We start from the raw sequence: 115,343 nt of genomic DNA, 5'->3' as shown, positions 1-115,343 counted from the left end.
TGGCCGCAACGGTACCTTCGTTGATCTTCACTTTCAGACCAACACGGTTACGCGGCTGCGACACCACTTCGGTATCAACGGTAGCCGAGTAGCGGCCTTGCGCGACGTACTGACGTTGCAGCTCGTTACGCACACCTTCGAGGGTGGCGCGCTGGAAGATCTCGCCCTCAGCCAGACCAGACTGTTTGAGACCTTTCATCAAGTCTTCAGTGGAGATCGCTTTGTTGCCTTCGATCTCGATACTGGCGACCGACGGGCGTTCAACGACCGTGATTACCAGAACGTTGCCTTCGCGGCCCAGCTGGATATCTTGAAAGAAACCGGTTTTGAACAACGCACGAGTGGATTCCACCAGGCGACGATCATCCGCCTGCTCACCGACGTTCAACGGCAAGGCACCAAAGACGCTACCCGCGGAGACCCGCTGGAGGCCATTGACGCGAATATCAGAGATAGTGAAGGACTCGGCGTGAACTTCGGCGATCATCAATACGGTGAGAACCGCAGTTAGCAGCAGACGTTTCATGAAGTCCTTTCTTATTCCAACTGGCAATAAACAAACTGCCGCAAAATGCGGCAGATTCGCAATTCAGCGAAGCGTTACAGTCGACCCAGATCGTTGACCAGAGCTAGCAACATCACCCCGACCACCAAACTGATACCGATCTGTATCCCCCAACCTTGCACCCGATCCGACAAGGGACGACCACGCGCCCACTCGATCAGATAAAACAACAAATGCCCCCCATCCAGTACAGGAATGGGCAGCAAATTCAGAACGCCCAGGCTAATACTCAGATAAGCAAGGAAATTCAGGAAATCAGCGACGCCCGACTGGGCAGAAGCGCCCGCCACTTTAGCAATGGTTATCGGTCCACTCAAGTTTTTTACCGAGAGCTCGCCGAACAGCATTTTCTTTAGCGAATCGAGCGTCAGAATGCTCATGGTCCAAGTGCGACGGGCACCCTCGCCAATGGCAGCCAGAGGCCCGTAACTGACCTCACGAATCATCTCCGGCGGCCAGTCGATCGCTTTTACACCTGCACCCAGATATCCGCTTGGCGATTTGCTTTCACCGCGCGCCGCCAGAGTAACAGGGACGTCGATTTGAGCACTGTCGCGCTCGATGCGCAGCATGATTTTGGTATCAGGACGCGTACGAACCGTATCGACCACCTGCTGCCAGTCATTCAGCGCCTGGCCGTCGAGTGCCAACAGGCGATCACCGGTCTTCAGACCAGCAGCCTGGGCCGGACCTTTCGGATCAAGTTCGGCAAGCACCGGTGGCAAAGCCGGGCGCCACGGACGAATACCCAAAGAGCGGATCGGGTCTGGCTCATCAGCACCTTTAAGCCAGTTATCCAGCTTCAGTTCACGCGGCGAATCCGCTGTCGAACCCTGCTCACGCACCAGCAACTGCAGAGAACCGCTTTCGCCCAGGCGCCGGACCAACTGCAGATTGACGGCCGCCCAACCGGTAGTCGGCTCTCCATCGATAGCGACGATCTCCTCACCCGCGTTCAAACCGGCACTGGCGGCGATACTGCCGGATTCAACCGCACCGATGACCGGACGCACCTGCTCGCTGCCGAGCATCGCCAACACCCAGAAGAACACCAGCGCCAAGAGAAAATTGGCAATGGGGCCGGCCGCAACAATGGCGATACGCTGACGCACGGATTTGCGGTTGAACGATTGATCAAGCTGATCGACCGGGACTTCGCCCTCACGCTCATCGAGCATTTTGACGTAGCCACCCAGCGGAATCGCGGCAACCACAAACTCGGTGCCCTGCTTGTCGTGCCAGCGCAACAACGGCATGCCAAAGCCCACGGAGAAACGTAGAACCTTGACGCCACAGCGACGCGCGACCCAGAAGTGGCCGAATTCGTGAAAGGTGACCAGCACACCCAAGGCGATCAGGGTGCCGGCAATCATATAGAGCGCGCTCATCTACTTTCTCCGCAATCCTGTTCAGTGCCGCGTGTAGCCATTGTGTAGCAAATTCTATCGATCGTGGCGCTTCAACCACTGTTCGGCCAGAACTCGCGCCTTGGCGTCTGCCGTAAATACGGCATCGAGATCCGCCAATGCTACGACCGGCTCGAGGCTCAAGACTTCTTCGATGATACTCGCGATTTCCAGGTAACGAACCCGTCCGTCGAGAAACGCCGCCACCGCCACTTCGTTGGCTGCGTTCAGCATCGCCGGAGCACTGTCACCCGCCTCGGCAGCTTGCCGTGCCAAACGCAGACAAGGGAAACGCTCTTCATCGGGCGCTTCGAAGTCCAGACGCGCCACAGCAAACAAATCCAGCGGTGCCACGCCGGAATCAATGCGCTGCGGCCAGGCCAGGGCATTGGCGATCGGCGTGCGCATGTCGGGATTACCCAACTGCGCCAGCACCGAGCCATCGACATAATCGACCAGCGAGTGAATCACGCTCTGCGGGTGAATCACCACCTCGACCTGCGAAGGCTTGGCATCAAACAACCAACAGGCCTCGATCAGCTCGAGACCTTTATTCATCATGCTGGCCGAATCGACCGAAATCTTGCGCCCCATGGACCAGTTCGGGTGAGCACACGCCTGCTCTGGTGAAACATGCGCCAGCTCACTCATCGGCGTCTGTCGGAACGGACCACCAGAGGCTGTGAGTAAAATCCGACGGACACCGACCGAACTCAATCCACGGGCAAAATCCTGTGGCATGCACTGAAAAATCGCGTTGTGCTCGCTATCGATCGGCAGCAGCACCGAACCACTCTTGCGCACTGCCTGCATGAACAGAGCGCCGGACATCACCAGCGCCTCTTTATTGGCCAGAAGAATCTTCTTGCCCGCTTCGACAGCCGCCAGGGTGGGACGCAGCCCTGCCGCACCAACGATCGCCGCCATCACTGCATCGACTTCCGGAGCAGCAGCGACCTGACACAGGCCCTCCTCCCCCACCAGCACACGGGTCGGTAAACCGGCGGCACGCAAATCATCTTGCAAACCGCGCGCGGCGGAAGCTTCCGGCACCACGGCAAATTGCGGCACGTGACGCACGCACAGGGCGAAAAGCTCAGTCAGGCGCGTGAAGCCACTCAGCGCGAACACCTGATAACGCTCAGGATGGCGGGCAATGACATCCAGCGTACTCAGACCGATCGAGCCGGTCGCACCCAGAACGGTGATCTGTTGAGGACGACTCACGGCGCAGCCATCCACAGCAGCACGGCAAACACCGGGATGGCCGCTGTCAGGCTGTCGATACGATCAAGTACGCCGCCATGACCAGGCAGCAGGTTACTGCTGTCCTTGATGCCGGACTGACGCTTGAACATGCTTTCGGTCAGGTCGCCAACCACGGAGATAAAGACGATCAGCGCAGCGCCAATCAAGCCTTTAAGCAACTCGGCGACGGTCCAGTCGCGGACAAACGCGACAATGGCGGTAATCACCAGACTCAACGCCAGGCCACCGTATACGCCTTCCCAGCTTTTGCCCGGACTGACTTGCGGGGCCAGCTTGCGCTTGCCGAATTTGCGACCGGAGAAATAAGCCCCGATATCGGCACCCCAGACCAGCACCATCACAGCCATGATCAGCCAGTTACCCAGCGGGTACTGCTTGATCTGCACCAGGCCTTGCCAGGCCGGTAGCAGAATCAACAGACCGATGACCAGCTTGGTAGCGGCGCTAGACCAATGCACGCTGGAATGTGGATAGGTCAGCACCAGCCATGTTGCCACCGCCCACCACAGCACAGAAGCACCCAGCACCCACGGGGCAAGCCCGGGCAGGATGTACATGATAAACAGCATGAACGCGACCACGGCGGCAAAACCCACGCGGAACGCTTGCCCGGTGAAGCCTGCCAGACGCGCCCATTCCCACGCCCCCAAAGTCACGACCAGACCGATAAACAAGGCAAAACCGGAGCCTTCCAGCAGGAAAAACCCGCACAAGGCAATCGGCAGCAGGATCAGTGCAGTGATGATTCGTTGTTTAAGCATTAAACCCGGGCTCCAGCTTCAACCTGCTCGCTCGTTTTACCGAAGCGACGCTGGCGTGAAGCGAAATCGGCCAGCGCATTGCGCATGGCATCGTGTTTGAAGTCCGGCCAGAACAGGTCGGAGAAGTACAACTCGGCGTAAGCCAGTTGCCACAGCAGGAAGTTGCTGATGCGGTGTTCGCCACCGGTACGGATGCACAGGTCCGGCAATGGCAGATCGCCGGTCGCCAGACAGGTTTGCAGCAGATCCGGGGTAATGTCTTCCGGGCGCAGGTGCCCGGCCTGGACTTCACGCGCCAGACGCTGGGCAGCCTGTGCAATATCCCACTGACCGCCGTAATTGGCAGCGATCTGCAGGATGAACCGGTTCGCACCCGCCGTCATCGCTTCGGCTTCACGCATTGCTGCCTGAAGCTCCGGATGAAAGCGCGAACGATCGCCGATGATACGCAGGCTGATGTTGTTGTCGTTGAGGCGCTTGGCTTCACGACGCAAGGCCTTGAAGAACAGATCCATCAAGGCACTGACTTCATCGGCCGGACGCTGCCAGTTCTCACTGGAAAACGCGAACAGGGTGAGCACTTCGACCTTGGCCTCGGCACACACCTCGATCACGGCCCGCACAGCATCCACACCCGCTTTATGCCCGGCGACACCCGGCATAAAGCGTTTTTTCGCCCAGCGATTGTTGCCATCCATGATGATCGCGACATGGCGCGGCACCGCGGACGGCGCAGTCTGCTTGGTCTTGTCCATTTAAAGCTCGACCCTTATACGGCCATCAGGTCTTTTTCTTTCTCGTCCGTGGCCTTGGTGATCTGGGCCTCGGATTCTTTGGTCAGCTTATCGATATCAGCGATGGCACGACGCTCTTCGTCTTCGCTGATTTCCTTGTCCTTGACCAGTTTCTTGAGCTCGCCCAAGGCATCACGACGAATATTGCGCACGGCAACACGCGCGTCTTCAGCAGCGCTACGCGCCTGCTTGGTGAAACCTTTACGCGTTTCCTCGGTGAGGGCCGGCATAGGGATCAACAGCAACTCACCCAGGTTGGTCGGGTTGAGGTTCAGACCGGCGCTCTGGATTGCCTTGTCGACGGCTGCGAGCATGTTGCGCTCGAAAGCCACGACCTGCAGGGTGCGCGAGTCTTTCACGGTGACGTTGGCAACGCCGCTCAGCGGGGTGTCAGTGCCGTAGTAAGGCACCATCACGCTGCCCAGGATGCTTGGGTGAGCCTTGCCTGTACGAATCTGGCCGAATGCATGGGCCAGAGAGTCCAGGGATTTTTGCATGCGCTCTTGAGCGTCTTTTTTGATTTCGTTGATCATTGTTGACCTTCCTCGATCAGGGTGCCTTCAGCGCCGCCATGGACGATGTTCAGCAGGGCACCTGGTTTGTTCATGTTGAATACGCGCAGCGGCATTTTGTGATCGCGGCACAGGCAGATAGCGGTCAGATCCATTACGCCCAGCTTGCGATCCAGTACTTCATCATAAGTCAGATGATCGAACTTCTCGGCATGCGGGTCTTTGAACGGGTCCGCGGTGTAAACGCCATCGACCTTGGTCGCTTTGAGCACGACGTCGGCATCGATTTCGATTGCACGCAGGCAGGCTGCCGAATCCGTGGTGAAGAACGGGTTGCCGGTACCGGCTGCGAAGATCACGACGTCTTTGGAGTTCAGATGACGCATGGCTTTGCGGCGATCGTAGTGATCGGTCACGCCAACCATGGAAATGGCCGACATAACGATGGCCGAGATATTGGCACGCTCCAGCGCATCGCGCATGGCCAAGGCATTCATCACAGTGGCCAGCATGCCCATGTGGTCGCCTGTGACCCGATCCATACCGGCTTTGCTCAAGGCTTCGCCACGGAACAGGTTGCCGCCGCCGATCACCAGACCGACCTGTACGCCGATACCGACCAGCTGGCCGACTTCCAGCGCCATGCGATCCAGTACTTTTGGATCGATCCCGAACTCTTCCGAGCCCATCAGGGCCTCGCCGCTAAGCTTGAGTAGAATGCGTTTATAGCGAGCCTGATAACCACTGCCCTGCTGAGCCATTGCGAATCTCTCCTGCGGCGTATTTAAAATTCTTTGCGAGCTGTTTACAGCTGGCGTTCACTCTAGCTTGGCACTGCTTCAGCGCCATCGGAACATGGCTTTGTAAGTCAGTTCCAAGTGGAAACCAATTAAAAACTGGCTCCCCCATCTGAAAAGAGGCTGCGCGCGTAAGCGGGCAGCCTCTTTCGGGCGACAGTTGAAAAACCGTCTTACTGCTTGGCGGCAGCCAGCTGGGCAGCAACTTCTTCAGCGAAGTTGTCGACCGGCTTCTCGATGCCTTCGCCTACTTTGAAGTAGGTGAAGGAAACGATTTCAGCACCGGCTTTCTTTGCCAGTTCGCCAACCTTGATTTCAGGGTTCTTGACGAACGCCTGCTCAACCAGGCTTGCTTCAGCCAGGAACTTGCTGATACGGCCCTTGACCATATTTTCAACAATGTTTTCTGGCTTGCCTTTGATTTTTTCTTCGTTCAACTGCAGGAACACAGCTTTTTCGCGTTCGATAGCTTCAGCCGAAACTTCCGATGGCAGCAGGAACTCAGGGTTGCTGGCCGCTACATGCATAGCGATGTCTTTGGCCAGTTCAACGTTACCGCCTTTCAGAACAACTGCAACACCGATCTTGTTGCCGTGCAGGTAGCCACCAACAACGTCGCCTTCTACGCGAACCAGACGACGGATGTTGACGTTTTCGCCAACCTTGCCGACCAGCACCAGGCGAGCAGCTTCTTGAGCTTCGATCAGCGGAGCAACATCAGTCAGCTTGTCAGCGAAGGCTTTTTCGATGCTTTCAGCAACGAATGCCTTGAAGTCGTCCTGCAGAGCCAGGAAGTCGGTCTGCGAGTTCACTTCCAGCAGAACAGCAGATTTGCCGTCTTCTTTCAGAGCGATGGCGCCTTCAGCGGCAACGTTGCCAGCTTTTTTGGCAGCCTTGATTGCGCCCGAAGCACGCATGTCATCAATGGCTTTTTCGATGTCGCCGTCAGCCTTTTCCAGGGCTTTCTTGCAATCCATCATGCCTTCGCCGGTACGCTCGCGCAGTTCTTTAACCAACGCTGCAGTAATTGCTGCCATTTTCAAATTCCTCTTGGATAGGTTTTCAACCATTCCACCCGATCGAACGGGCGTTCAATTCGTCCCGAACCCGTTTGTAGCCGCTGCACGTTACAAATACAGGGCGGGCGCTGCCACAAGTGGGCGCCAACAATTGGTTTTCGAGGTGGCAAAAAGGGGGCCAAGCCCCCTTTTTGCTTACTGAGTCAACGCCAGGGCGTTAATTACTCAGCTGCAGCCTGAGTTTCTTCAGCTGCGAATTCTACAGTGCCGCCAGCAACATTGTTGCGACCACGGATCACTGCGTCAGCCATCGAACCCATGTACAACTGGATAGCGCGGATTGCGTCATCGTTGCCTGGGATGATGTAGTCAACGCCTTCCGGGCTGCTGTTGGTGTCGACAACGCCGATTACCGGGATGCCCAGCTTGTTGGCTTCGGTGATCGCGATGCGCTCGTGGTCAACGTCGATCACGAACAGTGCGTCTGGCAGACCGCCCATGTCCTTGATGCCGCCCAGCGAACGATCCAGCTTCTCAAGATCACGGGAGCGCATCAGCGCTTCTTTCTTGGTCAGCTTGGCGAAAGTACCGTCTTCGGCTTGAACTTCAAGGTCACGCAGACGCTTGATGGAAGCACGAATGGTTTTGAAGTTGGTCAGCATGCCGCCCAACCAGCGGTGATCGACGTACGGCGAACCGCAACGTGCTGCTTCTTCAGCAACGATCTTGCCAGCGGAACGCTTGGTGCCGACGAACAGAATCTTGTTTTTGCCCTGGGCCAGACGCTCTACGAAAGTCAGAGCTTCGTTGAACATTGGCAGGGTTTTTTCAAGGTTGATGATGTGAATCTTGTTACGCGCGCCGAAAATGTACTTACCCATTTTCGGATTCCAGTAACGGGTTTGGTGACCGAAGTGCACACCGGCCTTCAGCATATCGCGCATATTGACTTGGGACATGATAGTTCCTTAATAAGTCGGGTTTGGCCTCCACGTATCCCAATGACCAACCAGTGGCATAAAGCCAAAAGCACCCAGGTCATCGTGTCGACACGTGTGTGGATTTAAGCTTTTCGGGGTATCCCCGGAAAGCGGCGCATTTTATACCACAGAGTGCGCAGAAACGGAACCCGGAATCTGTATCCGCACCAAGGACATGGGCGCAGCCCCCTTGGAATCGGCCCCGAACGCACCATTGTATAGAGAGAAGCGATGCATGCGGGCGCTGAATTGCGCCGTGCGTCTGTTAGAATCGCGTTTTTCAGGGTCGCAAAACGCACACCTGCCACCCTATTCGTATCAGCAAGCGCCGCCGAGCGCAGAGAGAGCCTGTATGACCGTCAACCTCAAAACCCCCGAGGACATCGCTGGCATGCGCGTCGCCGGCAAACTGGCCGCCGATGTGCTGGAAATGATTGCCGAACATGTCAAACCGGGCGTCACCACCGATGAGCTGAACCAGATCTGCCACGACTACATCGTCAATGTGCAGCAAGCCATCCCTGCCCCGCTCAACTACAAAGGCTACCCGAAGTCGATCTGCACCTCGATCAACCACGTGGTCTGCCATGGCATCCCGAACGACAAGCCGCTGAAAAACGGCGACACCCTGAACATCGACGTCACCGTGATCAAAGACGGCTACCACGGTGACACCAGCCGCATGTTCCACGTCGGCGAAGTGCCGGTCTGGGCCGAGCGCCTGTCGCAGATCACTCAGGAATGCATGTACAAGGCGATCGAAATCGTCAAACCTGGCTGCCGCCTCGGCGACATCGGCGAAGTGATCCAGAAGCACGCCGAGAAGAACGGTTTCTCGGTGGTTCGCGAGTTCTGCGGTCACGGTATCGGCAAGGTCTTCCACGAAGAGCCGCAGATTCTCCACTACGGCCGCGCCGGCACCGGCATGGAACTGAAGGCCGGCATGACCTTCACCATCGAGCCGATGATCAACCAGGGCAAGGCCGACACCAAAGTGCTGGGCGACGGCTGGACCGCGATCACCAAAGACCGCAAGCTCTCGGCGCAGTGGGAACACACCCTGCTGGTCACCGACACCGGTTACGAGATCTTCACCCTGCGCGCGGATGACACCATTCCGCGCATCTCGGCCTGATCCAGACAACGCTCCCAGCCTTATAGAAGGAAAGCCAATCGATGCCGCAGGTGGATCCCGAACTCTTCGACCGCGGCCAGTTCCAGGCTGAACTGGCCCTTAAAGCGAGTCCTATCGCGGCGTTCAAGAAGGCGATCCGCCAGGCTCGCGAGGTCCTCGACACACGTTTTCGCCAGGGTCGCGACATTCGCCGCCTGATCGAAGACCGTGCCTGGTTCGTCGACAACATCCTGCAAAAGGCCTGGGAGCAGTTCAACTGGAGCGAAGACGCCGACATCGCGCTGGTCGCGGTTGGCGGCTACGGCCGCGGTGAGCTGCACCCGTATTCCGACATCGACCTGCTGATCCTGCTGGACAGCGCCGATCACGAAGTTTTCCGCGACTCCATCGAGCGTTTTCTGACGCTGCTGTGGGACATCGGCCTGGAAGTCGGCCAGAGCGTACGCTCGGTCGATGAATGCGCCGAAGAGGCCCGCGCCGACCTGACCATCGTCACCAACCTGATGGAAAGCCGCACGATCTGCGGTCCCGAACGCCTGCGCCAGCGCATGCTCGACGTCACCAGCACCGCACACATGTGGCCGGCCAAGGAGTTCTTCCTGGCCAAGCGCGCCGAGCAGAAGGCCCGCCACCATAAATACAACGACACCGAATACAACCTGGAACCCAACGTCAAGGGCTCGCCCGGCGGACTGCGGGATATTCAGACGATTCTGTGGGTGGCCCGACGTCAGTACGGCACTCTTAACCTGCGCGCCCTCGCTGGCGAAGGATTCCTGGTCGAGAGTGAAAACGCGTTGCTCGCCTCCTCTCAGGAATTCCTCTGGAAAGTGCGCTACGCCCTGCACATGCTCGCCGGTCGCTCCGAAGACCGTTTGCTGTTCGATCATCAGCGCACCATTGCCGGGCTGCTCGGTTTTGAGGGTGACGACGCCAAACAGGCGGTCGAAAACTTCATGCAGCAGTATTTCCGCGTGGTCATGAGCATCGCCCAGCTCAGCGACCTGATCATCCAGCATTTCGAGGAAGTCATCCTCGCCCCGGAGGACGAAGCGCCGCCGCAGCCGATCAACTCGCGCTTCCAACTCCACGACGGCTATATCGAGGCACGCAACGACAACGTGTTCCGCCGCACCCCTTTCGCCATGCTCGAGATTTTCGTGCTGATGGCCCAGCAGCCGGAAATCAAAGGCGTACGCGCCGATACCATTCGCCTGCTGCGCGAGCACCGTCACCTGATCGACGACAACTTCCGCAACGATATTCGTAACACCAGCCTGTTCATCGAGCTGTTCAAGTGCAAGATCGGCATCCACCGCAACCTGCGGCGGATGAACCGTTACGGCATTCTCGGGCGTTATCTGCCGGAATTCGGTTTCATCGTCGGGCAGATGCAGCACGACCTGTTCCATATCTATACGGTCGATGCGCACACGCTGAACCTGATCAAGCATCTGCGCAAATTGCAGTACACCCAGGTCTCGGAGAAATTTCCGCTGGCCGCCAAGCTGATGGCCAAGCTGCCCAAACCCGAACTGATCTACATGGCCGGTCTGTACCACGATATCGGCAAGGGCCGGCACGGCGATCACTCGGAGATCGGCGCGGTCGATGCCGAGGCGTTCTGCCAGCGTCATCAGTTGCCGGTGTGGGACAGCCGCCTGATCGTCTGGCTGGTGCAGAACCACCTGGTGATGTCGACCACCGCCCAGCGCAAGGATTTGTCCGACCCACAGGTGATTCACGATTTCGCTCAGGCGGTCGGCGATGAAACCCGTCTCGACTATCTGTACGTGCTGACCGTGGCCGACATCAACGCGACCAACCCGACGCTGTGGAATTCGTGGCGCGCCAGCCTGTTGCGCCAGCTCTACACCGAGACCAAGCGCGCCTTGCGTCGCGGCCTGGAAAACCCGGTCGATCGCGAAGAGCAGATCCGCCAGACCCAGAGTGCTGCGCTGGACATTCTGGTGCGCGGCGGCACCGACCCGGACGACGTGGAGCAATTGTGGGCGCAGTTGGGCGATGACTATTTCCTGCGCCATACCGCTGGTGACGTGGCCTGGCACAGTGATGCGATCCTGCAGCAACCGGTCGATGGCGGGCCATTGGTGCTGATCAAGGAAACCACCCAGCGCGAATTCGAGGGCGGCACACAGATCTTCATTTATGCACCGGATCAGCACGACTTCTTCGCGGTGACCGTGGCGGCGATGGATCAGCTCAACCTGAACATTCATGACGCCCGGGTTATCACCTTGAGCAGCCAGTTCACCCTCGACACCTACATCGTGCTCGACAACGAAGGCGAGTCCATCGGCGACAACCCGACGCGGGTCAAACAGATCCGCGAAGGCCTGACCGAAGCGCTGCGCAACCCGGATGACTACCCGACGATCATCCAGCGCCGGGTGCCGCGCCAGCTCAAGCATTTCGCCTTTGCGCCGCAGGTCACGATTCACAACGATGCGCAGCGTCCGGTGACCGTGCTGGAATTGACCGCACCCGATCGCCCGGGATTGCTGGCAAGGATCGGCGGGATTTTTCTCGAATTCGACCTGTCGCTGCAGAACGCCAAGATTGCGACCCTCGGCGAGCGGGTGGAAGACGTGTTTTTCATCACCGACGCCCACAACCAACCGTTGTCCGACCCGTTGCTGTGCAGCCGTTTGCAGGATGCGATCGTTGAGCAACTGAGCGTTAATCAGGAACCCGATATCAAATTGTCGCGCATCAGTATCTGATGGCGCCCCGGATTCAAATGGCTTTGCGAGAGACCCAGCCCCAATGAACAACGCTCTGAACCAGCTCCAGCCGTACCCGTTCGAAAAGCTCCGCGCTCTGCTCGGCAGCGTGACGCCGAACCCGGACAAACGCCCGATCGCCCTGTCGATCGGCGAGCCGAAACACCGCTCGCCAAGCTTTGTCGCCGAAGCGCTGGCCAACAGCCTGGATCAGATGGCGGTGTATCCGACCACCCTCGGCATCCCCGCCCTGCGTGAAGCCATTGGCGGCTGGTGCGAGCGTCGTTTCGGCGTGCCAAGCGGCTGGATCGATCCGGCGCGCAACGTGTTGCCGGTCAATGGCACTCGTGAAGCGTTGTTCGCATTCACCCAGACCGTGGTCAATCGTGGCGATGACGCACTGGTGGTCAGCCCGAACCCGTTCTACCAGATCTACGAAGGCGCCGCATTCCTTGCCGGGGCAAAACCGCACTACCTGCCGTGCCTCGACGAGAACGGTTTCAACCCGGATTTCGATGCCGTTTCGCCAGACATCTGGAAACGCTGCCAGATCCTGTTCCTCTGCTCGCCGGGCAACCCGACGGGCGCATTGATCCCGGTCGACACCCTGAAAAAGCTGATCGCTTTGGCCGACGAGTACGACTTCGTGATCGCCGCCGACGAGTGCTACAGCGAACTGTACTTCGATGAACAAACCCCGCCGCCGGGTCTGCTGACGGCCTGCGTCGAACTGGGCCGCAAGGACTTCAAGCGTTGCGTGGTATTCCACAGCCTGTCCAAGCGCTCCAACCTGCCAGGCCTGCGCTCGGGTTTTGTCGCCGGTGATGCCGACATTCTCAAAGGCTTCCTGCTGTATCGCACCTACCACGGCTGTGCGATGCCGGTACAAACGCAACTGGCCAGCGTGGCGGCGTGGAATGACGAAGTGCATGTGCGCGCCAACCGTGCGCTGTATCGCGAGAAGTTCGATGCGGTGCTGGAGATCCTCAGCCCGGTGATGGACGTGCAGCGTCCGGATGGCAGCTTTTATCTTTGGCCGAACGTGCAAGGCGACGACGCCGCGTTCTGCCGCGATCTGTTCGAGCAGGAGCACGTGACCGTGGTGCCGGGTTCTTATCTCTCCCGCGACGTCGACGGCGTCAATCCTGGTGCCGGTCGCGTGCGCATGGCGCTGGTTGCGCCGCTGGCAGAGTGCGTCGAAGCCGCCGAACGGATTCGCGCCTTCATTACTCGCCAAGAGTAACTTTCAAATATCCGCACCAGGCAATCTGGTGCGGACTTCCATATTACAGAAACCCCAACTTACAACGCATCGCTTTACTCATCTACACGCAAACAAATAACTTACCCTCCGCAACAACGATAACGTATCAAACAAGACAAGTTCACGACCTATTGAACTTGTAGACACCCTCGAGAAAAACAAACACCCTATAAAAACTGATTAAATCTCAAAAGGAATTGATTATGTATAAAACCAAGCCGTGTCTGAAACTTGAAATAGATGACCCCATCGCCAGCTTTCGAGCAGCCATCAATGAAAATCCTAAAAACATTTCGTATACCTCCGGCTCAGGCCTGTCCTCACGAACAATGGCCATCAACGCAAAGTGCTGGCAACCGAACCGTCACCTGACCATTTCGTTCCTGGACAATCCCCCCGCCGCGCTGAAAGACGCGATAAAAAAACATATATGGGAATGGGCTGATTATGTCAGTCTCACCTTTAGTTTCATTGACCGCAAAGACGGCATAATCCGAATAAAAACCAACACCACTGAAAATGCATCTCAAATTGGAACTGATGCACTAACAGTCGCTGCGGGAGAGCCAACCATGTTCATATCCGCGCGACCGGCAGATTCCGATTTCCGCACAGTGGTATTGCACGAATTTGGTCATGTTCTCGGATTACATCACGAGCACTTGCACCCGGATGCAAACATCCCCTGGAACAAACCAAAGGTCTATAAGGAATACGCAGAAAAATGGGGAATGGATAAGGAGAAAGTGGACCTGAACATCTTCACACCGATAACCGAGCAGACCACCGTCACCGGGTACGATCCAACATCCATCATGCATTACCCTGTCGAAAAGGAACTGACCGATGGAAAATTCGAAGTACCGATGAACACCGAAATCAGTTGGGAAGACAAACGCATAGCCGCGCATTTCTACCCGATCGAAATCCCTGACGACGGCTCCTGCGAGCGACCATGAAGCGCCATCAGGGACGGTCTTTCACTACGACTTGACCTGCCCCAGATTGGCTTCACTCAAGTCCAGATCGGCCAACACTTCTCTGAGCACGTCATCACCTATCTGGTGATGACGACTGAGGCTATACAGTTCCAGACGCTGCGCCCTTAGCGCCTTCAAGCGCAGGCGGCGCTCAAGCAGATCCATCTGGAAAGCCAAGGCCTGGGCTTCGGCGGAATCATTGAAAACATCGAGCTGATGGCGATACTCGGACATGATCCGCGCCTTCAACTCGGCCGACAGAGCGGCTTGAGCAGCATCCTGCGGAGTCGTTTCTTCTGTTTCGAGCGCATGAATCGCCGCTTCCGCGGTTTTGCGCCAGGCATCGCGCACTTCCTGACGCCGCTTGTCATCCGGGCTCTTTTCGATACCGCGCAACAGCAGAGGCAGTGCGATGCACGCCGAAATCAGCGACAACAGAATCACCCCGGCAGCGATGAAGATCAGCAGGTCGCGCTCCGGGAAGGCGTCGGCACCCAGCAACATCGGCACCGACATCACGCCCGCCAGCGTCACCGCGCCGCGCACGCCGCCGACGGTCAGCAACCAACAGGAGCGCGCGGTCGGTACTTGTGTCAGCTCACCCTTGCCGCGCAAACGTCGCAGCAACACCGACAAGCGCCAGATGCTCTGCACCCAGAAAAACCGCAGCAATACCAACGTGAGGAAAATCGCCACGACATCCAGGCAGCGATAAAACAACGTCGGCCACAAGGTCGGCTCGTGGCTGACCACGGCTTTGATGATGTCGGGCAATTGCAGGCCCAGCAGCAAGAAAATCAGACCGTTGAAGGCGAACTCCAACAGTGACCAGACGCTGCGATTGAGCAAGCGGGTGCTGGTCTGGCGGGGCAGCAGATCGAGCCAGCTCTGCATCATCCCCGCCGCCACAGCCGAAAGGATGCCCGACACACCAAGCCGCTCCGCCAGCACATAGGCAGCGAACGGCAGCAGCAACATGAACACCACATGGGTAGCCGGGTCATCCCAGCCACGAGCGATCATCCACGCCCGCAAGCGCCCTACCAGCCAGCTCAAGGCCACACCGACCGCCAATCCGCCGAGCGCCACCACGACAAAGGTCAGACTGGCATTGGTCAGCGAGAACACGCCCGTGATGGCCGCTGCCAGTGCGAACTTGAAGGTCACCAGACCCGAGGCATCATTCATCAGCGCCTCGCCCTGCAATATATGCATCAGCGGGGTCGGCAGGCGGTTTTGCGAAATGGCCGACACCGCCACGGCGTCCGTCGGCGACAACACCGCCGCCAGGGCGAAAGCCACCGGCAGTGGAATGGACGGCAACAACCAATGAATGAAGTACCCGGCGCCGACCACGGTGAACAGCACCAACCCCACTGCCAGCGTGAGGATCGGCCCGCGCAGGTTCCAGAACTCACGCTTGGGCATGCGCCAGCCATCGGAAAACAGCAGGGGCGGCAGGAACAGAAACAGGAATAATTCGGGATCGAGCGCCACATGCAGACCCAAGGTCGGCCAGGCGAGCAATGCGCCAGCGGCGATTTGTACCAGCGGCAGTGGCAACGGGATGACCCGTCCGACCAGCCGCGAGACACTGACCAGCATCAGCAGGATCAGGACGGTGTAAGCAGTTTGCATAAAGCGGAAATCTCAGACAATCGACAGCGTTGAACTGCCATATTAGCCGCTTAGGATGCGTCTGACCGTTGCACCTATGTCGCAGCTGCCGGATTGCAGTCCCTTGTGGGAGCGAGCCTGCTCGCGAATGCGGTGGATCATTCAATATCGATGTCGCCTGATATGGCCCCTTCGCGAGCAGGCTCGCTCCCACAGGTTTTGCGTATTCACCGAAGGGTCATGGCATAATCCGACACCATTTTTCTCCAGCACCTGTAAAGGGGGCAATTCCTTGACCGTTTCAAGTAAAACGTTGCACCTTTTCGGCATCAAAGCCTGCGACACCATGAAAAAGGCGCGCACCTGGCTTGATGAGCACGCTGTCAGCTACGACTTTCACGATTACAAAACCGCCGGTATCGACCGTGAACACCTGACCCAATGGTGTGACGAGCATGGCTGGCAAACGGTGTTGAACCGCGCAGGCACGACCTTTCGCAAACTCGACGACGAACGCAAAGCCGATCTCGACCAGTCGAAAGCCATCGAACTGATGCTCGCTCAACCCTCGATGATCAAGCGCCCGGTGCTCGATCTCGGTGACCGAACCCTGATTGGCTTCAAGCCAGATATCTACGCGGCCGCTCTGAAGTAAGCAGCCCGTCACTCTTTGTAGAGGTGTATTTACATGTCCAATTCCCTGTTCAGCATCGCCTTTGGTGTCGGCACTCAGAACCGTCAAGGCGCGTGGCTGGAAGTGTTCTACGCACAGCCACTGCTCAACCCTTCGGCCGAACTGGTCGCGGCAGTTGCGCCGATCCTCGGTTACACCGAAGGCAACCAGGCCATCACCTTCACTACCGCTCAGGCTGCGCAACTGGCCGAAGCCGTGAAAGGCATCGATGCCGTGCAAGGCAAGCTGCTGACCCGTCTGGCTGAAAGCCACAAGCCGCTGGTCGCCACCCTGCTGGCTGAAGATGCACAGCTGACCTCGACGCCTGAGGCCTACCTCAAGCTGCACCTGCTGTCGCACCGTCTGGTCAAGCCACACGGCGTGAGCCTGGCCGGGATCTTCCCGCTGCTGCCGAATGTAGCGTGGACCAGCCAGGGCGCCATCGACCTGAGCGAACTGGCGGAAATGCAACTGGAAGCCCGTCTGCGTGGCGACCTGCTGGAAGTGTTCTCGGTGGACAAGTTCCCGAAAATGACCGACTACGTGGTACCGGCTGGCGTGCGTATCGCTGACGCGGCACGTCTGCGTCTGGGCGCCTATGTCGGTGAAGGCACCACCGTCATGCACGAAGGCTTCATCAATTTCAACGCCGGCACCGAAGGCCCGGGCATGATCGAAGGCCGCGTTTCTGCTGGCGTATTCGTCGGCAAGGGTTCCGACCTGGGCGGCGGTTGCTCGACCATGGGCACCCTGTCGGGCGGCGGCAACATCGTCATCAAGGTCGGCGAAGGCTGCCTGATCGGCGCGAACGCCGGTATCGGTATTCCGTTGGGCGACCGCAACACCGTTGAGTCGGGCCTGTACGTGACCGCCGGTACCAAGGTTGCGCTGCTGGACGAAAACAACAACCTGGTTAAAGTCGTGAAGGCGCGTGAGCTGGCCGGTCAGACTGACCTGCTGTTCCGTCGCAATTCGGAAACCGGTGCGGTGGAATGCAAAACCCACAAATCGGCGATCGAACTGAACGAAGCGCTGCACGCTCACAACTAAGTGCTTGGATAATCCATTGTAGGAGTGAGCCTGCTCGCGATGCTTTTAGCGCCCTCACGGACGCCATCGCGAGCAGGCTCACTCCTACAGGATTTGGCGTACATCCCGCCCCTCTTCACCAGGGCTAAAGACCGTGATGATTCCCTCCCCCTGGCGTGCCGATTTCCCGGCCATCGCCGCTCTGCAACGGCAAGACCAGACCTATCTGGACAACGCCGCCACCACGCAAAAACCCCAAGCCCTGCTCGACGCACTGACGCATTACTACGCCAACGGCGCAGCCAATGTGCACCGTGCGCAACACCTGCCCGGGGCTCACGCGACGCAGGCGTTCGAGGACAGTCGGCTCAAGGTTGCCCAGTGGCTGAATGCCGGTGACAGCGGGCAGATCATCTTTACCCACGGTGCCACCAGTGCGCTGAATCTTTTGGCCTATGGCCTGGAACATCTTTTCCACCCGGGCGATGAAATTGTCATCAGCGCCCTGGAGCATCACGCCAACCTGCTGCCGTGGCAGCAACTGGCGCAACGGCGCAACCTGAAGCTGGTTATTCTGCCGCTGGACGCTGACGGCCTGATCGACCTCGCTGCCGCTGTGCATTTGATCGGCCCGCGCACGCGGTTGCTGGCGGTCAGTCAGTTGTCCAACGTGCTCGGTGCGTGGCAGCCATTGCCGGCATTGCTGGGCATGGCCAAGGCGCAAAACGCACTGACCGTGGTCGATGGCGCGCAAGGCGTGGTTCACGGCCGGCATGATGTGCAGGCGCTGGGTTGCGACTTTTATGTGTTTTCCAGCCACAAGCTCTATGGGCCTGATGGTCTCGGCGTGCTGTTCGGGCGCAACGCTGCGCTTGAGCAATTGAAGCCTTGGCAGTTTGGCGGCGAAATGGTGCTGGAAGCCAACTATCACGACTCGCGTTTCCGCCCTGCTCCGCTGGGTTTCGAGGCGGGTACACCGCCGATTGCCAGTGTGATCGGCTTGGGCGCGACGCTCGATTATCTGGCCGGGCTGGATCAGGACGCGGTGTCGGCCCATGAAGCGGCGTTGCATGACTATTTGCTGCGCGGCCTCGCAGCGCGTAACGGCATTCGATTGCTCGGCAAGCCGCAATTGGCGTTGGCGAGTTTTGTCGTCGAGGGTGTGCATAACGCTGATCTGGCGCACTTGCTGACCGAGCAAGGGATTGCCGTGCGCGCCGGCCATCACTGCGCGATGCCGCTGTTGAAAAGCTTCGAGTTGGCCGGAGCGATTCGGGTGTCGCTGGCGCTGTACAACGATTCGGAAGATTTGGAGCGCTTTTTTGAAGCACTGGATCAGGCGCTGGAGTTGTTGCGATGAGTTTGCCGGTCGAAGCGGCAGAGGCGTTGCAGACTTTTCAGAGCGCGGCGGGCTGGGAACAGCGGGCGCGATTGTTGATGCAGTTTGGTGACCGCTCGCCGCCACTAAGTGACGCCGACAAGTGCGAGGCTAACCGGGTGCATGGCTGTGAGAGTCAGGTGTGGCTGGTGGGTTCGTTGCGCGACGGTCATTGGCAGTTCGCGGCGAGTAGCGATGCGCGGATGATTCGCGGGTTGGTGGCGTTGTTGCTTTTGCGGGTCAACGGCTTGTCGGGCGCTGAATTGCAGCAGGTTGATTTGCCGGACTGGTTTAATCAGCTAGGGCTTTCGCGACAACTATCGCCATCGCGCAGTAATGGCCTTAATGCCGTGCTCCAGCGGATGAATGAGTTGGCCGGTTAATCGCTTTCGCGAGCAGGCTCGCTCCCACAGGGGAATGCATTTCAATGTGGGAGCGAGCCTGCTCGCGAAGAGGCAATCAGCCTCACCGATCAAACCTCAGGCTTAATGCGATCCGCCGGGCGCCGAACACCGGCGACAATCTTGTCCACAGCCTTGGTCGCCGCGACCATCCCAAACGTCGCCGTAACCATCATCACCGCACCAAACCCACCCGCGCAGTCCAGTTTCACACCGTCACCGACAAAACTCTTCTGCAAACAAATGCTGCCATCCGGCTTCGGATAGCGCAGTTGCTCGGTGGAAAACACACACGGCACGCTGTAATGACGGGTCACGGTGCGCGAAAAACCATAATCACGACGCAACGTCGAACGCACTTTCGACGCCAATGGGTCGTTGAACGTGCGGTTGAGATCGCACACCTGAATCAACGTCGGATCAATTTGCCCGCCCGCACCGCCCGTGGTGATGATCTGGATCTTGCGGCGCTTGCACCAGGCGATCAGCGCAGCCTTGGCGTTGACCGCGTCGATGCAGTCGATTACGCAGTCGATGTTCGCCGTGATGTATTCGGCCATGGTCTCGCGGGTGACGAAATCCGCCACCGCGTGCACCGTGCAATCCGGGTTGATCCCGCGCAGACGCTCGGCCATCACCTCGACCTTGGGTTTGCCGACGGTGCTGTCGAGCGCATGCAACTGGCGGTTGGCGTTGCTGACGCAGACGTCATCGAGATCGAACAGCGAAATCTCGCCGACGCCACAACGGGCCACAGCTTCCGCCGCCCAGGAACCGACGCCACCGACGCCGACGATCGCCACATGGGCCGCGCGCAGGCGTTCCAGACCTTCAATGCCATACAAACGGGCGATGCCTGCAAACCGCGGATCTTCTGTACTCATGACCATTACCCCAAAAACCGGCGCGCATTATAGGGCTACGCGGCGACAAGTTCTAAACATCAGCTACAAGTGTAAGAACTTAAGTCAAAGTCGGCTGCCCAATGTCGGGCATTTCCCTGTCTGATGTACGACTTGCGAACTGCCGGTGTAGGATGCGCGCCCCTCGGGCGTCTAGCCGACCGATCCTTCGTTCCACAGCCTTTGGAACCCGAAATAGCTATGTCATCGCGTAAATTTGGACTCAACCTGGTGGTGGTTCTGGCAATCGCCGCCCTGTTCACCGGTTTCTGGGCGCTGATCAATCGCCCGGTTTCCGCGCCGAACTGGCCGGAGCAGATCTCCGGTTTCTCCTATTCGCCGTTCCAGCAGGGACAATATCCGCAAAAGGATCAGTACCCGACTGACGACGAGATGCGCCGCGACCTGGAGATCATGAGCAAGTTGACGGACAACATCCGCATCTACTCGGTCGACGGTTCGCTGCAAGACATCCCGAAACTGGCCGAAGAATTCGGCCTGCGTGTGACGCTGGGGATCTGGATCAGCCCCGATCAGGAGCGCAACGAACGGGAAATCCAGCGCGCCATCGAACTGGCCAATACCTCGCGCAGTGTGGTGCGCGTGGTGGTCGGTAACGAAGCGATCTTCCGCAAGGAAATCACCGCCGAACAACTCAGCGTGCTGCTCGATCGCGTGCGCGCAGCGGTGAAGGTACCGGTGACCACGTCGGAGCAATGGCACGTCTGGGAAGAACATCCAGAGCTGGCCAAGCACGTCGATCTGATCGCTGCGCACGTTCTGCCGTACTGGGAGTTCATTCCGGTCGACAAGGCTGGCCAGTTCGTTTTCGACCGTGCTCGCGATCTGAAAAAAATGTTCCCGAAAAAGCCGCTGCTGCTCTCCGAGGTCGGCTGGCCGAGCAACGGCCGCATGCGCGGTGGCGCCGATGCGTCGCCGGCGGATCAGGCGATCTACCTGCGCACACTGGTCAACAAGCTCAACCGCCAAGGCTTCAACTACTTCGTGATCGAGGCGTTTGACCAGCCGTGGAAGGCCAGCGACGAAGGCTCGGTCGGCGCGTACTGGGGCGTGTTCAACGCTGCGCGTCAGCAGAAATTCAACTTTGAAGGCCCGGTGGTCGCGATCCCGCAATGGCGCGTACTGGCGATCGGTTCGGTGGTGCTGGCGCTGTTGTCGCTGACCCTGCTGATGATCGACGGCTCGGCGCTGCGTCAGCGTGGGCGGATCTTCCTGACCTTTATCGCCTTCCTTTGCGGTTCGGTGCTGGTGTGGATCGGTTACGACTACAGCCTGCAATACAGCACGTGGTTCAGTTTGACGGTGGGCTTCCTCTTGGCGCTGGGTGCGCTTGGGGTGTTTATCGTCTTGCTGACGGAGGCGCATGAGCTGGCCGAAGCGGTGTGGATTCACAAGCGTCGGCGCGAGTTCCTGCCGGTCGAGGGCGACTCCAGCTATCGCCCGAAAGTCTCGATTCACGTGCCGTGCTACAACGAGCCGCCGGAGATGGTCAAACAGACCCTCGACGCACTGGCAGCGCTGGATTATCCGGACTACGAAGTCCTGATCATCGACAACAACACCAAGGATCCGGCGGTATGGGAGCCGGTACGCGACTACTGCGAAACCCTCGGTCCGCGCTTCAAGTTCTTCCACGTCTCGCCGCTGGCCGGTTTCAAGGGCGGTGCGCTGAACTACCTGATTCCGCACACCGCCAAGGATGCCGAAGTGATCGCCGTGATCGACTCCGATTACTGCGTGCACCCGAACTGGCTCAAGCACATGGTGCCGCACTTCGCCGATCCGAAAATCGCTGTGGTGCAATCGCCGCAGGATTATCGCGATCAGAACGAAAGCACCTTCAAAAAGCTCTGCTACGCCGAATACAAAGGCTTCTTCCACATCGGCATGGTCACTCGTAACGACCGTGACGCGATCATCCAGCACGGCACCATGACCATGACCCGTCGCTCGGTGCTGGAAGAGTTGGGTTGGGCTGACTGGTGCATCTGCGAAGACGCCGAACTCGGTCTGCGCGTGTTCGAAAAAGGCCTGTCGGCGGCGTATTACCACGACAGCTACGGCAAGGGCCTGATGCCGGATACGTTTATCGACTTCAAGAAACAGCGTTTCCGCTGGGCTTACGGTGCAATTCAGATCATCAAACGCCACACCGGCAGCCTGTTGCGCGGCAAGGACACCGAGCTGACCCGTGGCCAGCGCTATCACTTCCTCGCGGGCTGGTTGCCGTGGGTCGCGGACGGCATGAACATCTTCTTCACCGTCGGCGCGCTGTTGTGGTCGGCGGCGATGATTATCGTGCCGCAACGGGTCGATCCGCCGCTGCTGATCTTCGCAATTCCGCCGTTGGCGTTGTTCGTGTTCAAGGTCGGCAAGATCATCTTCCTCTACCGTCGCGCCGTCGGCGTGAACCTGAAAGATGCCTTCTGCGCGGCGCTGGCCGGGCTGGCGTTGTCGCACACCATCGCCAAAGCGGTGCTGTACGGCTTCTTCACCAGCAGCATTCCGTTCTTCCGTACGCCAAAAAACGCTGACAACCACGGCTTCTGGGTGGCGATTTCCGAAGCGCGGGAAGAGCTGTTCATCATGCTGCTGTTGTGGGGCGCGGCGCTGGGGATCTTTCTGGTCAACGGCATGCCGAGCAACGACATGCGTTTCTGGGTGGTGATGTTGCTGGTGCAGTCGCTGCCGTATCTGGCGGCGCTGATCATGGCGTTCCTGTCGTCGTTGCCGAAACCTGCGGCCAAGCCTGAGCCGGCGCCGGTCGTCTAAATCCTCATCGATGCACTAAACGGCGGCCAATGGTCGCCGTTTTGCTTTAAGATAACCGCCATTTTGCGGGGCTTGGCGGCGTTCGGCTCATTGGCCGAACCCAATTCCTGTAGGAGTGAGCCTGCTCGCGATAGCGGTGTAACAATCAATAGTTACGTTGACTGACACACCGCTATCGCGAGCAGGCTCACTCCTACAGTTAATCCGCGCCCACATTCATGATCTTCGGAGTTTTCCATGACGGCCCACGCCGACCTTTCGCCGACCCTCCAACTCGCCATCGACCTGATCCGCCGTCCTTCCGTGACGCCGGTCGACGCCGATTGCCAGAAGCAGATGATGCAGCGCCTGGGCGATGCCGGTTTCAGCCTCGAGCCGATGCGCATCGAAGATGTGGATAACTTCTGGGCGACCCACGGCGACAACGACGGCCCGGTGCTGTGCTTCGCCGGCCACACCGACGTGGTCCCGACCGGCCCGGTCACCGCGTGGCAGATCGACCCGTTCAACGCGCTGATCGATGAACACGGCATGCTCTGCGGCCGTGGCGCGGCGGACATGAAAGGCAGCCTGGCGTCGATGACCGTCGCCGCCGAGCGTTTCGTCACCGATTACCCGAACCACAAAGGCAAGGTCGCGTTCCTGATCACCAGCGACGAAGAAGGCCCGGCGCACCATGGCACCAAAGCAGTGGTCGAGCGTTTGGCCGCGCGTAATGAGCGTCTGGACTGGTGCATCGTCGGCGAACCGTCGAGCACCACCCTGGTTGGCGACGTGGTGAAAAACGGCCGTCGTGGCTCGCTGGGCGCCAAGCTCACGGTCAAAGGCATTCAGGGTCACGTCGCTTACCCGCATCTGGCGAAGAACCCGATCCACCTCGCCGCTCCGGCGCTGGCCGAACTGGCCGCCGAGCACTGGGATCACGGTAACGATTTCTTCCCGCCGACCAGTTTCCAGATTTCCAACGTCAACTCCGGCACCGGCGCGACCAACGTGATTCCGGGTGATCTGGTGGCGGTGTTCAACTTCCGTTTCTCCACCGAATCGACCGTCGAAGGCCTGCAGAAACGCGTGGCCGACATTCTCGACAAGCACGATCTGGACTGGCACATCGACTGGGCGCTGTCCGGCCTGCCGTTCCTCACCGAACCGGGCGCGCTGCTCGACGCGGTGTCGGCGAGCATCAAGGACATCACCGGTCGCGAGACCAAAGCGTCGACCAGCGGCGGCACCTCCGATGGCCGTTTCATCGCGACCATGGGCACGCAGGTTGTTGAACTGGGCCCGGTCAACGCGACCATTCACCAGGTCAACGAGCGCGTGCTGGCGGCGGATCTCGACGTACTGACCGAGATCTACTACCAGACAATGATCAAGTTGCTCGCCTGATGCTGGCTTGCCCCATTTGCAGTGAACCGCTGAACACAGTGGACAACGGCGTGGTCTGCCCGGCAGGCCATCGCTTCGACCGTGCGCGGCAGGGTTATCTGAACCTGCTGCCGGTGCAGCACAAGAACAGCCGCGACCCTGGCGACAACCAAGCCATGGTCGAGGCGCGTCGCGACTTCTTGAACGCTGGCCATTACGCGCCAGTAGCCAAGCGACTGGCCGAACTGGCGGCAAGTTATGCGCCGGATCGCTGGGTCGACATCGGTTGTGGCGAGGGTTATTACACCGCGCAGATCGCCGAGGCCTTGCCGAACGCCGATGGCTACGCGCTGGACATTTCCCGCGAGGCGGTCAAACGCGCGTGCAAACGTAACCCGGCGATTAGCTGGTTGATCGCCAGCATGGCCCGTGTGCCGTTGGCGGCGGGCAGTTGCCAGTTTCTCGCCAGCGTTTTCAGTCCTTTGGATTGGGAAGAAGCCAAGCGCCTTCTCAGTGTGGGCGGTGGCCTGATGAAAGTCGGTCCGACCAGCGGCCACTTGATGGAACTGCGCGAACGCCTGTACGACGAAGTGCGCGAATACACCGACGACAAGCACCTGGCCCTGGTGCCGGAAGGCATGGCGCTGGCGCACAGTGAAACCCTGGAATTCAAGCTGACCCTGACCAAGCCCGAGGATCGCGCCAACCTGTTGGCGATGACGCCCCACGGCTGGCGCGCCAGTGCCGAGCGTCGTGCGGCGGTGATCGAGCAGGCCGAGCCGTTCGAGACCACCGTGTCGATGCGCTACGATTATTTCGTTCTTCAATAACTTTTGGTCTCGGGCAAATGCCCGGGGCCGGCTAAATCCGCGAATGGATTTTTCAGACCCGCAGTGAGGACATCCATGCGCCAACCGGACATCGAGATTTACCTGAAAGACGCCGACGTCGACCACAAGGCCATTTCGGCCTGGCTGGGCGCCGCGTTGGGCCCGTGCAGCGACTGGGTACAGAAAGGCCAGACTTACAAGTGCAAGGCCGGCAACGTGCCGGTGACCTGGCTGCCGAAAGCCGTGGGCAGGTGGAACAGCCTGTACCTGGAAAGCGACCAGACCCCATGGGACGACGACATCGCCTGCGCGCGTGCAGCATTTGCCGCGCTGAACGTGGAAGTGCGTTGCGCCCCGGGCACGTGGGTTGAAGAGGAAGGTGAGGAGACGGCGGATCGCTGGATGCGCATCAGCGAAGACGGTGAAGAAGAAATCACCTGGAAAACCGCTTAACAACAGGCAACGCAGATCCCATGTGGGAGCGAGCCTGCTCGCGAATGCGGTGTATCAGTCACCATTCATATCGACTGACACTACGCATTCGCGAGCAGGCTCGCTCCCACAGTGGTTTTCAGCGACTTACAGGCCTACAACGTCTTCCGCCTGCAAACCCTTCTCGCCAGTAATCACTGCGTATTCAACCTGCTGGCCTTCGGTCAGCGACCGATGCCCTTCGCCACGAATCGCGCGGTAGTGCACGAACACGTCCACCCCGTCTTCGCGCTGGATAAAGCCGTAGCCTTTGGCGTCGTTGAACCACTTCACGTTGCCGGTTTCACGTGTTGCCATCTGTTCATACTCCTTTTTTATTATTGGACAGGCTTTTCGCAGGAAAGCCTTTGCGGAACGTCAGCCTGCGTCCGACGTCCATAAAAGGGCCTCGGCGACAGACCGCCGAGTATATGACAGGCGCAAAAAGACTCAACAGGAGATTACTTCGCCGCTTTTTTGCCGATTTTCAGCGAATCCGGCACACTATCGACCGCCCGAGCATCTGCTCGGTTTTATTCACTCACGCAGAAGCCGTATGACCCGTTCCCCGTTTCGCCGTCTTGTGTTTGGCACCTTGCGCCGACTGTTGTACCTCTGGGTTCGCTCGGAGACGATCAACCAGTCGTCGTTCACCCTCAACCTCGACCGCAGTCGTCCGGTGTTCTACGTCCTGCAAAACCCTTCGCTGACCGATCTGGCAGTGCTCGACACCGAGTGCACCAAGGCCGGTCTGCCGCGTCCGGTACTGCCGGTGTCGGTGGGTTCGCTGATCGAACCGGCGGCGTTCTTCTACCTGACGCCGGATCCGGACTGGCTCGGTCGCCAGGACAAGCGCGGTGCGCCGCCGACCCTGACCCGCTTGGTCAGCGCCCTCACGCAAAACGCCGCCGAGGATGCACAAGTCATCCCGGTCAGCGTGTTCTGGGGCCAGTCGCCGGACAGCGAAAACAGTCCCTGGAAACTGCTGTTTGCCGACAGCTGGGCGGTCACCGGACGTTTGCGTCGCTTGCTTAGCATCATTGTTCTCGGGCGCAAAACCCGCGTGCAGTTCTCCGCGCCGATTCACCTGCGCGAGCTTATCGAGCACAACAAGGGTCACGAACGCACCGTGCGCATGGCCCAGCGCATCCTCCGCGTGCACTTCCGCAATCTGAAAGCAGCGGTCATTGGCCCGGACATTTCCCACCGCCGAAATCTGGTCAAAGGCTTGCTCAACCAGCCATTGGTCAAACAAGCGATCCTCGACGAAGCCGAGCGCGAAAACATCTCCCCGGAGAAGGCCAAGGCTCAGGCCTTGCGCTACGGCAACGAGATCGCCTCGGACTACACCTACACCGCGATCCGCTTTCTGGAAGTGGTGCTGAGCTGGTTCTGGAACAAGATCTACGACGGCATCAAGGTCAACCACATCGAAGGCGTGCAGAAGGTCGCCCAGGGTCACGAAGTGATCTACGTGCCGTGCCACCGCAGCCACATCGACTACCTGCTGCTCTCGTATTTGCTGTTCCGCAACGGCCTGACCCCGCCGCACATCGCCGCCGGGATCAACCTGAACATGCCGGTGATCGGCAGCCTGCTGCGCCGTGGCGGCGCGTTCTTCATGCGCCGCACGTTCAAGGGCAACCCGCTATACACCTCGGTGTTCAACGAATACCTGCACACCCTGTTCACCAAAGGTTTCCCGGTCGAGTACTTCGTCGAGGGCGGCCGTTCGCGCACCGGGCGCATGCTGCAACCGAAAACCGGCATGCTCGCCATTACGATGCGCAGCTTCCTGCGTTCGTCGCGGATGCCGATCGTGTTTGTGCCGGTGTACATCGGTTACGAACGCGTGCTGGAAGGTCGTACCTATCTTGGCGAGTTGCGCGGGGCGAGCAAGAAGAAAGAATCGATCTTTGATATTTTCAAAGTCATCGGCGCGCTCAAGCAGCGTTTCGGTCAGGTCGCAGTGAACTTCGGTGAGCCAATCAAACTGGCCGAATTCCTCGACGCCGAGCAACCGGACTGGCGCCAGCAGGAACTCGGCCCGCAGTACAAACCGGCGTGGCTCAACGAAACCACCAATCGTCTCGGCGAGAAAGTCGCGCAGCATCTGAACGAAGCGGCGGCGATCAACCCGGTCAACCTGGTGGCGCTGGCGCTGCTCTCGACCACGCGTCTGGCGCTGGATGATCGCGCCATGGCACGGGTGCTGGATCTGTACCTGGCGCTGCTGCGCAAGGTTCCCTATTCGCCGCACACCACGCTGCCAGAAGGCGACGGCCGCGCGCTGATCGAGCATGTGAAGGACATGGACCTGCTCGCCGAGCAGAACGATGCGCTGGGCAAGATTCTCTATCTGGACGAGCAGAACGCCGTCCTGATGACCTACTACCGCAACAATGTGCTGCACATCTTCGCCCTGCCGGCGCTGCTGGCGAGCTTCTTCCAGAGCGCTTCGCGCATGAGCCGCGAACAGATCCTGCGCTACACCCGCGCGCTGTATCCGTACCTGCAATCGGAACTGTTCATTCGCTGGACGCTGGACGAACTGGACGGTGTGGTTGATCAGTGGCTCGAAGCATTCGTCGAGCAAGGCCTGCTGCGTTTCGAGAAGGATGTTTATCTGCGTCCAGCGCCAAGTTCGCGGCATTTCGTCCTGCTGACGCTGCTATCGAAGAGCATCGCCCAGACCTTGCAGCGTTTCTACATGACCGTGTCCTTGCTGCTCAACAGCGGCCAGAACAGCATCAGCGCCGAAGAACTGGAAGACCTCTGCACCGTCATGGCTCAACGCCTGTCGATCCTCCACGGTCTGAATGCGCCGGAGTTCTTCGACAAGAGCCTGTTCCGCCACTTCATCCAGACGATGCTCGACCTCGACGTGCTGCGCCGCGACGAGGCCGGCAAACTGAGTTATCACGAGCTGCTCGGCGAACTCGCCGAAGGTGCAGCCAAACGCGTATTGCCGGCGGAGATTCGCCTGTCGATCCGCCAGGTTGCGCTGCATCGCAGTGAAGATGCTGCCGATCAGGTCGTCGCTCAACCCGAGACCTGATGCAAACCGGGTGGGAGCGAGCTTGTTCGCGAAGGTAGAGTGTCAGTCGACATCTCAGTGACTGAAATACCGCTTTCGCGAGCAGGTCGAATCGTCGCACCGTCGCTCCCATATTCAAAGGAGATGCACCATGAAAAAACTACTAACCCTCGCCGCCGCCACACTGTTGAGCGCCTGCCAATCGACCAGTCCCGCCGGCAAGGTCGGCCTCGACGGTGAAGTGTTCTACCTGCAGCGCATCGCCCTGCCACCTAGTGCGACCCTCAGCGTCAGCCTGCAAGACGTCTCGCTGGCCGATGCGCCGGCCGTCGTGCTGGACGAGCAAAAAGGCCCGATCAAAGGCCAGGTGCCGCTGCCCTTCCACTTGAGCTACGATCCGGCCCAAGTCAAACCGGGCCACCGTTACTCGGTCAGCGCGCGCATTGAAGTTAACGGCGAACTGATGTTCATCACCACCGAAAACCACGCCGTGCAACTCGACGGCAACGACCCGCAGCCGCTGAAAATCCGCGTCGACGCCGTTCGTTAATTCATTTTCCGCAGCCCTTTTCCGCAACAAGGAAGCCGCCATGTTCCGCCCTACCCTTCGCTTCGCCGGCCTGTGCGCAGGCCTGATGATCTCCGCCAGCGCCATGGCTCTGTCGCTCAGTGACCTGTCGCAAAAAGACGCCACCGGCGGCCTCAAGGATGCCCTGACCCAAGGCGCGCAAATCGCCGTCAAACAACTCGGCACACCCGGCGGTTTCAGCAACAACCCTGAGGTGAAGATCGAACTGCCGGGCAAACTCGGCAAAGCCGCGAGCAAGATGAAAGCCTTCGGCATGGGCGCTCAGGTTGAAGAACTGGAAACCGCGATGAACAAGGCTGCGGAAAGCGCCGTGACCCAGGCCCAGCCAATCCTCGTCGACGCCGTGAAAAAAATGAGCGTGGAAGACGCCAAAGGCATCCTCAGCGGCGGCAAGGATTCGGCCACGCAATACCTCGACAAATCCAGCCGCGAACAGATCCGCGCCAAGTTCCTGCCGATCGTCAAGCAAGCGACCGACAAGGTTGGCGTGGCGCAGAAGTACAACTCGTTCGCGGGCCAGGCCGCTGCGTTTGGCGTTGTCGATGCGAAGAGCGCCAACGTTGAAAACTACGTGACCGAGCAAGCGCTGAATGGGCTGTTCGAGATGATCGGCAAACAGGAAGAAACCATCCGCCAGAACCCGGCTGCTGCGGCGACCAGTCTGGCGAAGAAGGTGTTCGGCACGCTTTAAGCTGTCACAACATGGGGGCGAAGGAATTCGCTCCCGTGCTTCCATCCACCTACAGGATTACGTAAAAAGAACACCCACTCCCGCCCCATCTTCCTCCGTTCAAAAACTCCTAACTCGTCTAATCCGTCTAGTGCCGACGCCGCCTCGCTATACGAGCAAGCAAAATTCTCAGCCACATTGCTCGCGGTGAACTCCTTCGCCACTCCGTTTTTGGCCACCTCGTACAACGCGCGTTGTTTTTCCGTGAGTTGATCAAAGAAGCCGCAATTCTTCAGCCTGCGCTCGAATTCTTCGGTGTAGGCCACGCTCTTGCGGTAAACATCGGTAAACCCGAGCACCGCTCGCTGGATCACCGAACACTGGAATTCGATGAAGTACGTCAGATCCAGCTCATCCGCCTCGGTGTGCAGGTATGAGCGTCCATATTTCACCGGCGCATTACGCAGTAACAAACTGATCGCTATGTAGCGAAACGCCGCAAATTCGTTCTTGAACATGAACCAGTAAAACAACGCCCTGGCGACCCGCCCGTTGCCGTCGCGAAAGGGATGCTCGTAGCCCAAGGCAAAGTGCAGCGTGATCGCCTTGATCAGCGGATGCAGATAGTGGTTATCCAGTGGTGAGCCGTCGGGCAGGTTGATCCAGTGCGACAGTCGCTCAAGCCGCGACGCCAATCCTGCTGCAGGTGGCGGCCGGTGCACCGTATTGCCCGCCCCGTCCTGGACGACCACCTCGTCATTGGTCCTGAATACCCCAGGTGAATACTGCTCGTCATCGATGCCCTCGACCCCCACCCGATGAATCGCCGCAATCAACTCCACGCTCATGGGTTCGTAACGTCTCTCCCAGGCATAATTCATCATCCGGTAATTACCCATCACCATGCGTTCATCCGGAGTACGAGGCTGGCGCTGCTGTTTGAGCATGTCCTTGGCCACGCGCGTGGTCGTCGCCGCACCCTCCAACTGGCTACTGGCGATGGCCTCGTCTTCGATCAAGTCATTGAGCAGATAACTGAAATGCGCCCGTTCGCCAATCTGGCTGGTCATGTACTCCAGCGCAGCCGTACTGGCCTGCCGATCCACGATGGAGATGGTTTTCTGTGCCAGCGGCGTGAACAGATACTTGCCCCACTGCACCGGCTCGCCCAGTGGCAGAAGGTTAATGTACTGGGCCGCCCGCGCCTTCTTGACCAACGCCCAGCACAGTCTGGCATCCAGCCCCGCCGCCCAGCGATAACGCAACGCTTCAAATGGCAGATAACGACCTTGATCATCGAGCGGCTTGAGCAGCGCAAGATAGTCCGCCAGACGATGCTTGTGGGGCGGGTGCACCAACAAATCAAACACCGGGTCGGATCGGCCCTTCAAGGGTGGAGGCTTTTTCATCAAGGCGGGCTCAAGGACTCTGGAAAAGCAGAGGCTTGAGTACAGCACTCGCGGCACCCAGGTTCAATATCGGAGGTTTCTGAAAAAAATGTAGGAAGTGGCGGAGGCAGAGCGGGGTTTGGATAGTCAGCTAGAGACTGGTCGGCTGTCAGGCCGCCTTCGCGAGCAGGCTCGCTCCCACAGAAGAGCCAGAGCAAATCGCTTCTGCTCCTCACCACTCAACACAATGAGCGTTAGCTCGCGTACAGCTTTTGATCTGAAGGCCCGTCGGCAGGCTGAGTGGAGGGATTGATCCGGGGGTGGGAGCGCAGCGACCGTTCGACGAAGTCGAACACATCGAAAGGAGGTGCAGCGAAGCAAACCGTAGGCGATGCCCCCGGATCGATCCCGGAGCGAAGGAACCCCGAGCCCCAGCGAGTGGGCCGAACGTCAGGGCGCAGACCTTTGGTTCCTTTGGGGCGTTTGGAAAAGGTGACTCGCCGTAAGGGCGAAACCGCCAGCCGCAGCACCCGCGGAAACGGATATGCACCCAAAACCCCAAGAACATGGTCGGCCCGAAGGCCGCCACGTCACAAAACAATCAAGCGTCCCTACGCACCCGGAACCAAGCCGCATACAACGCCGGCAAAAACAACAGCGTCAACGCAGTCGCAACAATCAACCCACCCATGATCGCCACCGCCATCGGCCCAAAAAACACACTGCGCGACAACGGAATCATCGCCAGCACCGCCGCCAAAGCCGTCAACACAATCGGCCTGAAGCGTCGAACCGTAGCCTCGATAATCGCCTGCCAAGGCTTAAGCCCCGAAGCAATATCCTGTTCAATCTGATCCACCAGAATCACCGAATTACGCATGATCATCCCTGACAGCGCAATCGTGCCCAACATCGCCACAAACCCGAACGGCTGACGGAACACCATCAAGAACAACGTCACCCCGATCAACCCCAAAGGCGCCGTCAAAAACACCATCGCCGTACGCGAAAAACTGCGCAACTGCACCATCAGCAACGTCAGCACCACGACGATGAACATCGGCACCCCGGCATTCACCGACTTCTGCCCACGCTCGGAATCCTCCACCGTGCCGCCAACATCCAACAGATAACCATCCGGCAACTCGGCACGAATCGAATCCAGCGTCGGCATGATCTGCTTGACCAACGTCGCCGGCTGCTCCTTGCCATAAATATCGGCGCGCACGGTCACGTTCGGCAGCCGATTGCGATGCCAGATAATCCCCTCCTCAAAGCCGTATTCCAGCGTGGCAATCTGCGACAACGCCACACTGCGGCCGTTATCCGTCGGCACCGCCAGACTCGGCAACAACGACAACTCAGTGCGCTCATGCACCGTGCCGCGCAGCAGAATCTCGATCAACTCATTGTCTTCGCGGTACTGACTGACACTCGACCCGGTCAACGAACTCTGCAGGAATTTCGCCAGATTGGCTGTGCTCACACCCAGCGCCCGAGCACGATCCTGATCGATATTCAGATAAACAACCTTGCTCGGTTCTTCCCAATCCAGATGCACGTTGACCACATGCGGATTCTCGCGAACCTTGGCCGCCACTTTGCGCGCCAACGCGCGGACCTCTTCGATGTGTTCGCCGGTGACGCGGAACTGCACCGGATAGCCAACCGGCGGACCGTTTTCCAGACGTGTAACCCGCGAACGCAATGTCGGAAACTGCTCGTTAAGCGTTTCAATCAACCACGTGCGCAGCGCTTCCCGCTCCTCGATGGTTTTCGCCAAGACCACAAACTGCGCGAAGCTGGCCGCCGGCAATTGCTGATCCAGCGGCAGATAGAAACGCGGCGAACCGGTGCCAACGTACGCCACGTAATTATCGATGCCGGCGTGATCCTTGAGCATCGCCTCCAGTCGTTTCACCTCACCAGTGGTATTAGCCAGCGACGCGCCTTCAGCCAGTTTCAGATCAACCATCAACTCCAGCCGATTGGAGGCCGGGAAAAACTGCTGCGGGACGAAACGGAACAACATCACCGAGGCAATAAACAGCCCCACCGTCAGCACGATCACGGTCTTGCGATGCGCCACGCACCACTCCACCAAGCGCCGAACCCGCTGATAAAACGGCGTGCCATACGGATCCGGCTGACCGTCACCCGTGCCATGTTTGGCTGCATGAATTTTCGCCAGATCCGGCAGGAGTTTTTCCCCCAGATACGGCACGAACACCACCGCCGCCACCCAGGACGCGAGCAACGCAATGGTCACCACTTGAAAGATCGAGCGGGTGTACTCGCCGGTACCGGACTGCGCGGTGGCAATCGGCAGAAACCCGGCGGCGGTGATCAACGTACCGGTGAGCATCGGGAACGCGGTGCTGGTCCAGGCGTAGCTCGCTGCACGGATGCGATCGAAGCCCTGCTCCATTTTAATCGCCATCATTTCTACGGCGATGATCGCGTCGTCCACCAACAAGCCCAGCGCCAACACCAATGCGCCAAGGGAGATCTTGTGCAGGCCGATGCCGAGGTAATACATGCAGGCGAAGGTCATCGCCAGCACCAATGGAATGGTCAGTGCCACGACCATGCCGGTGCGCACGCCGAGGGAGAAGAAGCTCACCAGCAAGACAATCGCCAGCGCCTCGACCAGCACCTGGACGAACTCGCCGACCCCGGTTTTCACCGCCGCCGGCTGGTCAGAAACCTTGCGCAATTGCATGCCGGCCGGAAGGTTTTTCTGGATGCGCGAGAACTCGCCTTCCAGCGCTTTACCGAGCACCAGAATGTCGCCGCCATCCTTCATCGCCACCGCGAGACCAATCGCATCTTCGCCCATGAAACGCATGCGCGGCGCCGGTGGGTCGTTGAAACCGCGACGCACATCGGCGACATCGGAGATGCGGAACGTACGATCGCCGACGCGGATCGGGAAGTTTTTTATCTCATCGACTGTCTGAAAATTCCCCGAGACCCGTAGCTGCAAGCGCTCGCTACCGGTTTCAAAGAACCCGGCGGTGGACACCGCGTTCTGCTCTTGCAGCGCTTGTTGTACCGCCGACAGCGGCAGGCCGAGGGTCGCCAATTTGACGTTGGACAGTTCGACCCAGATTTTCTCGTCCTGCAAACCGAGCAGGTCGACCTTGCCGACATCCTTGACCCGCTGTAGCTGGATCTGGATACGGTCGGCGTAATCCTTGAGCACCGCGTAATCGAAACCGTCACCGGTCAGCGCATAGATATTGCCGAACGTGGTGCCGAATTCATCATTGAAGAACGGCCCCTGTATATCCGGTGGCAAGGTCTGGCGAATATCGCTGACCTTCTTGCGCACCTGATACCAGAGGTCGGGAATTTCCTTGGAGTGCATCGAGTCGCGGGCAATGAACGTCACTTGCGATTCACCGGGGCGCGAGAACGACACGATGCGTTCGTACTCGCCGGTTTCCATCAGTTTCTTTTCAATGCGTTCGGTGACCTGACGCGAGACTTCCTGCGCGGTCGCCCCCGGCCATCGGGTCTGGATGACCATGGCTTTAAAGGTAAACGGCGGGTCCTCACTCTGGCCAAGTTTGGTGTAGGACAGCGCACCGACGATGGCCAGTAAAAGCATCAGGAACAGTACGATCTGGCGATTACGCAGCGCCCATTCGGAAAGGTTGAAGCGCATCGGGGCTTACTCCTTGTCCGCCAGATTGACCACACGGTTGGAGCGATCCACCGGACGCACCTGCTGACCTTCGAGCAGCACATGCACACCGGCAGCGACCACCCAGTCGCTGGCGTTCAGGCCTTCGAGCACCGGCACGCTTTTCTCGCCGAACGGGCCAACGCGCACCGGGGTTTTCTTCAAGGTGTTGTTGCCGTTGACGACCCAGACGTAGGTAGCGCCGTTTTCGGCGGTGAGTGCCGAGAGCGGCACCGACAGGGAAACGCTGTCGGCCGATTGCACAAATACACGGGCGCTCTGGCCCAGTTCAGCCGGGACTTTGCCGCCGGTGAAGGAAATACGTGCAGCAAAGGTGCGTGAGCGTGGATCGGCGGCGGGCGACAGTTCGCGGATCTGTCCGGCGAAGCGCTGGTTCTGTTGCGTCCACAATTCAACAGTCACCGGCTGACCGACCTTGAAGCGGCCGAAGCTCTGCTCCGGCAGGCTGATCAGCACTTCGCGTTCGCCATCGGTGGCGAGGGTAAACACGGTTTGCCCGGCGGCGACGACCTGCCCCACCTCGACCGAACGCTTGGCCACCACGCCATCCTGCGGCGCACGCAGCACCGCGTAACTGGCCTGATTGGTCGAAACGTTGAATTCAGCTTTGATTTGTTTGAGGCGGGCTTCACCGGAGCGGTAAAGGTTCTCCGCATTGTCGTAAGCCGAGCGGCTGACCATCTGCCGGTCCATCAAGGTTTTGTAGCGATCGCGCTCGGCGCGGACCAGATTGAGATTGGCTTCGGCGGCAGCAACCTGGGCGCGGGTAGCTTCCAGTTGCAGGCGCACGTCCTGCGGATCAAGTTCGGCGAGTGGCTGATCAGCCTTCACGCGCTGGCCTTCATCGACCAGTCGTCGGCTGACTTTGCCGCCAATGCGAAAGGCCAGATCGGGTTCATAGCGGGCGCGCACCTCGCCCGGATAACTTTCCATGGCCTGCGCCGAAGGCTCTGGCTGCACCACCATGGCCGGTCGCACGGTGACTTGCGTCGCCTCTTCCTGACCACACGCTGACAAAAGGAACGCCAGACTCACTGGCAACGCGAGGGACAACGCATGGCGGAACATGGTGACGGACCTTTCGCTAATGGTGCTTGGAATAATTATACTGGCGGGTATGTTATTAATAGCAAACTCACCAGTCCAGTATTAAAAGCGAAGAATGTCGAACAATCTTTCAGCTCCAAACGGTCCGGGCCGCCCGAAGGATCTGGCCAAGCGCCAGGCGATCCTCGACGCGGCGAAAATTCTGTTTCTGAGTCATGGCTACGCCAACACCAGCATGGACGCGGTCGCCAGCGAGGCTGGCGTGTCGAAGTTGACGGTCTACAGCCATTTCAACGACAAGGAGACGTTGTTCTCCGCTGCCGTGGTGGCCAAATGCGAGGAGCAATTACCGCCATTGTTCTTCGAATTGCCCGAAGGCATCGCTGTGGAAAATGTGTTGCTGAACATTGCGCGAGGCTTTCATCACCTGATCAACAGTGATGAGTCGGTGAACTTGCACCGCTTGATCATGGCGCTGGGCAGTCAGGACCCGAAGCTGTCGCTGATCTTCTTCGAGGCCGGCCCGCAGCGCATGGTGCAGGGCATGGAGCGGCTGTTGACGCGCATCCACGAAACGGGCGCGCTGAGCATCGATCTGCCGCGCAATGCGGCTGAGCATTTCTTCTGCCTGATCAAGGGTGCGGGGAATTTTCGATTGTTGTATGGCTGTGGGGAGCCGTTGAGCGAAGAGGCTGCAGAGAGCCATATTCAGGAAGTGGTGGCTTTGTTTATGCGGGCGTACAAACCTTAGCTTCTGCGCTGTTTGGGCTGGCCCTATCGCGAGCAGGCTCACTCCTACAGTGGATTTGTGTGCACCACAGATCAATTGTAGGAGTGAGCCTGCTCGCGATAGGAGCGACTCTGTTTTAAGGCTTGAGCGCTTTCTTCGGATAAATGTCATAGCGGCTCGATTTTCCATCCAGCGCATGACTCGGCTTCGGCCCCGCAATGCACGGCGCCTTGCGCGGCCGCTTGACCACCACCCGGTGCGTCGCCAACGCCAACGCGGCTTCGAGCAACGCCGGGGCATCCGGATCATCCCCCACCAACGGCCGGAACAGGCGCATTTCCTTCTTCACCAGCGCGGTCTTCTCACGGTGCGGAAACATCGGATCGAGATAAATCACCTGTGGCGGCTCGCCTTCCCAGTTCTGCATGACCTCGATGGAGTTGCCCTTGAGCAACTTCATCCGCGCCACGATCGGTGCCACGTCGAAATCCTCCGCCGCCCGCGCCAGACCATCCTCCAGCAGCGCACCGATCAGCGGCTGGCGCTCGATCAGGCTCATTTCGCAACCGAGACTGGCCAGCACGAACGCATCCTTGCCCAGTCCCGCCGTGGCATCCAGCACGCGCGGGCGCACGCCTTGGGCGATACCGACAGCCTTGGCAATCATCTGCCCGCTGCCGCCGCCATATAAGCGCCGATGCGCCGCGCCGCCCTCAACGAAGTCGACGCGCACCGGTCCCGGCGCATCCGGGCCGAGCTGTTGCAACTGCAAACCCTGCTCGCCGACCTGCAAGGCAAACTCGCCGTCCGCCACTGCAAGCGGCAGACCGAGGCGCTCGGCCCACTGCTCGGCTTGCGCTTCATACGTCGCGCCAAGGGCTTCGACATGGATGCGGCAGGCCGCGGGTTGCTCGATCATGGAAAACACGCTCAAAAATTCAAGGATCGGCAAAAACCGCCGATAATTCATTCAACGCGCATTTTGCCAGAGCTGAGCGTCAACCGAAAAAAATGTCAGGCATTCTTCCCACATCGATTGGCTACATCTCGCCCCATGGCGACTTTAGCCGTCACAACACTCAAGCACTGAGCGGCGTCAGTCACCTGTGGCAGGATTTCTTTGCCCAGGCGATGGCCGAACAGACGAGTGAAGTGGTGCCTGCCTGCGGTACATTTCCGCCGGTTGACCTGAACAGCCCGGAAGAGCCGACCATCGGCAGCGAGCTGCACGCGCACATCATCAGCCAGCGCGAGTGCGACGTGGTCGAAACCGAAGTGCGTCCGCCAGAGCCGCTGTTCCTGCCGATCGCCGAGTTCGAAATGGACTTGCTTGACAAGCCATTCCCACCGTTCCCGCCTGAAGAACTCAAGGCTCAGCAAGAGCAACAGGATTTCGACAGCAGTTGGGTGCGTCCGGTGGTGATCAACAATGGTCAGCCCGTTCCAGAGCCTGGCCCGGCACCGCAGAAGAAACCGCTGTACCTGCCGATTGCCGAATTCGATCTGGACCTGCTGCAAAAGCCTTACCCGCCGTTCCCGCCGGAAGAAATCATCGAGCAACAGAAAGCGCTGGACTTCGATAACGGCTGGGCGCGCCCGATCGTTCTGCAGAACCTGCGCCTCGCCGCTTAAGCCTCAGCGACACACGCTCCAGCGCCCGACATCGACATGAAAGTGATTGCGGTGGGCGGCGTTGTAATCCGGGCTCAACACCACATTGAACGCCTCGCAGGCGCCGTCGCGCACCTGACGCAGAAACTGCGCATCCTGATTTTGCTTCGGCCAGTCCTTGAGTACGCTGATGCTGCGGCCGTCGGCCAGCCGAAAACCGGCAATGTCCAGCGCATCAGCGCTGGCATGACGGCTGAGCGCCCCGCTTTCGCGGTTGTAGACATTGCGGCAGGCGAAGCTGCCAAGGTGATCGAGGCGCGCGACTTTCTGACCGTAAACCGACTGTGCGGCGGGTTGCAGCGAATGGTGCTCGAACATCGCGTAGGCCACCGCCAGCGGACAACTGGCGAGGAAGCTGCTGCTCAGCGCCGCCTCGCCGCTCTGTACGCGCAGGGCGCCGATCAGCGGGCATTCGGCGCCCAGGCTGTCGGCTTGACGTGTGACGCGCAGATCGGAACTGCTTAACGCCTGGGCGCAGAGCTGAGGATCACTGCGCAAACGCATCAACTTGTAGCCGGTCAGCCAATTGGGCGCGGCTTTCACGTCCAGCGGTGCCCACGGATTCCATGGCGGTGGCACGTCCAGCCAGCCGCGCCAGACACTGATCATGGCGCCGCCGATGATCAGCAGGACAGTAAGCGCAATCCATCGCCCCATGCTTAGCCCTTGAAGAACTGATTGGCCTTGGCGTACGGCATCGACTGCGAAGTAAAGCCGAAGGTGCCGGATTGCTGGATCTCTTCAGCGGCGCGAAAGAATTCGCCGAACGCTGCCAAGGCCAGTGCCGAACCGGTGCTGATCCGGCGCACGCCCATGTCCTGCAGTTCCTGCACGGTCAGTTTCAAACCGCCAGACATCAGTACATTGACCGGTTTCGGCGCCACTGCGCGCACCACTGCCAGCACTTCTTCGGCGTTGCGCAAACCTGGCGCGTACAGCACGTCGGCGCCCGCTTCGGCGAAGGCCTGCAAGCGGCGAATGGTGTCGTTGATATCGGGGTTGCCGTGCAGATAGTTCTCTGCACGCGCAGTCAGGATGAAGGGGAATGGCAGCGTACGCACGGCGGCGACTGCCGCTTCAATGCGCGCGACGGCGTGTTCGAAACAATAGATCGGTGCATCCGGGCGGCCCGTGGCGTCTTCGATCGAGCCGCCGACCGCGCCCGCCTCGGCGACACGCAACAGACTCTTGGCGCATTCGGCCGGGTCATCGGCAAAACCGTTTTCCAGATCCACCGCCACCGGCAAATCGGTCGCGGCAACAATTGCGCGGACATTCGCCAGGGTCTCGTCGAGACTCAAGGCACCATCAGCCTTGCCCTGGGAAAACGCATAGCCGGCGCTGGTCGTCGCCAAGGCCTGATAGCCGAGACTTGCGAGCATTTTTGCCGAGCCGGCATCCCACGGATTGGGAATGACGAATATCCCCGATTGTTCATGCAGGGCTTTGAAAGCGTTTGCTTTAAGGGCTTGGGCATCCATCGGCAGGCTCCAGGGCAGGAAAAAATCCGCTTCAGAGCAGGCCAAGTTGCTCCGCGGCGGGTTCTCTGTATAGCTCAGGCAGCGATGGCAGGCCAGGCAAACGTTGCATCAGATGTGCGTGAAAACGTTGCGCCAGTTTTGCCGCCAACAGGTTGTCGGCGGTGTGCAGGAAGATATACGGCGTACGACCCTCTTCGATCCACTCAGCGATTTTCGCTACCCACGGCACCAGGAACGCATCGTTGGCTTCAAGCTCGGGATGGCCAATGAAGCGCACTTGCGGGAACTGGGTGAACGCCGCCGGACGCGTCGGCACGCGCGGTTTTTTCGATTGCGCGTGGATCACCGAGGATTCGGTCGACAGGCAGCTGAACAGCGCACGCGGGTCGAGGCAGATGCGTTCCACGCCACGGTCCAGCAGCAGCCGATTGAGCAAGCGTTCGCTCTCGCCCTTGGCGAAGAACTGTTCATGCCGCACTTCCACTGCCAGCGGGCAATCCAGCGCATCGATGAACGCCGCCAGTTCCGGCAGCCGTTGCGGTGTGAAGCTTTTCGACAATTGCAGCCACGACGGCGAGACACGCTGGCCGAGTGGCTTGAGTAATTGCAGAAAGGTTTCGGCTGCCGTCAGTTGCTCGCGCAGATCACCGCTGTGACTGATGTCGCCGGGGAATTTGGCGGTAAAGCGAAAGTGTTCAGGCATAACCTCAGACCAACGCTGCACCGTGGCCGGTGACGGGCTGGCGTAAAAGGTCGTGTTGCCTTCAACGGCGTTGAACACTTGGCAATAGAGACCGAGGAAATCGGAGGTTTTGGCGTCTACCGGGTACAGATACTCGCGCCAGGCGTTTTCGCTCCAGGACGGACAACCGAGGTAGTAAGGCAGATCCATCAGATGTACAGATCGAGGCCCAGCACGTCTGCATCCCAATCGACAAAACCGGCAGTGCTCAGATAGCTGGCCAAGGCCATCGCTACGCTTTTTTTCATCGCACGGTGGTAGATCATGTCTTGTTGGCGGGCGGGCAGATTGCTCAGGCGTTGCGCGGCAGCTTTGGCGGCAGCACGGGCAGCCAGTTGCTCTTCAGTCGGAAATTCGATCTCACCGTCGATATCGTCGACTGACTCATCCACAGTCACATGGCCTTTGCGAGGCTTGCGCTTGATGGGGTAGGACTGAGAGGAAAGGCCGTCTATACGCATAATTTCATGCTCGGTATCGATGATGGCAATTTAGCGGCACTTGACCGACTTAGCAAACTGCCGAGTGATAACTAGAACACATAAAGCGCAAAAGGTTTAAAGCGAGGGGTTACAAACTGACGATTGGCGACAGTAGATCAAAAGATCGCAGCCTTCGGCAGCTCCTACAGTTGGAATGCAATCTCTGTCGGAGCTGCCGAAGGCTGCGATCTTTTTAAAGGCTCAACGAGCCTTGGGGGTGGCGACTTTATCGCGCAGGTAAACCGGTTGTGCATCATCCGCCGGGATCGACTCGCCGCGCTCCCAGGCAAAACGCGCCAGGATCAGCAGGTCTTCGGCGTGGGGCAGCATGCCTGCATCCGAGCCGCTCAGATCGACCGCAATACGCTCGCCATACCCCCAACCGGTGCCAGCACCGAACCAGTCACCACTGGCATCGGCCGGCAGCGCCGCGACTTCCGGCGGCAACACCGCTTCGGCACCGACCAGTCGCATCTCCCCCGCCGTCTCGCGGTAGCAGCCCCAATACACCTCATCCATCCGCGCATCGATGGCCGCCGCGACCTGGCTCACGCCATGTTCGCGATAGGCACGCTGCGCCAGCACCGCGAGGTTGGACACCGGCAACACCGGGCGATCCAGCGCAAACGCCAGCCCTTGCACCACACCAATGGCGATCCGCACGCCGGTAAATGCACCCGGCCCGCGACCGAAAGCAATCGCATCGACCGCTTGCAACGTGGTGCCGGCGTCGGCCAGCAATTGCTGGATCATCGGCAGCAGTTTCTGCGCGTGCAAGCGCGGGATCACCTCGTAATGGCTCGTGACCTTGCCGTCATGCAGCAAGGCAACGGAGCAAGCTTCAGTCGCGGTGTCCAGGGCCAGCAAGGTGCTCATCGATGTTTCCAAAACAGGGGTGGGAAAAAGTGCGTCAGTATAAACAACTACGGCCCGCAAGCGGGCCGTGGATGGTGCTGCGGTTCAGACTTTTCAGCTCAGCGCGGCCAGCACCTTGGCGGTGATCGCATCAACCGAACCAACGCCCGGGATGTGGCTGTACTTCGGCTTGCCAGCATTTTTAGTCGACAGGCTCTGATAGAACTCCACCAAAGGCTTGGTCTGCGAGTGGTAGACCGACAGGCGATGACGCACGGTTTCTTCGGTGTCGTCCTTGCGCTGTACCAGCTCTTCGCCAGTGATGTCGTCTTTGCCGGCGATTTTCGGCGGGTTGTAGACGATGTGGTAAACGCGGCCGCTGGCCTCGTGAACACGACGGCCGGCGATGCGTTGCACGATTTCTTCGTCTTCAACAGCGATTTCAACCACTGCATCCAGCTCAACGCCGGCAGTGACCAGTGCTTCAGCCTGCGGAATGGTGCGCGGGAAGCCGTCGAACAGGAAACCGTTGGCGCAGTCAGGCTGAGCGATACGATCCTGAACCAGTGCGATGATCAGGTCATCCGACACCAGGCCGCCGGCATCCATGATGCTCTTGGCTTGAACGCCCAGTGGAGTACCGGCCTTGACCGCTGCACGCAGCATGTCGCCGGTGGAAATTTGTGGAATGCCGAATTTTTCGGTGATGAACTTAGCCTGAGTACCTTTACCGGCCCCGGGAGCTCCCAGCAGAATGACGCGCATTAGATGTGCTCCTCAATTTTTTTATAAAAAGCTTTTACAAAACAAAGGATTCGCCTCTTGGGACGAATCCTGAAAATACGGGTCGTGGCCGCACAAACGGCCAAAGGCTGATCAAGATACACAGCAGGCTGCGCCCACACAAGACGCCAAAAGTCGGAGAAACCGACGCCCCCTGCGACCTTGCGACGCGGTAACCCAAGTCGCAACCCCATCACTAACTGTCGCCTGGCGGCACTTTGCGCCGTCAGGCAAAGCGGCCTCCGTTACGTGTTCCGGAGGCCGCGTGCCCAGACAAAAACATTAGCCGGTATTTCGCAAACCGGCGGCAATCCCCGCCACAGACACCAGCAACGCCTGTTCCACCGGGCTGCCCTGCTCGACATCCTGCTGCCGCGAGCGGGCCAGCAATTCGGCCTGCAATAGATGCAGCGGGTCGAGATAGGTGTTGCGCAGACGGATGAATTCAAGGGTGTCAGGGCTATGTGCCAGCAGCTGCGACTGGCCAGTCAGGCCGAGCACCACTGCGCACGCCTGCGACAATAGGTCGCGTAACTGCGCGCCCAACGGCAGCAGATCAGGCTCGACCAGGCGCTGATCGTAGGACAGCGCAATATCCGCGTCAGCCTTGGCCAGCACCATTTCGAGCATGTCGATACGCGTACGGAAGAACGGCCATTGTTCGCGCATTTGCCCAAGCAACTCGCCTTCGCCGCGTTCCAGCGCCTTGCTCAGTGCCGACTCCCAACCCAGCCACGCCGGCAGCATCAGCCGCGTTTGTGTCCAGCCAAAGATCCACGGAATCGCCCGCAGACTTTCGATACCGCCGGCGCGACGTTTGGCTGGACGACTGCCGAGGGGCAAGCGACCCAACTCCTGCTCTGGCGTGGATTGACGGAAGTACTCGACGAATTGCGGATTTTCCCGCACGACCTGGCGATAAGCGCTGACGCCATCGGCGGCCAATTCGTCCATCAAGTGACGCCACTCTGGTGTCGGCGGCGGCGGTGGCAGTAGCGTTGCTTCAAGCACCGCCGCCAGATACAGATTGAGGTTTTGCTCGGCGATGTCCGGCAGGCCGAATTTGAATCGAATCATTTCCCCCTGCTCGGTGGTGCGGAAACGCCCCGCCACCGAACCCGGTGGCTGCGACAGAATCGCCGCATGCGCCGGGCCACCGCCCCGGCCCACGGTGCCGCCGCGACCGTGGAACAGCAGCAGTTCGACTTGTTGCTCGCGGCAGATTTCCACCAAGCGTTCCTGCGCGCGATATTGCGCCCAGGCCGCTGCTGTGGTGCCAGCATCCTTGGCCGAGTCGGAATAACCGATCATTACTTCCTGCGGGCCTTGCAGCCGTGCGCGGTAACCCGGCAACAGCAACAGCCGCTCCATCACCGGCCCGGCGTTGTCGAGGTCGGCGAGGGTTTCGAACAGCGGCACCACACGCATCGGCCGCAACACGCCGGACTCTTTGAGCAGCAGTTGCACGGCGAGCACATCGGAAGCGGCGCCAGCCATGGAGATTACGTAGGAACCCAGCGAAGCGCCCGGTGCCGCAGCGACTTCCTTGCAGGTGTTGAGTACTTCGGCGGTGTCGGCCGACGGTTTGAAATGCGCCGGCAGCAGTGGCCGACGATTGCTCAGTTCACGGGTCAGGAAGCTGATGCGCTGCTCTTCGTCCCAGTCTTCATAGCGACCGAGACCAAGATAATCGGTGATTTCGGTCATCGCCGAGCTGTGTCGCGACGAATCCTGGCGTACATCGAGACGCACGAGGAACAAGCCGAAGGTCACCGCCCGACGCAGGCAATCAAGCAGCGGGCCATCGGCGATCACGCCCATGCCGCACTCGTGCAGCGAGTTGAAGCACAGCTCCAGCGGATCGAGCAGATCGCGGTTGTTGTGCAGCACGTCTGCCGGCGCTGGCGTCGGTGCAGTCAGCGCGGCATGTGCCCAGTTGCGCGTCGCGCGCAGGCGTTCGCGCAATTGTTTGAGCACCGCACGATATGGTTCGGCGCTGTCACCGGCCTTGGCTTTGAGGGCATCGCTGGCCTGCTGCATCGACAGTTCGGCAGCAAGATGATCAACATCGCGCAGGTACAAATCGGCGGCCATCCAGCGCGCCAGCAGCAACACTTCGCGAGTCACGGCGGCGGTGACGTTGGGGTTGCCGTCACGGTCGCCGCCCATCCACGAGGCGAAGCGAATCGGCGCCGCTTCCAGTGGCAGACGCAGGCCGGTCGCTTCATGCAACGCCTTGTCGGCCTTGCGCATATGGTTGGGAATCGCCTGCCACAGCGAATGCTCGATCACTGCGAAACCCCACTTGGCTTCATCAACCGGCGTTGGGCGCGTGCGGCGGATTTCTTCGGTGTGCCAGGCTTCGGCAATCAGCCGTTGCAGGGTTTTTTGAATCTGTTCGCGTTCGGCGCTGGTCAGGTCGCGATGATCCTGCGCGGCGAGTTGCCCGGCGATCGCGTCGTATTTCTGGATCAGCGTGCGCCGCGCCACTTCGGTCGGGTGCGCGGTCAGCACCAGTTCGATTTCCAGTCGCGCCAGTTGCCGGGCCAGCGACTCGGCGCTGTGGCCTTCGTTGCGTAAACGGGCGAGCAACTCAGGCAGTACGCGGGATTCGAACGGCGCCGGCTGCGACTCTTCGCGCCGATGAATCAACTGATACTGCTCGGCGATGTTCGCCAGATTGAGAAACTGGTTGAACGCCCGCGCCACCGGGAGCAATTCGTCCTCGCTCAATTGATTGAGGCTGGCACTCAGCTCAGCGTCCATCGAGCCGCGGCGATCAGCCTTGGCGCCCTTGCGAATCTGCTCGATCTTGTCGAGAAAGGCTTCGCCGTACTGGTCTCGAATGGTGTTGCCCAACAGCTCTCCGAGCAGGTGAACGTCTTCGCGCAAGCGTGCATCAATATCGGTCATCAGCAATTCCCCAGCAGTAATCCGGACGGCTTAGAAACGAGTGCATGACCTAGAGAGTGCCGCTCTACGACGCTTCTTACAAGCAGCCGACCAAGGGACTTTAAACCTTGCGGACAAAAGCTAGTCTCAACAGTAAGCCGTACAACGGCTTGCCGCCGGCGCTGCCGGACACTCACCCAGGCCTGCCATGAGCAGGCGCGAAATGAGGTCATCATGAAAATTCGTGAACTCGCCCAGCATTGGGAAGAAAACGCCAAAGGTCGCCTGACCGACACTGGCTACACGATTCATCTGGACGTTGAAGCTGCTGCGCGCTTGGCGGCGATTGCCGAGATGTACCCCAAACGGCAGGCCGAAGAACTGCTCGGCGAACTGATTGGCGCGGCGCTTGAGGAGTTCGAAGCGAGCCTGCCGTATGTGAAAGGTTCGACGGTGGTGGCGACCGATGAGGAGGGTGATCCGTTGTATGAGGATGTCGGGCCTACGCCACGGTTTCTGGCCCTTTCGCGCCGACATTTGCATGACCTGTCGGCTGTTGAAGGCAAGCAAAAACACTGACACAACCTAGTCCAAAACTGTGGGAGCGAGCCTGCTCGCGAATGCGTTATATCAGTCGACATTGATGGTGACTGGCACACCGCTTTCGCGAGCAGGCTCGCTCCCACATTGACTGCATTTCTGCCTCTGGATCGACGTGCTTTCAGTATTGGAAACACCCGCGCGTACCACTCTCCCTCGCCAAAGTTCCCGCTCTAGAGCCTTGTCCATTCGGTCAAAATTTTTTTTGGCGATAGGCCATCTTTTCTGAACTTTTGAAAAATCCCGCCGGTCGGAACCTGTAACCACGCCTGGAACGAGCGTTTCAAAAACGCGCTTTCACACGTCGCTTGCGGCTCCTCGGCCAGGATGGATTCAGATGTTTTCAGGAGATGCCTAATGGAGTTGAAGACCATGAAAAACCAAACCTCGTTTACCCACCTGCGCGGTCTGAAACTGGCGGCTCTGGCCATCGGCACCAGCTTCGTACTGGCCGGTTGCGCTGGTAATCCACCGACCGAGCAATACGCCGTGACCCAATCGGCCGTGAACAGCGCCGTCAGTGCCGGCGGTACCGAATTCGCTGCCGTTGAGATGAAGCAAGCGCAGGACAAGCTGAAACAAGCCGAAATCGCCATGCACGACAAGAAGTATGACGAAGCGCGCACCCTGTCCGAGCAAGCCGAATGGGACGCTCGTGTAGCAGAACGCAAGGCTCAGGCCGCGAAAGCCGAACAGGCTGTGAAGGATTCCCAGAAAGGTGTTCAGGAACTGCGTCAGGAAAGTCAGCGCACCGTGCAGTAAGCGCGCATCCCGATCGCAAAGCTGAAACTTTTATCGATAGAAAGGACGACAAATTATGCGTAAGCAACTGATGATCCCAGCTCTTCTGGCCGCAAGCGTTGCCCTGGCTGCCTGCTCCACTCCGCCTAACCCGAATCTGGAAAACGCGCGCACCAACTACGCCGGCCTGCAGGCCAACCCGCAGGCCAGCAAAGTCGCGGCGCTGGAAACCAAGGACGCCAGTGATTACCTGGACAAGGCCGACAAGGCTTATCTGGACAAGCAAGACGCCGCCAAGGTCGACCAACTGGCCTACCTGACCAACCAGCGCGTGGAAGTGGCCAAACAGACCATCGCCCTGCGCACCGCTGAAAACAATCTGAAGAACGCTGCTGCCCAACGTGCTCAAGCGCGTCTGGATGCTCGCGATCAGCAGATCAAACAGCTGCAGGACAGCCTGAATGCCAAGCAGACCGATCGCGGTACGCTGGTGACTTTCGGTGATGTGCTGTTCGCCACCGACCGTGCTGACCTGAAATCCAGCGGTCTGGTCAACATCAACAAACTGGCGCAATTCCTTCAGGAAAACCCTGATCGCAAGGTGATCGTCGAGGGCTACACCGACAGCACCGGTACTGCGAGCCACAACCAGACTCTGTCCGAGCGTCGCGCCAATTCCGTACGTACCGCTCTGGTGAAAATGGGCGTTGATCCAGCGCGCATCGTGGCTCAGGGCTACGGCAAGGAATACCCGGTTGCCGAGAACGGCAGCGTCTCCGGCCGTGCGATGAACCGTCGTGTGGAAGTAACCATTTCCAACGACAACCAGCCAGTGATGCCACGTTCGGCGGTTAGCTCGAACTAAGCGCCCTGCTGTAACGCAAAAGCCCCGCTTGAGTGATCAGGCGGGGCTTTTTTGTGGCGCTGACATCGCGGCCCCTCACCCCAGCCCTCTCCCGAGGGAGAGGGAGGCGATTTGTGGTGCTTTCAGAATTTGTGTTCTATACGATGGATCAGGTCGGCGTAACTCGAAAGACACCACGGTCAGTCCCCTCTCCCTCTGGGCGGTCCGACGTTTCGGGAGGGTTAGGGTGAGGGCTGAACCTGCAGAATCACTCTTGCAGCTTCTGCGGGGTTTCTTCGCCCATGCAACGCACCGCTTTTTTCTGCCCATTGATCAGTACACCGGTCAAACCTTTCTGTTCGGTATCGAACAACACCAGTACGCCATCAATGCACTGCGCCACTTGCGGCGCCGGGTCCAGCGAGACTTTGTAATCCTCACCCGGCACGGTCTTGAGCATGGTGAACTCGTTAAGCAGCAACGCATCCTCGGGTTTGGCGAAATGCAGGTAGCCGTAGTACCACAGCGCCCCGACAGTGCCGAGAATGCTGCAGATACCGGTGATGATTAGCGGGATGGCGTTACGTTCTTCAGTCATTGCGGACTCTCATCTTCAGAATTCGGGGGCTGCGGGTAATTGGGGATTTCGCCGAGACGGCGCAAGCCGTTGAAATGCTCGGGGTCGTCGAGGTAGCGCAGCATGACCTGACGCCACACCGGATCGCCGAAGGTCTGCACATGGCCGCCGCGAGTCAGTTGCAGCACGCGCGGTGGCGGCGCAGCTTGATACAGACGGATGCCGTTGGAAAGTGGCACCAGCGGATCGTCGATGCTGTGGAAGATCAGCTTCGGCACGCCGTTGAGCTGCGGCATCGAGTTGATTGCGCTGTCACCGTCCGGCACCAGCCACGACAGCGGCACCTGAAATGGCCAGGTCAGCCACGCTGTGCTCAGCGCGTATTGCCCCACGCTGCGATAGCTGGCGGGCACGCCGTCGAGCACCAAAGCCTTGAGCTGTTTTTGTCTTTCAGGATGTTGTACCAGCCAATGCACCGCCATCGAACCACCGAGGCTCTGGCCGAGTAAAACCAGCGGTTTGCCGTTCACCTCCGGCGCCTTGTCGAGCCAGGCGAATGCGGCGTCGATATCCTGATAGATCGCCGGCAAACTCGGCTCGCCCTCGGACAAGCCATAACCGCGATAGTCGACCAGCAACACTTGATAGCCGTTCTTCGGCAACCACCAACTGCCGCCGAGGTGCATCGGCAGATTGCCGCCGTTGCCGTGCAAGTGCAGGACAGTGCCTTTGACTTCGACGCCGGATTTGGCCGGCAGCCACCAGGCGTTGAGCTTCAAGCCATCAGCGGTAACCAGAGTTACCGTCCGGTATTCGAGCTTGGCTTTTTCCGGCGTGAAGATCTGGCCGGGTTCGGGGTAGAACAACAAAGAGCTGCAACCGCCGAGGGTCAGGAGCAGGCAGAAGATGCCGAGGATTCTCATCCGGTGAAACCTCGCAGAAATTCGGGTTGGAATACAGAACAAACCTGTAGGAGTGAGCCTGCTCGCGATAGCGGTGCATCAGTCGATATTAATGTTGATTGACACACCGCTATCGCGAGCAGGCTCACTCCTACAGGGGATTTTTTGTGGGTCAAAGAATATTGGAGTAGTCCGCTTCGATCCGGTCCAGGCTCAAGTGGTTGAGGAAGTTGGAGAAGCACATCCACGCCGACAACGCATTCAAATCGCGGAACTGATCCGGCAGATACTTGGGCGGTACCACCAATCCTTCATCCACCAGCTGACGCAAGGTACGCATGTCTTCCAGCGTGGTCTTGCCGCAGAACAACAGCGGTATCTGTTCAAGCTTGCCTTTACGCACGGCCAACTGAATGTAGTTGTAAACCATGATAAAGCCCTTGAGGTAGGACAAGTCTTTGGTAAATGGCAGCCCCGTCGGCGTCGATCCACGGAAAACGCGACTGGCGTTGCCGTAGCTGTCCGCCATCTCAAAACCCTGTTCGCGGAAAAACTCGAAGATCTGCAAGAAGTCCGCGCCCTCCTCGACCATGTGAATGGCGCGGGTGCGGTTGGTCAGTTTGCGCAGGCGACTCGGGTAGGAGGCGAAGGTGATGATTTCCATCAGAATCGCCAGGCCTTCCTGGGTCACCGTCGACGACGGTGGGCCTTTGGACAGGAAGGTGCAGATCGGCTGGTTCAAACCGTTTAGCGTAGTGCCGACGTGCACCAGGCCTTCGTGAACCTCCAGCGCGCGCACGTCGCGGTCGTTGAACATTGCGTCGGTGCGGATCTTGATGTAATCGGCGCCCGCCGCCGCGTCGGCAACGATGCCGTCGGACTCGAACACGCGGATGGTTTCCTCGGCCTCGCCGAACACCTTGTTCAGACGGGTCTGCAGCAAGTGCACGGCGTCCTTGGCGGTGAGGACTTTCGGCTCGTCCTTGAGGTCGCCACGGCCATCGATGTTGTTCAGGTAGTCGGACATCATCAGACCGAGGTCGGCCAGCGTCGGGTCACCGGCGTGGAACGCATCGGACGCTGCGCCATACAGTTCTTGCGAGATCAACCCGAAATCCTCGGTGCCGCGCGCTTCGAGCATGCGTACCACCATGCGGTATTCCTTGCACATGCGCCGCATGATCTGCCCGACCGGGTTGAACTGACCGAGCTGGCGGGTGATGTCGCGCTCGATGTTCTGGAATTCCAGTTTGACCTTGCTCGAATCGAAACTCAGCGGCCGGTTGAGGTAGTAGTCGCGATCCACCGCCGGCATTTCCTTGCCTTTGGCCTTGAGGAAGCCCTTGCGGATGTTTTCGTCCCACTTGACCGCGTCGAGTACGCGGATCGGCGTCTGCGCCAGCACAATGCGGTCGGACAACATGCGTATCGTCTGCTGGTAATCGTCCACCCGAAACTCCTGTAGAACACCTGACGTATGAATTATTTGGCGCGGGCCTGGCGCTGGTAGCGCACGGCTTCAACGAAGACATCGGAATTGGTCGGATCGTCGAGGTAAGCAAAGACCTTGTCGAGGTTGCTGTCGACTTGCACGCCGTCGCCATCGTCGGTCTGGAAGGCCTGACCGTCGAGGGCTTTCTGTTTGATCGCTTGATTGATCTGCTCGAGATCGAGGTTGTAGACCACCAATTCGTGTTTTTCGGTGAGTTCGAAACCGGCGATGGTGAAGTGGCCGCCGTACTGCGCCGGGACTTTCGCCGACAGATACCAGCGGTTGCCGTGGCGCGACACGGTGAAGGGATAGGCTTCGCGTTCGTGGGGTTTGGCCTTGAAGTACGTGACGGCCTGGTAACGATCGCTGCCCAATCGCGTCAGCTCAAGGTTCATCGGCTCGCCCCAGGCATTGGTGCTCGACCATTTGCCGAGCAAGCCCTTGGGCGCGGGATCACTGGCGGCCAGCGGCTCCTTGAAGGTCACCAGACAGCCACTGAGCAGCAGGAACGACAAGGCGATCAGCACACCACGCCAGGCTTTCATTCAACACTCCCTATGAACACACGGCCCTGAACATCGCCACATTACCCTGTGGGAGCGAGCCTGCTCGCGAAAGCGGTGTGTCAGGCAACAAAGATGTTGAATGTCAGACCGCATTCGCGAGCAGGCTCGCTCCCACAGGGTGAAGCAACAGCGGATTACACCGACGCGAGCACCAGGTGCATGTAGCGCGTCAGAATCCCGAGCATGTCCTCTTCGGCCAAAGGCTCGGCGTCGTTGAGCAGGCCCTGATATTCCATCCGTCCGATAATCGCCGTCAACACCTTGGCATCCTGCTGTGGCTCACGCGAGCCCAGTACCTGAAACAACTGGCAGGTGCCCTGCAACAGAATCTGCTGATGCGAGCGCACCAGAATCGCCAGGCGCGGGTTGAGCAGCGCCTCCTGACGGAATGCCTGTTCGGCCATCAAATGCTCACGGCGATTAATCAATTGCCGGTGCACGTAATCAGCCATCAACCGTGCAATGTCATCGGCCAGTTGCGAGCGCGACTCCGGGCTGCCGTCACCGCTGACCACCATTTCACGCAGCAAGCCTTCGTTGTTGATCCACAACTTGGCCATGTACGCTGCACTGCGCTCCACATACTGGGCGAAGGTATCGGTGAGCAAGTCGTCGATGTCTTTGAAGTAATAGGTGGTCGCCGACAACGGCACACCGGCCTCGGCAGCCACGGCGCGGTGGCGCACGGCACGCACGCCGTCGCGCACGACAATGCGCATCGCCGCGTCGAGAATGTCCTGTCGACGCTGCTCACTGCCCTGTCGGCTGGCCTTGCGACCCTGGTACTGAACACTTTCAGCGACCGCAGTGGCGATACCCGCTGCACCCTCTTGAGCTATTGCACCCATCACGACAGAACTTCCTCTGCTATTGCAAAATTAACCAATTGATACATTTGTACCAGACAGGCAATAAAAAGCCGCCTGTTTTAGGCGGCTTTTCAACTGAAACGTTTACGCTTGCGGTCGCATGTGCGGGAACAGGATCACATCGCGAATCGACGGCGAGTTGGTCAACAACATCACCAGACGATCGATGCCGATGCCTTCACCCGCCGTTGGCGGCATGCCGTACTCCAGCGCACGCACGAAGTCGGCGTCGTAGTGCATGGCTTCGTCGTCGCCGGCGTCCTTGTCGGCCACCTGCGCCATGAAGCGCTCGGCCTGGTCTTCGGCGTCGTTCAACTCGGAGTAGGCGTTGGCGATTTCGCGGCCGCCGATGAACAGCTCGAAACGGTCGGTGACGTTCGGGTTGTCGTCGTTACGACGGGCCAGCGGCGACACTTCAAACGGGTAGTGAGTGATGAAGTGCGGCTGTTCCAGCTTGTGCTCGACCAGTTCTTCGAAAATCATCACCTGCAGCTTGCCCAGACCTTCGAAGCCCAGCACCTTGGCGCCGGCTTTCTTGGCAATGGCGCGGGCCTTGTCGATGTCGTTCAGATCATCGGCGGTCAGCTCAGGGTTGTACTTGAGGATCGAGTCGAACACCGACAGACGTACGAACGGCTCGCCGAAGTGGAACACCTTGTCGCCGTACGGCACGTCGGTGCTGCCCAGAACCAGCTGCGCCAGTTCACGGAACAATTCTTCGGTCAGGTCCATGTTGTCTTCGTAATCGGCGTAAGCCTGATAGAACTCCAACATGGTGAATTCAGGGTTGTGACGAGTCGAAACGCCTTCGTTACGGAAGTTGCGGTTGATCTCGAAAACCTTTTCAAAGCCACCGACCACCAGACGCTTCAGATACAGCTCTGGGGCGATACGCAGGAACATTTCCATGTCCAGCGCGTTGTGGTGGGTTTCGAACGGCTTGGCTGCGGCGCCGCCAGGAATGGTCTGCAGCATCGGCGTTTCGACTTCGAGGAAGTCGCGTTTCATCAGGAAGCTGCGGATGTGCGCGATTACTTGCGAACGCACGCGGAAGGTCTGACGCACTTCGTCGTTGACGATCAGGTCAACGTAACGCTGACGGTAACGCTGTTCGGTGTCGGTCAGGCCGTGGTGCTTGTCCGGCAGCGGACGCAGCGATTTGGTCAGCAGACGCACGCTGGTCATTTCAACGTACAGGTCACCCTTGCCGGAACGCGCCAGGGTGCCTTCGGCGGCAATGATGTCGCCCATGTCCCAGGTTTTCACCGCGGCCAGGGTGTCTTCCGACAGGGTTTTACGGTTGACGTAGACCTGGATGCGACCGGTCATGTCCTGGATCACCATGAACGAGCCACGGTTGAGCATGATGCGACCGGCAACCTTGACCGGGATTGCAGCCTCTGCCAGCTCTTCCTTGGTCTTGTCCGCGTATTTCTTCTGCAGATCTTCGCAGTAGTTTTCGCGGCGGAAGTCGTTCGGGAAGGCGTTGCCCTTGGCGCGCTCGGCAGCCAGCTTTTCCTTGCGCAGGGCGATCAGGGAGTTTTCTTCCTGTTGCAGGGCTTGCGGGTCGAGTTGTTGGTCGCTCATGTCTTTAGATATTCCATCAGGTTCGTTGCCCCCGGGCCTTGCGGCCCGGAGATCGCCAGCTGGGCTGGCTCCTACAGGGATCGGCTTGAATCAGCCGATGCTGTATTGCGTCTTTTACAGGCCCGATTTCAGGCTGGCATACAGATATTCGTCGATGTCGCCGTCGAGTACCTTGTCGCAGTCGCTGCGTTCGATGTTGGTGCGCAGATCCTTGATCCGCGACGCATCGAGCACGTACGAGCGGATCTGGTGACCCCAGCCGATGTCCGACTTGGTGTCTTCCAGCGCTTGCGACGCGGCGTTGCGTTTCTGCATTTCCTGCTCGTACAACTTGGCCCGCAGCATTTTCATGGCGGTGTCCTTGTTGGCGTGCTGGGAACGTTCGTTCTGGCAGCTGACCACGGTGTTGGTCGGTACGTGAGTGATACGTACGGCCGAGTCGGTGGTGTTTACGTGCTGACCACCGGCACCGGAGGAACGATAGGTGTCGATCCGCAGGTCTGCCGGGTTGATTTCGATTTCGACCTTGTCATCGATCTCTGGCGAAACGAAAACCGCGGAGAACGAGGTGTGGCGACGGTTGCCGGAGTCGAACGGGCTCTTGCGCACCAGACGGTGTACGCCGATCTCGGTACGCAACCAGCCAAAGGCGTATTCGCCCTTGATGTGCACGGTCGCACCTTTGATACCGGCGACTTCACCGGCCGACAGTTCCATGATGGTCGCATCGAAACCGCGCTTATCCGCCCAGCGCAGGTACATGCGCAGGAGGATGTTGGCCCAGTCCTGGGCTTCGGTGCCGCCGGAACCGGCCTGGATGTCCAGGTAGGCGTTGTTCGGGTCCATTTCATGGCTGAACATGCGACGGAATTCCAGCTTGGCCAGATTTTCCTCAAGACGGGCCAGCTCGGCGACGACATCGCCCACTGCGCCTTCGTCGTTTTCTTCGACGGCCATGTCCAGCAGATCGCGGCAATCGGCCAGGCCGGCGTTCAGTTCATCGAGGGTATCGACGATCTGCGCCAGCGCCGAACGCTCGCGGCCCAACTCCTGGGCATATTCAGGTTTGTTCCAGACACTCGGATCTTCAAGCTCGCGATTGACCTCAGTCAGACGCTCATGCTTTTGATCGTAGTCAAAGATACCCCCGAATAGTTTCGGAGCGCTCGGACAGGTCCTTGATGGTGTTCAGGATCGGGTTGATTTCCATGACGGGCAGCACTCGTTGGCGAACTTTTGAAAGCCGGCGAGTATAACGTAAACAGGCTGTAACGGCAGCCCGTCTGGCGGCTCCGGGGGTGAATGGCTTGAGGTTTCTGTCTGAGTCAAGATTGCCAGCCCTCACCCTAGCCCTCTCCCAGAGGGAGAGGGGACCGATCGGGGGATGTTCGGGAGGTACGCCGACGTGAAAGGGCTTAGCTGAATTCGGAACTGCCAAGCTTGAAGATCCATAATCGACTCGGTCGATCAGGTCGATGTACAGCGCCAGACACCTCGGTCGGCCCCCTCTCCCTCCGGGAGAGGGCTGGGCGGGCGGCGTTCCGATGAGGGTTAGCCGTTACTCGATCCCGACCTGGTTACGCCCGTTGTTTTTAGCCAGGTAAAGGCCACGATCCGCCGCCGAGATCAGCAACCGACAATCGCTACCCGCCTGCGGCACCATCGTCGCCAGACCAATACTGATCGTAAGACTCGCCCCTTCCGCCGGAGTGTTGTGCGGAATCTTCAGCGAAACCACAGTCTGCCGCAGCTTTTCCGCCACCAGTCGCGCGCCGCCCGGCGAGGTGTTCGGCAGCACCAGCACAAATTCCTCACCGCCATAACGCGCCGGCAGGTCCGACGGTCGCGCACTGGCATCACGAATCGCCGTGGCGACCTTGCGCAACGCCTCATCACCTTCAACGTGGCCAAAACTGTCGTTGTAGTGCTTGAAGTAATCAACGTCGATCATCAGCAACGACAACTGGCTCTGATCCCGCAGCGAACGGCGCCACTCCAGTTCCAGGTATTCGTCGAAGTGCCGGCGATTGGACAGCCCGGTAAGGCCGTCGGAGTTCATCAGGCGTTGCAGCACCAGATTGGTGTCGAGCAATTGCTGCTGGCTGACCCGTAGCGCGCGGTACGCGGCATCACGTTGCAACAAGGTCATGTACGAGCGCGAGTGATAGCGGATGCGCGCCACCAGTTCGATAGTGTCCGGCAGTTTCACCAGGTAATCATTGGCCCCGGCCGAGAACGCCGCGCTTTTGATCAGCGGGTCTTCCTTGGTCGACAGGACAATGATCGGAATGTCCTTGGTCGCAGGGTGATTGCGGTACTCACGCACCAGGCTCAGGCCATCGAGACCGGGCATCACCAAATCCTGCAAAATCACTGTCGGCTTGATCCGCACCGCTTGCGCAATGGCCTGATGCGGGTCCGAACAGAAGTGAAAGTCTATGTTCTCTTCATTCGACAGCCCACGGCGTACGGCTTCGCCGATCATCGCCTGATCGTCCACCAACAACACCATGGCGGCGTTTTCGTCGGTTTTAATGTCGTCGATCTGTAAGTCATTCATGGGCGGTCACCTGAGTACTGCGGAGGCCAGGATTGCGGATTGACCTGATCATTTGGGGAAAACCTCCTGCAATCGCGGCGCTATTCTTTCCAGCGGACGTATTTCTACGGCGGCATCAATGGCCGCAGCGGCTTTGGGCATGCCGTACACCGCACTGCTTTGCTGATCCTGCGCGATGGTCAAGTAGCCCTGTTGGCGCATGAGCTTAAGCCCTTGCGCGCCGTCGCGTCCCATCCCGGTCAATAAAACCCCGACAGCGTCGCCAGTCCAATAACTGGCGACACTTTCGAAAAACACGTCGATCGAGGGACGGTAGATCTCGTTGACCGGCTCGGCGGTGTAGGCCAGCGTACCGTTTTTCAACAAGCGAATATGGTGGTTGGTGCCGGCCAGCAGTACGGCGCCAGCCTGCGGCGGTTCGCCTTCACGGGCCAGTCGTACATCGAGGCCGCTGGCGCTGGCCAGCCACTCTGCCATGCCGGCGGCGAATACCTGATCGACGTGCTGCACCAGCACAATCGCCGCCGAGAAATCCTTCGGCAAGCCTTTGAGCAACACCTCCAGCGCCGCCGGCCCACCTGCCGATGAGCCGATCGCCACCAATCGCTGGCGCGAACCCGAACTGCGCGGAGGCGTCGGCGCGGGACGTGAGCGCGGCGCTTTGTCGCCAATCAGCCAGCCGATGTTGAGGATCTTGCGCAACAGTGGCGCGGCGGCGTCCCGAGCGTCGCCAGCACCGAGTGCCGGTGTATCGACCACATCCAGCGCGCCGTGGCCCATGGCTTCGAAGACCCGGTGCACGTTCTGCTGGCGGTCGACGGTCACAATGACAATGGCACACGGGGTTTCGGCCATGATCCGGCGGGTGGCTTCGACGCCGTCCATCACCGGCATGATCAGATCCATGAGGATCAGATCCGGGGTGTTTTCGGCGCACAGTTGCACCGCCTCGGCGCCGTTGCGGGCGACCCAGACCACCTGATGCGCCGGCTCGAAGGCCAACGCCCGGCGCAGTGCCTCCACCGCCATGGGCATGTCGTTGACGATTGCGATCTTCATGCCCGCGCTCCTCCGATCAGCTCGACCACTGCGTCGAGCAGGGCGTCGTCATGAAAACTGGCTTTGGCTAAATAATAGTCCGCCCCGGCGTCCAGGCCACGGCGGCGATCCTCTTCACGATCCTTGTACGACACGACCATTACCGGCAGCGACTGCAGACGGTTGTCGCGACGCAGCAACGTGACCAGTTCAATGCCGTCCATGCGCGGCATGTCGATGTCGGTGATCAGCAAATCGAAGTCCTCCGAACGCAGCGCGTTCCAACCGTCCATGCCGTCCACCGCCACCGCGACGTCGTAGCCGCGATTGAGCAGCAGCTTGCGTTGCAGCTCGCGCACCGTCAGCGAGTCGTCGACCACCAACACCCGTTTACGCGCTGCCTCAGCAGCCTGATTGCCGTGGCGGGCGATGCGTTCCAAGCGTCCGGTATTGAGCAGTTTATCCACCGACCGCAGCATGTCTTCGACATCGACGATCAGCACCACCGAGCCGTCGTCGAGCAAAGCTCCGGCGGAGATGTCTTGCACTTTGCCCAGCCGCTCATCGAGTGGCAACACCACCAGGGTGCGCTCGCCAATGAAGCGCTCCACGGCAACGCCATAAATCGCATCGCGCTCACGGATCACCACAACTTTGAGGGTTTCGCCGCTGCTCTGACTGGCCGGACGGTTAAGCAACTGACTGGCAGCAACCAACCCGACGTGCTGGTCTTCATGCCAGAAATGCTGACGGCCCTCGACCTGCACGATGTCTTCCGGGGCCAGATCGCACATGCGCTCGATGTGCGCCAGTGGGAACGCGTAGGCCTCTTCGCCGACTTCCACGACGAGGCTGCGCACCACCGACAAGGTCAGCGGCACTTCCAGATGGAAGCGACTGCCCTCGCCCGCTGCCTGCTCCAGCACCACGGCACCGCGCAACTGGCGAACCATGTGTTGAACAGCATCGAGGCCGACGCCGCGCCCAGACACTTCAGTGACGGTGTCGCGCAGGCTGAAGCCGGGCAGGAACAGGAAGGTCAGCAGTTCCTCTTCGCTCAACTGCGCGGCGGTTTCCGCTGGGGATAACTGCCGTTCGATGATGCTGCGACGAACCTTTTCCAGATCGACGCCGTTGCCGTCATCGCTCAATTCCAGAACCAGCAGTCCGGCCTGATGTGAAGCCCGCAGGCGGATCAGGCCTTCTTCGGGTTTGCCCTTGAGCAAACGTTGCTCCGGGGTTTCGATGCCGTGATCGACGGCATTGCGCAGCAAATGCGTCAGCGGCGCTTCGAGCTTTTCCAGCACATCACGGTCGACCTGGGTTTTTTCGCCCTCGATCTCCAGCCGTACCTGTTTGCCAAGGCTGCGGCCCAGATCACGGACCATGCGCACTTGACCGGTGAGGACGTCGGCGAAGGGCCGCATACGACAGGCCAACGCCGTGTCGTAGAGCACTTGCGCGCGCTGGCTGGCCTGCCAGGCGAATTCGTCGAGTTCGGCGTTTTTCTCGCTCAGCAGTTGCTGGGATTCGGCGAGCAAACGCCGCGCGTCTTCCAAGGCTTCGAGCGCTTCAAGGCTCAGCGCGTGTTCCTTGAGGTGCACGTTGAGATTTTCCAGCGCACGCAAGCCGTTGTTCTGCATGCGTTTGAGGCGCTGCATGGTCGCCAGATGCGGTTTGAGGCGCTGGGTTTCCACCAGCGACTTGCTCGATAGATCGAGCAAACTGTTCAGCCGTTCAGCGGTGACCCGCAGCACCCGCTCGCCACCTTCGGTGGTGCGTTTGCTTTTGCGTGGCGCCGGTTCAGAGGTTTCGACCGGGGCTTCGATGATCGGCGCTGGCGTCAGTTCAAATACGGGCGGCGCTTCAAGTTGCAACTCGGCCATCGGCGGCGCAACGAACGCTGCCAGCGGCGTCGACGGATCGAGCAAACCCGCCATCAACGCCACATAAGTTTCAATATCGCTCGGCTGCGGCGCATTGGCCGGTGTAGCGATGCGCATCAGCAAATCGGTGCCCTGCAACAGCGCATCGATATGTTCGGGCCGCAGCAACAAGCGCCCTTCCTGCGCGCTGACCAGGCAATCTTCCATGACATGGGCGACGCTGACGCCGCTGTCGATGCCAACAATTCGCGCCGCGCCTTTGAGCGAATGCGCCGCGCGCATGCACGATTCCAGTTGATCGGCCTGGGTCGGGTTGCGCTCCAGGGCCAGCAATCCCGCGCTGAGCACTTGGGTCTGGGCTTCGGCTTCGAGGCTGAACAGCTCAAGCAGCGAGGCGTCGCGCATTTGCTCGGGGGTCATGTGAGGCTCCGGGTCACGGCGGACAGCAGCTGTTCTTCATCCAGCCAACGCAGGCTACGACCGCGATACTGCAGAACACCACGGGTGTATTTGGCACTGGCTTGCACGCCGGACTGCGAGGCTGCATCAAGAATGCGCTCGTCGATGGCATGAATACCGTCGACCTCATCCACCGGCACCACCACCGGCCCGCCATGGGCGGCGATGATCAGCATGCGCGGCATGATGCGCGCGCCGGTGGCTGGCGCGGCGTTGCCATCCAGATCGAGCAACTCAACCAGCGACAGGCACGCCACCAACGCGCCGCGCACATTGGCCACACCGAGCAATGCGCGTGAGCGCTGGTGCGGCAACGAGTGAATCGCCTGCAGTGGCGCGACTTCGACGAGACTGCGCGTCGCCAGCCCCAGCCATTCTTCACCGAGCCGGAACATCAGTAGCGAGCGGGTTTTCACGTCGCTTTCCACAGCGATCGCCACCGGGTCGCGTTCGTCCTGCTGCAACGCATAACGGTCGAGCAGGCGCGTGGCGGCGGCGGAATACACCGAACAATTGCGGCAATGAATGTGGTCTTCGAGCAGCGGACAGGACTTGTCGCCATGAATGCCGATGCGGTTCCAGCAATCGTCGATGGCCCGGGCGTCTTCGTGGGTGACGTTCAAGGTGTCGGACGGAATCATCGTTTACGCTCACTGTCGGCAGTGCGGCCGCTGCGAGCGGCGCGTTCCTGCAATCGTCTGGCACCCGTTGTATCGCCCTGAGCCTGCAGCAGCGCGGCCAGGTGCATCAACGCTTCGGGATGTTGCGGTTCGAGGTACAACGCTTTGCGGTAGAAACCCTGAGCTTCTAGGGTCAGGCCGGCGACATCGCTGAGCAAGCCGAGCCAGTAAAACACCTGGGCCACCGGTTCGTGGCTGCGCAAATACTGTTCGCAGGCAGCACGGGCCTCGGCACTTTTGCCTTCGTTGGCCAATGCAGCGATGTTGGCCAGCAGGGTCGCCGCGTCCGGGTTGGCACTTTTGCTGGCGGTCGGCAGTGGCGTTACGGCGGCAAACGGTCGAGTGCGCACCGGTGCTGGCTGCGTGCTGCGAGGCGGTTGGCTGACCGGCACCACGATGGGCTTGGGCGTTGGCAACGGCTCGGGGTGCGGATCGCTATGGCGACTGAACGCGAAGGATTGCGGGATACCGATCGAACGCATGCCCAAACGTCCGAGCAAACTGCCCTCGGCCGGGCCGATAAACAGCACGCCATCAAAATGCGTCAGGCGCTTGAGCACCTCGAACACCAGTTTTTGCGTCGGCTGATCGAAATAGATCAGCAGATTGCGGCAGAACACGAAATCGAACGCCGGCTCGCTGACCAGCAGCGTCGGATCGAGCACATTGCCGACCTGCAAACGCACCTGCTCACGCACGTCGTCATTGACCCGATGGCCGTCCTGCTCCGGCGTGAAGTGCCGTTCGCGAAAGTCCAGTTCCTGGCCGCGAAACGAATTCTTGCCGTACAGCGCGCGCCGGGCCTTCTCCACCGACAGCGGGCTGACGTCCATGCCATCGACCTTGAACTGATGCGGTTTGAGCCCGGCATCGAGCAAGGCCATGGCAATCGAATAGGGTTCTTCGCCGGTGGAACATGGCAGGCTGAGGATGCGCAAAGCACGCATATTGTTCAGTTCGCCAAGACGTTTACGCGCCAGTTTGCCCAGCGTCGCGAAGGATTCCGGATAGCGGAAAAACCAGGTTTCCGGGACGATCACCGCCTCGATCAGCGCTTGCTGTTCTTCCCGCGAGCCTTGCAGCAACAGCCAATACTCATCGGCATGCGCCGCTTGCGAAAGTGTTGTCCGCTGGCGCACTGCACGCTCAATGATCGCCGGCCCCACCGAGGTCACATCGAGGCCGATGCGTTCCTTGAGAAAGTCGAAAAAGCGCTGATCGCTGCTCATGCCGGCGCCTCAAGCTGCGCCGGACTCAGCGGCGGATCGGGGAATAGCAAGGCGCGCACCGCGTCATCGAGCAAGTCATTGACCCGCACCCATTGCACCAATCCCTGGGCATCTTCGCGAACCGGGCCGAGGTAAGGCGCCTCGCGGTTGTCGAGGCCGTAAGGCTGAAACTCGTGCGGATGGCAACGCAGGGTGTCGGTGGCTTGTTCGAGAATCAGTCCGAGCCATTGCGCGGGTTGCGTTTCATCCGGCCGATAATTGACCAATACCAGACGGGTGCTGGTGCGCGCCTCGGCAGGATGGCCAAAGGTCAATGCGCTGAGATCGATCACCGGCACCACAGCACCGCGATAGGCAAACACCCCGGCGACCCATTGCGGTGCCCGCGCGATCGGCTTGAGCGGCAGGCGCGGCAACACTTCCGCGACTTCGGTGGCGCGCAGGGCGTAACGCTCGCTGCCGATACGAAACAGCAGGAACAATGCCGGCTTCGCCACCTGCGCGGCGCCGCGTTTGGCGATGATTTCGCTCATCAGACTTTGAATCGCGAAACGCCGCTGCGCAGCCCGACGGCCACCTGGCTCAGTTCGTCGATGGCGAAACTGGCCTGACGCAGCGACTCGACGGTCTGGCTGCTGGCATCGCCCAACTGCACCAGCGCGTGGTTGATCTGCTCGGCGCCGGTGGCCTGCGCCTGCATGCCTTCGTTGACCATCAACACCCGCGGCGCCAGTGCCTGCACCTGATGGATGATCTGCGACAGTTGCTCGCCGACCTGCTGCACTTCGGACATGCCACGGCGCACTTCTTCGGAGAACTTGTCCATGCCCATCACACCTGCCGACACCGCCGACTGGATCTCGCGAACCATTTGCTCGATATCGTAAGTGGCGACAGCGGTCTGATCCGCCAGACGTCGCACCTCGGTGGCGACCACGGCAAAACCGCGGCCGTATTCACCGGCCTTCTCGGCTTCGATTGCCGCGTTGAGCGACAGCAGGTTGGTCTGGTCGGCAACCTTGACGATGGTCACCACCACTTGGTTGATGTTGCCGGCCTTCTCGTTAAGGATCGCCAGTTTGGCATTGACCAGATCGGCCGCGCCCATTACCGAGTGCATGGTGTCTTCCATCCGCGCCAAGCCTTGCTGGCCTGAGCCGGCCAGCACCGAGGCCTGATCGGCAGCGGTGGAGACTTCGGTCATGGTGCGCACCAGATCGCGCGACGTGGCGGCGATCTCACGGGACGTTGCGCCGATTTCGGTGGTGGTCGCTGCGGTTTCGGTAGCGGTGGCTTGCTGTTGCTTGGAGGTGGCGGCAATTTCAGTCACCGAGGTGGTCACCTGCACCGAGGAGCGCTGGGCTTGTGAAACCAGTGCAGTCAGCTCGGTCATCATGTCGTTGAAGCCGGTTTCGACGGCGCCGAACTCGTCCTTGCGCTCAAGGTTCAGGCGCGAACTGAGGTCACCGGTGCGCATGGTGTCGAGGATCTGCACAATGCGGTTCATCGGCGCCATGATTGCGCGCATCAACAACAGACCGCACAGGCCGGCGGCCAGGACGGCGACCAACAGGGAAATGAACATGCTGACTTTGGCTGCGGCCACGGCATCGTCGATATTGTTCATGGCCTGGTCGGCGACTCTCTTGTTTTCGCCGATGATGTCATTGAGCTTCATGCGCCCGGAATACCAGGCGGGTGTGAGCTTTTCGTGGAACATCTTCACCGCATCCGCTTCCAGGTTGCGCTTGTGCAAGTCCAGCACGGCATCCTGAATCTGGAGGTAGGCGTCGTGGTACTTCTCGAACGCGGCAAACTCGACACGATCCTCCTCGGTTGCCATGGTCTTGCGATAGTTCCCCATCTGCTCCTGCAAACGCGCCTCGAAAGCCTTGTAGTCGGCCGCGTCCTCGCTGGAAACCCCCTGACCTTCCTTGAGTCCGAGCAGTTCTTGCGTCTGCATGTAACTATCGACCCAGGCGCCACGGATCATCGAGCTGTAATAGACGCCGGGAATCGCGTCATCACGCACGCTGTTTTCACTGGCCTCGATCTTCAACAGTCGCGAATACGAAACGACGACCATCAGCAACATGATGGCGATAATCACCGCAAAGCTCGCCAAAATGCGTTGGCGCAACGTCCAGTTCTTCACAGTGATTCCTCGTGCCTAGTCGAAATGCGGGGAGTATAGCCGAGGGCGGTGTTTCATTTATAAGACGCTTTGTAACCCTCGGGCCTGTCCGCCTTGGTCGCGGGAGGGCTCTGGGCTGGGACTGTCCGACAATTGCGGGTGGGCGTGCCAGTGGGGTAATGGCAAAAAGAGGCGATGGAATGGTCATTGCCGTCGCTGTGCGGCGGAAAATGCCTTCGCGAGCAAGCTCGCTCCCACATTGGAACGCAATACCCTGTGGGAGCGAGCTTGCTCGCGAAGGGGGTCAGCCGGGTTTACGCCGATGCGATGCGCACCTGCTTCTCCAACTCCACCTTCAACCCCGGCTCCAGCTTCAACTGCCGCGCCAGTTCATCCAGATAGCTTTTCTCCATGAAGTTCTCCTCATCCACCAACATCACACTGGCGATGTACATCTCCGCTGCCATCTCCGGCGTGCTCGCGGCCCGGGCGACGTCGGTCGGGTCGAGGGGTTTGTTGAGTTCGGCGTGCAGCCAGTGCTGCAGCTCCTGATCGTTGTCGAGCTTGGTGAATTCGCCCTCGATCAGTTGACGTTCGCGGTCATCGATATGGCCGTCAGCTTTGGCGGCAGCGACCAAGGCTTTGAGGATGGCCTGACTGTGTTGCTCGGCTTGCGCCGGTGGCAAGCGGTCGAGGGTTTGCGGTTCGGTTTGCGGTGCGGTGCCTTTCTGGGCGTTGTAGTTGCCGTAGGCTTTGTAGGCCAGTACGCCAAGCGCTGCGAGCCCGCCGTAGATCGCAACTTTGCCGCCGACCTTGCGCACTTTCTTGTTACCAAGCAGCAGTCCCATCGCGCCAGCCGCCAATGCACCGCCACCCGCACCTGACAGCAGACTGCCGAGGCCACCGGAGCCAGACGCGCCGCCGAGCAAACCGCCCAAGCCACCGCCAGCCGTTTTGTTCTGCGCTCCGCCAGCCTTGTTCTGCAAAAGATCCTGGCCCGATTTGAGTAGCTGATCGAGCAATCCACGGGTGTTCATGTCACGCCTCCAAACTAGGGGTATCCGGCTCTATAAGGCCTTCAGCCTAGTTCGAAAGTGCCCACGACCTGCCAGTGAGTGTGCTTCCAGATATTGCTGCTCTTCCTTGTGCGCCATAAATTGAAGAAGCCCACCCACTGTGTTCAGTCATCAAGGCATCAGAACAAAATCGTCAAACACCCAGGCAACGTTACCTCGTGCGACAAGCTCCAATCTCTTGATATTCAACCCTGAAAATTCAATAACTCTGTATGGCCTATCAAGTCTGACTTGTCCGAGAGAGCGGCCGTCGTTGTCATAAAAATGAACTTCGCCATAAGCAGCTGTAGATTGGTTTCCGTAGAACTGAAAGCTCACCTTTTGGCATGCTCGAACGAACGTAAGTTCTGCCTTCTCTTGCGCCAATACATACCAATGAAGCTGTTTTCCGGGTACACCAGTACCTATTTCAGCATGTGTGTACACAGCCGGATTTGGCTGGTGAACTACAGTCGTTAACAGTTTGAAGGTAAGAACCGGCGTCACGAGAATTTCATTAGCTCGGAAGATCTTCCGCGAAAGCTCATTATCAAAGTTCTCGACCAACAATGTCTTGACCGTATAGATCCTCTCCGGAAACTTCACGACCTGCTTGCCATCGGGGCTGCCCGAATAATTCACGCTCATACCGATTCTTAGCTGGCTTGAGTCATGCAGCGTGAAAAGCCAGTCCAATGGTATTGAACGGCTCAGCCCTGAAGCTGGAGCGAGAATCCCCTTATCCTCGAAACTCGTCGCTTTACCCTCTCGGTCTGTCCCGCTGTAGATAAACGAAACCAGTTGGTTTTTGACCTGATGGGGCCACTGCCTGACATCCAGAAGCGTTTGCGCGTGCAGTTGCGTGACGTCCAGATCGCCACCATGCGCATCACCGATAATCGGACTCGGCAGGTCAGGATGGTAGTCCGTAATGGGCCCGATAGTGGCCGCAAGTATTGGCGAAGTCTGAATCGGCTTGTCACCGCGCAGGTGTACAAAACTGAGCTCCACCCGCTTGCCGAGATTCGCCGCAATGAATGCGCTATCGAGTTGAAAGTTGGCCCGACTGTTGGAATTCAGCGACTTGGGCTCGAAGGTTGGAGATCCCGCTCCCGCGGCGCCATTAACGATGAGGAGGAATTTTTCGTCCCGGCGCGGAAGATAACCGACGATTTCGACCCGACCCGTAGCACCTTGCAGATTGGCAGAGTCCAGTGGGTCGAGAACTCGTTTGACCGATTTGAGCAGCTGCGGTGCAAGCAACGCTGGCAACCCCTCGCCCTTTACTTTGGCAGTGGTGACTGCCGAGTTGCCGACCGAGGCGCCCTCTCTGATAAGTGTGTAGGTCACCGACACGTCACTACCAGCGATAACGCTCTTGTTCTCGATCTTTAAAATGCTCGGTTGCTTCTGCCCGAACTGGTCTTTGCCGACGGTGCCCGTGGCCGTAACGATAACGTCCGGGTTGCCTGTGACTCTTGCGGTGAAGGTGGCAAAGATCAAATCGCCAAACAGGAAACGCGGATCACTGGTGAGTACAACGATCAGCAAATCATTTGCACCGAGCTTCTCAAGTTCGATATCCGGGTCATCGTCGGGACCATCAAGGATTTCGCGCAACAAAGCCTTGGGCAATCGACTACCCGCCAAATCCACATCAATGGTTTGCACAGCCGACCAGAGTGAGTCCGGATCGGGATTGTTACCCAACTGATCGGTAACCGTATAAGAGATGTTGAATTTCGGGTGATCCCCGGCCTTATCCAAGTCTGCGCGGGTGACGCTGAAACAGACCTTGACGGGATCACTGGACCACGGATCTGGCACCTCTTCCTCTGTGACATCGTGGTAAACATCATGGCCGTTGAGGTTCAATCGAATGCGGTCAAAAGCACGGCAATACGGGTATGACACGCAGACTTGGGCACCGGCGGCAGGAAAGTCCGGGCCAACGCCGTTGCGCCAGGCGTCGGACAGAATCAATTCAAGTTCCGAATGTGCTCCGTCTCCCGGAGTGGTGTCTTGATTACCGGGACGGACCTTGTTGTATAGCACCTCCAGCGGTGGCTCGGAGGTGCCCTTGTTTTCACTGCCCCGCTTCACGGTACAGGTGATCCGGTTAACCACATCGGGAAGCAGTAACTTATGAGGAATGTGCAGTGTTACAGCATCGTCTTCGGCGAGCGTCTGCACACTGTCGATGCCGGGTTGACCATTCAGATTCAAAAACACCGTATCGCCCCGTCGCTGGTTCAGATACGGATCGAAGACGACTTTTGCGCCTTCCGGCGCCAAATCATAGATGCGCAATGGAACACCCAAATGCGCGCCTTTGACCGGTCGTGTGGCTTCTGGCAGATCAGGTGGACTCAACGCCAGCACCTGATTGTCCACCTCCATGACACCTGACATCAGCTCATCACTTTGTGGCAAACAAGTCGGAGCTACCGGTTCTGAGCTATCAGACTGCCCGGTGGGGACCGTGTCCATGTGAATCTCCTTATCGCAAATTGAACGCCAGAAATCTCTGCAATCAGTGAGCGCGATAAGGGCCAGATGGACAACTGTCAGAAATTACAGGTCGAGACCCTTTCCCGACGAATGGCAAGAGCAAACCGGCGAGTCATTTTCGGAAATCGATCCATCGACTAAAAAGATATACAGTCCGAGCCATCGATTAAATCGCCCATCGGGTATTCCCGTCATGATGACCCTGCGCCAGATCCGTCATTTCATTGCCGTGGCCGAAACCGGCTCGATCTCCGCCGCCGCGCAAACCGCATTCATATCCCAATCGACCCTGACTCTAGCGATCCAGCAATTGGAAGAGGAAATCGGCGTCAGCCTGTTCAGCCGTCACGCCAAAGGTATGACTCTTACGCACCAAGGTCATCAGTTCCTACGCCAGGCACACCTGATTCTGGCGACCGTGGACAATGCCAAACGCAGCCTTCAGCAGAGCACTGATCAGGTTGCCGGGCAGTTGATCGTGGGTGTGACCAGTCTGGTTGCCGGTTATTACCTCGCGGATTTGCTCACGCGGTTCCAACGCGCCTACCCCAACGTCGAGATCCGCGTGATGGAAGACGAACGCCCCTACATCGAGCATTTGCTGGTCAGCGGCGAGATCGATGTCGGCGTATTGATCCTCTCCAACCTCGAAGACCGTCACGCATTGCAGACAGAAGTGCTGACCCACTCGCCGCACCGTTTATGGCTTCCAGCCCAGCATCCACTGCTGGACCACGACAGCATCAACCTCGCCGACGTCGCCCGCGAACCGTTGATTCAACTCAACGTCGATGAAATGGATCGCAATGCCCAGCGTTTCTGGCGCGGTTCCGGGCTGCAACCAAAAATAACCCTGAGAACAGCCTCCACCGAAGCCGTGCGAAGTCTGGTCGCCGCCGGATTGGGCGTGTCGATTCAGCCGGACATGACTTATCGCCCGTGGTCACTGGAGGGCGACATCATCGAAGCGCGGCCCATCGCCGACCTCAACCAGACCCTCGACGTCGGTCTGGCCTGGCGCCGTGGCACCGCGCGCCCCGCATTGGTCGACCCCTTCCTGACCGTGGCCCGCGAACAACCCCACGGCGGACGCAAGCCATCTATTTAATCGAACGCTGCCTTCAGTATTTAGAATTTGTCGACCTCGGAGCCGCGCACTAGTCTTGCTGCATCTATAAGACGGCCGGCTCCCGATATCAGGGAGCAACAATGGCCACACAAGAAAAGAGATCGCGGAAAATGGCTGGCGCGCAGACCCCGATGTGTACCGCGTTGTTGATCGATGGCGAATTGGTCGCTGGGGAAGGTTTCGTCGAGCCTATTCTCAACCCGGCCAACGGTGAAATCCTCACGCACATCGCCGAGGCGAGCACCGAGCAAGTCGAAGCCGCCATCCTCGCCGCCCACCGCGCCTTTGCCGAATGGTCGCGCACCACGCCGCAGCAACGCTCGAATCTGTTGCTCGACATCGCCAACGCCGTGGAAAAACACGCCGACCACCTCGCCCGCCTCGAATCGCTGAACTGCGGCAAGCCGTTGCACCTGGCGCGTCAGGACGATTTGACCGCGACCGTCGATGTGTTCCGTTTCTTCGCTGGCGCCGTGCGGTGCCAGACCGGTCAGCTCAGCGGCGAATACCTGCCGGGCTACACCAGCATGGTGCGGCGCGATCCGATTGGCGTGGTCGCTTCGATTGCGCCGTGGAACTACCCGATCATGATGGCCGCGTGGAAAATCGCCCCGGCCCTCGCCGCCGGCAACACGCTGGTGTTCAAGCCCTCCGAACACACGCCGCTGTCGATCCTCGCCCTGGCGCCGGCGCTGGCCGAAATCCTCCCGCGCGGGGTGATCAACATCATCTGCGGTGGCGGCGAAGGCGTCGGCAGCCATTTGGTCGGCCACGCGAAAGTGCGAATGGTCTCGCTGACCGGCGATATCGTCACCGGACAGAAAATCCTCCAGGCCGCCGCGAAAACCCTGAAACGCACGCACCTAGAACTCGGCGGTAAAGCCCCGGTAATCGTCTGCAACGACGCCGACATCCAGGCCGTGGTCGATGGCGTGCGCACTTACGGTTACTACAACGCCGGGCAGGACTGCACCGCCGCATGCCGGATCTACGCGCAGGCCGGGATTCACGACAAATTGGTCGCCGAACTTGGCGCCGCCGTCAGCAGCCTGCGTTTCGCCGGCAAGCGTGACGCCGACAACGAGATCGGCCCGCTGATCAGCACCCGCCAGCGCGACCGCGTGGCCAGTTTCGTCGAGCGCGCCCTCGGTCAGCCGCACATCGAACGCGTGACCGGTGCGGCGGTGCATTCCGGCGCCGGTTTCTACTATCAGCCGACGCTGCTCGCCGGTTGCAAACAGAGCGACGAAATCGTCCAGCGCGAAGTGTTCGGCCCGGTAGTCACCGTGACCCGTTTCGACGAACTCGCGCAGGCCGTCGACTGGGCCAACGACTCCGAATACGGCCTTGCCTCGTCGGTCTGGACACAGAACCTGGACAAGGCGATGCAAGTCGCCGCGCGCCTGCAGTACGGCTGCACGTGGATCAACAGCCATTTCATGCTGGTCAGCGAAATGCCCCACGGCGGGCTGAAACGCTCCGGTTACGGCAAAGACTTATCCAGTGATTCGCTGCAGGACTACAGCGTGGTGCGGCACATCATGGCCCGCCACGGCCAGCATCTCTGACTACGCTAATAACAAGCCGTTAACGGCATGCTTCACCGCGTTCACAACTGCCCCGACCATAATTTAAAGAAGAGGGTTCAACCATGTTCGTGCACAAGACCGCACTGCTCAGTGCAATCACCACGGCCCTGCTGGCCAGTGCCAGCCTGCAAGCGGCCGAGCCGTTAAAGGCTGTCGGTGCTGGCGAAGGTCAGCTGGATATCGTTGCGTGGCCGGGTTACATCGAACGTGGCGAGAGCGACAAAGCCTACGACTGGGTGACCGGTTTCGAAAAAGAAACCGGCTGCAAGGTCAATGTGAAGACCGCCGCCACCTCGGACGAAATGGTCAGCCTGATGGCCAAGGGCGGTTACGACCTGGTCACCGCGTCGGGCGATGCGTCGCTGCGGTTGATCGTCGGCAAGCGTGTGCAACCGATCAACACCGCGTTGATCCCGAACTGGAACACCCTCGACCCGCGCCTCAAAGACGCGCCGTGGTACGTGGTCAACCAGCAGACTTACGGCACCCCGTACCAGTGGGGCCCGAACGTGCTGATGTACAACACCAACGTGTTCAAGACCGCGCCGAGCAGTTGGAACGTGGTGTTCGCCGCTCAGGATCTGCCCGACGGCAAGCCGAACAAGGGCCGCGTGCAGGCGTATGACGGCCCGATTTATATCGCCGACGCGGCGCTCTATCTGAAATCGACCAAGCCTGAACTGGGCATCAAGGATCCGTATCAACTGACCGAAGATCAGTACAAAGCCGTGCTCGACCTGTTGCGCGCGCAGCAGCCGCTGATCCACCGCTACTGGCATGACACCACGGTGCAGATGAGCGACTTCAAAAACGAAGGCGTGGTGGCGTCGAGCGCGTGGCCGTATCAGGTCAACGGTTTGATGAACGAGAAGCAGCCGATTGCTTCGACCATTCCGAAAGAAGGCGCTACGGGCTGGGCCGACACCACCATGTTGCACGCCGAGGCCAAGCATCCGAATTGCGCTTACAAGTGGATGGACTGGTCGCTGAAACCGAAAGTCCAGGGTGATGTAGCGGCGTGGTTTGGTTCGTTGCCAGCGGTGCCAGCGGCGTGCAAGGAGAGCGAATTGCTCGGCGCTGAAGGTTGCAAGACCAACGGCTTCGACCAGTTCAACAAGATCGCCTTCTGGAAAACTCCGCAGGCTGAAGGTGGCAAATTTGTGCCGTATAGCCGCTGGACGCAGGACTACATCGCGATCATGGGCGGCCGCTAGCTCTCAATAACGACGCGGCCTGCTCCCTTTCCCCCTCGCCCCCCTGGGGGAGAGGGTTGGGGTGAGGGGGTAGCTTTTGACCTTGCCTTTGACTTCAGAGCAACGGCCAATAAGCCACCCTCACCCCCAGCCCTCTCCCGGAGGGAGAGGGCGCTAAAAGCAGATCGCATCTCGTCCGCCGAATGTGTAAGCCAAGCAAACCGTAAACGATTCAGATTTTTCAGAAGTCCAGGCTGGGCCGCTGCGACGGCCCTCGCCTTTTTGGAGCACCGCACCATGACGCTTGCAGTCCAGTTCACCAACGTTTCCCGGCAGTTCGGCGAGGTGAAGGCCGTTGACCGGGTTTCCATCGATATCGAGGACGGCGAGTTCTTTTCCATGCTCGGCCCTTCCGGCTCGGGCAAAACCACCTGCCTGCGCCTGATCGCCGGGTTCGAACAACCGAGTGCTGGCTCAATCCGCATCCATGGCGCCGAGGCGGCCGGGTTGCCGCCGTATCAACGTGACGTCAACACGGTGTTTCAGGATTACGCGCTGTTCCCGCACATGAACGTGCTCGACAACGTCGCCTACGGCTTGAAGGTCAAAGGCGTCGGCAAGACCGAACGGCACAAACGCGCCGAAGAAGCCTTGGACATGGTCGCCCTCGGCGGTTACGGCGCCCGCAAACCTGTGCAATTGTCCGGTGGTCAGCGCCAGCGTGTCGCCCTCGCCCGCGCCTTGGTCAATCGTCCCCGCGTGCTGTTGCTCGATGAGCCTTTGGGCGCGCTCGATTTGAAATTGCGCGAACAAATGCAAAGTGAATTAAAGAAGCTGCAACGCCAGCTCGGCATCACCTTCATCTTCGTCACTCACGATCAAACCGAAGCGCTGTCGATGTCCGATCGCGTTGCCGTATTCAACAAGGGTCGCATCGAACAGGTCGACACACCGCGCAATCTGTACATGAAACCGACCACCACATTTGTCGCCGAATTCGTCGGCACCTCGAACGTGATTCGTGGTGATCTGGCACGTGAAATCAGCGGTCATCCGCAACCGTTTTCGATTCGCCCGGAACACGTGCGTTTCGCCGAAGGCCCGCTGGCCAGCCACGAAATCGAAGTCAGCGGATTACTCCACGACATTCAGTATCAGGGCAGCGCCACGCGCTATGAATTGAAGCTGGAAAACGGCCAGACCTTGAGCATCAGCCACGCCAACAATCAGTGGATCGACAGCAGCGCACAACACCAGACTGGCCAACGCCTAAGCGCACGTTGGGCGCGGGAAGCGATGATCCCGTTGCACGACACCGTGACGAGCGGGGTGTGACATGAGCATGCTCACGATGACTGCATCGCCGCCGTTGCGCCGGTTTTCCAACCTGCTTTACCGCAAGCCGAACCTGTATCTGTCGATGCTGCTGGTACCGCCGCTGCTGTGGTTTGGCGCGATTTATCTCGGCTCGCTGCTGGTGCTGTTGTGGCAGGGTTTCTACACCTTCGACGACTTCACCATGGCGGTCACCCCTGACCTGACGCTGGCCAATTTCGCCGCGCTGTTTCAGCCGTCGAACTTCGACATCATCCTGCGCACGCTGAGCATGGCCATCGTCGTGTCGATCGCCAGCGCCATCGTCGCGTTCCCGATCGCCTACTACATGGCGCGCTACACCACGGGCAAGACCAAGGCGTTTTTCTACATCGCGGTGATGATGCCGATGTGGGCCAGTTACATCGTCAAGGCCTATGCGTGGACGTTGCTGCTGGCCAAGGGCGGCGTGGCGCAGTGGTTCGTGCAGCACCTGGGGCTGGAGCCGGTGTTGCAGTTCATTCTGGGGATTCCCGGGGTGGGTGGCAGCACTTTGTCGACCTCGCATCTGGGGCGATTCATGGTGCTTGTTTATATCTGGCTGCCGTTCATGATTCTGCCGATTCAGGCGTCGCTGGAACGTCTGCCGCCGTCGCTGTTGCAGGCCTCCGCTGACCTTGGTGCGAAGCCGCGTCAGACCTTTATGCAGGTGATTTTGCCGCTGTCGATTCCGGGCATCGCCGCCGGTTCGATCTTCACGTTTTCGCTGACCTTGGGCGACTTCATCGTGCCGCAACTGGTCGGGCCGCCGGGCTACTTTGTCGGCAGCATGGTGTACGCGCAGCAAGGTGCGATTGGCAATATGCCGATGGCGGCGGCGTTCACGCTGGTGCCGATTGTGTTGATTGCGGTTTACCTGTCCATCGTCAAACGCCTGGGGGCTTTCGATGCGCTCTGAAAGGGCTTCAATTGGGTTGAAAATCGCAGCCTGGGGCGGGTTGGTGTTTCTGCACTTTCCGATCCTGATCATCTTCTTGTACGCCTTCAACACCGAGGAAGCCGCGTTCAGCTTTCCGCCGAAGGGCTTCACCTTGCACTGGTTCAGCGTGGCGTTTTCGCGGCCGGATGTTCTGGAGGCGATCAAGCTTTCCTTGCAGATCGCGGCCATCGCCACGTTGATTGCGATGGTGCTTGGCACGCTGGCTTCGGCAGCGCTATACCGCCGCGATTTCTTCGGCAAGCAGGGCATTTCGCTGATGCTGATTCTGCCGATTGCGCTGCCGGGAATCATCACCGGGATCGCACTGCTGGCGACGTTCAAGACGCTGGGGATCGAACCGGGGATGTTCACCATCATCGTCGGCCACGCGACCTTCTGCGTGGTGATCGTCTACAACAATGTTATCGCCCGCCTGCGCCGTACTTCACACAGCTTGATCGAGGCCTCGATGGACCTCGGCGCCGATGGCTGGCAGACCTTTCGCTACATCATCCTGCCCAACCTCGGCTCGGCGTTGCTGGCCGGCGGCATGTTGGCGTTTGCGCTGTCGTTCGACGAAATCATCGTCACCACGTTTACCGCCGGGCATGAGCGCACGTTGCCGTTGTGGCTGCTCAATCAACTGAGCCGGCCACGGGATGTGCCGGTGACCAACGTCGTCGCCATGCTGGTGATGATGGTGACCATGTTGCCGATTCTCGGCGCGTATTACCTGACGCGTGGTGGCGAGAGCGTCGCTGGTAGCGGCGGTAAATAACCGAATAACTGAAAAAACCGAATCCCGTGTAGGAGCTGCCGAAGGCTGCGATCTTTTGATCTTGATCTTCAAAGCAACATCAAAAGATCGCAGCCTTCGGCAGCTCCTACATGGGTTCGGTTTCGGCAGAACAATAAAAGCGTTAGTGAGGACAACAGACATGCAAACCAAACTCTTGATCAACGGCCAACTGGTCAACGGCGAAGGCCCGGCGCAACCGGTGCTTAACCCGGCGCGCGGCGAAGTCCTGGTAGAAATCAACGAAGCCAGCGAAGCCCAAGTCGACGCCGCCGTGCGCGCCGCCGATAACGCCTTCGCCGATTGGTCGCAAACCGCACCGAAAGACCGTTCGCTGCTGCTACTCAAACTCGCCGACGCCATCGAGGTCCACGGCGAAGAACTGGCCAAACTGGAATCCGCCAATTGCGGCAAACCCTACAGCGCCGCGCTCAACGACGAGATTCCGGCGATTGCCGACGTGTTCCGTTTCTTCGCCGGCGCCAGCCGTTGCATGAGCGGTTCGGCCGCCGGCGAATACTTGCCCGGCCACACCTCAATGATCCGCCGCGACCCGGTCGGCGTGATTGCCTCCATCGCGCCGTGGAACTACCCGCTGATGATGGTCGCCTGGAAAATCGCCCCGGCGCTGGCCGCGGGTAATACCGTGGTGCTCAAGCCGTCGGAACAAACGCCGCTGACCGCGTTGCGTCTGGTCGAACTGGCGTCGGAAATCTTCCCGGCTGGTGTACTCAATCTGGTATTTGGTCGCGGTCCTACCGTTGGCAGTCCGTTGGTTACCCATCCGAAAGTGCGCATGGTTTCGCTGACCGGCTCCATCGCCACGGGTGCCAACATCATTTCCAGCACCGCCGACAGCATCAAACGTATGCACATGGAGTTGGGCGGCAAGGCGCCGGTGATCATCTTCGACGACGCCGATATCGATGCGGCGGTGGAAGGTATTCGTACCTTCGGTTTCTACAACGCCGGGCAGGATTGCACTGCCGCGTGCCGGATCTATGCGCAGCAAGGCATCTACGACAAGTTTGTCGAGAAGCTCGGCGCGGCGGTGAGCACAATCAAATACGGCTTGCAGGATGATCCGTCGACCGAGCTGGGGCCTTTGATCACCGCGCAACATCGTGACCGTGTTGCCGGGTTTGTCGAGCGTGCTGTGGCGCAGTCACACATTCGTTTGATCACTGGTGGCAAGGCTGTTGACGGTAACGGCTTCTTCTTTGAACCGACCGTGCTGGCCGATGCCCAGCAGGACGACGAGATCGTCCGCCGCGAAGTGTTTGGGCCGGTGGTTTCCGTGACCAAGTTCACCGATGAAGCGCAGGCACTGGAATGGGCCAACGATTCGGACTACGGACTCGCGTCCTCGGTGTGGACAGCGGATGTAGGACGCGCGCATCGCATGTCGGCGCGTTTGCAGTACGGCTGCACGTGGGTGAACACGCACTTCATGCTCGTCAGCGAAATGCCCCATGGCGGTCAGAAATTGTCCGGTTACGGGAAGGACATGTCCATGTATGGGCTGGAGGACTACACCACGGTTCGGCATGTGATGTTCAAGCACTAAGCCTTTAAAAGCTTCGCGAGCAGGCTCGCTCCCACAGGGGTAAGTATTCCAAATGTGGGAGCGAGCCTGCTCGCGAAGGCGTCACCCCGGTGTCAGGAAGAACCCGGATCACGCACCACCAGGATCCCAAAACAATAACCACCGAACCGGGCGGCGCCTGCATGGCCCCGCCACGGCCTCGGCCATCCGAAATCTGCCGATTCCACGGAGCAAAACACACATGAGTTCCTCACCCGATCTCGCCACAGCCGTTGCCGACAGCGATGCCGAACAACTGCGCAAACTGGGCTACACCTCCAACTTCAACCGCAGCATGAGCCTGTGGGAAAACTTCGCTTTGGGCTTCACTTATCTGTCACCGGTCGTAGGGGTTTATACCCTCTTCGGCCTGTGCCTCGCCGCCGGCGGGCCACCGATGTTCTGGGCCTACTTGCTGGTCGGTTGCGGCCAATTGCTGGTGTGCCTGATCTTCGGCGAAGTGGTTTCGCAGTTCCCGATTTCCGGCGGTGTTTACCCTTGGGCACGCCGATTGGTCGGTAAAAAATGGGCATGGATGGTCGGCTGGATCTACTCCATCGCCCTCTGCGTCACCATCGCTGCCGTTGCCGTCGGCGCTGGCCCGTACCTGGCTGCCATGCTCGGTTTCGAGCCAAGCAACAACACCAACATCGTCATCGCCCTGGTGCTGACCCTGTTCGCCACACTGGTCAACCTCAGCGGCACCAAAGTGCTGGCGCGCATCGCCATGTTCGGCTTCCTCTGCGAACTGGTTGGCGCAGTGATCGTCGGCGTTTACCTGCTGGTGTTCGAACGCCATCAACCGCTGAGCGTGCTGTTCAACACCTTCGACATCAGCGTCGATGGCTCTTACCTGCCGGCGTTCCTCACCGCATCGCTGGCGGGGATGTTCCTCTACTACGGCTTCGAGGCCTGCGGCGACGTCGCCGAAGAAACCCCGAACCCGAGCGCGAAAATCCCGGTGGCCATGCGCATGACCATCTACATCGGCGGCATCGCGGCGATGTTCGCCTGCCTGGCGCTGATCCTCGCCGTGCCGGACATGCAAGCCGTGATCAACGGCACCGACAAAGACCCGGTCACCACCATCCTCAACAATGCCTTCGGCCCGGTCGGTTCGAAAGTGGTGATGGGCGTGGTGATGATTTCCTTCATCTCCTGCGTCATCAGCCTACAGGCCGCGGCTAGTCGTCTGCTGTACTCCTACGCTCGGGACGAAATGGTCATCGGCAGCCGACTGCTGAAAAAGATTTCTCCTACCACCCAAGTACCGGTTGCCGCACTGTTCGTGTCTGGCGTCCTGCCGGCACTGATCATCGCCCTTGGCTTCTTCCTGCAAGACGCCGTGGCCACCATCGTCAGCTTCGCCGCCATCGGCATCTACCTCGCGTTCCAGATGATCGTCCTGGCCGCGCTGTACGCCCGTAGCAAAGGCTGGAAACCCAGCGGCAAATTCACCCTCGGCGCCTGGGGCTGGCCGGTGAACATCGGCGCGCTGGTGTATGGCGTTGGCGCAATCATCAACATGGCCTGGCCACGTACGCCGGATGCCGCGTGGTACGTGAACTATGCGATGGTATTGAGCACGGCCATCGTGATTGGTTTGGGGCTGGTTTATATGTGGATTGGCAAGCCGTATGACCATGGGAAGGCGCCGGCTGGGGATGCTTGGAAGGTGAGTCGCTAAGAAGAATCACCCCGGAATCGAGATTTGATTCCGGGGTCTCCTCGAAGCACTGTCATCAATTCATCAGTACGCCATTTGATATCGGCTTTACCTCTAACAGCTTCGAAGCGATCCAGATCGATCACCTTTCTCTTTTTACCCTTCGCTTCATCTTTGCTCACAGAATTGCTTCTCCCTTTTCCCGATTGCTAACTCATAAAGGAAAATCTTCGGTGCAGGGATGGTTTAGCAGCGGAATCTAAAAAAACAGGAATTTCCTACAGACACAACCTGCCTGAAAAAGCCCCATTTCCTACGATGTGTGGCGAAAGGGTAGACTTGTCGCCGCAAGCGCCTGACCGATAGGCTTTATCCCGTCGCTGTTAATTCAGCGATCCGGGGTCGAAGCCGGAAACTGTCAAAACGGTGCTTGCATGCCCTCCATTGAACTGCGGCTTTTTCACAACTTCAGTTCTGCTTTATGGCGGGCCGTGTGGCGCGGGCCTTCCGGCTTTACCGTTTCGACAGGAAGTAACCCGACTTCGAACGCCACTCGGCTCGCCACCCAATTTTTCGAAGAATTGGTGGCGACTTTCCAACTCGAAACGGAAGTCACTACATGTCTACGCAAATCCAGAATCCACCTTCAACGCACTTCACCCCCACCGCCTTCACCCGCCACAACCGCTTCCTCCACGCCTTCATGCAAGACCACGAAGCCTGGTTCTGCGTGCAAGATCTCGGTCGCTTGATGGGTTACCCCCTGAACGAACGCCTCACCCTGAAACTCGATCCCGATCAGCGTCGCCATGTCCTTCTGCGTCGGGACGGCGAAATCATCGATTGCGCGATGGTCAGCGAGTCTGGCCTGTTCGCCCTGCTCGTCCATCACTTCGTCCCGGAAAACCGACACCTGCGACAATGGCTGAGCCATGAAGTCATCCCGATGCTGCGCGAAACCCAATCAAGCCCTGTGGAAAACCACCCGAGCTTGAGCTCAATGCATTGGGCAGGCGTTACCGTGCCGCTGCTGCACTGGCAACAGCAGGCGTGGGTCAAATGGCGGGATGTGCCGGAGTTGATGCGCGGCCAGCGGCCGTCTCCGGTTCTGAGCACTTGCAGCTAAGGCTCATAAACAAAAAACCTGTGGCGAGGAAGCTAGCTCCCTCGCCACAGGTTTAGCGCGTCCCCTCTAGCGAGTTGATTCAGATGAGTAGAACTTTTCTCAAACCTCCTCAGATTGAGGAAGTCATTCCCTGTGATGAAAGCTTTGCGATCTCTTACCTGAAACTAAACGACAATGCCGAGCTTCAGAAAGCCATTCACGTCGGCATCACCGATGCCGACGCGGGCAATTTGATTGACCTGGCCACCGTAAAAGCCAAATGGCTTTCACGGTGCCCACCCCAGCGTTAAAACCGCGAAACACTCCGCATCGCATCCACCAGATACCGCATCGCAATCCGGTCGTTCTCCGAAAGCTCCCGATATCGCTCCACCAGTTTTACTTCGTCAGAGCTGAGCCGACGCCTTTTGCGGCCGCTGCCGAGGCAGGGAAAGATGCCCAACATGTCGGTGATCCCTTGTATTTTTGCCATGGACGATGTCCTTCAATACTTCAAAGAATTGCTAAACCACCACATCGCCCTGCCCCTTACAGCAGCGCCGTGTGCCCTACCGGTCAGCACCGGTCATGCCCATAGAATAGAAATTAAATCGGCGCTGAAAAGCGGTTTTTAGAGTAATTAGTCGAAAAAAGCAGATATGCCGTGTAAATCAGAATGCCCTGTCAGATATTTAACCGACATGTCTTGTTTCATTGACACACTGGCGCGGTGAATCAACGAATTTTGCATTGCGAGCGAACCGTTTAAGCTAGCGGGCATCTGTTAATAGTCCGTTGCGTTTGGCCGAAGGCTTGTCCGAACCGTTATTTCTGATCCAGCACGTGCCAGGAACGGCGCGGGATTGCTCACGACAGGTTGTATTTATGCACCGCAGGAATTTGCTCAAAGCGTCCATGGCCATTGCGGCTTACACCGGTCTTTCGGCCACTGGCCTGCTGGCCACCCGCGCGTGGGCGGCCAATGGCGGCGCCGCCGATGGCGAGGCTCAGGCCTTCGACTTCGAAGCGCTGAAGCGCCAGGCCAAGCAACTGGCTGGCAGCGCCTATCAGGACACCAAACAGGTGCTGCCGCCGACCCTGGCGACCATGACCCCGCAGAACTTCAATGCGATCCGTTACGACGGCGAGCATTCGCTGTGGAAGGAGAACAAGGGCCAACTCGACGTGCAGTTCTTCCACGTCGGCATGGGCTTCCGTCAGCCGGTGCGCATGTACAGCGTCGACGCCAAGACGCGCACTGCCCGCGAAGTGCATTTCCGCCCGGCACTGTTCAACTATGAAAACACTTCAGTCGACACCCAGCAGCTCAAGGGTGACCTCGGTTTTGCCGGCTTCAAGCTGTTCAAAGCGCCGGAGCTGGATCGTCACGATGTGTTGTCGTTCCTCGGCGCCAGCTATTTCCGTGCGGTAGACGCCACTGGCCAATATGGCCTCTCGGCGCGCGGCCTGGCGATCGACACGTACGCGAAAAAACGCGAAGAATTCCCTGACTTCACCAAGTTCTGGTTCGAGACACCGGACAAGAACGCCACCCGATTTGTGGTGTATGCCCTGCTCGACTCGCCGAGTGCCACTGGCGCCTATCGCTTCGACATTGATTGCCAGGCCGAGCGCGTGGTGATGGAAGTCGATGCGCACATCAATGCGCGCACGGCAATCGAGCAATTGGGCATTTCGCCGATGACCAGTATGTTCAGTTGCGGCACCCACGAGCGCCGCATGTGCGACACCATCCACCCGCAGATCCACGACTCGGATCGTCTGGCGATGTGGCGCGGCAACGGCGAGTGGATCTGCCGTCCGCTGAACAACCCGGCGACCTTGCAATTCAATGCGTTTGCCGACACCGATCCAAAAGGTTTCGGGCTGGTGCAGACCGATCATGAATTCGCCAACTATCAGGACACCGTCGACTGGTACAGCAAGCGTCCGAGCCTGTGGGTCGAACCGACCACGGCGTGGGGCGAAGGCTCTATCGATCTGTTGGAAATTCCTACAACCGGGGAAACCCTCGACAACATCGTCGCGTTCTGGACACCGAAAAAACCGGTGGCTGCCGGCGATTCGCTGAACTATGGCTACAAGCTTTACTGGAGCGCATTGCCGCCAGTGGGTACGCCGTTGGCACGGGTGCACGCGACCCGTTCCGGCATGGGCGGTTTCACCGAAGGTTGGGCCCCGGGCGAGCATTATCCGCCGGTTTGGGCCCGTCGCTTCGCCGTGGACTTCACCGGCGGTGGTCTGGATCGCCTGCCGCAGGGCACCGGGATCGAGCCGGTGGTGACCTGCTCGAACGGCAAGGTGCAGGACTTCAGCGTGCTGGTGCTGGATGACATCAAGGGTTACCGGATCCTGTTTGACTGGTACCCGACCAGTGACAGCGTTGAGCCGGTGGAGCTGCGTTTGTTCATTCGCACCAATGACCGCACGTTGAGCGAGACCTGGTTGTACCAGTACTTCCCGCCGGCGCCGGACAAGCGTAAATACCCTTGAGGGTTCTCTAGCGTCTGATTGAGCCTCATCGCGAGCAGGCTCACTCCTACAGGGGAGATATGTCGTTCACAAAATCAGTGTTCGACGCAGATCAACTGTAGGAGTGAGCCTGCTCGCGATAGCATCCGCCTAGTCAGCACAAAAACACCTTCCAAAAACAAAGCCCCGGCCATCACTGACCGGGGCTTTTTGCTTTATTGCGACTGACTCAATCGCGCAAATCAGACTCATGAATCGGCTGATCACGATGAGTCGCGCGCTGATACTGCGCCGGCCACACCGCTTTGCGCCCGCCCAGATCATCGTCGGCATGCAGCGGCCAGTACGGATCACGCAGCAACTCGCGGGCGAGGAAGATGATGTCGGCCTGACAGGTGCGCAGAATGTGTTCGGCCTGCGCCGGCTCGGTAATCATTCCCACGGTGCCTGTGGCGATGCCTGACTCCTTACGCACACGTTCGGCGAAACGCGTCTGATAACCCGGCCCAACCGGAATTTCCGCGTTGGCCGCTGTCCCGCCCGACGACACATCGATCAGGTCCGCGCCCAACGTGTGCAGGCGTCGCGCCAGCTCTACGGTTTCGTCCGGGTTCCAGCCGTCCTCCACCCAGTCGGTGGCGGATACGCGGACAAACACCGGCAACTCCTCAGGCCAGACCGCCCTCACCGCCTCGGTAACCTGCAGCACCAGCCGAATACGGTTTTCAAAAGAGCCACCATATTGATCGCGGCGCTGATTGCTCAACGGCGAAAGAAACTGATGCAGCAGATAACCATGCGCCGCGTGCACCTCAACCACACTGAAACCCGCCTTCAACGCACGTTTGGCGGCATCGACAAAGGCCTGAATAACGTCGGCGATCTGCCCTTCATCCAGCTGTTTCGGTTGCGTGTGTTGTGGGTCAAAGGCAATCGGTGACGGCCCTACCGGGGTCCAGCCACCATCATCGGGTTTGACGCTGCCATGCTTGCCAATCCACGGCCGATGGGTGCTGGCCTTGCGCCCGGCGTGGGCTAGTTGAATGCCGGCAACCGCGCCCTGAGACGTGATGAAGCGGGTGATGCGTTGCAGCGGTTCGATCTGTTCGTCGTTCCACAGGCCGAGGTCTTCGGCGGTGATTCGCCCATCGGCGGTGACCGCCGTGGCTTCAGTGAATACCAGGCCGGCGCCACCCACCGCGCGGCTGCCGAGGTGCACCAGATGCCAGTCGTTGGCCAGACCGTCGACGCTGGAGTACTGGCACATCGGTGATACAGCGATGCGGTTGGGCAGGGTCAGTTGACGAAGAGTGAAGGGTTCAAGCAGCAGACTCATGGGGCACCTCTCAAATCAGTGGGCAGGCTCCAGGGTTCTGTTTGAATAGTCGACGAGTGACAGGAAAAAGGTGCAGCACCCGCCCCCGCGGGCAAAAAATTCGACAAGACGTCACAAGGCCAATCAAGCAGTGCTTAGAGCCTAGTCGACAACGGGGGATCGGGGGAAATTCAAGAAAAGATCGCAGCCTGCGGCAGCTCCTACAGAGCGCACTTCTATGTAGGAGCTGCCGAAGGCTGCGATCTTTTGATCTTCAGCGCGGTTCGATATGAGCAATCATCAACTGAACGGTCTCATTACCCCGAAACTCGTTAACGTCGAGCTTATAGGCGAGCTCAACCCACTTGATCGTCGGATTCGGCCAGATATCCCGGTCAATCCCAAACGCAATACCGTCCAGTTTCACCGAGCCACACTCGCTCTTCAGCACCACTTTCAAATGCCGTTCACCGACCACCCGCTGTTCGACCAACTGAAACACGCCATGAAACAGCGGCTCCGGGAAGTGCTGCCCCCAAGGCCCGGCGTGACGCAGCGCGCGGGCCAGTTCGAGGTGGAACTCTTCAACCGCCAGCGTGCCATCGGTCAGCATGCGCCCGGTCAGGTCGTCTTCGCGAAGTTGCCTACGCACTTCAGCGTCAAAGGCCTCGGCGAAAAGCGGAAAATTCTCCTGCGGCAAGGTCAGACCGGCCGCCATTGCGTGGCCGCCGTACTTGGCGATCAGGTTTGGATGCTGCGCCGCCACCACGCTCAACGCGTCACGAATGTGGAAGCCCTGCACCGAACGGCCCGAGCCTTTGAGCAAACCATCACCGGCATCAGCAAAGGCAATGGTCGGACGGAAGTAACGCTCTTTCATCCGCGACGCGAGAATACCGATCACGCCCTGGTGCCATTCCGGATCGAACAGGCACAGACCAAACGGCATCGACTCCACCGGCAAGTCCTTGAGCTGCGCCAGCGCTTCACGCTGCATGCCCTGCTCGATGGATTTACGATCCTGGTTCATGCCGTCGAGTTGCGCGGCCATTTCCCGGGCCAGATTGGCGTCGCCGGTCAGCAGGCACTCGATGCCCAGACTCATGTCATCCAGCCGTCCGGCGGCATTCAGCCGCGGGCCGACGATGAAACCGAGATCGGTGGAGGTAATGCGTGCAGCGTCACGCTTGGCGACTTCAAGTATCGCTTTGATGCCCGGCCGTGCGCGACCAGCGCGAATTCGTTCGAGGCCCTGATGCACCAGAATCCGGTTATTGGCGTCCAGCGGCACCACGTCAGCGACGCTGCCCAGCGCCACCAGATCAAGCAGTTCGCCAATGTTCGGCTGCGGCTTGTTCTCGTACCAGCCGAGGCTGCGCAAACGCGCGCGCAACGCCATCAGCACATAAAAAATCACCCCGACGCCGGCCAGCGCCTTGCTCGGGAACTCGCAACCGGGCTGGTTCGGGTTGACCAGCGCATCAGCCAGTGGCAGTTCATCGCCGGGCAAGTGGTGATCGGTGATCAGCACTTTCAGGCCATGGCGTTTGGCGGCAGCCACGCCTTCGACGCTGGAGATGCCGTTGTCCACGGTGACCAGCAAATGCGGCTCGCGGGTCATCGCAACTTCGACGATTTCCGGAGTCAGGCCATAGCCATATTCAAAGCGGTTCGGTACCAGATAATCGACATGTGCTGCACCGAGCAGACGCAAGCCAAGCATGCCAACAGTGCTGGCCGTCGCACCGTCCGCATCGAAGTCACCGACGATGAGGATGCGCTGGCGCTGTTCCAGCGCCGTCACCAGCAGGTCCACCGCTGCGTCGATGCCCTTGAGTTGCTGGAACGGGATCAACCGCGCCAGACTCTTGTCCAGCTCTGCCTCGGATTGCACGCCCCGCGCCGCATACAGGCGGGTCAGCAGCGGCGGAATATCACCGAGAAAAGGCAGAGTTTCGGGCAGTTGACGAGGTTCGATACGCATGGGGTGACGGAGACTTCTCTTTAATACGGGGGATTAATCAGTTGAGGGCGCAGGATCAGCCGCGCTCACCTTGCAGCCATTGCAACTGGACTTCGTGCTGACCACGGTCGTCGGTGACGAAGATCGTCCCTTCGCTGATCATCACGTCCCACTTGATGACGCGGGGCATGTCCTTGGCCAGGATTTCCAGCACTTCTTGCGGGACTGCTGCGATGTTGACGTTCTTCAGGTTCTTGATCGCCGGGATCACTTTGGTTTCCCAAACGCGCAGGCTGCCGTAGGCCAGCAGGCTGGTACGTTCGGTACGACGCGAGCACCAGGTCAGACGGTCGGCGTCTGGCTGGCCGACTTCGATCCAGTGCAGAACACGGTCGTCCAGGCTCTTTTCCCACAGCGCAGGTTCATCCACGTCTGACAGACCACGGCCGAACGACAACTGCTCGTTGTACCAGAGGGCGTAGGCCAGCAGGCGCACCGTCATGCGCTCTTCGGTTTCCGAAGGGTGACGGGCGATGGTCTGCTTGACGCTCTCGTAGACACTGCGGTCGAGGTCGGTGAGGTTCAGTTCAAATTTGTAGGTAGTGGACGGCTGGGCCATGAACGGGCTTCTTGATACGAGGAAAGTCGGCAAGTCTAACCGATGCGGTAGGCAATCATCGAATTGATGGCGATCAAGCTGCGGCGTCTGACAGCCGGCTATGTTAAAACGCTGTATCCGTTCCGCCTTGTCCTACAGGATTTCGCATGCCGTTCACCAGCAAACCGCTCTCGGGTCTGAAAGTCATTGAATTGGGTACATTGATTGCCGGGCCGTTTGCCTCGCGCATTTGCGGCGAGTTCGGCGCCGAAGTGATCAAGATCGAGTCGCCAGACGGCGGTGATCCCTTGCGCAAATGGCGAAAACTGTACGAAGGCACGTCGCTGTGGTGGTTCGTTCAGGCGCGCAATAAAAAGTCGCTGACGCTGAACCTCAAACACCCTGACGGCTTGGCGATCCTGAAAAAACTGCTCAGCGAAGCCGACATCCTCATCGAGAACTTCCGCCCCGGCGTGCTGGAAAAGCTTGGCCTGAGCTGGGAAACCCTGCACGCCTTGAACCCGAAACTGGTGATGGTGCGCCTTTCCGGTTTCGGCCAGACCGGGCCGATGAAGGATCAGCCGGGCTTCGGTGCGGTGGGCGAGTCCATGGGCGGTTTGCGCTACATCACTGGTTTCGAGGACCGTCCGCCGGTGCGCACCGGCATTTCCATCGGCGATTCGATAGCTGCGCTGTGGGGCGTGATCGGTGCGCTGATGGCGCTGCGTCATCGCGAGGTCAACGGTGGCCTCGGCCAAGTCGTCGATGTGGCGCTGTATGAAGCGATTTTCGCAATGATGGAAAGCATGGTGCCGGAGTTCGACGTGTTCGGTTTTATCCGCGAGCGCACCGGCAACATCATGCCCGGGATTACGCCCTCTTCGATTCACACCAGCGCTGACGGCAAGCATGTGCAGATCGGCGCCAACGGTGATGCGATCTTCAAACGCTTCATGCTGATCATCGGTCGCGAAGACCTCGCCAACGATCCGACACTGGCCAGCAACGACGGGCGCGATAATCGCCGCGACGAACTGTATGGCGTGATTGATCGCTGGGTCAATTCGCTGCCGCTGCAAAGCGTGCTCGACCTGCTCAATCAGGCCGAGGTACCGGCCAGCAGGATCTTCAGTGCCGAGGACATGTTCAACGATCCGCAGTACCTGGCCCGAGAGATGTTCCTGCACGCCAAACTGCCCGACGGCAAAGATTTCAAGATGCCGGGCATTGTGCCGAAACTCTCTGAGACACCGGGCAGTTCAGAATGGGTCGGACCGCAACTGGGTGAACACAATGCGCAGGTACTTCACGACCTTGGCTACGACGAGAGACAGATCGCCAAGCTGCGTGAAGACGGAGCCATCTAAGCTGAAGCGCCGGCAGACATCGCACGCCAACCGCGCCCACCATTGGTGGACGTGGCGGCTGTTCGGCCTATTGTTTTTACTCGCCCTGTCGACCGGAGCGCAGGCGAAACCGACGCTGATCTGGCTGCTGCGAGACTTGCCGCCGCTGACCATTTTCGAAGGCCCGAAAAAGGGCCAGGGTGTGATCGACCAACTGATGCCGTTGCTGATCGCCGGCATGCCGCAGTACGAACACACGCTGATGCGGGTCAATCGCGCCCGTGGTCTGCAGATGCTCCACGAAAACCCGTTTGCCTGTGACCCCGCGCTGCTGTGGAACAAGGAGCGCGCGCAGTGGGTCGCGTATTCGATCCCGGCAATTCGCGCCGTGAGCAACGGCCTAGTGGTGCGCCAGCAAGATCGCTCGGTGCTCGAACCGTATCTGGTCGACGATGAAGTGGATCTGTCGGCGCTGCTGGCCGATACGGAACGCAAAGTCGGTGTGGTGGCGGAACGCAGCTACGGTGAGTTCATCGACACCCTTTTGCATCAAGCGCCCAGCGGTGCGCTGACGGCGCATTACGGCAACGATGCGCTGACCAATCTGCTGTCGATGCAGCGTCTCGGGCGGTTGCAGGTGGTGTTGGGCTATTGGCCGGAGATTCGCTATCAGGCGAAACAGGCACAGATCAATGAAGATGAACTGGAGTTCTATCCGATTCAGGGCAACGGCAAGTATCTGTCAGGCTACGTCGCCTGTTCCGACACCACGCAGGGCCGCCAGGCCATCAGCGAGATCAATCATCTGCTGCGCACCCTGCCGCATGAACACCTGAACCAGCTCTACGCCGCATGGCTGGACCCTGACAGACGTGAGGATTATCTGGAACAGGCCCGCACATTCTTCGAACGCCAAGCCGCGCAGTAGGCAAATCGCAGACAAAAGAAACCCCGAGAAGTGGGGAGACGACTCGGGGTTAAACGTGGCCTACATAAAGACCCGTAGCAGCAAGCGACAAGCACCGGAGCACAATGCTTGATCCTGCTGTTACGTGGTCTGACTGACAGGGATGCAGGAAGGTTCCCACAAAAAATATTTCATCTTTACAGCGCCGCACGTTTGTCCAGTGCTGCGTTGCGCAAGGCCGCGATCACACAAGGCTCCAGCCGTCCTTCAGCGATCAGAACGTCGCGGTGCAAGCCGTCAACGACATCGGTCAACTGACGCTTGTCGGTCAGTTGTGCCTGATTGAATTCGCGTTCCACCACGATGGCGCCATGACTGTTCTTCAAGGTCACCAGGCATTCGCCATGGGAACCGCTTGGAGACAACGAAACCTGATACGGGCTCAGAGCCTCACCGAGCAATAGACTGATACTTTCCATCTCGATCTCCACTCAATAGTCCGAAAACTGTGTGCCTGGGGCGTGTTCACAATAAATGACCACCGGCCCGAGAAGAAAGTTCTGCATACCGACTGCCCCGTTCCTGGAGTGTCACCGGTCTGTCAGAGCATGCACGCCGAAGATGACAGAAAAATAACCGTCCCCGTCAAACCCGCACGGGTGGCGAAGCGGCGATCACGTAGCTGTCGAGCAAACCGCGCATCAGTACCGCCGACACTGGGGTTTGCAGGCGACCCAACAGCCGCATTCTATGCTCGCTCAGCAAGGGTTCGAGATCGTTCAGCAGGCTTGGCGCGACCGTTCCCAGCAGGATCAGCGCGCGTGCCTCCTGCTGAACCGCCAGATGATGGATCAGCGCCAGGCCATCGCCGCCCTTGAGCTGCGGATCGCAAATGGCGATATCGACCACGCCGCGATGGCCCAGTGAAGACAGGGCCGAGGCCAGCGACGGCGCCGTCAGTACGTCATAGATACCAATGGCATTGAGCATTTGATGCAATGCCATCAGTTGGAACGGATTGGGTTCAAGTATCAGGACTTTAAGCGAGCGCATAAGCGGCCTCTGAAGCGACAATCGCGGACTCTCACCGCAGTGGTTGTCACTCTAGGGCAGCAGTCCTAAGCCTCCCATCGGAAAAGTAGCCGCGTCATATAGGACATTTCCCATCTTCAATGCGGACATCGGCACCCACTCTCTGTCCGACGCTGGGTGATGTCTGTCCAACCGCCCAAAAGCCCACGCAATTTGCCATCAGCACTGTAAAACGGCACCGTCCATTGATAGACCTCACGGGTGCCATTCTTGAACTGCAATCGCCGTTTGCTGAAACGCGACTTGCGCGTGCGCAACTGCACCATGAACTCATCGTGCAACATCAGCGCCGTGGCTTCAGGCAACGCGTTGACTTCAATCAGCAGCCGCCCCAGCACCTGATCCAGTCGAACCGAGAGCGCTTCCTCATAGCTACGATTGCACATGATCAGCCGCCCTTGCAGATCACGGACAAACACCGGATCAGGCATGGAGTCGATCAATGCATGCTGAAATGCTAGTTGATCGCCCAGATCTTTTTCCGCCGTGCGCCGCAGCTTGATCACGGCGGTCAGACGCCGATTCCATATCAGCGACAGCAGGCCGAACACGCCAAGCCCACCCATGCCCCAGCAACCCCATTCAAGCATCTGCTGCCAGACTGACGGCACGGGCGCCGGTGCAATACCTTCCAGCCATTTCAGGCGGATGGCCCGCAATTCGGCTGCGGGAAACGCCTCAAGGGCCTTGTTGAGAATACTCAGGAGCACAGGCATGCCTTTGCGCACGGCCAGGTTATCCGCTTCCCATTTGCCCTCAACCAGACCTCCGACCTTGAGCAAACCCAGCGGGTAAAGCTGCGCGCCAATTTCGTTTTCGATGGTGGCGTAGGCTTCACCGCTTTCAACCAGCGCCCGCGCCTCGGCGTAGGTCTTGACCGAGCGAATCTCGATCAAGGGGAAGTCACGCCTGATCATGTCTTCCAGCGCATGCCGGGCCGGTAGCACCAGCACCCGTTTGCTCAACTGCTCGAAGGCATCCAGCCGAGGTGCGTCAGCGCGTCCAACAAACACCCAGCCCGCGCCACCGAACGCGTGGCTGTAATCCAGGAATGCCTTGCGCTCCTCGCTCATCGCCAGGGTCGTACTGATATCGGCCGCGCCGCTCTCCAGTCGTTCGAGCATGTGATCGGTGGAAAACGATTCCTGATGCACAAACCGCAACCCGGTCATCGCCGTCACACGCTTGAGTACATCGTTGTTCAAGCCGCTCCACTGCCCGTGCTCATCCTGGAACAGATACAACGGGTACTGCACCGACGTGACCGTCACCTCGGGGTTGTCGCGAATCCATTGACGCTCGTGTGCGGCCAGTTCGATGGGCTGGACTTTGCCGGCCACGGCCTCGTCATGCAGCGCCAGTTGCGCCGCCTCACTGCTGCGCATCAAGGCCAGTAATGCGAACAAGAACAGCCCAGCCAGTGCCGGTTTCAAACCTCTATAAAACAGCATTGCCACTTCCTTCGTGATCGACTCACCCGTCCTTCGTGGGTGAAAACCCGAGCAGTGTGGCAGCAGAAACAAAAAAGCCCGTCAGGAGACGGGCTTCAAAATGTGACAGCTTTTACTGGCTTAAAGCGGCTTGCCGCGGTTGCCATGCTGGCTGACAAAGGCTTGCACGGCTTTCAGCTCGTTTGGCAGAACGGTGCAACGCTCGTTTCGCTCAAACAAATCAGAAAGATGTGCAGGTAGTTCGAGCGCTTTTCCTACACCGGCCTTCTCTACCGCATCCGGGAATTTCACCGGGTGTGCGGTGCCGAGAATTACCATCGGGATATCGAGGCTACGACGGCATTCGCGTGCAGCCTTGACGCCGATGGCGGTGTGCGGATCCAGCACTTCGCCAGTCTGCTCGTAGACTTCGGCAATGGTTTCGCAAGTCTGCGCGTCATCCACGGCCAGCGAGTCGAACAGTTTGCGCGCTTCGGTCCAGCGTTCTTGTTCGACGCTGAAACCGCCGCCCTGCTTGAACGAATCCATCAGACCGGCGATTGCCGCGCCGTTGCGACCGTGCAGGTCGAACAGCAGGCGCTCGAAGTTCGACGAGACCATGATGTCCATCGACGGCGACAGCGTGGCGTGCAGGGTTTCCTTGACGTACTGATTGCCGCTCATGAAGCGGTGCAGGATGTCGTTGCGGTTGGTGGCGACGATCAACTGGTTGATCGGCAGGCCCATGTTGCGGGCCAGGTAGCCGGCGAAGATGTCGCCGAAGTTGCCGGTTGGTACCGAGAACGACACCGAACGCGCCGGGCCGCCCAGTTGCAGCGATGCGTGGAAGTAGTAAACGATCTGGGCCATGATCCGCGCCCAGTTGATCGAGTTCACCGCCACCAGGCGCGTGCCTTTGAGGAAGCTCTGGTCGGCGAAGCTCGCCTTGACCATTTCCTGGCAGTCATCGAAATTACCTTCGATGGCAATGTTGTGGATATTCTCGCCGAAAATCGTGGTCATCTGTCGGCGCTGCACTTCGGACACACGGTTGTGCGGGTGCAGGATGAAGATGTCGACGTTTTCGCAGTGCTTGCAGCCTTCGATGGCGGCCGAACCGGTATCACCGGAAGTGGCGCCGACGATCACTACGCGCTCGCCGCGTTTTTCCAGCACATAGTCGAGCAGACGACCGAGCAATTGCAGGGCGAAGTCCTTGAACGCCAGGGTTGGACCGTGGAACAGCTCCATGACCCATTCGTTGCCGTTCAGCTGACGCAGCGGCGCCACGGCGCTGTGCGAGAACACGCCGTAGGTTTCTTCGAGAATCTTTTTGAAATCGGCGTCCGGAATGCTGCCGGTGACGAACGGGCGCATCACCCGGAAGGCCAGCTCGTGATACGGCAGGCCGGCCCAGGAAGCGATCTCTTCCTGGGTGAAACGTGGCAGGTTTTCCGGAACGTACAGACCGCCGTCGGTCGCCAGACCGGCCAGCAGGACCTCTTCGAAATTCAGGGCCGGTGCCTGGCCGCGGGTACTGATATAACGCATAAGGGCAAACCTTCGGTTTGAGCTACAAGCTGCAAGCTGCAAGCTACAAGTGAAAAGCGGCTCTGCTTTTACTTGCAGCTTGAAGCTGGAAACTTGCCGCTGCTGTTAATTCAAGTGTTCGACGCGGATCCGTACAACCGGACCATTCACGCCGGCCAGCGCTTCGAGGGCGGCGATGGCATCGTTGATGCGCTGTTCCACGACACGGTGGGTCAGCAGGATCATCGGCACCAGACCGTCGTGTTCCTCGACTTCCTTCTGCATGATCGACTCGATGTTGATGCCGCGCTCCGAGAGGATGCTCGCCACCTGAGCGAGTACGCCCGGATGGTCCTTGGCCTGAATGCGCAGGTAATAAGCGCTTTCGCAGGCTTCGATCGGCAGGATCGGATGGGCCGACAGCGAGTCTGGCTGGAAGGCCAGGTGCGGCACGCGGTTTTCCGGATCGGAAGTCATGGCGCGAACCACGTCGACCAGATCGGCGATCACCGACGAAGCAGTTGGCTCCATGCCAGCGCCAGCGCCGTAGAACAGCGTCGAGCCGGCAGCGTCACCGTTGACCATTACCGCGTTCATCACGCCGTTGACGTTGGCGATCAGGCGATCAGCCGGGATCAACGTCGGGTGCACGCGCAACTCGATGCCGGCGGCAGTGCTGCGCGCCACACCGAGGTGCTTGATGCGATAGCCCAGCGCTTCGGCGTAGTTGACGTCAGCGGTGGTCAGCTTGGTGATGCCTTCGGTGTAAGCCTTGTCGAATTGCAGTGGAATGCCGAAGGCGATGGAGGCCAGAATCGTCAGCTTGTGCGCGGCGTCGATGCCTTCAACGTCGAAGGTCGGATCGGCTTCGGCGTAACCCAGTGCCTGAGCTTCGGCCAACACGTCTTCGAAGGTACGGCCCTTCTCGCGCATTTCGGTAAGGATGAAGTTACCGGTGCCGTTGATGATCCCGGCGACCCAGTTGATGCGGTTGGCGGACAGGCCTTCACGGATCGCCTTGATCACCGGAATGCCACCGGCCACGGCCGCTTCGAACGCCACGATCACGCCTTTCTCGCGAGCCTTGGCGAAAATTTCATTACCGTGAACGGCAATCAGAGCCTTGTTCGCGGTGACCACATGCTTGCCATTCTCGATGGCCTTGAGTACCAGCTCGCGGGCAACGGTGTAGCCGCCCATCAGCTCTATAACGATGTCGATCTCAGGGTTTGTGGCCACTTCGAAGACATCGTTGGTAATCGCAATACCGGTCGTCTGGAACTGAGGCTTTGGCGTGCGCATGGCAATTTGTGCCACTTCGATCCCACGCCCGGCACGACGAGCAATTTCCTCGGCGTTGCGCTGAAGTACGTTGAAGGTACCGCCACCGACGGTCCCTAACCCACAGATGCCTACTTTGACCGGATTCACTGTGAACTCCCCATAAAACGGCCGACGCGGGGTCGGCCGGAAAACAACCGCGTGCTCGCGGCTCTCTATTGATGGCCCGGCGATGTCGCTGCCGGGCCATGATCGTCACGGCTGACCGTGACGATGCGAATTTACTTCGCGCCCAGCGCCAGTTTGGCGACTTGTGGCGCAGGCTGGTAGCCCGGAATCACTTGTCCGTCAGCCAAAACGATGGCCGGTGTACCGTTCACGCCGATCGACTGACCGAGGGCGAACTGTTTGGAAACCGGGTTATCGCATTTGGCGGCCTTGATTTCCTTGCCATCGACCATTTTGTCCATGGCGGCTTTCTTGTCTTTCGAGCACCAAACGGCTTGCAGTTGCTCATCACCCGGCGAGTTCAGACCCTGGCGCGGGAAAGCGACATAGCGCACTTCGATGCCGCGCTTGTTCAGCTCAGGCACTTCGGCGTGCAGCTTGTGGCAGTAAGGGCAAGTGGTGTCGGTGAACACGGTAATGTGCGATTTGGTTTCGCCCACGGCCGGGTACACCACGGTTTCGGCAACCGGAATGGCGTTGATCAGTTTGGAGATGCCCAGGCGTTCGGTCTTCTCGGTCAGGTTGACCGGTTTGCCGTCCTTGAGCTGGAACAGGTAGCCCTGAACGATGTATTGGCCGTCGGCGCTGGCGTAGAGCACGCGGCTGCCCTTGAGTTTGACTTCGTACATGCCCGGCAACGGACTGGCGCTGATGCTTTCGACCGGAACCTCGAGTTCGAGTTTTTCCAGGCTTTGACGAATGGCTTTGTCGGCCGCGTCATCGGCGACGGCAAAGGTGCTGACCAACGCAATGGCTGCGGCGGCGAAAATCTGGGTCAGACGCATGAGAACTCCTGAAGGCGGACAAATGGAACGATCAGAACGCCCGTGCCGGAACACCGGGTCATAACCGTCCATCGTGCAAACCGGCAAAGCCTAACACATAAGGCCACGGTGGCCGAATGCGCCTGTCGCCATAGATCACACCGCTTTATGTAGGAGCTGCCGAAGGCTGCGATCTTTTGATTTTGTTTTTAAGATCAAAAGATCGCAGCCTTCGGCAGCTCCTACAGGGGGAGGTATGGAGTTAACCTCTCGGGTGGTGTTTGGCGTGCAGGTCCTGCAAGCGGGCGCGGGCAACGTGGGTGTAGATCTGCGTGGTGGAGAGGTCGCTGTGCCCGAGCAGCATCTGCACCACGCGTAAATCCGCGCCGTGGTTGAGCAGGTGCGTGGCAAACGCGTGACGCAAAGTGTGCGGCGACAGCGACTTGCCAATCCCCGCGACCTTGGCCTGATGCTTGATCCGGTGCCAGAAGGTCTGGCGAGTCATCTGCTCACCGCGCTGGCTGGGGAACAACACATCGCTGGGCCGGCCGCCGAGCAGTTCGCGGCGACCATCGCGCATGTAGCGCTCAATCCAGACTATCGCTTCCTCGCCCATTGGCACCAGCCGCTCCTTGCTGCCCTTGCCCATCACCCGCAACACACCCTGACGCAGGTTGACCTGTTCCAGCGTCAGACTGACCAGTTCGGTCACGCGCAGGCCACAGGCGTACAGAACTTCAAGCATGGCGCGGTCACGCTGGCCGATGGCTTCGCTCAGATCCGGCGCTTTAAGCAGCGCCTCGACGTCAGCTTCCGACAGGGACTTAGGCAACGGCCTACCGAGTTGGGGCATATCGACGCGCAACGTCGGGTCGACGCTGATCATCTTTTCCCGCAACAGATAGCGATAAAAGCCACGCACACCGGAGAGAAATCTCGCCGTGGAACGCGGTTTGTAGTTCTGCTCCAGACGCCAGGCCAGATGATCAAGGATCAGCTCGCGGCCTGCATTGATCAGCTCGAGATTTTTCTCCTGCAGCCAGCCATTGAACAGCGCCAGATCGCTGCGATAGGCGCCGCGGGTGTTCTCGGACAGGCCCTTCTCCAGCCATAAAGCGTCGAGGAATTGGTCAATCAGCGGATGGTCGATGGCAGGCATGGGCGCTCAAGACACACAGCCTCAGGGACTGTGCGCAAATGTAGAGTGAACTGTAGGAATGGGCGCTAGTCTTTCATAGCCCGCTATTTCAAGGAACAGGGAGCATCAATGAACGAGCAGCAAATTCTACTGGCATTTGGCGGGATTGGTGCGGCGGCGCTGGGTTGCCAATGGCTGGCCTGGCGCCTGAAGCTGCCAGCGATTCTGTTCCTGTTGCTGACCGGTATTCTGGTCGGCCCGGTGTTGGGCTGGCTCGATCCGCAGGAAATGTTCGGCCCACTGTTGATGCCGCTGGTGTCACTGGCGGTGGCGTTGATTCTGTTCGAGGGCAGCCTGACTCTGCACCTCTCTGAGTGGAAGGAGATCGGCAGCGTCGTCCATCGTCTGGTGACCCTTGGTGCGATTTCGACCTGGATCGTTATCGCGGTGGCTACGCACTTTCTGCTCGGCTTCGACTGGATGCTGGCCATCCTGTTCGGCAGCCTGACTCTGGTCACCGGCCCGACGGTGATCGTGCCGATGTTGCGGGTGGTACGACCGAAAGCCTCGATTGCCAACATTCTGCGCTGGGAAGGCATTGTCATCGACCCGATCGGCGCCCTCCTCGCCGTGGTGGTTTACAGTTTCATTATTGCCAGCGCTGAAGGCCATGGCCTCAAGCAGAGCCTGTTCACTTTTGGCGGCGTGATTGTCTGTGGCGCAGTGTTCGGGATTGTCGGCGGCTGGTTGCTCGGCACAGTGATCCGCCGGCAGTGGCTGCCGGAGTATCTGCATAACCTCGCTTCGCTGGCGGCGGTGCTGGGGATTTTCATTGCCTCCAACGAAGTAATGCATGAATCCGGCCTGCTGGCCGTGACGCTGATGGGCATGTGGCTGGCCAACATGAAGGGCGTGGATGTGCGGCACATCCTGCATTTCAAGGAAAACCTCAGCGTGCTGCTGATTTCCGGGTTGTTCATTTTGCTGGCGGCGCGTCTGGATTTGTACGCGCTGATCGGGCTGGGGCCGCTGGTGTTGATTCTGCTGCTGGTGATTCAGTTGATCGCTCGGCCGCTGAACGTACTGCTCAGCACCGCTGGTTCGAGCCTGAGCTGGCGTGAGCGCGCTCTGCTGTGCTGGATCGCGCCACGCGGGATCGTCGCAGCCGCGGTGTCGGCGATTTTTGCGATTCGTCTGCACGAGGCCGGGCATGAAGGGGCGCTGCTGCTGGTGCCGCTGACGTTCGCGGTGATCATCGGCACGGTGGTGCTGCAGAGTGCGACGGCGCGTCCGTTGGCGCGCTTGCTTAAGGTGGCCGAACCGGCGCCTAGCGGCTTCCTGATCGTCGGCGCCAACGGCCCGGCTCGCGAGTTGGGCAAGTCGTTGCAGCAATTGGGCAGTCGCGTGTTGCTGACTGATTCGAGCTGGGAAAACATTCGTGCGGCGCGCATGGAAGGTCTGCCGACGTACTTCGGCAACCCGGCTTCACAGCATGCCGATGCGCATCTGGATTTGGTCGGGTTGGGGCATTTGCTGGCGCTGTCACCGTCGGGTGAGCTGAATACGTTAGCGGCGATGCGTTTCCGTCATGACTTCGGGCATCAACGTTTGTTCGGGTTGGCCAGTGGGCATGAGAGTCGGCGCAGCGATAAACATCGGGCGAGTCTGGAACACCGGGGTAATCAATTGGGCAGCGAGGCGTTTACCTACGCGAAACTGGCCAGCCAGATGGGCCAGGGTGCCGAGTTGTACAGCACGACGCTGACGGATGGTTTTGGTTGGGAGGATTACCGCGCGCTGCATGGTAATCGTGCGACCTTGCTGTTCATGCGCGATGACAGTGGCTGGGTGCATGTGGTGACGCCGGAGACTACGGTGAGGCCTGGGGCGGGATGGACGCTTCTGGCGCTGATTCAGCCGGAGACTTCCATCGCCTGAACTGACGCCTTCGCGAGCAGGCTCGCTCCCACAGGTTCTGTGCCGGACACAAAAGTTGTGTTCACCCGATCACTGTGGGAGCGAGCTTGCTCGCGAATGGCGCGACTCGATATCAGATCAGGCCGCAAAACCTGGTAGCACCGGCACTGGCCGCTTGTCGTCGTCGATGGCGACAAAGCTGAACTGCCCATGAATCGCCTTCTCGCGGCCATCACAGCTCATGCTCTCGACAAACACTTCCACCTCGACCTTGAGGCTGGTATTGCCGACCTTGATCACCTTCCCGACCAATTCGACGATGGACCCCGCCGGGATCGCGTGATTGAAGTCAATGCGGTCGGTGGACACGGTCACCAGTGGCAAGCGGCAGAAGCGTGTGGCGGTGATGAACGACACTTCGTCCATCCATGCCAGCGCGGTGCCGCCGAACAGAGTGTTGTGGTGGTTTGTGGTCGGCGGGAAGACGGCTTTGGTCACGCGGGTCACCGAGAGTTCGGTGCGGCGTTGGATTTCCTGGTCGCGGGGCTTCATGGCGGTTACTGCTCGTGTGTTTGTCCGCCGGTAAAAGCAAGATCAAAAGATCGCAGCCTTCGGCAGCTCTTACAGGGGAGGAATTTCGGACAACAAAAAAGCAGCCCGTAGGCTGCTTTTTTCTGCATCGGAAGCTGGACTTAAGCCAGTTTTTCCTTGATGCGAGCTGCTTTACCCGACAGGTCGCGCAGGTAGTACAGCTTGGCTTTACGTACGTCACCGCGACGTTTAACAGCCATGCTGTCGATCTGCGGGGAGTAGGTCTGGAAAGTACGTTCTACGCCAACACCGTTGGAGATTTTACGAACGGTGAACGCACTGTTCACGCCGCGGTTACGCTTGGCGATTACAACGCCTTCGAACGCTTGCAGACGGGAACGATCGCCTTCCTTCACTTTCACCTGAACGACAATGGTGTCGCCTGGGGCGAAGGTAGGGATTTCTTTGGTCATCTGCTCTGCTTCGAGTGCAAGGATGATTTTGTTGGTCATGCTGTGCTCCTAAGGTAAATCGTTCGATCTACCATCGATACGTTGTTAACTATCGTCCCGCTCGCGGATGTATTCCTCGAGCAGCTTCTTCTCTTCTCCAGAAAGCGAGCGGCTTTCCAGAAGATCGGCGCGTCGTTCAAAGGTCCTACCAAGGGACTGCTGTAAACGCCAACGCCGGATATGCGCGTGATTGCCACTCAGCAACACGTCGGGAACACGCTGATCCGCATACACCTCAGGTCGGGTGTAGTGCGGGCAATCCAGCAGACCATCCGTAAAGGAATCTTCCTCGGCGGAATCCGCATGCCCTAAAGCTCCAGGCAGCAGTCGTGTAACCGCATCGATCAGGACCATCGCCGGCAGCTCGCCGCCAGACAGTACATAGTCGCCAATCGACCACTCTTCATCGACATGAGCTTCAATAAAACGCTCGTCAATGCCTTCATAGCGGCCGGCAATCAGGATCAATGCATCCGATTGTGCCAACTCGCGTACCGCCGACTGAGTCAGTTGACGGCCTTGGGGGGACAGGTAAATCACCTTCGCCGCCTCCCCGGCTGCTGCCTTGGCCTGAACCAGAGCATCTTCCAGGGGCTTGATCTTCATCACCATGCCCGGACCACCGCCAAACGGGCGATCGTCCACAGTGTGATGCCGATCCGTCGTGTAATCCCGCGGGTTCCAACAGGTCAGCTGCAAGAGCCCCTGTTTGACCGCTCGACTGGTGATGCCGTAGTCGCCGATGGCGGAAAACATCTCGGGAAACAAACTGATCACTTCTACGCGCAAGTTAGCCACGCTTAGAAGTCCGCGTCCCAATCCACCTTCATCTCGCCCGCGGCCAGATCGACTGCCAACACACATTGCGCCGTATAGGGCAACAAGCGTTCGCGATCATCCAGGCTGCCAGCGCAAGGCTTGACGACCATTACATCATTGGCGCCGGTTTCCAGAAGATGATCGACTTTCCCGAGCAATTGCCCCAGTTGATCGATGACCTTCAGACCTTCCAGCTGGTACCAGTAGTACTCGCCGTCGGTCAATTCAGGGAACAGGTTGCGCGGCACGCAGATCTCATAACCGGCCAGAAGACGAGCTTCTTCACGATCATCAAGACCCTTGAGCTTGGCGACCAGGAACTTATCGCTCCCGCGTCCACTGACCAGCTCGACCTGTTTGACATTGCCTTCGCGCTTGAGCGTCCAGGTTTTGTACTGCAACAGGTTTTCAGTCGGATCAGTAAAGGAATAAACCTTCACTTCGCCGCGAACGCCATGAACAGAATAAATTTTGCCAATAACGATCAAATCATCGGCAACAGCAGGCGTCGCGTTCATATTGCTCAGGCCGCAGCCTTTGCAGATTCCTTCAGCAACTGAGCAACACGCTCAGAAGGCTGTGCACCAACGCTCAGCCAGTAGGCTACGCGCTCTTGGTTCACGGACAGACGGATTTCCTGACCACGTGCAACAGGGTTGAAGAAACCAACCTGTTCTTTGTGGGAGCCGTCACGCGGGTTACGCGAGTCGGTTACGGTCAGGTGATAAAACGGGCGCTTTTTGGAGCCGCCAAGGGCAAGACGGATTGTTAGCATGTGAACATCGTTCCTGTAGTCGGTGCTGCAAATCTAAATGCACAGCGGGCATGGGTGCCCGAAAGGCCGCATATTCTAAGGAATATCCGGACTTTTGCAAATGACTTTTTCCGGCGCCTATGGCATGCCGTGCAGATCTGCATATAGAGCCGTCGATGAAAACGGCCAGTCAGCTCCCGCCGAGTGCGGGTTTGCTGTTGATCCTGCGTCCTTGCAGGGTCTGCGCCGGTGCGACGACCGGCGCGGATTCTAGTGTCCCGTCTCACCCATTTCGCTCACTTTTGGCGAGTGACTGATGCCCTCAAGCAAGGCGCCGCGACGAGTCATAGCCCGCTATGGCGAGGAGCGGCAACGCAGCATGAGGGCATCAGACGCCGCCATAAGTGAGCAGAATGGGTGAGACGGGACACCTTACATCTTTGGCATGCCGCCGCCGGGCAACATTCCGCCCATGCCGCGCATCATTTTCGCCATTCCGCCCTTGGCGGTGAATTTCTTCATCATCTTCTGCATCTGCTTGTGCTGCTTGATCAAGCGGCCGATGTCCTGCACCTGAGTACCGGAACCCATGGCGATACGGCGTTTGCGCGAACCGCTGATCAGCTCAGGGTCGCGGCGCTCGGCCGGGGTCATGGAGTTGATGATGGCTTCCATCTGCTTGAATTGCTTCTCTGCGGCGTTCTGGGCATTGCCCATTTGCGACAGGTTGACGCCGCCGATACTCGGCAGTTTGTCCATGAGGCCGCCGAGGCCGCCCATGTTCTTCATCTGTTGCAGCTGATCGCGGAAGTCTTCGAGGTCGAAGCCCTTACCCTTCTTCAGCTTCTTGGCCAGCTTGTCGGCCTTGTCTTTGTCGAGGGTCGCTTCAGCCTGTTCGATCAGGCTGAGCACGTCGCCCATGCCGAGAATCCGCGAGGCGATACGCTCAGGGTGGAACGGATCGAGCGCTTCGCTCTTCTCGCCCATACCGATGAACTTGATCGGCTTGCCGGTGATGGCGCGCACCGACAGGGCGGCACCGCCACGGGCGTCGCCGTCGACCTTGGTCAGGATCACACCGGTCAGCGGCAGCGCATCACCGAAGGCCTTGGCCGTGTTAGCGGCATCCTGACCGGTCATGGCGTCGACCACGAACAGAGTCTCGACCGGGTTGATCGCGGCGTGCAGCGCCTTGATCTCGCCCATCATCTCTTCGTCGATGTGCAGACGACCGGCGGTGTCGACGATGACTACGTCGATGAATTTCAGTTTGGCTTCTTTAATAGCTGCGGTGGCGATGTCGACCGGCTTCTGGCTCAGGTCGGACGGGAAGAACGTCACGCCGATGTCGTTGGCCAGGGTTTCCAGCTGTTTAATAGCAGCAGGACGGTAAACGTCCGCCGACACGACCATGACCGACTTCTTCTTGCGCTCTTTAAGGAAGCGCGCCAGTTTACCAGCGGTAGTGGTTTTACCGGCACCCTGCAGACCGGCCATCAGAATGACGGCGGGCGGCACGGCGCTCAGGTTCAAATCTTCGTTGGCTGCGCCCATCAGGCTTTCGAGTTCGGCCTGGACGATCTTCACGAACGCCTGGCCCGGCGTCAGACTGCGCGACACCTCGGTGCCGACAGCGCGTTCCTTGACCGAATTGACGAAGTCCTTGACCACCGGCAGGGCGACGTCGGCTTCGAGCAACGCCATGCGCACTTCACGCAGGGTGTCTTTGATGTTGTCCTCGGTCAGCTTCGCCTTGCCGGTGACATGGCGCAGCGTCTGCGAGAGACGGTCGGTTAAGTTTTCAAACATTGCGCGATCCTTTCAGGCCCTGTGTAGACCGGGATAATGGCGGCCCAGACCGGAATCAACATGTGCTCGGCGAGCCTGCCGCGTGGGCAGGTCGCGGATTATAGCGAAGACTGCGGCTGGCGGACACCTCGCTGTCAGCTTCCTGAGTCTTTCGTGCCATGGCGGTTCTATGCCAAACTCAGCCCCTTTCGGGCCTGCCTAACAGGATTTATGCTCCCCTTGTCACCCAGTTTATTGACCACCCTCGCCGCCGCCCTTCTGTATGCCGCTGCGACCCTTTATCAGAGCACTCGTCTGGCCACTGGCGCCAAGGCGAACAAACGTCTGCTGGTTAGCCTCGGCGCTTTCGCCGTGGTGGCCCACGCAGCCAGCCTGCTCACCCACTTGCTGACACCAATCGGTCTGGGCCTGGACTTCTTCAGCGCCTCCAGCCTGATCGCGGCGGCGGTGATCGCCCTGACGCTGATCGCCTGCTCGCGTATTCCGGTGGAAAACTTGCTGGTGCTGCTGTTCCCGCTGGGCGCAATTACCGTGCTGCTGGCGCAGTTCGCGCCGACCGGCACGGTGCAGATCATCGATGAAGAGCCAGGCATCCTCGCGCATATTCTGTTGTCGATCCTCGCCTACGGCATGTTCACCATTGCGGTGTTCCAGGCCTTGTTGCTGCTGGTGCAAGACCACCAGCTCAAGCACAAGCACCCGTCCGGGCTGATCAAGAACTTCCCGCCACTGCAAACCATGGAAAGCCTGTTGTTCGGCTTCCTCTGGGCCGGCTGGACGCTGCTGTCGCTGTCGCTGATTTCCGGCTGGCTGTTCGTCGAGAACCTGTTCGCCCAGCATCTGGTGCACAAGACCCTGCTGGCGTGCCTGGCCTGGATCGTCTTCAGCGTGTTGTTGTGGGGCCGCAACCGTCTCGGCTGGCGCGGTCACAAGGCGATTCGCTGGACCCTCGCCGGTTTCTGCCTGCTGATGTTGGCGTATTTCGGCAGCAAACTGGTTCGTGAATACATCCTGCACATCTGACGGGCGGCATAAATGGACGGTTTGCCCATAGGGCCGATGCTCGCGGTATTTGTCCTGCTGATTTTATGGTCAGGGCTGTTTACCGCCGTCGAAATCGCGCAGCAGCACCTGCTCGCGCAACGCACCGCCTCGCGCGCCAGCGATAAACCGCTGGCGAAGCTGAGCTTCCCGCTCGACAGCCTGATTCTCTGTAACACCTTGTGCCGTGCGCTCGCCATGGTGATTGCGACGCTGCTGGCGATTTTTCTCTGCGAAGAAAACGGCCCGTGGGCAGCGTGCCTCGGTGCTGGCGCAATCCTGCTGGTGTTTGCCGATTACTTTCCACGTACCGTCGCCCAACGCTATCCCGATGCGGTGCTGGCGTTCGGCAATACCTTGCTGGCGGTGCCGCTGAAGATTGTTTATCCGTTTGCCTGGTTGTTCAGCCGCATCAGTGGCCTGCTGATGCGGCCGTTTGTGCGCAAGGCTCAAGTCGTACAGCAAAGTGAGGATGACTCACCTGCTGACCGTTACGACGATCCGGAGCACCCGGTTCACGCACACCCGGTTTCGGGGATTCATGCGCTGGACAACATTACGGTCAATGACATTCTGGTGCCGCGCAGTGACGTCGACGGTATCAACCTCGACGATTCGATCGACGAGATCATCGAACAGCTGCGCCACAACAAGCGCACCCGCCTGCCGGTGTTCCACAGCGATATCAACCAAGTTGAAGCAGTGCTCAACACCCGGCAGATCCGACATTTGCTGAACAATGGCGATCTGACCCGCGAGGCGCTGCTAGCGGCCAGTTACGAGCCTTACTTCGTGCCGGAAAGCACACCGCTGCAACTGCAACTGCTGAATTTCCACAAGCAGCAGCGGCGCCTCGGCATGGTGGTCGACGAATACGGCGAAGTCCTCGGTGTCGTCACGCTGGAGGATATTCTCGAAGAAATTGTCGGCGAGTTCGAAAGCGAGCACAGCATCGATAATCCGCACATTCATCCGCAGTCTGATGGCCGCATGGTGATTGACGGTGCCGCTTCGATCCGCGAGTTGAACAAGTGCCTGGGCTGGCATTTGCCGAGCGATGGTCCGAAAACGCTGAATGGTCTGGTGACCGAGGCGTTGGAGACTATTCCGGAAAGTGCGGTTTGCTTGAAGATCGGGCGTTATCGCCTGGAGATTCTTGAGACTGAAGAGAACCGGGTTAGCAAAGTGCTGATTTGGCATACCTCTTCTGTGCCTGCTTTGGTGCCTGCCAGGTAAAAGATCAAAAGATCGCAGCCTTCGGCAGCTCCTACCCCGCGATCTTTGCTCTTGTTTGATTGTTAGCCCCCTTCCTATAATCGAGGCGCTTACCCAAGCGCCGCCGAGCCTCGTGCTTACCCCGCACCCAACAGGTTTCGGCCATTTCCGCTGTACTCCGGCGACTGTTTCTACCTGAAACAGCGACCGCGCCTCATCCCACATCCCTGGGTGTTCGACCATAATAATTCGCTCCAATGGAGCTCATGACTGTCAGGGATCACCGCATGACGACCAGTACCGCTTTCAGCGACTCCGCGCCTGCCCAACCGACCAACTCCGCTACCCGCGTGGCCACGGCGAGTTTTATCGGCACCGCGATCGAGTTCTACGACTTCTATGTTTACGCCACGGCTGCTGCGCTGGTGATCGGTCCGGTGTTCTTTCCGCAGACCTCCGGCACCGCACAGATGCTTTCGGCGTTTCTGACCTTTGGCATTGCCTTCCTCGCCCGACCGCTGGGCTCGGCGTTGTTCGGCCATTTTGGTGACCGTATCGGGCGCAAATCGACACTGGTCGCATCCTTGCTGTTGATGGGCGTGTGTACGACGCTGATCGGCGTGCTGCCGGGTTACACCACGATTGGTGCGTGGGCACCGATTCTGCTGTGCGTGCTGCGCTTCGGGCAGGGGCTGGGATTGGGCGGTGAATGGGGTGGCGCTGCCCTCCTCGCCACGGAAAATGCGCCAAAGGGCAAACGCGCGTGGTTCGGCATGTTCCCGCAGCTTGGACCTTCGATTGGTTTTCTCGCGGCCAACGGTTTGTTCCTGACCTTGGCCATGACCCTCGATGACGAGCAATTCCGTAGTTGGGGCTGGCGCATTCCGTTCCTGCTCAGCGCGGTGCTGGTGATGGTCGGCCTCTATGTGCGCCTGAAACTCCACGAAACGCCAGTTTTCGCCAACGCCATCGCCCGTCAGGAGCGGGTAAAAATCCCGCTGGTCGAGCTGTTCAGCCAGTATTGGGCACCAACGTTGCTGGGCGCGGCAGCGATGGTGGTGTGCTATGCGCTGTTCTATATCTCGACGGTGTTCTCCCTGAGTTACGGGGTTTCCACACTCGGCTATAGCCGTGAAACGTTCCTTGGGTTGCTGTGTTTCGCCGTGCTGTTCATGGCCGCCGCTACGCCACTGTCCGCGTGGGCCAGCGACCGTTACGGGCGCAAACCGGTGCTGATCATCGGTGGCGTGCTGGCAATTCTGTCCGGATTTCTGATGGAGCCGCTGCTGACTCAGGGCTCGACCTGGGGCGTGGCACTGTTTCTGTGCATCGAGCTGTTCTTGATGGGCGTGACGTTTGCGCCGATGGGGGCACTGTTGCCTGAGCTGTTTCCGACCCATGTGCGTTATACCGGCGCTTCGGCGGCGTATAACCTGGGCGGCATTGTCGGGGCCTCGGCGGCGCCGTTCTTTGCGCAGAAACTGGTGGCGATGGGTGGTCTGAGTTATGTCGGCGGGTATGTGTCGGGGGCGGCGGTGCTGAGCTTGATTGCGGTGCTGTGTCTGAAAGAGACGAGGGATAACGATCTGAATCGGGTTGCCTGACAGAAGATCAAAAGCTTCGCGAGCAGGCTCGCTCCCACATTAGGTCTGTGACATACACAGAAACCTGTGGGAGCGAGCCTGCTCGCGAATGTCGCAACTTTACAGTTCTACGACAACAGCCTGAGCAGCGCGGGTCGCCTTGGCACGAGCAGCCTCGATCGACTCATCCCGCGCCAGCGCCACGCCCATGCGACGCTGACCATTCACCTCTGGCTTACCAAACAGACGCAACGCCGTGTCCGGCTCGCTCAACGCAGCGCCGAGGTTGGCGAATGCGGTCTGGGTCGATTGCCCTTCCACCAGAATCACCGCCGAAGCCGATGGCCCGAACTGACGAATCAACGGCACTGGCAGACCCAGAATCGCGCGGGCGTGCAAAGCGAACTGCGACAGATCCTGGGAAATCAGCGTCACCAGACCGGTGTCGTGCGGACGCGGCGACACTTCGCTGAACCATACCTGATCACCTTTGATGAACAGCTCCACGCCGAACAGACCACGGCCGCCCAGTGCCTCGGTTACCGCTTTGGCAACACGCTCGGATTCAGCCAGGGCAATCGGGCTCATGGCTTGTGGCTGCCACGACTCCTGATAGTCGCCCTTCTCCTGACGGTGACCGACCGGTGCGCAGAACGTAGTGCCGCCGATGTGGCGCACGGTCAGCAAGGTGATTTCGTAATCGAAATCGATGAAGCCTTCGATGATCACCCGGCCTTTACCGGCGCGACCGCCCTCCTGCGCGTAATCCCAGGCCTTCTGCACGTCATCGACGCTGCGCAGCAGACTCTGGCCTTTGCCCGACGAGCTCATCACCGGTTTGACGACGCATGGGAAACCCAGGTCTTCGACGGCTTTGCTGTAGTCCTCGAAGGTGTCGGCAAAGTGGTAAGGCGAGGTCGGCAGGTCCAGCTCTTCAGCGGCCAGACGACGGATGCCTTCGCGGTTCATGGTCAGTTGCGCAGCGCGCGCGGTCGGGATCACGGTGAAGCCTTCGGCTTCCAGCTCAACCAGGGTGGCGGTGGCGATGGCTTCGATTTCCGGCACGATGAAGTGCGGCTTCTCGGCTTCGATCACCGCGCGCAAAGCGGCGCCGTCGAGCATGTTGATCACGTGGCTGCGATGGGCAACTTGCATGGCCGGCGCGTTGGCGTAACGGTCAACGGCGATCACTTCAACGCCCAGGCGTTGCAGCTCGATCACCACTTCCTTGCCCAACTCACCACAGCCACACAGCAATACGCGGGTCGCGGTCGGCGACAATGGAGTTCCGATACGGGTCATCTCAGGTCCTCAAAGAAGCGGATCATCGAGGAAAGCAACGCCTGACGCGCTTTCCATGGGGAGAAAGCGCGGCATTTTACATGAACCTGAGGCTTTGGCTTCAGCCGGCGACGGCCTGTTTGCGCTCACGCCAGGCCATGATCAGCCAGACGGCGGTGACACCGGCGAATTTCGACAGCAGAGCAGTAATGATCACCGGCGGCGTCAGCAGGTCGATCATACCGAAGAAGATGAACGTATCGATGGGAATGCTCAGCGCCGAACTGATCCACAAGCGGTCGCGCAATGGGCGCTTGGTGATGCTGAATACCAGCCAGTCGATGCACTCGGAGACCGCGAACGCTGTGGCGCTGGCAAGGGCAATGGAAGGATCGGAGGTGACGTAAGACAGTACCAGCGCCGCCAGCATCGCCACGATCGCGCCGTGACCGAAGCGAGTTTGCACCATGTCGCGCAGCACGAACACCAGACCACCCCAGGCCGACCAGATGATGTCCAGGTGCGGCGCGGTGGAAAAGGCGAAGTTGATCAGCACGACGCTGCTGATGTAGGCGATGAGGAAAATCATGGCGGGCGACCTGGCAGATTGGCGCACAGGTTACTTGACCGGCAAATCAAGAGCTACCCCCTCACCCCAGCCCTCTCCCCAAGGGGCGAGGGGGAAAGGGAGCAGATCGGGGGCTTTTCAAATCCTGAGTCCGACTCGGTATGCCAAGTCGGCGTATAGCGTAAGACACCTCGGTCAGTCCCCTCTCCCCCTGGGAGAGGGCTAGGGTGAGGGCCGTCCCAAGCCGATCACGACTTCGAAGGGATCATCCACACCAACCCACTCGCCTTCGCCCGCTCATGACACAACCCCAACACCACGCGGCGCTCGTCATTGGTCATCCGGCCCCAGCGGGTGATTTCCTCGACCGTACGCTGACAGCCGGTACAGATGTCAGCCTCATCCAGCGCACAAATATTCACGCACGGCGAGGCGACGGGTCTTTCTGGCGTGTTCATTCTTCCTGCTCAACCAGATCGCGGGCATAACGCTGCGAGTTATGCACATAGTGGGCGGCGCTGGCCTCAAGCATCTTCTTCTGCGGCTCGGTCAGCTCTCGCACGACCTTGCCCGGCGAGCCCATCACCAGCGAACCATCGGGAATTTCCTTGCCTTCACCAATCAGCGAATTGGCGCCGATGATGCAGTTCTTGCCGATCTTCGCGCCGTTGAGAATCACCGCGTTAATGCCGATCAGGCTGTAATCGCCGACGGTGCAGCCATGCAGCATCGCATTGTGGCCGATGGTCACGCCGGTGCCGATGGTCAGCGGATAGCCCATGTCGGTGTGCATCACGGTGCCGTCCTGGACGTTGCTGTTCTTGCCGATCAGGATCAGTTCGTTGTCGCCGCGCAGCACGGCGTTGAACCAGACGTTGGCGCCCTCTTCCAGTTTGACCTTGCCCACCAGCACGGCATTGGGGGCGACCCAGCTCTGTGGATGGGTCTCGACACGGGCGTCGCCCAAGCGGTATTTCATCTTGTTTTCCTCAGGGCTCACGGTGAGTGGCCGTTCGAACGACGGCTTCAGGTGTTGATAAAGCTTTTCGGCGGTTGGTGCAGGCTGATCTTGGCGTCATAGAGCAGATTGATCAACTCGACGATCATGATCGCCGTCAGGCCCCAGATCTTGAAATCGCCGTAGCGATAGCTCGGCACGTACCAACTGCGGCCCTGATAGTCGATGCGGTGCGTGTGTTCACGAGGGTCTTTACGGAAGAATTCCAGCGGCACGCTGAAAACGGCAGCGATTTCGGCGTCGTTGGCGCGGTATTCAACAAAGTCGGGAATAACGCCGACATAAGGCGTGACCTTGATGCCGTGCAGGGAAATCAGCGGGCTGAGCGGGCCGATGACTTCGACCAGTCCGGGCGGCAGACCGATTTCTTCCTCGGCCTCTCGCAGCGCGGTAAAAATCAGATCCGGATCTTCCGGATCGCGGCGACCACCAGGGAAGGCGACTTCGCCGCCGTGGGTCGAGAGCCCGCTGGCGCGCAAGGTCAGCAGCAGTTCCGGCTCGTCACTGCGAGTAATCGGCACCAGAACGGCGGCCTCGGGGAAACGTGTATCAGTCTCCAGCGTGCGCGGTGTGTGGTTGCTAACCCTATGCAGTAGCTCGTCCAGCATGAGTGTTCTCGATCAGTGCCTTACCCTGCATCATGCACCAATCATTGCGAGCGCCCAAGCCCCCGAAACCCGTCGTGTCGCGAAACGACAACTTGCCGACCGGCACCGCTGCACGCCAAGATAGGCGCAGCATTCAGGAAGCCCAGCATGAAATTTTGCAGCCACTGCGGTAACCCGGTCACCCAGCGCATTCCCGAAGGCGATTCGCGGCTGCGATTTGTCTGTGACAGCTGTCAGACCATTCACTATCAGAACCCCAATATTGTCGCCGGCTGCGTGCCGACCTGGGGCACCAAAGTGTTGCTCTGCCGTCGCGCCATCGAACCGCGCCTCGGTTACTGGACGTTGCCCGCCGGTTTCATGGAAAACGGCGAGACCATCGAGCAGGCCGCCGTGCGCGAGACTGCCGAAGAAGCCTGCGCCCGGGTGCGCAACCTGAGCATCTATACGCTGATCGACGTACCGCACATCAGTCAGGTGCATGTATTCTTTCGTGCCGAGCTGGTCGATCTGGACTTTGCCGCCGGCCCCGAGAGCCTCGAAGTACAACTATTTGACGAAGCCGACATCCCGTGGGACGAGCTGGCTTTCCGCACGGTGGGGCGTACCTTAGAATGCTTCTTTGCTGATCGGCGTGTTGAGGTGTATCCGGTTCGTTCGGAATCGATTCCGCCGCTTGCTCAGCCTGCCATTACTTGATTTCGTCGCCGGCCAGCCGATAACCCGAGCACGTCTGCACAACACCTATAAATCATGTATCTGCGTCATTCCTGGGGAATCGTTTCAATGCGCTGGTTGCTTGCCCTGTTCTGCCTGTCGTTCGTTACCGTCTCCCAAGCGTCATTCGTGACCACCGTGACGCCTGCGAATACCCCGCTCATCGAGAAAGTCCTGGTGCTCAAATCGGCGCATCAACTGCAGTTGATCGCCGACGGCAAGCCACTGAAAACCTATCGCATTTCCTTGGGCAAAGGTGCGAAGAAAGGTCCGAAACTGATTGAAGGCGACAAGCGTACGCCGGAAGGTTTCTATTGGATCGACTGGCGCAAGACCAGCGACAAATTCAATCTGTCGATGCACATTTCCTACCCGAACATCAGCGACTCGGCCCGCGCCCGGCGTGAAGGCGTCGAACCCGGCGGGATGATCATGATCCACGGCACGCCGGATTCGGAAGAAACCCCGGAAGACCTGTTCCATACCCTGGACTGGACTGACGGCTGCGTCGCCATGCGCAACGTCGATATGCGCGAAGTGTGGAGCCTGGTGCCGGACGGCACGATGGTCGAAATCCGCCCTTAATCCCTGACCATTGGTCACCCGCAAAAAAATAAATCAAAAGATCGCAGCCTGCGGCAGCGCCTACAAGGGTGATACCACTCTCAACTGTAGGAGCTGCCGCAGGCTGCGATCTTTTGCTTTTTACAGCCCACCTTTAATACCACTTCAAACCACCCCCTCTAAAACCCGCCATTTCATTGGATTAACTGCCCATTGCCTGCGTTGACATGGTATTCAAGTGGTATTAATTTCCGCCCCACAAGCGAGCCACAACAATCCTATACTCGCGACGGAAATGCCCTACATGAACGACCTCCATACCCTACGCCCGGACGACTCCCAGCCGACGCCGCTGTACCTGCAGCTGGCGCGCAATCTGGAAGCTGCGATTCATGCCGGGCAGTGGAAGTCCGAGCAGGCGATGCCCTCGGAACGCAACCTCAGCGAGCAACTGGGCATCTCCCGAGTGACTGCGCGCAAGGCGCTGGAAGTCCTCCTCGATCAAGGCCTGATCCGCCGCTTGCAAGGCTCCGGCACCTTCATTACCCCACGCCTCGAACAACCGCTGTCGCGCCTTTCGGGCTTCAGCGAAATGCTTCGTCTCAAGGGCTTCGTACCCAGCTCACACTGGCTGGAACGTGAAATCACCCTGCCGACTCACGAAGAACTGATCCGCCTCAGCCTGTCGCCGAACGACAAGGTCGCGCGCATGAAGCGTCTGCGCAAAGCCGATGACACGGTCATGGCCATCGAGATGAGCACCCTGCCCGCCTCGATCATGCCCAAGCCGCAACGGGTCGGCGATTCGCTCTACGAGTACCTCGACGGCATCGGCAAACCGATCGTCCGCGCCCTGCAACACATTCAGGCAATCAACGCCTCGGACGAGTTCGCCGCGCTGGTCGGCATCGCCCCCGGCACCGCCATGTTGCTGATGACCCGGGTCGGCTACCTCGAAGACAACACGCCGATCGAAGTCACCGACACCTATTGCCGCAACGACTACTACGACTTTGTTGCAGAGCTTCGTAGATAAAGAGCTGCGCCGCTAAAACGGCCCAAAGCGAGAACCGAAATGTCCGAAGACAACATCCTCACCGCCAGCGGCTGGATTCGCGGCCGGCTGATCCACGAACACGGCAAAGTCGTGTCGATCGAAGGCGTGCCCTGCGATCCGGCGAGCAATGACCTGCCGTATCTGCTGCCGGGCTTCATCGACCTGCACGTTCACGGCGGTGGTGGCAAAGACATCATGGAAGGCGCCAGCGCTTTCGAAACCATCACCAGAACCCACGTGCGTTTCGGCACCACCTCGCTGCTGGCCACCACCATGACCGCGCCGAGCACCGAGATCTCCAGCGTCCTGAAGGAAGTAGGAGAGTTCTGCGAACAGCGTCCGAAAGGTGCCGCGCGGGTCCTCGGCGTACACCTCGAAGGTCCGTACATCAATCCGGGAAAACTCGGCGCGCAACCGAACTTCGCCCACACCGCGTTGATGGCCGAAGTCGAAGAGTATCTGGCATTGGCGCCGATTCGGGTGATCACGATTGCCCCGGAAATCGCCGGCCACGACGGTTTGATTCGTGAGCTGAGCAGCCGTGGCGTGCGCATGCAGATCGGCCACACCCTCGGCAGTTACGAGGAAGGCGTCGCCGCACTGGATGCCGGCGCGACCAGTTTCACTCACCTTTACAACGCCATGAGCCCGCTGCATCACCGCGAGCCGGGCATCGTCGGCGCTGCGCTGGCTCACGCCAAATTCGCCGAGCTGATTCCGGATTTGCTGCACGTGCACCCCGGCGCCATCCGCGTGGCCCTGCGCTCGATCCCGTGCCTGTATTGCGTCACCGATTCGACCGCGGCCGCCGGCATGCCCGACGGTGAATACAAGCTTGGCAGCCACACCGTGACCAAATGCCTGGGCGGCGTGCGGCTGCCCGACGGCACCTTGGCCGGCAGCACGCTGACCATGGATCAGGCCCTGCGCAATCTGGTGAAGATCGGGTTGCCGATCGCCGAAGCCTCGCAGCGCCTGTCGCAATTCCCCGCCGACTACCTCGGCATCACCGAACGCGGGCGCCTTGCACCAGGCGCCTGGGCCGACTGCGTGCGGCTGGATCGCTCACTCACACTGACCGCCGTCATGGTCGAAGGAGAAGACATTGACTTCAAAAATGCTTGAGGAGGCGCTGTCCTCGTTCGAGGCCGTGCAAGCCCAACTGCAACAGCTCGACCCGCAAATGATCGAGATCGCCGGGCGCCTGCGCCGTCAGCCACCGCAAGTGGCGATGACCGTTGCGCGCGGCAGCTCCGACCACGCGGCGAGCTACTTCGCCTACCTGACCATGCAGCAACTGGGCGTGCCGGTGGCGTCGTTGCCGATGTCGGTGGTGACCATGCAGCAGGCGCCGTTGAAGGTCAGCGGTCAGGTCGCGTTCGCGTTTTCGCAATCGGGGCAGAGCCCGGATCTGGTCAACAGCTTGCGCCTGTTGCGCAAGCGTGGCGCGCTGAGCGTGTCGATGGTCAACGCCGCCGATTCACCACTGGAAGCCGCGTGCGAATTCAGCGTGCCGCTACTCGCCGGCACTGAAAGCAGCGTCGCCGCGACCAAAAGCTTTATCGCCACCCTCAGCGCCAGCGCCCGTTTGATCGCGCACTGGAAAGAGGATAGCGAACTTCTCGAAGCCGGCAACGCCTTGCCTGAAGGCCTGCGCGATGCAGCGAAACAGGACTGGAGCGTGGCCATCGAAGCGCTGCGCGATTGCGAGCGGCTGATGGTCATCGGTCGCGGTGCCGGTTTTGCCATCGCCCAAGAGGCGGCGCTGAAATTCAAGGAAACCTCGGCCATTCAGGCCGAAGCATTCAGCAGCGCCGAAGTCCGTCACGGCCCGATGGCGCTGATCGACGAACACTATCCGTTGCTGGTCTTCGCGCCACGCGGCGCCGAGCAGGCTGGCCTGCTGAGTCTTGCGGCGGAGATGCGTCAACGCGGCGCCCGCGTCTTGCTGGCCGCGCCGGACGACGTGAGCGAACGCGATCTGACGCTGACCCGCGCCGAGCACCCGGCCCTCGATCCGATTCTGGCAATTCAGAGTTTCTATGTGATGGCTGCCGGTCTGGCCGTGGCCCGTGGCATGGACCCGGATCAGCCGCGCCACCTGAGCAAAGTGACCCGCACGCACTAAGTCCGAATGACTGCACACCTGATGAGACCGAGCCATGCACAACAACAATAAAGAGCTGACCCTCAGCGCCCCGCTCAGCGGCCCGGTGCTCACGCTCGCCAAAGTCCCGGACGCGGTGTTCGCCAGCGGCGCGATGGGCGACGGCATTGCCATCGACCCGATCAACGACACCCTGTACTCGCCGTGCGCCGGGGTGATCATTCACGTCGCGCGCACCGGCCACGCGCTCACTTTGCGGGCCGACAACGGCGCGGAAATCCTCCTGCACCTGGGGCTCGACACCGTTGAGTTGAACGGCGAAGGCTTCTCGATGCTGGTCAAGGATGGCACCCGCGTCAGTAAGGGCCAGCCGTTGTTGCGCTATGACCTGGACAAGGTCGGCCAGCAATGCAAAAGCCTCGTCAGCTTGTTGATCCTGACCAACAGCCAGGATTTTCAGGTACGGCCGATTACGCTCAAAGCCGTGAAAGTCGGCGAGCCGCTGCTGCACATTGTGGCGCGTAACGGCTCTGCCTCGAGCGCAGACGTCGTCGGCGGGCCGGAGGTTCATGCTCATGTGCTGGTGGCGCATCGCGGCGGTTTGCATGCGCGCCCTGCGGCGCTGATTCGACAGACTGCGCAGGGTTTCAAGAGTCAGTCGCGACTGCACTTCGCCGGTAAATCGGCGCCGTGCAACAGCCTGATCGGTTTGATGGGCCTGGCGGTTGGCGAGCAGGATGAGGTGCAGATCAGCTGTCAGGGGCCGGATGCTGAGGCGGCGCTGCAAGCGTTGATCACGGCGTTGGCCACAGCGCTGCCGGATGATCATCACGCGGCGGCACCGGTCGATGTTGCCGCTATTAAACGCCCGGCCGAGGCAGGTGTTTTGCACGGTGTCTGCGCCGCGCCAGGTTTAGTTGGCGGGCCACTGTTCCGTTTGAACACGATCAGCTTGCCGGCGGATCCGGGCAATCATGACCCGCTGCAACAGCAGCAGATTTTTGAAGCCGCGCTGACACAAGTGCGCAACGAAATCGACGGCACTCTCGCTCAAGCGAAAAAACACAAGAGTGCCGACGAAGAAGCGATCTTCGCCGCGCATCTGGCACTGCTCGAAGACCCGGCGCTGCTCGACGCTGCACAGCGATCCATAGAACAAGGTTGTGCGGCAACTCACGCCTGGAGTCAGTCGATCGACGTGCAGTGCGAAATGCTGCAGCACACCGGCAGCGCGCTGCTGGCCGAACGCGCCAACGATCTGCGCGACCTCAAGCAACGCGTGCTACGTGCGTTGCTCGGTGAGGCGTGGAATTACGACGTGCCGGCAGGCGCCATTGTTGCCGCACATGAACTGACGCCCTCGGATTTGCTGCAACTCAGCGCGCAAGGTGTCGCCGGGTTATGCATGGCCGCGGGTGGCGCGACTTCGCATGTGGCGATTCTGGCGCGCGGCAAAGGGCTGCCGTGCATGGTGGCGCTGGGTTCGGCATTGCTTGATCAGCCGCAAGGTCATTCGGTGGTGCTCGATGCTGACGGTGGACGTCTCGAACTGACACCGAATGCCGATCGTCTGGCTGAAGTTCAACAGATGCAAATTGATCGCCAGCAACGTCGCGACGCGCAGCAGGCCAAAGCTCACCTGCCAGCCGAAACGCGAAATGGCGTGCACATCGAAGTCGTCGCCAATGTCGCCTCCAGCGGTGAAGCGGCAGATGCCTTTGCCAACGGTGCCGATGGTGTTGGTTTGCTGCGCACTGAGTTTTTGTTCGTTGATCGCAAGACCGCTCCAGACGTCGAAGAGCAGCGCAGTGCATACCAGGCTGTGATCGATGCGATGGGCGACAAGTCAGTAATCATCCGCACCATCGACGTCGGCGGCGACAAGCACCTCGACTATCTACCGCTGCCGGCGGAAGCCAACCCGGTGCTCGGCCTGCGCGGCATTCGTCTGGCTCAGGCCCGCCCGGAAGTTCTCGATCAGCAATTGCGCGCGCTGCTGCAAGTCAGCCCGCTGCAGCGCTGCCGGATCCTGTTGCCGATGGTCACCGAAGTCGATGAGCTGCTGCACATTCGCCAGCGCGTCGATGCCCTGTGCATCGAACTCGGTATCAGCCAACGCCCGGAAATCGGCGTGATGATCGAAGTCCCCGCCGCCGCGCTGCAAGCCGAACAACTCGCCGAACATGCCGACTTCCTCTCGATCGGCACCAACGATTTGTCGCAATACACATTGGCCATGGATCGCGATCACGCAGGTCTGGCCGCCCGCGTCGATGCCCTGCACCCGGCGCTGCTGCGCCTGATCGC

At 59.4% G+C, this 115,343-nt stretch carries 105 protein-coding genes and 1 pseudogene (2 of these 106 cut by a window edge); 43 read left to right on the top strand and 63 right to left on the bottom strand.

From position 1 onward, the window contains the following. From bamA to rpsB, 9 genes are all read right to left on the bottom strand, one after another. Positions 1-526, bottom strand: partial view of an outer membrane protein assembly factor BamA gene (bamA, locus tag PspR84_RS06090; protein WP_160056219.1) — the 5' portion only. The gene continues 1,850 nt to the left of window position 1, outside the view; only the first 526 of its 2,376 coding nucleotides appear in the window; the start codon lies at positions 524-526; its stop codon lies off the left edge, out of view. Between the two features lie 74 nt (positions 527-600). Next, positions 601-1,953 (bottom strand): sigma E protease regulator RseP, encoded by a 1,353-nt coding sequence (gene rseP / locus PspR84_RS06085; protein ID WP_160056217.1) that lies wholly within the window; start codon positions 1,951-1,953, stop codon positions 601-603. A 54-nt stretch (positions 1,954-2,007) separates the two neighbouring features. After that, a complete protein-coding gene (gene ispC, locus PspR84_RS06080) occupies positions 2,008-3,198 on the bottom strand; it encodes a 1-deoxy-D-xylulose-5-phosphate reductoisomerase (protein ID WP_160056215.1) in 1,191 nt (396 codons plus the stop codon). Then, positions 3,195-4,001: a phosphatidate cytidylyltransferase gene (locus PspR84_RS06075; protein ID WP_160056213.1), complete on the bottom strand. Its 807-nt coding sequence runs from the start codon at positions 3,999-4,001 to the stop codon at positions 3,195-3,197. The genes ispC and PspR84_RS06075 overlap by 4 nt, the downstream gene beginning before the upstream one ends. After that, positions 4,001-4,756 carry a polyprenyl diphosphate synthase gene (gene uppS, locus PspR84_RS06070; protein WP_007908854.1) on the bottom strand — a complete coding sequence of 252 codons (756 nt, stop codon included), beginning with the start codon at positions 4,754-4,756 and terminating at the stop codon, positions 4,001-4,003. The genes PspR84_RS06075 and uppS overlap by 1 nt, the downstream gene beginning before the upstream one ends. Positions 4,757-4,770: 14 nt before the next feature. Next, on the bottom strand, positions 4,771-5,328 hold the full coding sequence (frr, locus tag PspR84_RS06065; protein WP_160056211.1) for a ribosome recycling factor: 558 nt from the start codon (positions 5,326-5,328) through the stop codon (positions 4,771-4,773). Then, positions 5,325-6,068 (bottom strand): UMP kinase, encoded by a 744-nt coding sequence (gene pyrH / locus PspR84_RS06060; RefSeq protein WP_003222124.1) that lies wholly within the window; start codon positions 6,066-6,068, stop codon positions 5,325-5,327. Before pyrH ends, frr begins: the two co-directional genes overlap by 4 nt. Before the next feature lie 209 nt (positions 6,069-6,277). Then, positions 6,278-7,141, bottom strand: coding sequence for a translation elongation factor Ts (gene tsf / locus PspR84_RS06055; protein ID WP_007908856.1), 864 nt, complete (start codon positions 7,139-7,141; stop codon positions 6,278-6,280). 203 nt (positions 7,142-7,344) lie between these two features. Then, complete coding sequence (gene rpsB / locus PspR84_RS06050; RefSeq protein WP_003222119.1) at positions 7,345-8,082, bottom strand: 30S ribosomal protein S2; 738 nt, start codon at positions 8,080-8,082, stop codon at positions 7,345-7,347. A 373-nt stretch (positions 8,083-8,455) separates the two neighbouring features. Between rpsB and map the strand changes: the two genes are divergently transcribed. From map to PspR84_RS06030, 4 genes are all read left to right on the top strand, one after another. After that, complete coding sequence (gene map / locus PspR84_RS06045) at positions 8,456-9,238, top strand: type I methionyl aminopeptidase (RefSeq protein WP_016985097.1); 783 nt, start codon at positions 8,456-8,458, stop codon at positions 9,236-9,238. A gap of 41 nt (positions 9,239-9,279) precedes the next feature. Then, a complete protein-coding gene (locus PspR84_RS06040; protein WP_160056209.1) occupies positions 9,280-11,982 on the top strand; it encodes a [protein-PII] uridylyltransferase in 2,703 nt (900 codons plus the stop codon). A gap of 43 nt (positions 11,983-12,025) precedes the next feature. After that, positions 12,026-13,225: a succinyldiaminopimelate transaminase gene (gene dapC, locus PspR84_RS06035; RefSeq protein ID WP_160056207.1), complete on the top strand. Its 1,200-nt coding sequence runs from the start codon at positions 12,026-12,028 to the stop codon at positions 13,223-13,225. A 224-nt stretch (positions 13,226-13,449) separates the two neighbouring features. After that, positions 13,450-14,205 carry a M12 family metallopeptidase gene (locus tag PspR84_RS06030; protein WP_108225209.1) on the top strand — a complete coding sequence of 252 codons (756 nt, stop codon included), beginning with the start codon at positions 13,450-13,452 and terminating at the stop codon, positions 14,203-14,205. 24 nt (positions 14,206-14,229) lie between these two features. Here PspR84_RS06030 and PspR84_RS06025 read toward each other — a convergent pair whose 3' ends face one another. After that, on the bottom strand, positions 14,230-15,864 hold the full coding sequence (locus PspR84_RS06025; protein WP_160056205.1) for a Na+/H+ antiporter: 1,635 nt from the start codon (positions 15,862-15,864) through the stop codon (positions 14,230-14,232). Between the two features lie 103 nt (positions 15,865-15,967). Further along, positions 15,968-16,057, bottom strand: a pseudogene (locus PspR84_RS29825) (metal ABC transporter ATP-binding protein); the annotation flags it as partial. 78 nt (positions 16,058-16,135) lie between these two features. Here PspR84_RS29825 and PspR84_RS06020 point away from each other — a divergent pair. The 4 genes from PspR84_RS06020 (at position 16,136) to PspR84_RS06005 (ending at position 19,306) form a co-directional block, all read left to right on the top strand. Further along, entirely contained in the window at positions 16,136-16,498 is a 363-nt protein-coding gene (locus PspR84_RS06020; protein WP_003222107.1) for an ArsC family reductase, read from the top strand. 33 nt (positions 16,499-16,531) lie between these two features. Continuing rightward, positions 16,532-17,566, top strand: coding sequence for a 2,3,4,5-tetrahydropyridine-2,6-dicarboxylate N-succinyltransferase (dapD, locus tag PspR84_RS06015; protein ID WP_122591337.1), 1,035 nt, complete (start codon positions 16,532-16,534; stop codon positions 17,564-17,566). Between the two features lie 133 nt (positions 17,567-17,699). Next, positions 17,700-18,905: a cysteine desulfurase gene (locus tag PspR84_RS06010; protein ID WP_160056203.1), complete on the top strand. Its 1,206-nt coding sequence runs from the start codon at positions 17,700-17,702 to the stop codon at positions 18,903-18,905. Continuing rightward, complete coding sequence (locus PspR84_RS06005) at positions 18,902-19,306, top strand: SufE family protein (protein WP_160056201.1); 405 nt, start codon at positions 18,902-18,904, stop codon at positions 19,304-19,306. Before PspR84_RS06010 ends, PspR84_RS06005 begins: the two co-directional genes overlap by 4 nt. A gap of 89 nt (positions 19,307-19,395) precedes the next feature. On the opposite strand, the gene tcdA is transcribed toward PspR84_RS06005, so the two are convergent. Next, on the bottom strand, positions 19,396-20,214 hold the full coding sequence (tcdA, locus tag PspR84_RS06000; protein ID WP_160056199.1) for a tRNA cyclic N6-threonylcarbamoyladenosine(37) synthase TcdA: 819 nt from the start codon (positions 20,212-20,214) through the stop codon (positions 19,396-19,398). A 213-nt stretch (positions 20,215-20,427) separates the two neighbouring features. Between tcdA and PspR84_RS05995 the strand changes: the two genes are divergently transcribed. From PspR84_RS05995 to PspR84_RS05980, 4 genes are all read left to right on the top strand, one after another. Further along, a complete protein-coding gene (locus tag PspR84_RS05995) occupies positions 20,428-23,019 on the top strand; it encodes a glycosyltransferase (protein ID WP_160056197.1) in 2,592 nt (863 codons plus the stop codon). Positions 23,020-23,256: 237 nt separating this feature from the next. Next, on the top strand, positions 23,257-24,408 hold the full coding sequence (gene dapE / locus PspR84_RS05990) for a succinyl-diaminopimelate desuccinylase (protein WP_160056195.1): 1,152 nt from the start codon (positions 23,257-23,259) through the stop codon (positions 24,406-24,408). After that, positions 24,408-25,217 (top strand): putative RNA methyltransferase, encoded by an 810-nt coding sequence (locus PspR84_RS05985; protein ID WP_160056193.1) that lies wholly within the window; start codon positions 24,408-24,410, stop codon positions 25,215-25,217. Before dapE ends, PspR84_RS05985 begins: the two co-directional genes overlap by 1 nt. 75 nt (positions 25,218-25,292) lie before the next feature. Beyond that, on the top strand, positions 25,293-25,670 hold the full coding sequence (locus PspR84_RS05980) for a hypothetical protein (protein ID WP_160056191.1): 378 nt from the start codon (positions 25,293-25,295) through the stop codon (positions 25,668-25,670). Between the two features lie 126 nt (positions 25,671-25,796). Here the strand turns inward: PspR84_RS05980 and PspR84_RS05975 are convergent, their stop codons facing one another. Next, complete coding sequence (locus tag PspR84_RS05975) at positions 25,797-26,006, bottom strand: cold-shock protein (protein ID WP_007908870.1); 210 nt, start codon at positions 26,004-26,006, stop codon at positions 25,797-25,799. A gap of 238 nt (positions 26,007-26,244) precedes the next feature. Between PspR84_RS05975 and plsB the strand changes: the two genes are divergently transcribed. The 3 genes from plsB (at position 26,245) to PspR84_RS05960 (ending at position 30,005) form a co-directional block, all read left to right on the top strand. Further along, positions 26,245-28,746: a glycerol-3-phosphate 1-O-acyltransferase PlsB gene (gene plsB, locus PspR84_RS05970; protein WP_160056189.1), complete on the top strand. Its 2,502-nt coding sequence runs from the start codon at positions 26,245-26,247 to the stop codon at positions 28,744-28,746. 130 nt (positions 28,747-28,876) lie between these two features. Continuing rightward, on the top strand, positions 28,877-29,275 hold the full coding sequence (locus PspR84_RS05965; protein WP_160056187.1) for a YbaY family lipoprotein: 399 nt from the start codon (positions 28,877-28,879) through the stop codon (positions 29,273-29,275). 40 nt (positions 29,276-29,315) lie between these two features. Next, positions 29,316-30,005, top strand: coding sequence for a DUF4197 domain-containing protein (locus PspR84_RS05960; protein ID WP_160056185.1), 690 nt, complete (start codon positions 29,316-29,318; stop codon positions 30,003-30,005). Here the strand turns inward: PspR84_RS05960 and PspR84_RS05955 are convergent. The 3 genes from PspR84_RS05955 to PspR84_RS05945 all read right to left on the bottom strand — a co-directional run bounded on the left by PspR84_RS05955 (position 30,002) and on the right by PspR84_RS05945 (position 36,149). Then, the gene (locus PspR84_RS05955; protein ID WP_160056183.1) at positions 30,002-31,393 is read right to left on the bottom strand and encodes a Fic family protein; all 1,392 of its coding nucleotides are present in this window, start codon (positions 31,391-31,393) and stop codon (positions 30,002-30,004) included. The genes PspR84_RS05960 and PspR84_RS05955 overlap by 4 nt on opposite strands. A gap of 580 nt (positions 31,394-31,973) precedes the next feature. After that, on the bottom strand, positions 31,974-35,042 hold the full coding sequence (locus PspR84_RS05950; protein WP_160056181.1) for an efflux RND transporter permease subunit: 3,069 nt from the start codon (positions 35,040-35,042) through the stop codon (positions 31,974-31,976). Between the two features lie 6 nt (positions 35,043-35,048). Then, positions 35,049-36,149, bottom strand: coding sequence for an efflux RND transporter periplasmic adaptor subunit (locus PspR84_RS05945; RefSeq protein ID WP_160056179.1), 1,101 nt, complete (start codon positions 36,147-36,149; stop codon positions 35,049-35,051). Positions 36,150-36,243: 94 nt separating this feature from the next. Between PspR84_RS05945 and PspR84_RS05940 the strand changes: the two genes are divergently transcribed. Continuing rightward, the gene (locus PspR84_RS05940) at positions 36,244-36,879 is read left to right on the top strand and encodes a TetR/AcrR family transcriptional regulator (RefSeq protein WP_160056177.1); all 636 of its coding nucleotides are present in this window, start codon (positions 36,244-36,246) and stop codon (positions 36,877-36,879) included. Between the two features lie 115 nt (positions 36,880-36,994). On the opposite strand, the gene PspR84_RS05935 is transcribed toward PspR84_RS05940, so the two are convergent. Then, positions 36,995-37,774, bottom strand: coding sequence for a class I SAM-dependent methyltransferase (locus PspR84_RS05935; RefSeq protein WP_174244493.1), 780 nt, complete (start codon positions 37,772-37,774; stop codon positions 36,995-36,997). Positions 37,775-37,869: 95 nt separating this feature from the next. Between PspR84_RS05935 and PspR84_RS05930 the strand changes: the two genes are divergently transcribed. Further along, positions 37,870-38,490, top strand: coding sequence for an energy transducer TonB (locus tag PspR84_RS05930; RefSeq protein ID WP_160056173.1), 621 nt, complete (start codon positions 37,870-37,872; stop codon positions 38,488-38,490). 3 nt (positions 38,491-38,493) lie between these two features. On the opposite strand, the gene PspR84_RS05925 is transcribed toward PspR84_RS05930, so the two are convergent. The 7 genes from PspR84_RS05925 to ppc form a co-directional block, all read right to left on the bottom strand. Beyond that, entirely contained in the window at positions 38,494-39,186 is a 693-nt protein-coding gene (locus PspR84_RS05925) for an extensin family protein (protein ID WP_160056171.1), read from the bottom strand. A 2-nt stretch (positions 39,187-39,188) separates the two neighbouring features. Continuing rightward, the gene (locus PspR84_RS05920) at positions 39,189-40,010 is read right to left on the bottom strand and encodes an isocitrate lyase/phosphoenolpyruvate mutase family protein (protein ID WP_160056169.1); all 822 of its coding nucleotides are present in this window, start codon (positions 40,008-40,010) and stop codon (positions 39,189-39,191) included. Between the two features lie 31 nt (positions 40,011-40,041). Next, a complete protein-coding gene (locus tag PspR84_RS05915) occupies positions 40,042-40,902 on the bottom strand; it encodes a DUF72 domain-containing protein (RefSeq protein WP_160056167.1) in 861 nt (286 codons plus the stop codon). Continuing rightward, positions 40,902-41,213: a hypothetical protein gene (locus PspR84_RS05910; protein ID WP_102900558.1), complete on the bottom strand. Its 312-nt coding sequence runs from the start codon at positions 41,211-41,213 to the stop codon at positions 40,902-40,904. The genes PspR84_RS05915 and PspR84_RS05910 overlap by 1 nt, the downstream gene beginning before the upstream one ends. 222 nt (positions 41,214-41,435) lie before the next feature. Continuing rightward, complete coding sequence (tsaB, locus tag PspR84_RS05905; protein ID WP_160056165.1) at positions 41,436-42,110, bottom strand: tRNA (adenosine(37)-N6)-threonylcarbamoyltransferase complex dimerization subunit type 1 TsaB; 675 nt, start codon at positions 42,108-42,110, stop codon at positions 41,436-41,438. 93 nt (positions 42,111-42,203) lie between these two features. Then, positions 42,204-42,854 carry an adenylate kinase gene (adk, locus tag PspR84_RS05900; RefSeq protein WP_160056163.1) on the bottom strand — a complete coding sequence of 217 codons (651 nt, stop codon included), beginning with the start codon at positions 42,852-42,854 and terminating at the stop codon, positions 42,204-42,206. A 300-nt stretch (positions 42,855-43,154) separates the two neighbouring features. Next, positions 43,155-45,785 (bottom strand): phosphoenolpyruvate carboxylase, encoded by a 2,631-nt coding sequence (gene ppc / locus PspR84_RS05895; RefSeq protein ID WP_160056161.1) that lies wholly within the window; start codon positions 45,783-45,785, stop codon positions 43,155-43,157. A gap of 213 nt (positions 45,786-45,998) precedes the next feature. Here ppc and PspR84_RS05890 point away from each other — a divergent pair, with 213 nt between their 5' ends. The 3 genes from PspR84_RS05890 to PspR84_RS05880 all read left to right on the top strand — a co-directional run bounded on the left by PspR84_RS05890 (position 45,999) and on the right by PspR84_RS05880 (position 47,970). Beyond that, the gene (locus PspR84_RS05890) at positions 45,999-46,343 is read left to right on the top strand and encodes a pilin assembly protein (RefSeq protein WP_160056159.1); all 345 of its coding nucleotides are present in this window, start codon (positions 45,999-46,001) and stop codon (positions 46,341-46,343) included. 378 nt (positions 46,344-46,721) lie between these two features. Beyond that, positions 46,722-47,126, top strand: a complete 405-nt coding sequence (locus PspR84_RS05885; protein ID WP_034154861.1) for a DUF4398 domain-containing protein — start codon at positions 46,722-46,724, stop codon at positions 47,124-47,126. A gap of 55 nt (positions 47,127-47,181) precedes the next feature. Further along, a complete protein-coding gene (locus PspR84_RS05880; RefSeq protein ID WP_116028721.1) occupies positions 47,182-47,970 on the top strand; it encodes an OmpA family protein in 789 nt (262 codons plus the stop codon). 247 nt (positions 47,971-48,217) lie between these two features. Here the strand turns inward: PspR84_RS05880 and PspR84_RS05875 are convergent, their stop codons facing one another. From PspR84_RS05875 to PspR84_RS05800, 16 genes are all read right to left on the bottom strand, one after another. Further along, positions 48,218-48,547 (bottom strand): hypothetical protein, encoded by a 330-nt coding sequence (locus tag PspR84_RS05875; protein WP_160056157.1) that lies wholly within the window; start codon positions 48,545-48,547, stop codon positions 48,218-48,220. Then, positions 48,544-49,449 (bottom strand): alpha/beta hydrolase, encoded by a 906-nt coding sequence (locus tag PspR84_RS05870; protein ID WP_160056155.1) that lies wholly within the window; start codon positions 49,447-49,449, stop codon positions 48,544-48,546. The genes PspR84_RS05875 and PspR84_RS05870 overlap by 4 nt, the downstream gene beginning before the upstream one ends. Positions 49,450-49,600: 151 nt before the next feature. Next, the gene (locus tag PspR84_RS05865) at positions 49,601-50,851 is read right to left on the bottom strand and encodes a flavohemoglobin expression-modulating QEGLA motif protein (RefSeq protein ID WP_174244492.1); all 1,251 of its coding nucleotides are present in this window, start codon (positions 50,849-50,851) and stop codon (positions 49,601-49,603) included. Positions 50,852-50,910: 59 nt separating this feature from the next. After that, entirely contained in the window at positions 50,911-51,465 is a 555-nt protein-coding gene (locus PspR84_RS05860) for a hypothetical protein (RefSeq protein WP_160056151.1), read from the bottom strand. A gap of 155 nt (positions 51,466-51,620) precedes the next feature. Beyond that, positions 51,621-52,334: a TetR family transcriptional regulator gene (locus PspR84_RS05855; RefSeq protein WP_093104335.1), complete on the bottom strand. Its 714-nt coding sequence runs from the start codon at positions 52,332-52,334 to the stop codon at positions 51,621-51,623. A 105-nt stretch (positions 52,335-52,439) separates the two neighbouring features. Continuing rightward, positions 52,440-53,942 (bottom strand): lysine--tRNA ligase, encoded by a 1,503-nt coding sequence (lysS, locus tag PspR84_RS05850; protein ID WP_160056149.1) that lies wholly within the window; start codon positions 53,940-53,942, stop codon positions 52,440-52,442. A gap of 114 nt (positions 53,943-54,056) precedes the next feature. Continuing rightward, positions 54,057-55,152, bottom strand: a protein-coding gene (prfB, locus tag PspR84_RS05845) for a peptide chain release factor 2 (RefSeq protein WP_102358477.1) whose coding sequence is annotated in 2 segments (ribosomal slippage) — positions 54,057-55,079 and positions 55,081-55,152 — 1,095 coding nt in all. Because the reading frame shifts where the segments join, the coding sequence is not laid out codon by codon here. A gap of 348 nt (positions 55,153-55,500) precedes the next feature. Beyond that, entirely contained in the window at positions 55,501-56,502 is a 1,002-nt protein-coding gene (locus tag PspR84_RS05840) for a PleD family two-component system response regulator (RefSeq protein ID WP_160056147.1), read from the bottom strand. A gap of 48 nt (positions 56,503-56,550) precedes the next feature. After that, entirely contained in the window at positions 56,551-57,561 is a 1,011-nt protein-coding gene (locus PspR84_RS05835) for a chemotaxis response regulator protein-glutamate methylesterase (RefSeq protein WP_160056137.1), read from the bottom strand. Beyond that, positions 57,558-59,846 carry a hybrid sensor histidine kinase/response regulator gene (locus PspR84_RS05830; RefSeq protein ID WP_160056135.1) on the bottom strand — a complete coding sequence of 763 codons (2,289 nt, stop codon included), beginning with the start codon at positions 59,844-59,846 and terminating at the stop codon, positions 57,558-57,560. Before PspR84_RS05830 ends, PspR84_RS05835 begins: the two co-directional genes overlap by 4 nt. Next, on the bottom strand, positions 59,843-60,526 hold the full coding sequence (locus PspR84_RS05825; RefSeq protein ID WP_095126470.1) for a chemotaxis protein CheW: 684 nt from the start codon (positions 60,524-60,526) through the stop codon (positions 59,843-59,845). Before PspR84_RS05825 ends, PspR84_RS05830 begins: the two co-directional genes overlap by 4 nt. Beyond that, positions 60,523-61,794 carry a CheR family methyltransferase gene (locus PspR84_RS05820; RefSeq protein ID WP_160056133.1) on the bottom strand — a complete coding sequence of 424 codons (1,272 nt, stop codon included), beginning with the start codon at positions 61,792-61,794 and terminating at the stop codon, positions 60,523-60,525. Before PspR84_RS05820 ends, PspR84_RS05825 begins: the two co-directional genes overlap by 4 nt. Beyond that, the gene (locus PspR84_RS05815; RefSeq protein ID WP_160056131.1) at positions 61,791-62,327 is read right to left on the bottom strand and encodes a chemotaxis protein CheW; all 537 of its coding nucleotides are present in this window, start codon (positions 62,325-62,327) and stop codon (positions 61,791-61,793) included. The genes PspR84_RS05820 and PspR84_RS05815 overlap by 4 nt, the downstream gene beginning before the upstream one ends. Further along, positions 62,327-63,949 carry a methyl-accepting chemotaxis protein gene (locus tag PspR84_RS05810; protein WP_160056129.1) on the bottom strand — a complete coding sequence of 541 codons (1,623 nt, stop codon included), beginning with the start codon at positions 63,947-63,949 and terminating at the stop codon, positions 62,327-62,329. The genes PspR84_RS05815 and PspR84_RS05810 overlap by 1 nt, the downstream gene beginning before the upstream one ends. A 293-nt stretch (positions 63,950-64,242) precedes the next feature. Continuing rightward, positions 64,243-64,965 carry a tellurite resistance TerB family protein gene (locus tag PspR84_RS05805; RefSeq protein ID WP_150775853.1) on the bottom strand — a complete coding sequence of 241 codons (723 nt, stop codon included), beginning with the start codon at positions 64,963-64,965 and terminating at the stop codon, positions 64,243-64,245. A 150-nt stretch (positions 64,966-65,115) separates the two neighbouring features. Continuing rightward, positions 65,116-67,473 carry a hypothetical protein gene (locus PspR84_RS05800; RefSeq protein WP_160056127.1) on the bottom strand — a complete coding sequence of 786 codons (2,358 nt, stop codon included), beginning with the start codon at positions 67,471-67,473 and terminating at the stop codon, positions 65,116-65,118. A gap of 214 nt (positions 67,474-67,687) precedes the next feature. On the opposite strand from PspR84_RS05800, the gene PspR84_RS05795 reads away from it, so the two are divergent. From PspR84_RS05795 to PspR84_RS05760, 8 genes are all read left to right on the top strand, one after another. After that, positions 67,688-68,602 (top strand): LysR family transcriptional regulator, encoded by a 915-nt coding sequence (locus tag PspR84_RS05795; RefSeq protein WP_160056125.1) that lies wholly within the window; start codon positions 67,688-67,690, stop codon positions 68,600-68,602. 131 nt (positions 68,603-68,733) lie between these two features. Further along, positions 68,734-70,191 (top strand): gamma-aminobutyraldehyde dehydrogenase, encoded by a 1,458-nt coding sequence (locus PspR84_RS05790; protein ID WP_160060055.1) that lies wholly within the window; start codon positions 68,734-68,736, stop codon positions 70,189-70,191. An 83-nt stretch (positions 70,192-70,274) separates the two neighbouring features. Continuing rightward, complete coding sequence (ydcS, locus tag PspR84_RS05785) at positions 70,275-71,426, top strand: putative ABC transporter substrate-binding protein YdcS (protein ID WP_077571276.1); 1,152 nt, start codon at positions 70,275-70,277, stop codon at positions 71,424-71,426. A gap of 276 nt (positions 71,427-71,702) precedes the next feature. Beyond that, positions 71,703-72,740 carry an ABC transporter ATP-binding protein gene (locus PspR84_RS05780; RefSeq protein WP_008081594.1) on the top strand — a complete coding sequence of 346 codons (1,038 nt, stop codon included), beginning with the start codon at positions 71,703-71,705 and terminating at the stop codon, positions 72,738-72,740. A 16-nt stretch (positions 72,741-72,756) separates the two neighbouring features. Further along, complete coding sequence (locus tag PspR84_RS05775) at positions 72,757-73,677, top strand: ABC transporter permease (protein ID WP_160060054.1); 921 nt, start codon at positions 72,757-72,759, stop codon at positions 73,675-73,677. Then, positions 73,667-74,476 carry an ABC transporter permease gene (locus PspR84_RS05770; RefSeq protein ID WP_160056123.1) on the top strand — a complete coding sequence of 270 codons (810 nt, stop codon included), beginning with the start codon at positions 73,667-73,669 and terminating at the stop codon, positions 74,474-74,476. The genes PspR84_RS05775 and PspR84_RS05770 overlap by 11 nt, the downstream gene beginning before the upstream one ends. Positions 74,477-74,636: 160 nt before the next feature. Then, positions 74,637-76,061: a gamma-aminobutyraldehyde dehydrogenase gene (locus PspR84_RS05765; protein ID WP_160056121.1), complete on the top strand. Its 1,425-nt coding sequence runs from the start codon at positions 74,637-74,639 to the stop codon at positions 76,059-76,061. A 220-nt stretch (positions 76,062-76,281) separates the two neighbouring features. Then, a complete protein-coding gene (locus PspR84_RS05760) occupies positions 76,282-77,766 on the top strand; it encodes an amino acid permease (RefSeq protein WP_007908950.1) in 1,485 nt (494 codons plus the stop codon). Here PspR84_RS05760 and PspR84_RS05755 read toward each other — a convergent pair. Then, positions 77,763-77,927, bottom strand: coding sequence for a hypothetical protein (locus PspR84_RS05755; RefSeq protein ID WP_160056119.1), 165 nt, complete (start codon positions 77,925-77,927; stop codon positions 77,763-77,765). The two genes, PspR84_RS05760 and PspR84_RS05755, sit on opposite strands and share 4 nt — an antisense overlap. A 437-nt stretch (positions 77,928-78,364) precedes the next feature. Between PspR84_RS05755 and PspR84_RS05750 the strand changes: the two genes are divergently transcribed. Beyond that, complete coding sequence (locus PspR84_RS05750; protein WP_160056117.1) at positions 78,365-78,871, top strand: Bro-N domain-containing protein; 507 nt, start codon at positions 78,365-78,367, stop codon at positions 78,869-78,871. Between the two features lie 83 nt (positions 78,872-78,954). Next, positions 78,955-79,161 (top strand): hypothetical protein, encoded by a 207-nt coding sequence (locus PspR84_RS05745; RefSeq protein WP_160056115.1) that lies wholly within the window; start codon positions 78,955-78,957, stop codon positions 79,159-79,161. Here the strand turns inward: PspR84_RS05745 and PspR84_RS05740 are convergent. Then, positions 79,158-79,343, bottom strand: a complete 186-nt coding sequence (locus tag PspR84_RS05740; protein ID WP_007908956.1) for a hypothetical protein — start codon at positions 79,341-79,343, stop codon at positions 79,158-79,160. The genes PspR84_RS05745 and PspR84_RS05740 overlap by 4 nt on opposite strands. Positions 79,344-79,735: 392 nt before the next feature. Between PspR84_RS05740 and PspR84_RS05735 the strand changes: the two genes are divergently transcribed. Further along, the gene (locus PspR84_RS05735; protein ID WP_160056113.1) at positions 79,736-81,364 is read left to right on the top strand and encodes a glucan biosynthesis protein D; all 1,629 of its coding nucleotides are present in this window, start codon (positions 79,736-79,738) and stop codon (positions 81,362-81,364) included. A gap of 208 nt (positions 81,365-81,572) precedes the next feature. On the opposite strand, the gene PspR84_RS05730 is transcribed toward PspR84_RS05735, so the two are convergent. From PspR84_RS05730 to PspR84_RS05720, 3 genes are all read right to left on the bottom strand, one after another. After that, on the bottom strand, positions 81,573-82,679 hold the full coding sequence (locus PspR84_RS05730; RefSeq protein ID WP_095119340.1) for an NADH:flavin oxidoreductase/NADH oxidase: 1,107 nt from the start codon (positions 82,677-82,679) through the stop codon (positions 81,573-81,575). 253 nt (positions 82,680-82,932) lie between these two features. Then, entirely contained in the window at positions 82,933-84,642 is a 1,710-nt protein-coding gene (recJ, locus tag PspR84_RS05725) for a single-stranded-DNA-specific exonuclease RecJ (RefSeq protein ID WP_160056111.1), read from the bottom strand. Positions 84,643-84,697: 55 nt separating this feature from the next. Continuing rightward, on the bottom strand, positions 84,698-85,240 hold the full coding sequence (locus PspR84_RS05720; protein WP_160056109.1) for a YaeQ family protein: 543 nt from the start codon (positions 85,238-85,240) through the stop codon (positions 84,698-84,700). 146 nt (positions 85,241-85,386) lie between these two features. On the opposite strand from PspR84_RS05720, the gene PspR84_RS05715 reads away from it, so the two are divergent. Then, positions 85,387-86,586, top strand: coding sequence for a CaiB/BaiF CoA-transferase family protein (locus PspR84_RS05715; RefSeq protein ID WP_160056107.1), 1,200 nt, complete (start codon positions 85,387-85,389; stop codon positions 86,584-86,586). Then, positions 86,567-87,493, top strand: coding sequence for a TIGR02285 family protein (locus tag PspR84_RS05710; RefSeq protein WP_174244434.1), 927 nt, complete (start codon positions 86,567-86,569; stop codon positions 87,491-87,493). The genes PspR84_RS05715 and PspR84_RS05710 overlap by 20 nt, the downstream gene beginning before the upstream one ends. Positions 87,494-87,669: 176 nt before the next feature. Here the strand turns inward: PspR84_RS05710 and PspR84_RS05705 are convergent, their stop codons facing one another. From PspR84_RS05705 to xerD, 7 genes are all read right to left on the bottom strand, one after another. Continuing rightward, positions 87,670-87,951 (bottom strand): DUF3509 domain-containing protein, encoded by a 282-nt coding sequence (locus PspR84_RS05705; protein ID WP_122598066.1) that lies wholly within the window; start codon positions 87,949-87,951, stop codon positions 87,670-87,672. Positions 87,952-88,117: 166 nt separating this feature from the next. Further along, a complete protein-coding gene (locus tag PspR84_RS05700; RefSeq protein WP_160056105.1) occupies positions 88,118-88,525 on the bottom strand; it encodes a response regulator in 408 nt (135 codons plus the stop codon). Between the two features lie 116 nt (positions 88,526-88,641). Further along, positions 88,642-90,015 carry a transporter substrate-binding domain-containing protein gene (locus tag PspR84_RS05695; protein ID WP_160056103.1) on the bottom strand — a complete coding sequence of 458 codons (1,374 nt, stop codon included), beginning with the start codon at positions 90,013-90,015 and terminating at the stop codon, positions 88,642-88,644. Positions 90,016-90,135: 120 nt separating this feature from the next. Beyond that, positions 90,136-91,545, bottom strand: coding sequence for a threonine synthase (thrC, locus tag PspR84_RS05690; protein WP_160056101.1), 1,410 nt, complete (start codon positions 91,543-91,545; stop codon positions 90,136-90,138). A 105-nt stretch (positions 91,546-91,650) separates the two neighbouring features. Beyond that, a complete protein-coding gene (locus tag PspR84_RS05685; RefSeq protein WP_007908972.1) occupies positions 91,651-92,955 on the bottom strand; it encodes a homoserine dehydrogenase in 1,305 nt (434 codons plus the stop codon). Positions 92,956-93,086: 131 nt separating this feature from the next. Next, the gene (dsbC, locus tag PspR84_RS05680) at positions 93,087-93,818 is read right to left on the bottom strand and encodes a bifunctional protein-disulfide isomerase/oxidoreductase DsbC (protein WP_007908974.1); all 732 of its coding nucleotides are present in this window, start codon (positions 93,816-93,818) and stop codon (positions 93,087-93,089) included. 241 nt (positions 93,819-94,059) lie between these two features. Then, complete coding sequence (gene xerD, locus PspR84_RS05675) at positions 94,060-94,956, bottom strand: site-specific tyrosine recombinase XerD (protein ID WP_160056099.1); 897 nt, start codon at positions 94,954-94,956, stop codon at positions 94,060-94,062. Positions 94,957-95,064: 108 nt separating this feature from the next. Here xerD and PspR84_RS05670 point away from each other — a divergent pair, with 108 nt between their 5' ends. Further along, on the top strand, positions 95,065-96,873 hold the full coding sequence (locus tag PspR84_RS05670) for a sodium:proton antiporter (RefSeq protein ID WP_160056097.1): 1,809 nt from the start codon (positions 95,065-95,067) through the stop codon (positions 96,871-96,873). Between the two features lie 117 nt (positions 96,874-96,990). Here the strand turns inward: PspR84_RS05670 and PspR84_RS05665 are convergent, their stop codons facing one another. From PspR84_RS05665 to ffh, 6 genes are all read right to left on the bottom strand, one after another. Then, positions 96,991-97,404 (bottom strand): acyl-CoA thioesterase, encoded by a 414-nt coding sequence (locus tag PspR84_RS05665; RefSeq protein ID WP_160056095.1) that lies wholly within the window; start codon positions 97,402-97,404, stop codon positions 96,991-96,993. Between the two features lie 140 nt (positions 97,405-97,544). Then, positions 97,545-97,895: a 50S ribosomal protein L19 gene (gene rplS, locus PspR84_RS05660; protein ID WP_003175895.1), complete on the bottom strand. Its 351-nt coding sequence runs from the start codon at positions 97,893-97,895 to the stop codon at positions 97,545-97,547. A gap of 45 nt (positions 97,896-97,940) precedes the next feature. Continuing rightward, positions 97,941-98,693, bottom strand: a complete 753-nt coding sequence (gene trmD / locus PspR84_RS05655) for a tRNA (guanosine(37)-N1)-methyltransferase TrmD (RefSeq protein WP_008081628.1) — start codon at positions 98,691-98,693, stop codon at positions 97,941-97,943. Between the two features lie 2 nt (positions 98,694-98,695). After that, on the bottom strand, positions 98,696-99,232 hold the full coding sequence (gene rimM, locus PspR84_RS05650; RefSeq protein ID WP_160056093.1) for a ribosome maturation factor RimM: 537 nt from the start codon (positions 99,230-99,232) through the stop codon (positions 98,696-98,698). 5 nt (positions 99,233-99,237) lie between these two features. Further along, positions 99,238-99,489: a 30S ribosomal protein S16 gene (gene rpsP / locus PspR84_RS05645; protein ID WP_003185073.1), complete on the bottom strand. Its 252-nt coding sequence runs from the start codon at positions 99,487-99,489 to the stop codon at positions 99,238-99,240. 411 nt (positions 99,490-99,900) lie between these two features. After that, positions 99,901-101,277 carry a signal recognition particle protein gene (gene ffh / locus PspR84_RS05640; protein WP_008081630.1) on the bottom strand — a complete coding sequence of 459 codons (1,377 nt, stop codon included), beginning with the start codon at positions 101,275-101,277 and terminating at the stop codon, positions 99,901-99,903. A gap of 210 nt (positions 101,278-101,487) precedes the next feature. Between ffh and ccsA the strand changes: the two genes are divergently transcribed. The 3 genes from ccsA to PspR84_RS05625 all read left to right on the top strand — a co-directional run bounded on the left by ccsA (position 101,488) and on the right by PspR84_RS05625 (position 105,137). After that, complete coding sequence (gene ccsA / locus PspR84_RS05635; protein ID WP_007908989.1) at positions 101,488-102,300, top strand: cytochrome c biogenesis protein CcsA; 813 nt, start codon at positions 101,488-101,490, stop codon at positions 102,298-102,300. 12 nt (positions 102,301-102,312) lie between these two features. Further along, entirely contained in the window at positions 102,313-103,554 is a 1,242-nt protein-coding gene (locus PspR84_RS05630; RefSeq protein ID WP_160056091.1) for a transporter associated domain-containing protein, read from the top strand. 266 nt (positions 103,555-103,820) lie between these two features. Further along, positions 103,821-105,137, top strand: a complete 1,317-nt coding sequence (locus PspR84_RS05625) for an MFS transporter (RefSeq protein WP_160056089.1) — start codon at positions 103,821-103,823, stop codon at positions 105,135-105,137. 99 nt (positions 105,138-105,236) lie between these two features. Here PspR84_RS05625 and purT read toward each other — a convergent pair whose 3' ends face one another. From purT to PspR84_RS05600, 5 genes are all read right to left on the bottom strand, one after another. Then, positions 105,237-106,418, bottom strand: coding sequence for a formate-dependent phosphoribosylglycinamide formyltransferase (gene purT, locus PspR84_RS05620; protein ID WP_016986367.1), 1,182 nt, complete (start codon positions 106,416-106,418; stop codon positions 105,237-105,239). A 100-nt stretch (positions 106,419-106,518) separates the two neighbouring features. After that, positions 106,519-106,986 carry a VUT family protein gene (locus PspR84_RS05615; protein ID WP_160056087.1) on the bottom strand — a complete coding sequence of 156 codons (468 nt, stop codon included), beginning with the start codon at positions 106,984-106,986 and terminating at the stop codon, positions 106,519-106,521. A gap of 227 nt (positions 106,987-107,213) precedes the next feature. After that, complete coding sequence (locus tag PspR84_RS05610; RefSeq protein WP_007908996.1) at positions 107,214-107,423, bottom strand: DUF1289 domain-containing protein; 210 nt, start codon at positions 107,421-107,423, stop codon at positions 107,214-107,216. Then, positions 107,420-107,944: a gamma carbonic anhydrase family protein gene (locus tag PspR84_RS05605; RefSeq protein ID WP_007954617.1), complete on the bottom strand. Its 525-nt coding sequence runs from the start codon at positions 107,942-107,944 to the stop codon at positions 107,420-107,422. The genes PspR84_RS05610 and PspR84_RS05605 overlap by 4 nt, the downstream gene beginning before the upstream one ends. A 47-nt stretch (positions 107,945-107,991) precedes the next feature. Further along, a complete protein-coding gene (locus PspR84_RS05600) occupies positions 107,992-108,591 on the bottom strand; it encodes a CoA pyrophosphatase (protein ID WP_160056085.1) in 600 nt (199 codons plus the stop codon). Between the two features lie 147 nt (positions 108,592-108,738). Here PspR84_RS05600 and PspR84_RS05595 point away from each other — a divergent pair, with 147 nt between their 5' ends. The 6 genes from PspR84_RS05595 to ptsP form a co-directional block, all read left to right on the top strand. Beyond that, positions 108,739-109,290, top strand: coding sequence for an NUDIX hydrolase (locus PspR84_RS05595; protein WP_095119357.1), 552 nt, complete (start codon positions 108,739-108,741; stop codon positions 109,288-109,290). 87 nt (positions 109,291-109,377) lie between these two features. Further along, positions 109,378-109,893, top strand: coding sequence for a L,D-transpeptidase family protein (locus PspR84_RS05590; RefSeq protein WP_160056083.1), 516 nt, complete (start codon positions 109,378-109,380; stop codon positions 109,891-109,893). A gap of 283 nt (positions 109,894-110,176) precedes the next feature. After that, on the top strand, positions 110,177-110,908 hold the full coding sequence (locus tag PspR84_RS05585; RefSeq protein WP_077571250.1) for a GntR family transcriptional regulator: 732 nt from the start codon (positions 110,177-110,179) through the stop codon (positions 110,906-110,908). Between the two features lie 39 nt (positions 110,909-110,947). After that, entirely contained in the window at positions 110,948-112,054 is a 1,107-nt protein-coding gene (nagA, locus tag PspR84_RS05580) for an N-acetylglucosamine-6-phosphate deacetylase (protein WP_160056081.1), read from the top strand. Further along, positions 112,035-113,057: an SIS domain-containing protein gene (locus tag PspR84_RS05575; protein ID WP_160056079.1), complete on the top strand. Its 1,023-nt coding sequence runs from the start codon at positions 112,035-112,037 to the stop codon at positions 113,055-113,057. Before nagA ends, PspR84_RS05575 begins: the two co-directional genes overlap by 20 nt. A gap of 34 nt (positions 113,058-113,091) precedes the next feature. After that, positions 113,092-115,343, top strand: partial view of a phosphoenolpyruvate--protein phosphotransferase gene (ptsP, locus tag PspR84_RS05570; protein WP_160056077.1) — the 5' portion only. Its footprint extends 262 nt past the window's final position; 2,252 of the gene's 2,514 nt are visible here — the first part of the coding sequence; its start codon is at positions 113,092-113,094; its stop codon lies off the right edge, out of view.

Source organism: Pseudomonas sp. R84 (genome assembly GCF_009834515.1).
In the GTDB taxonomy this organism is placed as follows: domain Bacteria; phylum Pseudomonadota; class Gammaproteobacteria; order Pseudomonadales; family Pseudomonadaceae; genus Aquipseudomonas.
Note: the sequence above shows the minus strand (reverse complement) of the source record. Positions and strands in the feature narration are given on the sequence as shown.

Bases quoted from the DNA above. Each gene is read 5' to 3' on its own strand.
- rseP (WP_160056217.1), bottom strand. From the start codon at position 1,953: ATGAGCGCGCTCTATATGATTGCCGGCACCCTGATCGCCTTGGGTGTG.
- PspR84_RS06075 (WP_160056213.1), bottom strand. From the start codon at position 4,001: ATGCTTAAACAACGAATCATCACTGCACTGATCCTGCTGCCGATTGCC.
- uppS (WP_007908854.1), bottom strand. From the start codon at position 4,756: ATGGACAAGACCAAGCAGACTGCGCCGTCCGCGGTGCCGCGCCATGTC.
- frr (WP_160056211.1), bottom strand. From the start codon at position 5,328: ATGATCAACGAAATCAAAAAAGACGCTCAAGAGCGCATGCAAAAATCC.
- pyrH (WP_003222124.1), bottom strand. From the start codon at position 6,068: ATGGCTCAGCAGGGCAGTGGTTATCAGGCTCGCTATAAACGCATTCTA.
- tsf (WP_007908856.1), bottom strand. From the start codon at position 7,141: ATGGCAGCAATTACTGCAGCGTTGGTTAAAGAACTGCGCGAGCGTACC.
- rpsB (WP_003222119.1), bottom strand. From the start codon at position 8,082: ATGTCCCAAGTCAATATGCGCGATATGCTGAAGGCCGGTGTGCACTTC.
- map (WP_016985097.1), top strand. From the start codon at position 8,456: ATGACCGTCAACCTCAAAACCCCCGAGGACATCGCTGGCATGCGCGTC.
- PspR84_RS06040 (WP_160056209.1), top strand. From the start codon at position 9,280: ATGCCGCAGGTGGATCCCGAACTCTTCGACCGCGGCCAGTTCCAGGCT.
- dapC (WP_160056207.1), top strand. From the start codon at position 12,026: ATGAACAACGCTCTGAACCAGCTCCAGCCGTACCCGTTCGAAAAGCTC.
- PspR84_RS06030 (WP_108225209.1), top strand. From the start codon at position 13,450: ATGTATAAAACCAAGCCGTGTCTGAAACTTGAAATAGATGACCCCATC.
- PspR84_RS06025 (WP_160056205.1), bottom strand. From the start codon at position 15,864: ATGCAAACTGCTTACACCGTCCTGATCCTGCTGATGCTGGTCAGTGTC.
- dapD (WP_122591337.1), top strand. From the start codon at position 16,532: ATGTCCAATTCCCTGTTCAGCATCGCCTTTGGTGTCGGCACTCAGAAC.
- PspR84_RS06005 (WP_160056201.1), top strand. From the start codon at position 18,902: ATGAGTTTGCCGGTCGAAGCGGCAGAGGCGTTGCAGACTTTTCAGAGC.
- tcdA (WP_160056199.1), bottom strand. From the start codon at position 20,214: ATGGTCATGAGTACAGAAGATCCGCGGTTTGCAGGCATCGCCCGTTTG.
- PspR84_RS05995 (WP_160056197.1), top strand. From the start codon at position 20,428: ATGTCATCGCGTAAATTTGGACTCAACCTGGTGGTGGTTCTGGCAATC.
- dapE (WP_160056195.1), top strand. From the start codon at position 23,257: ATGACGGCCCACGCCGACCTTTCGCCGACCCTCCAACTCGCCATCGAC.
- PspR84_RS05985 (WP_160056193.1), top strand. From the start codon at position 24,408: ATGCTGGCTTGCCCCATTTGCAGTGAACCGCTGAACACAGTGGACAAC.
- PspR84_RS05980 (WP_160056191.1), top strand. From the start codon at position 25,293: ATGCGCCAACCGGACATCGAGATTTACCTGAAAGACGCCGACGTCGAC.
- PspR84_RS05975 (WP_007908870.1), bottom strand. From the start codon at position 26,006: ATGGCAACACGTGAAACCGGCAACGTGAAGTGGTTCAACGACGCCAAA.
- plsB (WP_160056189.1), top strand. From the start codon at position 26,245: ATGACCCGTTCCCCGTTTCGCCGTCTTGTGTTTGGCACCTTGCGCCGA.
- PspR84_RS05965 (WP_160056187.1), top strand. From the start codon at position 28,877: ATGAAAAAACTACTAACCCTCGCCGCCGCCACACTGTTGAGCGCCTGC.
- PspR84_RS05960 (WP_160056185.1), top strand. From the start codon at position 29,316: ATGTTCCGCCCTACCCTTCGCTTCGCCGGCCTGTGCGCAGGCCTGATG.
- PspR84_RS05955 (WP_160056183.1), bottom strand. From the start codon at position 31,393: ATGAAAAAGCCTCCACCCTTGAAGGGCCGATCCGACCCGGTGTTTGAT.
- PspR84_RS05950 (WP_160056181.1), bottom strand. From the start codon at position 35,042: ATGCGCTTCAACCTTTCCGAATGGGCGCTGCGTAATCGCCAGATCGTA.
- PspR84_RS05945 (WP_160056179.1), bottom strand. From the start codon at position 36,149: ATGTTCCGCCATGCGTTGTCCCTCGCGTTGCCAGTGAGTCTGGCGTTC.
- PspR84_RS05940 (WP_160056177.1), top strand. From the start codon at position 36,244: ATGTCGAACAATCTTTCAGCTCCAAACGGTCCGGGCCGCCCGAAGGAT.
- PspR84_RS05930 (WP_160056173.1), top strand. From the start codon at position 37,870: ATGTCAGGCATTCTTCCCACATCGATTGGCTACATCTCGCCCCATGGC.
- PspR84_RS05925 (WP_160056171.1), bottom strand. From the start codon at position 39,186: ATGGGGCGATGGATTGCGCTTACTGTCCTGCTGATCATCGGCGGCGCC.
- PspR84_RS05920 (WP_160056169.1), bottom strand. From the start codon at position 40,010: ATGGATGCCCAAGCCCTTAAAGCAAACGCTTTCAAAGCCCTGCATGAA.
- PspR84_RS05915 (WP_160056167.1), bottom strand. From the start codon at position 40,902: ATGGATCTGCCTTACTACCTCGGTTGTCCGTCCTGGAGCGAAAACGCC.
- PspR84_RS05910 (WP_102900558.1), bottom strand. From the start codon at position 41,213: ATGCGTATAGACGGCCTTTCCTCTCAGTCCTACCCCATCAAGCGCAAG.
- tsaB (WP_160056165.1), bottom strand. From the start codon at position 42,110: ATGAGCACCTTGCTGGCCCTGGACACCGCGACTGAAGCTTGCTCCGTT.
- adk (WP_160056163.1), bottom strand. From the start codon at position 42,854: ATGCGCGTCATTCTGCTGGGAGCTCCCGGGGCCGGTAAAGGTACTCAG.
- ppc (WP_160056161.1), bottom strand. From the start codon at position 45,785: ATGACCGATATTGATGCACGCTTGCGCGAAGACGTTCACCTGCTCGGA.
- PspR84_RS05890 (WP_160056159.1), top strand. From the start codon at position 45,999: ATGAAAATTCGTGAACTCGCCCAGCATTGGGAAGAAAACGCCAAAGGT.
- PspR84_RS05885 (WP_034154861.1), top strand. From the start codon at position 46,722: ATGGAGTTGAAGACCATGAAAAACCAAACCTCGTTTACCCACCTGCGC.
- PspR84_RS05880 (WP_116028721.1), top strand. From the start codon at position 47,182: ATGCGTAAGCAACTGATGATCCCAGCTCTTCTGGCCGCAAGCGTTGCC.
- PspR84_RS05875 (WP_160056157.1), bottom strand. From the start codon at position 48,547: ATGACTGAAGAACGTAACGCCATCCCGCTAATCATCACCGGTATCTGC.
- PspR84_RS05870 (WP_160056155.1), bottom strand. From the start codon at position 49,449: ATGAGAATCCTCGGCATCTTCTGCCTGCTCCTGACCCTCGGCGGTTGC.
- PspR84_RS05865 (WP_174244492.1), bottom strand. From the start codon at position 50,851: ATGTTGTCCGACCGCATTGTGCTGGCGCAGACGCCGATCCGCGTACTC.
- PspR84_RS05860 (WP_160056151.1), bottom strand. From the start codon at position 51,465: ATGAAAGCCTGGCGTGGTGTGCTGATCGCCTTGTCGTTCCTGCTGCTC.
- PspR84_RS05855 (WP_093104335.1), bottom strand. From the start codon at position 52,334: ATGGGTGCAATAGCTCAAGAGGGTGCAGCGGGTATCGCCACTGCGGTC.
- lysS (WP_160056149.1), bottom strand. From the start codon at position 53,942: ATGAGCGACCAACAACTCGACCCGCAAGCCCTGCAACAGGAAGAAAAC.
- PspR84_RS05840 (WP_160056147.1), bottom strand. From the start codon at position 56,502: ATGAATGACTTACAGATCGACGACATTAAAACCGACGAAAACGCCGCC.
- PspR84_RS05835 (WP_160056137.1), bottom strand. From the start codon at position 57,561: ATGAAGATCGCAATCGTCAACGACATGCCCATGGCGGTGGAGGCACTG.
- PspR84_RS05830 (WP_160056135.1), bottom strand. From the start codon at position 59,846: ATGACCCCCGAGCAAATGCGCGACGCCTCGCTGCTTGAGCTGTTCAGC.
- PspR84_RS05825 (WP_095126470.1), bottom strand. From the start codon at position 60,526: ATGATTCCGTCCGACACCTTGAACGTCACCCACGAAGACGCCCGGGCC.
- PspR84_RS05820 (WP_160056133.1), bottom strand. From the start codon at position 61,794: ATGAGCAGCGATCAGCGCTTTTTCGACTTTCTCAAGGAACGCATCGGC.
- PspR84_RS05815 (WP_160056131.1), bottom strand. From the start codon at position 62,327: ATGAGCGAAATCATCGCCAAACGCGGCGCCGCGCAGGTGGCGAAGCCG.
- PspR84_RS05805 (WP_150775853.1), bottom strand. From the start codon at position 64,965: ATGAACACCCGTGGATTGCTCGATCAGCTACTCAAATCGGGCCAGGAT.
- PspR84_RS05800 (WP_160056127.1), bottom strand. From the start codon at position 67,473: ATGGACACGGTCCCCACCGGGCAGTCTGATAGCTCAGAACCGGTAGCT.
- PspR84_RS05795 (WP_160056125.1), top strand. From the start codon at position 67,688: ATGATGACCCTGCGCCAGATCCGTCATTTCATTGCCGTGGCCGAAACC.
- PspR84_RS05790 (WP_160060055.1), top strand. From the start codon at position 68,734: ATGGCTGGCGCGCAGACCCCGATGTGTACCGCGTTGTTGATCGATGGC.
- ydcS (WP_077571276.1), top strand. From the start codon at position 70,275: ATGTTCGTGCACAAGACCGCACTGCTCAGTGCAATCACCACGGCCCTG.
- PspR84_RS05780 (WP_008081594.1), top strand. From the start codon at position 71,703: ATGACGCTTGCAGTCCAGTTCACCAACGTTTCCCGGCAGTTCGGCGAG.
- PspR84_RS05775 (WP_160060054.1), top strand. From the start codon at position 72,757: ATGACTGCATCGCCGCCGTTGCGCCGGTTTTCCAACCTGCTTTACCGC.
- PspR84_RS05770 (WP_160056123.1), top strand. From the start codon at position 73,667: ATGCGCTCTGAAAGGGCTTCAATTGGGTTGAAAATCGCAGCCTGGGGC.
- PspR84_RS05765 (WP_160056121.1), top strand. From the start codon at position 74,637: ATGCAAACCAAACTCTTGATCAACGGCCAACTGGTCAACGGCGAAGGC.
- PspR84_RS05760 (WP_007908950.1), top strand. From the start codon at position 76,282: ATGAGTTCCTCACCCGATCTCGCCACAGCCGTTGCCGACAGCGATGCC.
- PspR84_RS05750 (WP_160056117.1), top strand. From the start codon at position 78,365: ATGTCTACGCAAATCCAGAATCCACCTTCAACGCACTTCACCCCCACC.
- PspR84_RS05745 (WP_160056115.1), top strand. From the start codon at position 78,955: ATGAGTAGAACTTTTCTCAAACCTCCTCAGATTGAGGAAGTCATTCCC.
- PspR84_RS05740 (WP_007908956.1), bottom strand. From the start codon at position 79,343: ATGGCAAAAATACAAGGGATCACCGACATGTTGGGCATCTTTCCCTGC.
- PspR84_RS05735 (WP_160056113.1), top strand. From the start codon at position 79,736: ATGCACCGCAGGAATTTGCTCAAAGCGTCCATGGCCATTGCGGCTTAC.
- PspR84_RS05730 (WP_095119340.1), bottom strand. From the start codon at position 82,679: ATGAGTCTGCTGCTTGAACCCTTCACTCTTCGTCAACTGACCCTGCCC.
- recJ (WP_160056111.1), bottom strand. From the start codon at position 84,642: ATGCGTATCGAACCTCGTCAACTGCCCGAAACTCTGCCTTTTCTCGGT.
- PspR84_RS05720 (WP_160056109.1), bottom strand. From the start codon at position 85,240: ATGGCCCAGCCGTCCACTACCTACAAATTTGAACTGAACCTCACCGAC.
- PspR84_RS05715 (WP_160056107.1), top strand. From the start codon at position 85,387: ATGCCGTTCACCAGCAAACCGCTCTCGGGTCTGAAAGTCATTGAATTG.
- PspR84_RS05705 (WP_122598066.1), bottom strand. From the start codon at position 87,951: ATGGAAAGTATCAGTCTATTGCTCGGTGAGGCTCTGAGCCCGTATCAG.
- PspR84_RS05700 (WP_160056105.1), bottom strand. From the start codon at position 88,525: ATGCGCTCGCTTAAAGTCCTGATACTTGAACCCAATCCGTTCCAACTG.
- PspR84_RS05695 (WP_160056103.1), bottom strand. From the start codon at position 90,015: ATGCTGTTTTATAGAGGTTTGAAACCGGCACTGGCTGGGCTGTTCTTG.
- thrC (WP_160056101.1), bottom strand. From the start codon at position 91,545: ATGCGTTATATCAGTACCCGCGGCCAGGCACCGGCCCTGAATTTCGAA.
- dsbC (WP_007908974.1), bottom strand. From the start codon at position 93,818: ATGCGTCTGACCCAGATTTTCGCCGCCGCAGCCATTGCGTTGGTCAGC.
- xerD (WP_160056099.1), bottom strand. From the start codon at position 94,956: ATGCCTGCCATCGACCATCCGCTGATTGACCAATTCCTCGACGCTTTA.
- PspR84_RS05670 (WP_160056097.1), top strand. From the start codon at position 95,065: ATGAACGAGCAGCAAATTCTACTGGCATTTGGCGGGATTGGTGCGGCG.
- PspR84_RS05665 (WP_160056095.1), bottom strand. From the start codon at position 97,404: ATGAAGCCCCGCGACCAGGAAATCCAACGCCGCACCGAACTCTCGGTG.
- rplS (WP_003175895.1), bottom strand. From the start codon at position 97,895: ATGACCAACAAAATCATCCTTGCACTCGAAGCAGAGCAGATGACCAAA.
- rimM (WP_160056093.1), bottom strand. From the start codon at position 99,232: ATGAACGCGACGCCTGCTGTTGCCGATGATTTGATCGTTATTGGCAAA.
- rpsP (WP_003185073.1), bottom strand. From the start codon at position 99,489: ATGCTAACAATCCGTCTTGCCCTTGGCGGCTCCAAAAAGCGCCCGTTT.
- ffh (WP_008081630.1), bottom strand. From the start codon at position 101,277: ATGTTTGAAAACTTAACCGACCGTCTCTCGCAGACGCTGCGCCATGTC.
- ccsA (WP_007908989.1), top strand. From the start codon at position 101,488: ATGCTCCCCTTGTCACCCAGTTTATTGACCACCCTCGCCGCCGCCCTT.
- PspR84_RS05630 (WP_160056091.1), top strand. From the start codon at position 102,313: ATGGACGGTTTGCCCATAGGGCCGATGCTCGCGGTATTTGTCCTGCTG.
- PspR84_RS05625 (WP_160056089.1), top strand. From the start codon at position 103,821: ATGACGACCAGTACCGCTTTCAGCGACTCCGCGCCTGCCCAACCGACC.
- purT (WP_016986367.1), bottom strand. From the start codon at position 106,418: ATGACCCGTATCGGAACTCCATTGTCGCCGACCGCGACCCGCGTATTG.
- PspR84_RS05615 (WP_160056087.1), bottom strand. From the start codon at position 106,986: ATGATTTTCCTCATCGCCTACATCAGCAGCGTCGTGCTGATCAACTTC.
- PspR84_RS05610 (WP_007908996.1), bottom strand. From the start codon at position 107,423: ATGAACACGCCAGAAAGACCCGTCGCCTCGCCGTGCGTGAATATTTGT.
- PspR84_RS05605 (WP_007954617.1), bottom strand. From the start codon at position 107,944: ATGAAATACCGCTTGGGCGACGCCCGTGTCGAGACCCATCCACAGAGC.
- PspR84_RS05600 (WP_160056085.1), bottom strand. From the start codon at position 108,591: ATGCTGGACGAGCTACTGCATAGGGTTAGCAACCACACACCGCGCACG.
- PspR84_RS05595 (WP_095119357.1), top strand. From the start codon at position 108,739: ATGAAATTTTGCAGCCACTGCGGTAACCCGGTCACCCAGCGCATTCCC.
- PspR84_RS05590 (WP_160056083.1), top strand. From the start codon at position 109,378: ATGCGCTGGTTGCTTGCCCTGTTCTGCCTGTCGTTCGTTACCGTCTCC.
- PspR84_RS05585 (WP_077571250.1), top strand. From the start codon at position 110,177: ATGAACGACCTCCATACCCTACGCCCGGACGACTCCCAGCCGACGCCG.
- nagA (WP_160056081.1), top strand. From the start codon at position 110,948: ATGTCCGAAGACAACATCCTCACCGCCAGCGGCTGGATTCGCGGCCGG.